The sequence below is a fragment of the Globicatella sulfidifaciens DSM 15739 genome, from assembly GCF_900167405.1.
Taxonomy (GTDB): Bacteria; Bacillota; Bacilli; order Lactobacillales; family Aerococcaceae; genus Globicatella; species Globicatella sulfidifaciens.
In genome coordinates this window covers 1-115343 of record NZ_FUWO01000006.1, presented here as the reverse complement: position 1 = coordinate 115343, position 115343 = coordinate 1, and the positions used below count along the sequence as shown (strand labels likewise).

Sequence of the window (115343 nt, the reverse complement as noted above, 5' to 3'; positions counted from 1 at the left end):
AAATTTAATTCATTTTGTCTAGCAACTTCTCTTTTTATTTTCAAAATTTCCTCTTCATTATTTGAAACATATAGACTATCGTTTCTTCTAAATGAAATTGTGGGGTCGTTTAACTCATTAACAATTTCTTCAATGTAATCTAACGCTTTTTGCGATCTTAAATAAAAATCATTTGATACCTTTTTATTCTTAACTTCATCAATACCCACCATTACAACATCACTCATGTATTGAATCAATCCAGTATTTAGTGAACTTGAGCCATTTGCTATTGTATCCTTATCAACTAAAAATACTTTTTTTCCTGCTCTAGCTAAACTATAGGCCGACAATAGACCACTCATGCCGCCACCAATTACTAAAACATCAACTTCATGTGTACCTTCTTGTTTTGAAAATGATGTTTCTTTTGTTAATGTTGGCCAAAATCTTTTTCCTTTAAATAAATCCATACAGCCCCTCCATCTTACTATTTATAATTGAAAAAATAATGTAACTCTCGTATTTGAAAATTAATTTAATCCACTAAAAAAAACACTTGATATTTTGCGATTAATAAATGAGATAAAAGCTACCAAAATACCAACTGACAAATATTACTTATTATTTTCTAGTATAATTTATTTTTTGATTGAAAGGTAGTAAGACGATTTACAAACTCACGTTCAATAACTTCGAAAGATTAAACTCATTAAAACTCTATTCTTTAAACCTAGTAGTAATGAGAGTTGTCTCTTGCCAAATATTTGAAAAGATAGTTTCGACAAGTATCAATAAAAACAGCGCCATTTTGGCTATTTAAATTAAATAATTATTTAATAGCACGATTATTCATACAGTGTTAGAACCTTATAAACATAACTTTTAGAACTATAATATTATTTACACCACATTTATATCATATTTTGTGGTAATATAGAGAAAACAGATTGGAGGTTTAGCAATGGAACAATTACCAAATTGCCCGCAGTGTCAGTCAACCTATACTTACGAAGATCAGTTGATGTATGTCTGTCCAGAATGTGGACATGAATGGAGCCAAGTTGAATCATCAGAAGAAAATGAAGAATTTTCAATTAAAGATTCAAATGGCAATCCATTAGTTGAAGGTGATGATGTTATTGTTATCAAAGATTTGAAAGTAAAAGGTTTTAAGCAGGCAATCAAACAAGGAACAAAAGTTAAAAACATTCGTTTGATTGATAATCCTGCAGATGGTCATGACATTGATTGTACAATAGATGGCTTTGGACAAATGAAGTTAAAATCTGAGTTTGTGAAGAAAGCATAATAAACTGAGTTATATACTTTTAAATATATTGGCTTAAATTAAAAGAGGCTGGGCAAAAACTTTTTAAATTCTGTTCAGTCATATCTATTTAATTTAAAGCGCAGTGGTTGAGTGGTCTCAAACTGCGTCTTAATGACTTGTTTGAGGCCTACTCAACTGTGCGGGGGTGAACAGACGAAGCGAAAATCATTTGATTTTCTACTTCTGGTCTACTCCCAACTATGAGGGGGTAGGCCGACGAAGCAAAAATTATTCAGTTTTCTACTTCTGGTCTACTCCCAACTGTGCGGGGGTGGACAGACAAAGCGAAAATTATTCAGTTTTCTACTTCTGGTCTACTCCCAACTGTGGGGGTTGAACAGACGAAGCGAAAATCATTTGATTTTCTCTTGACTTATTACCACTAGACTTAATGTATTTATAATTATTTATATTACATCATGCGAACGCTTTCGAGTTTACTAAAACGACAAAACAAGGTCATTATCACGATTACGATAATAACCTTGTCTTTTTATGGACTGGAATTTTTGCCCACCCTCTATCTATAAAATAAAGTTCAGAAAAGCCTCTATCGTGCCACTTTCATACATGATGTATAGTCCAAGTGGAATGAATACTAAAGGCACAATGATTCGCTCGTATTTTTCAATTGTCTCGGATATTAACGGAATAGAGGATAGCACCCGACTAAGCTCGCAAAAGATAATTATGCCGATTGCAAACACAAGCAACGCCACGAGGGTCTGTGACCAATCTAACGAAGCAAAATAAGGTATATAGATACCTAAATTATCTCCGCCAGACGCAATTGTCAGCAATGTAACTGTCCAAAACAGTTGATTTGCCTTGCTTTGTTCTAATCTTTCAATAATTTCTTCCTCTTCTTCTTCCTCACCTTCTCCAACAATTGCAAAGCGAATCCCTAAATAGATAGGGATTAAACCAAGTAATCCAACCATCCATGCTTCAGGCACGAAATTGACGACATAAGCAGCAACTAAACTCGCCCCTACAAGTAAGCCAGTGCCTAGATATTGCCCCGCATAAATATGCCATTTCTGTTTATTCTGTGATAGCTGTGCAAATAAAATAATTAAAATAATTAAATAATCGATACTGGTGGAAATATAAACACCAATAGCAGATATGATTGTCTGTCCCATAAAAAACCTCCTGTATTAGCAGTAATAAATCAGCAGATTTTAGAAGAGCACAGACACATTAACTTAGCTATCGCTAATGGATAATGTCGAACGTAGGAAAGCATTTTACTCCTCCTCAAAACGTAGTACAAAGTAAGTTCTAACTGGAATTCGATGACTACTTCCTTGTAAAGTATAACCCACTATACTTTACTAAGCAATCAAAATGTGAGATCGTCGAGGGGTCTTGCAGACGACTATTTCGGCTCTTTTGAGCCGAGTATCAGCGCACCTTTATGGTGTAATTAGCTGATACCATTTGAGGTTTGTTTATGTGGTCTCCAAAATTGTCACCTACAAAACAGATGAATTGGTTTATAACCTTAAAACTAGGTTTATGTGTTCTCCAAAATTGTTGCCAACAAAACCTCGTCGGGTTTGAATATAGGTCGTCGACAACTCTGCTTTCGCCTTACGGCTCGGCAATCGTTGGACGGACGTAGAAATAATTTAACTTCCGCCTCCGCACTTTAATTTACTTAATACTGACCTCTAGGATTCTGGCAGTCGTTATCAACCACTCATTTCGTCACATTAGTTCCTTATTCGCGGGATAACCTTGCCGGGGTAGTCCCAACAGCTCTTTCTTCGACTTCGTCTTGAAGATAGCTGGGCCCTACTCCCACTCAATAGTCCCTGGCGGCTTATCCAATTCTCCTTTTAAAATATATTTTGTTACAAAAATAGTATAACGGTAGATTGTTTAAATTCAGTAAATATCATGTAAATTTTACGTAAATATAACTAAATTTTATATCATAATTTAATACCTATTTTTTAAGACTCCTATAATAATGCACTTAGATTGATTTTAAATATGAAAGATTTTTCATATATTTCATCAAAAAAAGCCTCCTAAAAGGAGGCTTGCAGAACACTAGAACATTGACATATACATTGAGGCAAAATAGAGACTAACTAATATTAAGAATATTCCGCCTACTTTTGTGGTAAAAATATAAAATTCACTCGGTTCTGCATCTTTAATCGTCAATCTCACTGAAAATCTTGATATTTCTTCAGCAAATTTAAAGACAAGAATCCCAATAATCAATAAAACAAAGACTCTCAAAGATGATAAGAGGATGGAGAAATTATTGTTGCGTATTTCGGCTTGATTCTCTTTAGCATTGGCATAAGCGACATTTAATACTCCATCCAGTATATCTGAATCTTGATCTTTAGCTACCACTTCATTATCCTTGATTTCATAAGCAATGGTTTCATTAGGACTGATAAATTCTTTAGTTAAGAAATTCAGTTTACCAGTCACATTGTTAATATCCTCATTGTTGTCAATGGTCATAATTGTATTAAGGAAGATGGTGTGGCTGATACTCTGTAGCCTCTCATACTCAGGAACACTCCCCGCTTGGCTTTGATTAATTCCTTCATATTTTTCTGCTTGTTCAAGAGCTACTTCATTTAAGGCTTCATAGCGGGTAGCGACAGGAACGGTGGGCCAAAAGGAATGAATCCAGGAACCTACTAAAGCAATCAATACCACTCCCAGTAATATGTAATACCATTTTTTCATATCTATTCCTCCTCTTCCTTAATAATTTCAAAGGATTCAAAGGATTCAAGGGTATATGAAGGTAACAAATTAATTCTAAATTTATCCAACCGAATCCCATTATTACGAATCAATCCTGTCAATTTATCCCCTATTTCAACTTCCTCTTTTATTAAATCCTCTGGTACTTGAATTAGGATTGAACTTCCTCTACTTCCTGTTTCAAAAATATAAAAGCCATTTTCTACATTAATTTCAACAATTTCACCCTGATAATTCCGAAAATCAAAATCTACACTATAGCTATTAGAAAAATTATCCATCACTCTTGAATAATAATCACTATAGATTAATGGTGTGACAAAATCTTCGTCTAAAATCGGTTCTTCAGACATGATTGATATATCATTTTCAACTTCCCCAATTAAATTTGTTTCATCATTTATTAAAGGCTCTAGCTTAAGGTTTGCTAATGACTCTGTGTAGTTAGGAGCTTCACCCGCTGCTATTTCATCAGTCAAATCACGCCTTAAATATAGGACACCCTTTTTGAGACCTTCTTTTAATAGAGTAATATCTCCTAATTGAAAATCTTCATCCGTTTCTATCCATTGATCAAAAGCTGACTTGATTTCCTCTTGACTCAAACTACTATCTAATGTTTTAGTAAAAATTGAAAAATAATTAAATAAATCATCATACTTATAACCTTGCTTGAGAATTTCATCATAAAAGTTTAACTTATTGTTGGCCAACCTCAACTCGATTAAATGACGATCATCATAAATACCTGAGTACATATAGAGTTCAAAATCTCGTCCAGGATAAAAATAAGCGGTATTGGAATCATTACCATAGCTATATAGCCCCTTTGCATCTTGGAGATACTTATTGACCTTAAATAATTCTAAAAGGATACGATTGAGATATTCGCGATTAACAAGTGGATTTTCTATCTCCGGATAATCTTCACTAAATATATTGGGGATATCTTCAATTTCATAATCTATCATATTATGATCATAATCAACATCCCAATTACCATGCAATTCATTAATGATTAATTGATTTGCCTGATTATGGTATTCAATGGCCAGATTTGCTTGCTCCTCATTATACTGATTGATAATATCAGTACTAATTAATAAGTCATTTTCTTGTTCTTCTGGTAGACTCCAAGCGTAGTTTGGATAGATTTCGTCATCAATTTCATCACTCAAATCTCTTTCTACGGATATAGTACTCGTGTCACGAGTGACTTTAACTTCTCCGATTTGATAAGGAGCATCGGATTGAAAATTCTCTTTATAACCCTGGTATATTTCATCCGCCGTAAGAGAGTTATCTAAGGTCTTAACGACTCTACCTAACAAATCAAATTCATCATTAGAACCTAAGGGTAATCTAGAATTTCTGAAGGTAATTTTAAGTGCTTGACCTTGATTATTATCGGTAGATTCGAAGGTCCAAGCTTGATTATCACGATCAAAGATAATAAACCTTCCTTCGTCAAGATCAGATGCGTCATAATACTCATTCTTAACTAAAGGAGGATCAAAATTATACTCACTAATATAGTTTATTTCAGACCGTAGTTCTTCATAAGCACGATTTATCCAAGCGGATTCAGTCATAACTTCTTCTTCTCCTGAATAATCTTCAGAATAAATATCCTCAGGTTCAAAGATTTTAACTAATACTTTAAATAGATCTTCTTCTACGGATTCTATTTCAAATGCCTTAATATTTATTGGAGATATTAACAATACAAATATGAATACGGTAATCCAGCTCATTCTCTTAAACATGACTTCCCCCCTAAAAATGGTATTATATAATTTAATTATAGTTTAACATTTCAAAATTTAATTCACAATTTATTAGGTTTTATCTATGTATAGACAATAGAAAAATAAAATAAATAAAAAAAGTCTGTTGAATTCAACAGACTTATTCTAGCAAATAATATTCAATTAGTTACCTAAATCTTCGCCATTACTTTCAATGACTTTTTTGGTTCTGTTGCGAAGTTTGAAAATCAAACGCGCCCTCTCTGAACTTCAAATATCTTAGGCTGTTATTCCCATTAATACCTTGATTTCAGTAGACACCGAAAAGCCGAAGAGCGTTCCATTTCTTCGGTTCTTTTTATATATTCCTCGAATGGTCTCCATGCCCTTAATCGTGGAAAAGGCTGTACGGAGACTTTGATAAAATTTATTTCGTCGTTTAATAGGTCGATGGTCTTGTTCTATTAAATTGTTAAGATACTTCACAGTTCGGTGCTCTGTCTTAGTATATAAACCCACACTCTGTAACTTTCTAAAGGCGGAGCCAAGAGAAGGTGCTTTATCGGTCACAATTGCTTTCGGCTCACCAAACTGTTTATGGAGTCGTTTTAAGAAAGCATAGGCTGCTTGCGTATCCCGTTTCTTTCGTAACCAGATATCTAAGGTTAAGCCGTCCGCATCAATTGCACGATAAAGATAATGCCAACGTCCCTTAATTTTGATATAGGTTTCGTCCATTTTCCATGAATAGAAAGATTGTCTATTTTTCTTCTTCCAAAGATAATAGAGGACTTTGCTGTACTCTTGCACCCAACGATAAATCGCAGTATGACAAACATTTATTCCACGATCATATAACAATTCCTGAACTTCACGATAGCTTAGATTGTAACGCAGGTAGTAACCAACAGCGACAATAATGACGTCTTTTTTGAATTGTTTGCCTTTAAAATGATTCATTACTCTGTCCTCTCTGTCTTTTTTCTCAATTTTACACTAAAATAGATTTTTTGGAAAACTTTGCAACAGAACCCTTGGGATGAAAAAGAAATCTATTATCACTCTATTCCATATCATGCTGCTTCATGGACTAGGCCCCGTCGAGTATGTATTCGTTCAACTCGAGAAGCCGGTGAGTTACTATTCAGCCATGTCTTTATTATTACGAGTTTCTCTAAGAACATTTCTCCTAAAAGAGTTTTGAAACTTATAATAAGCGTGGAACTATGGAAAATTATATTAAAGAAGCTAAAAACGGCTTTTATTTTGACAAAACAGATAGCCCTCGATTTATTGAAAACCATGCCCGCATGTTGATTAGTGTTTTAGCTTATAATGTCATCAACTTTATACGTACGATCTGTTTTGAAAATAGTTGGAAAACTCTTCAAATTGACACTATTCGCCTACGTCTATTCAAAGTTGCCGGGAAACTAGTAAGTACAGCTAGAAAAATGTATTTGAAACACTCTAGTTCACACGTCTACCAAACAGAATTTTACGACGTGTTTCAGCGAATCCAGCGGATTCGATATTATATTTAGTAAAATTCCGATTTTAAAAAAGTGATTGTTGCCCAGAGATTCGTGTGCCTAAAAACAAATAGTTGATACTAATAAAGTAGATTTCATCTGATAAGTACTTAAACATTTAAGGAAAACTGCAAATATTTAGAATCACGTTTAAATTACTGCAGAAAAACATAAAATAACTAATAAACTAGAAGTATGAATTATCCAGGATTAATAACTCAATTTTAATACCAATCCCACTTATCCTTACTTTCTTTATAGGTGCCTGGCTAGATATTTAATAATTAGTGAAGTTAATAGATACTCAAAAACCCGCTAGCAGAAATCTGCTGGCGGGTTTCTTCATTATATTTAATTAAATTCGACTGCTACTCCAAAGTGATCGCTCACGATGGGTTCTTTTTTGCCATCAAAAACAACTCGGTATTTTTTAACTTCTCCCGGGTAATCCGTAAAGATATAATCGATTCTTTTTTCATCTGTATGGCCTTCCCATCCGTCAATATCACTCAAAACGGTTGCAGATCCAATCTTTTCTTCTGCCTGAACATAGGCATCTTTTAGTTGAGGAGCCGTAGTTTTTATATAGTCATAGCCCTCGTCTCTAAGCTCTGCCTCATTGTTGAAATCACCCATAAAAAGATGAGTCTTCTGACTCTCTTTTTCAATATGAGGAAGGGTATTATCCCATTCATACTTGAATAAATGATTACCTGATGGATCTAACCACCAAGAGTAGTGGCATGAAAAGACTACCCATTCTTTACCTTCAAGGCTTACATTACCTTTTAGAACTCTTCTGGTGTAGTGATTCGCATAATCCGATATTTCAGATACTAAGAAACTTTCTGGACTGAAAGGTGTTTTGGATAAAATAGCCACACCTTCATCGTACACATCATAGCCAATATGATTGGCTGTCCAACTCCAATAGTAATGAAGTCCACGCTCTTTTAGCAACTGAACGATGAGATATGCAAAGTTATCTTCCTTTATAGCAACAGGATACATTTCTCCAGAAGCTTGGATAAATAAATCGTCCACAATTTCTTTCGCTTCCATCGTTTGATTAATTTCCTGAAGAGCGATAATTTGAAAATCTTCTTTGGCAATATAATCAACGATTTGTCTTAATTTTAATTCTGGATCCTCTTCCATCCAAGAATGAGTATTCAATGTTAAAACGTTCAATTTATTTCTCCATTCTAACCAATGTTTCTTTATTTCACTCGACCAATCTCTGTATCTTCGGAGATATCATGCGTTTGAATTAACTCAAAGTCTTGATTTTCTGTCAAGTTCGTAAAAACAACCATGATAGTGGTTTCTTTTCCTGCTTTTTTAATCGAATCCAAGTCCATTTCAGCTATTTTATCTCCAGCAATTACTTCTTGGCCTGCTTCAACAAAGATTTCAAAACCTTCACCTTCTAATTCAACTGTATCTATTCCTAAATGAATAAGTACTTCAATTCCACTTGCTGTTTTAATACCAATTGCATGTTTGGTTGGGAAGACGCTTTGAATTGTACCATCTACTGGAGAGACTACTGTATTTGTTGAAGGGGTTACTGCATAACCATCACCCATCATTTTATGAGAAAATACTTCATCATTTACTTCAGTAATCGGAAGCACTTCACCTTTTGCTACAGGGAAAATTACTGTTGCGAGTCCTTTTGAATCTGTAGCCACTACTTTCTTTTCATCCATTTCAGGTGTTTCATCAAGTTTAGGTTCTGGAATAGCTGCATTAGAGCTCAATACATCCATAATATCAGATTTTAAAACATCTGCTTTCGGTCCATAAACTGCTTGAACTCCTTTATCTTTCTTCACAAGCCCCATTGCGCCTGCTTTTTTCCAAGCGTTTTCGTCTCCAACAGAATCAATATCCTTAACAGAAACACGTAAGCGAGTCATACAAGCATCTACATCTGTAATGTTTTCTTTACCACCTAATAAGTGAATAATATCATACACTTGTTGTGTAGCATCTACAGGCACTCCATTTTCAGATGCTACTTCTCCACCTTCGTAATTTCCATTACGTCCTTTTGTTGCATAATTGAATTTCTTAATTAAGAAGTTTGCAATAAAGTAAGTCAATATTCCGAATAGAAGGGTTACCCAAACAAAGTTAATTAAATCCATACCTAGTCCCGCACGAATCGCTAATGGCGTACGTGTAAGCAATTCAATGTTACCAAACGAGTGAACACGTAAGTTTACGATATCAGCCATCGCAAATGCTGCTCCTTGGATTACCGCATAAACGATATACAAAGGCATAGCTGCGAACATAAACATAAACTCAAGCGGTTCTGTAACACCTGTTAAAAATACAGCTAAAGCAGCTGATACATACATTGATTTATGTGTTTTTCGTTTGTCTTTATCGACATTTTTATACATGGCATAAGATAGACCCATTAAGATACCTGATGATCCAATCATTTGTCCGACTTTAAAACGAGCAGGAACTACGTTATTTAATAACGTTTGGTACGTAGCAGTATCACCAGCAGCGTCTAAGTTAATTAAATCTCTTACCCATGCTAACCATAGAGGGTCTTGACCGTATACCATAGAACCCTGTTGTGCACCAGTTAATACTTCATAGGTTCCTCCAAGAGGTGTGTAGTTAATTGGAATAGTTAACATGTGGTGTAAACCAAATGGTAATAATAAACGCTCTAATGTACCAAATAAGAATGGAGCTAAGACTGGAGCTGATTCTTGTGATTCAGCAATCCATACACCGAAACTATTAATACCACTTTGAATAAATGGCCAAACAATAGCTAATACAATTGAAGCAATTAAAGACCATAAGATAACAACAAACGGCACAAATCGTTTTCCGTTAAAGAAGGATAAGGCATCGGGTAGTTTTCTAAAATTATAATATTTATTGTAAGCATTCGCTCCCATAAATCCTGCAATAATACCGACGAAAACCCCCATATTTAAAGCTGGTGCCTCTAAAACACTAACAAAATAACCATCAATTGGTATTTCTGCTCCAAATAATGTTTGTGTAACCGCATTTGGGTCAGCTAACATTTCACTGGTTACGCCAAAAATCGCTCCTGTAATTCGGTTAATTAGAATAAAACTGATCCCGGCAGCGAAGGCACCCCCAGCTCTATCTTTTGCCCAACTTCCACCGATTGCTAATGCAAATAAGATATGTAAATTTCCAATAATTGCCCAACCAATATTCTCAATTACACTACCAATCGAAATCAAAGCTTGCATATCTGGATTAATTAGAGGAAGTGATCCACCAATACTAATCATTAAACCTGCAGCTGGCATAACAGCAATAACGCCCATTAGGGCTTTCCCGAATTTTTGCCAAAATTCAAAATTAAATATTTTTTTCAACTTTCTTCTCCTTGTCTTCTTTTATTTTTTATATTTCAAAAAATTGTGAATCTGGTATTGTCACCTTCCATCTTATAAACGTTTAGCAACACAATTTATGTCTTTGAAATATAACAAGAATTACATAAATATTCTACTAAAAAAATAAGGATAGGTCAACACTTTATCGGACCACTTGCTAAGTTGCACATGCCAATTGCTTGGCTGACCATTTATTGAGGAACTCAATTGGACTGAGATACCCCAAACGCTTCTGCTTTCGCTGTCGATTGTAATAGACTTCTATGTATTCAAATACTTTCTGTCTCGCAAGTTCTCTGCTTGGGTAGAATTGCCAATGTATGATTTCCTTTTTCAAAACAGAGAAGAAGCTCTCGCTCCAAGCATTATCTCCTGGCTTACCCACTCGGGAGAAGCTCTGTTGCCAGCCGTATTGTGCGGCACATTGTTGTACTTCTTTTGATGTATATTGACTGCCACGATCCGCATGAAAGATTGTTCCTTCTGGGATGTGCCAACGTTGTTTCTCTGACTGCATGGTCTTTATCACTAGTTCTTTGGTCATACGCTCTTGCTGCAAGCTAGCTAGCACGGTATTGCTGATTTTCAATAATAACTTTCATTCCCGTCGTCTCATCCATAGCCACTAAATCACAACGGTACGAACCAACATAAACTTCCTTTTCAAGATCGGTTAATGTTAATCATTCAATAACTCAATATTCTCTTCTTTAGCTACCCAATTCGAAAAATCATATTGCTCATGTATCCATAATTCTCTTATTTTCACTTCTTCTAATCTTCCAAGCGCTCTATTCATACTTATTATTTCACCCACCAAAATTTTTATTTATACAAATTTTTGTTCATGATCTTCCAATTAAATTGACTGTTTAGCTTTGCGTTACTAAATTTTTAAAAAACAATATATAATTATGGGCTGATTTTCTGTCAAATTATTCCCAACCATCTCCTCAAGTCTACATTCTTTCTGCTCGTCGAATTCTATGTACTTGATATGAAGATGGGGTAACATCACTCTGATTAGCTAACGGATTTCATTGGTTTTTTATAAAATAATCATCAAAATTCTAAATAGTATAATAATTTACTATTATAGTCTTTATCACTATTTTCTTCGAAGTTTGATTTTATTCCAAATCCACCTGCTACTGCTTTTATGTTTGCTGCCATACTTTTAGAAATATTTGCACTACTCGAATTGCTTAACTCAATCGTAATATCTAAAATATTATGTTTATTAGTTTCTGAGCATCGCATTTCAATTAAATTTTTTATATTATTATCTGTCGAAAACCACTTTAGTGACGGTCTTATAGGTTCATTAGAATTCGAAAAATTCCCTACTGCTAATGATTTTTGCACAACTGATTTACTTGAACTTAATGAAACATCTACATCAGAATTAGTTACGTTTAACTGACTATTAAATTTATGTTTGCCGGAATATTCCTCAGCTGAAAATTCTACCATTTCTACCCTATAATGCTTTGCACCCAGGCAAAATGCAATATTCTGTAATTCTGCAATTTTTGACTGCTGGATATTGCTATAGTAACTTTCGATACTGATAAAAGTAGTTCTATCAAGTGGGTCTACTAAGTAAATATCATCCACAATAAGTGCTGGTACAAAGTTAATTTTACTTAATTTTAATGCTTCATCATATATATGAAATATTTCAACGCCTTTTTCCTTACTTGTCCAGCCTATTGAACCTTCACATACATCGATTCCTTTTCTTACTGCGTCATCAACAATTCTTATCATATTTGGAACATTATATTCTTCACTAGTATATTCATCCATGAATAATGGATTGTATTTGCGAAGCCTATTATTATAATCCATATCTTGTGCCGCAATCTGTAACTAATTCTTTCTTTTTATTATAAACAAAGTATAAATTTCTAATTATCTTTTTATATTTTCTTAAATGCTCGTAAAGCCTTATTCTATGTGCTTTCGAGTATTTTTACTGTAGGAAGATACTTCACGTTTCTTTGCATATTTCCTCATGTCTTAGCTGTCAGAAGTGGTAAATAAGTAGTAAATTCATTTGTACTACTAAGCAACAAGACGCTCCTGTTGCTTCTCTTTATTCAAGCGTTTCATTTCTGCCATTGCAGAATCGAATGTTGCATGTGCGTAATAGTTCAGCGTCATGGCTATATTAGCATGTCCCATAATGTACTGTAATGCCTTTGGATTCATTCCTGCATTTGCATAGTTGGTACAGAATGTATGTCGCAAACTATGTGGAGTGATGTGTGGCAATTTATCCTCGTTATACTTATTGTATTTCTTAACAAGACCTTTCATCATGCCGTTGTAATCACTTGCCACTTTTGGATAGTTCTTTCTATTAAGAAAGAGGAAATCACTATATCCATCAATCTCAACACGCTTATCATTCTTTCGATTCGCTAACACTCGCTTAAATGCTTGATAGGCTTCTTCAACCATAGGAACTTGACGTTCGCCACTTTTGGTCTTTGGTGTTTCAATGTAGTACCCAATTTCAGTATCTCTCAATAGCTGATGGTCTATATTGACAAGACGATTCTCAAAATCTAAATCTGGAAGTGTCAAACCACCAAACTCTGAAATACGAAGACCTGTTTTTAAGAGTATCAGAATTTCATCATAATTTTTGCTGTAGGTTTTATCAGCTTTTGCAAAGGCTAACAGTTTTTCTTCCTGTTCTTCTGTTAGTACGGTCTTAGGGACAGTATCATCATCAAGAACTGCTTTCAGTTGAAAGTCAAATGGATTCTTCCGAACACAATCATCTTGTATAGCAATATAGAATGAAGCCTTTAAAGAACGTTTGTAGTTATTGATGGTTTGATAAGCATAACCATTTTCACTCATTCTAATAGCCCATTCTTTAGCGTCTGATGGCTTAATACTGTCAATACTTCTTACACCTAACTTGTCTTTCTTCAAAATATCCATAAGATATTTGCGTCCAGTTTCAGTGTTTTTTCTAACCTTTGGTCTTTGAGCGTTCTGTTTTGCGTAAAGCTGGCAGAGTGTCATTTTCTTTCCTACAACATCAATACCATCATGAATGTCTTTCTGTAACTCTGCGATTTTCTCTCTAAGTGAGATACAATCACGCTTTCCTGCTGGTACTCGGTCTGTAGCCACAAGTTTCCACGAGTAAACAAATTGCGGTTCTCCAAATGAATCTATATATTTGTATAAGTATCTTCCGTCTTTTCGTTGGCTCTCTCCAGTCTTTAAGATTCGACCTTTATTGTCACGTCTTTTTTCTGACATGGCATTTGCTCCTTTCCTTTATGGAAAGAGCCTTGATACGACTTAATACTATTTTATCATATACAAGACCCTTTGGCGACGCTAGATTGCGTCCAATGTATCTATAATTTTTTCAAATTGTTTTCGTTTAATCTGAATACGATTGCCATTCATAATCAGCCAATTTGCATTTTTATTTTCCTCTGCCAAGCGTCGTAGCTTGTTTTCGCCAATACGAAAGTATTTTGACGCTTCTTCAATGGTTAGGGTATAACGTTCCCAAATAGGATAGCTTTACAGACAAAGAACTATCCTTAATGGAATCTTTAGCCAGCGGTATCAACGAAGCAAGAAACATCGAAGACTAATTAAAAGAATCCATACATAACGGAAAGAGCCGATAAAATGAGATTGTATTAATCTCATTTTATCGGCTCTGCGTCTTTGCGTCTGGCTCTGTAATCACAGTTACTTTGAACTGCTTTATTTCAATTAAATTTTCTTGTCTGCATTTCGGACAATAGAGGGGGAATTTTTTTAATTCAGTATCTTCCCTTATCTTTAATCGTGTTTTATTTCCACATACAGGACACAATATCCACTTGTAGTTTATAATAACTATCTCCTCCTTTACACTTTAATTCAAATCTTTATTAAAAAATATTTCATCTTATTTAACAAGAAACCATATTTATATAACAACATAAAATACACTAAGTTATTTTATTGAACATATATCGTACTTTATCTATCCGACTATTTGGACGACGGGGCTGGCAAACAGGTTCACCGGTAGTAACATGGTACCCTTTTAACTCTGTTAAACAAACACTACGTCCATTTGTAAAGAAAGTTAAATCACTACGATATTCTTGAATACACCGAGCAGGGATTTCTCCACTAAGAATGACCTCATTATTTTTCAATTGAGTGTCTACGATGTTCGCACAATATTTAGGAGCATCGTTGTATGCTCGTGAAAGATATTCCTGTGGCGCATAAATTTTAAAACTAAGATATGGCTCTAACAATTCTGTTCCAGCTTTTTTTAAGACTTGTTCCAATACAATAGGAGCAAGCATCCGAAAATCTGCTGGAGTACTAACAGGGCTATAGTATAAACCGTACTTAAAACAGATTTTACAATCCGTCACATTCCAACCATATAATCCTTGTTCGCAACCATAGCGTATCCCTTCCATAACTGCATTTTGAAATGATTGATTTAAGTATCCAAGAGAAACCGAGCTCTCATACTGCATTCCACTTCCCAACGGAAGCGGTGATACAGATAAACCAATGGAAGCCCAGAAAGGATTTGGCGGCACTTCGATGTGAATGGTATATTCTGCATTTTTTAACGGTCTCTCCATATAAATGACTGTAGGCTCTTTTAGTTCTATCTCCACATGATACTTTTCTTGCAACAGTGCACTAATCACTTCCATTTGTACTTTCCCTAAGAAAGAAAGTATAATTTCATGTGTCGTAGAATCCACGTAATATCGTAGAAGCGGATCACTATCTGAGATTTCCAAAAGGGCATCAAGCAACATTTCTCTCTGTTCAGGTTTACTCGGTTCAACAGTTGTTTGTAGTAGAGGGTGCGGATTTTCAATCTTTTTTCTCTGTGGCAATAGTTTTGTATCTCCAAGAACACTATTTAACTTCAAAAACTCATTTTGCAAAATAACAATTTCTCCGGAATAAGCCTTATCGATTTTACATAATTCACCATTTATTGAAGTATACATTTCTGTAATTTTTATTTTTTCCTTTTCCGATATTCTAACCGAATCTCGCAAATGCAGTACGCCACTATAAAGACGTATATATGCAAGACGTTGTCTTTTTTTTGTATATTCAATTTTGAAAACATTTCCGCAAAGTTCAGACGGACCTCGATGTGTTGATGAATAAAATTTATTCGTAATCACTTCTATAAGGTTATCAATCCCTATATTGTTTTTTGCACTTCCGTGATAAACAGGGAACAGGGAACAATTCTGAAATCTTATGCTTTCCTCTTGTTCGAGTTCCAATGCTTCTAATGATTTACCGGACATATATTTCTCTAAAAGGTCATCGTTTCCCTCTATTACCGTATCCCATTGTTCAGATTCGGTAAAGTTCGTCACACACATATTAGGATACAGTTCTACCTTCTGTTTGATTACAATTTCGGCAGAAAGTTTCTCTTTAATATCCTGATAAACCGTTGATAAATCAATTCCATTTTGGTCAATCTTATTGATAAAAAAGATTGTGGGAATCCCCATTTTCCTAAGTGCATGAAATAATATACGAGTTTGTGCTTGTACGCCATCTTTTGCAGAAATCAGTAGAATTGCCCCATCTAAAACTGATAATGAACGATATACTTCTGCTAAGAAATCCATATGTCCTGGCGTGTCTATGATGTTCACCTTCGTATTTTCCCACTGAAAAGAGGTTATTCCTGTCTGAATTGTAATTCCTCTCTGACGTTCTAAAAGCGTATTATCCGTACTCGTTGTACCTTTGTCCACGCTTCCTAATTCTGTAATCGCTCCACTGTTATATAATAAGCTTTCTGTTAAGGTAGTTTTTCCTGCATCAACATGAGCTAAAACTCCAATATTAATAATTTTCATGTGATTTTCCTCCATTCAAAAGCCCAAAAGGGCATAAAAATCCCAGTGATAAATACTCTTATCACTGGGATTTTTATGCATAACCATAGGCATACAAAGCATACAGATATTCTCCGGATACTTTAGAATCACATGATAAAGGTATTCTTAAACTGGGTACAAAAAACTAAGCCCTCCTAAAAAAGGACATCCAATTATTTGTTCCCACTATCAAATTGACAGTTTATTTAAGAATACCTTGCCGCATATTTATTAACTCCTTTTAAATAGATACTTAAATAATAGCACGTAAGAGCATATTTGTAAAGGAATCTCCAATTTTTTATCAAAGAGAGTACGTGATTACAAAATAGCTGTAATAATGTACCAATATTTGTTATTCTATAATCTTCCAATTACTCCCGTTCTTTTCAAGTACCAAATCAAATTGAGATACCTGCGTTGCTTTGGTCTGCTGGTCGATATACTCCACTGTCAGCGATACCGTGACTTGATTATCCTTACGATTGTGAATAGGATTTACCAGTTCTTGAAAGATGTACTCTTTTCCGATTGGTTTTAATATCCCGTCATTCACATAGTAGGAAAGTTCACTGGCTGTCGCTGTAGGATAGAGCTTGAAGAACGTCGTTAAAAACTCATTGATTTCATTGGTTGTAATGGAATCAACCGTCCCCTCACTTTCAATGGCTTTTGGTTTATAACTTGATTTCTTAGGTATGTTGGTAATGGTCGGATTCTTAACCAGTACCATATTTCCAGAACCATCTACATAGACACTCACTATATAAGCAGAGTGGACGGTCTTTGTATTTTCTCCCTCTGTAATGAGCTGGTCTACACTGTAGGTTACATTAAACTCATTGTCGCCAGTTGGCTCTACCGTCCATATCTGAAATCCTCTTACAGAAGACGATACAGGAATATCTTTGCGTACTGTATCAACATTGAGAGCTTGAAGTTCATCTGTCAGATAGCCTTTTAGACTTTCCATTCGATTATCAATGGACTTATCGGATTGCTCCCATGAATAGTAGACTTTCGCAAAGTTCTCTACAAAATTTTCTACATGATGAGTATCAACGTATTCCTTTTCTATGATAGTTGTTTCGTGAATAGTATGAGTATCTATAGCTGTAAAGTGCTTGAATATCGCAAAGCTGAAACTAAGCCCTAAAAGTACCCACAAGGCAATCACAACCTTTTTATGAGGATTGACCTTATAGACACGAGGTTTCTTTTCCTTTGGTATCTGTTTTTCTTTATTCTGATTTTTTCTAAATTTCATCATTAAATCTTCCTTTCTCATTGTTTGATTCGTCCTGCTCCCACTAAATGCTGTTGCCAGTAGGGGCTTGTTAAGTCGGCATAACCGATTGGGTCGCCTGCATGAAACATACGGTTATTGCCAAGGTATATCCCAACATGAGTAATATAAGAGCCAGCGTTATAGGTAGAATGAAAGAAAACCAAATCGCCAGCTTGTGCTTCCGATAGTGGGATATGCTGGGTCACATCATATTGCTGTTGTGCGGTTCGTGGTAAGTTAATTCCAGCTTTTCCATACGTCCATTGTGTCAGTCCGCTACAATCAAAAGAAGTAGTCGGGGAAGCTCCACCGTAAACGTATCGCCAGCCCTCATATTTCAGTGCTTCGTCCATGATGGCTTGTACCGTATCATCATCAAACTCTGTTGTGACAAGATACTGCGTTACCAGTTGCACATAAAACATATTGCCATAGTTGTATCGCCAGCCCCCATTGATAGGTATGGCTATGGGATTGGGGTAAGACACTTTTTCGCCACCTGAATACTCTTTTGAGAAACTTTGAGCCAGTTCAAAGGTATATTTATTTCCACGATTAGCCACATACCCTAAGAAACCACCACCATAATTGTAGGACTGGATAACCGATTCTAAATCTACACTGAGCCTTTCGCTACTGGCTAATAATTCACTGAAATACTTCACACCTTGCTTAATGGATTCTTCTGTACTCAATGAATTAGGTGGAAGACCGAGGGATTCCGAGGACTGCATAACATCTTCCGCAGTACCGCCCGATTCCACCTGTATAATCGCAAGAAGTATGTTGACATATTCTTCAACGCCATATTCTTTGGCATATTTTTCTACCATAGGCTTATGAGCCAGCACTTCTGCGGAAACATTCACACCTCCATAATGAATATTGGAAATTCCGCTGTCCTGTTCATCTGAAAATAAAATGGCAACAAACAGAAGCAGTGAGAAGACCATCAAGAATAATCCAGAACCACCAATCACTAAAGTTTTCAACTTCATGGTTTCTTACCGACTTTCTTAATGGTGGCGGTTTTGATTGGTGGTCTACTTCTTGTATTTTGTAGTGGTACTCTTTGAACAGTAGACGGACGTTCTTTTGTGATTGGACGTTGTGAAGTTCTATCTGCTGTAGTGGTTGAAGTTGCTGGCTTTTGAACGGTTTTTTCTTGAACGGTATTGCCTTGGCGTTCCACTTTTGGACTTGAAAAATCGGACTTAACTGCTGGACGCTCTTGTTTGGCTTGTTGAGATTCCTTATATGAAGTCTGAATATTAGACTGTTTTGAGGTCTGTTCATCATGATATTGTTCTTGTCTTGTAGTCGGTCTTTCATGAACAGAAGAAGCAGGCTGTTTTTTCTGTTTGACCTGTTCCATTTCAGAGCGACGCTTCGCAATGGTTTTTCGCCTTTGTTCCTGCTGTTCCTTGCGTCCACTGGCTCTGTCCGCTTTGGTTTGAGAAATACTACTGGTTAAATCACGGACATTCTCTTTTACTTTGGATTTTCCTTGATATACTGCATATCTTGCATTGGTCGGCAAATCTTTAACCTGTTCTTTCAAACCACTAGCAGTGTCTACCATTCTGTCTTTGGTATCAGCTACTGTACCGATGGTTTGACCGATACGTTTTCCAAGTGTTGATTTTTCCTTTCCGTCTGGTCGGGAGTGATCTGCTTGTGTCCTTGCAGAACTCCCCGAACCCGACTGTCCTTTTTTACCTGTAACAATGGCAGACCCAGCCCCTAGAGTAGTCATGGAACGTCCAAGTTTCCGCTGTAGACGGTGCATGTGAGCGTGCATAAGCATACGAGGTTTTCTCATCACACGACTTCCCACACTTTGAGAATCGTTACTCTGTAGAGAAAACATACTCATTAAATCGCCCAGCTTGAAGTAGATTCCTGCAAAGGTCACAATCTGTAGAAAAGCAATCAAAAAGAACGGATAACCAGCCGATAAGGTATAGAGCATGGTTGAAATACTAAATGCTGTCGTAATAATCAATGTGATTCCAGCTCGTGTCAAAATGGTATTAAAGAGCTTTGTTATGGCTCGTTTTGACATACCATCAAATGATGGAATCATGCTTAAAATAAAGCTCACAGGCAGAAACATAGCATAGATGATAAAAAGTACCTGCGAGAAAATCATGATTCCTGTTAATAGGAATACAAATATGGAAATCCCAATATTGAAGACAAATAGGAAGAAGACTGTACCTAAACGGTTAATGGTCTTTGTAATGGTTAGATTGGTATTGCTTCTGTCTTCAATTTCTTCCGCAACAATTTTTTCTCTGTCTTCGCCATTGTTGGAATCTGGGCTGGTGGAGAGCAGGCTTTCCACACGGTCAATACCGATACTTTCAATGTCTGAACTGTTGTATTGAAGCAGTAGCCACGGTTGCTGAACCTGTATGGAAAACAGGCTATCTCTGATTAAGTCCACGCTGTCCTTGCCTTGACTATCGGAATGGGGCATGACAATCTTCGTGCCAAGTGATAAACTGGCATTACTGATGTCTGATGAAAAGTCATTGATTTTTTTAATGTAGTCGGGAGCGTAGGCAATAAAGGAAGCCGATAGGATAAACACCAGCACAAAATTCATAATGGCATGAATTGCCTTTGTGGTTTCTCTCTTTATCAGTCCCGTATAGGCAACATAAACCCCAAGAACCAAAATCAAGAGTAAGAGGAATCCAACATAGAAACCCTCTGTTGAAAATCCGTTTGCACTCACACCAGCTAAGGTCTGCATATTCTTACCAATGGAATCTGCTGTAGCGGAAATGAAGTCTAAGGAATAGGCTTCCTGTACTAAGTAACCTGTCGCATTGGAAACATACAAACTGATTGTCCAAATAAAATTGGTAATGGCATATAGTCCATACATGACCTGTTTTCCAATCCCGTCCGACCAGTTCCACGGAAGCCAGCCCCAGCTATTATCCACATAAAAATCCAGTTGATAGTTTTCAAGTGGGTATCGGCTGTATTCATTTGCCACATTGACCGTATCATCTACCAAGCCCGCAGCTTGAACCACCGTTCCCAGCATGGCTAAAAGAAAAATGGCAATCACAAGTGTGAAAGCCACTGTCATTGCCACTTTACCTAGACGTTTCAGCGTCCAGTTTGATTTTATTCTGTTTACTATTGATGGTTTCACATTTACACCTCTTTTCGCACAGGTGGTCTGGTATCAAAGGCATGGAGCAGTTCTTCAAATACAGGGTGGAACTGTATCACACCGACACGACCATATAAATCACTGATAAGGCATTGCCCGTTTTCCAAATCACGCAATCGCTTCTGATTGTTTTCGTCCTCTGGGTCTACACCAAAAAAGGCTAAGGTCTTTTTAATCTCGTTAAGGTCAGTGGAACGAAATGCAAATTTTAAGCCGAGGTTATTTTTCAGTTTTTCATCTAAGAGGTCGTCTGTATTTTGGGTCACGAAATATACCCCAGCGTTCATAGCACGACCAGCCCGAACCAGCTTCATAGATAGTGTTTTTCCTTGTGCTACCTGTAAAAAGCTCCATGCTTCGTCTAAATCTACAATCTTGAAAATGCTTCGGTCTGTATGGATAAAGTCTAAAGCAAAGGTACTAATGACAATCAGCATAGCAACGGATAAAAGCTCCATAGTGGTATATTCCTCAAAGGAAGTTTCCTTGTCGGGAAGTACCAAGTCCGCAACCTGTATAATGTTCAGTTGTTTTTCTAAGCTGATAGACTGCTCCACATAACCATTACTGAATAATAAATGTGCAAAGTCATAGTCTGTAAAACTTTCGATATGGTCGGCTATACTGGTGCTTAGTGGCGTATTCTCAACCCGTAATTCCTCAATCACTTTCATCAACCCTCGTACTTCACTATTGGTTACTGCACGAATGGCTTTTCTAAGGATTGGGAAGCGTTCCCCATCACAAGAGGAAATCCCCGTAAGAAATGTCAGAATATCAATAGCCAGTGATTCAGAATCTTTGGGATTTTTCATAATCACTAAGGGTCAAGTAAGCCTTTGTTTTTCTCATCAGAAGTCAGAGTGACGATATTGATTTCATGGGAAATCTCTGGCAAGGTTTCTTTCCATCTGCCACGTTCTGCTTTTGGGTCTACAATCACTGCTTGTGCCCCATAAAGCACCGCATAATAGACGATAAGGTTATTCGCAAAGGATTTACCACCACCCAGCGAACCAACAAAAGCCGACGCTAACGCATTGGTTACTGAACCCTTAACCCCTTGACTGGCAAGAGCAGGTTTCAGATAGACATTGCGTCCAGTATCTAAGCTGTAGCCAACATAAATCCCCTCATTTTCCCCCAGCATTTGAGTAGCACCAAAACCTAAACCAGCGAGGAAATCAGAGGTCACGTATTGAATATAATCATTCATATAACGCTTGCTGGCAGGTAAAAATTCTTCATGTAAGCCGAGCATATCCCCAAATGGTCGTACCAGTTTTACGCTTAAATCGTCATAAAAATCTTTCACTTCATTACAACGACGTTTGAGTTCGTCAAGATCATTTGCTGATACCCTTACCACATAAGACAGCTTGTACATAGATTCCTTGCTTTGGTCTAAATTGGTTTCCAGCTCATTCACACTTTCCAGAGCTTCCGCCACATTGGAGCTGGTTTCATTATCACTTTGCCAAGCGTGGTTATCCAAGTCTTTCAGTTCTTTCTTTTTATTGCGGACAGTAGATAGGGCTTTACGATTCGCTACAATTTCCACATTCATTGACGTATCAATCGGGAATGTAAATTGCTGTTGCTGGTAGTAGAAGATTTCAGAGGACGGGAAGTCCAGTTCTCCGACAATGCTGTTAATGGTAAAGTAAGCTACATAGACGGTTTCATCTTCCTGCTGGATTTTCAAATATCGCTGTTTTTCTTCCACCAAACAGCGAGTAGGCTTAATCAAGTCATAGTATTTAATCAGCGTTTCATTATCCAGCTTTTTCTTTGATAGATGGTACTCATACTCTTCATAGGCAGTGCCTGTCTGTCCGTAAAGGTGTTCAATCAGATAGCCGAAGTCGTCCTTATCTAACCTGCGGATTTTGAAACGACGAGAGATTTTATTTTCTAAGAGCTTTTCCATCTTCTGAAAACGCAGGATTTCATCATTACTCATACTAACAAAATCGCCCATCAGCTTATGGTTCACATCATAGACAAAATCAGACAAAGCATTTTTTGCTTCAACGGTAAGACTTTTCATAGAAAACTCCTGATCGTTGAGAAGCAACTTAAAGCCGATAAAGAAACGGTAGTTCACTTGATTTTCGCCAATCATGGATATTAAAGCGTCTGTCTGTTGGTCGATTTTGTCATAGGCAACCGCTTTGAGCTTGCCAGTGACTTCATTTTTGGAACGCTCTTGTGCAGAACGTATGCTGGATTCTGTACTGATTTGTAAAGCATGAATTTTGCCATCACGATTTTGTGCGATAAGCTGTCTGAAAGAATCATGCACTTGTATTTTCTGTTCTGGACTTAGAAATGAGTAATTGTAAGGAACAAGCTCATAGTAAGCATAACATTCCCCGTCTTTATTCCAGACGAGATTGTTTTCAATGTATTTAATTGGATATGCCATAAAATTCACTCCTAACTGCTGTAATGGCTTCTTGTGGCTGGTTTCTGCCAAGCGTTACTTTTTTTCCTGCATAGGTCAGCTTTGGTCGCAGTGCATAAGCAATGACAGACTTCAAAAATCCATAAGGCTTTTTACCATCAAAAGTTTTTGTAGACATAAACCATGTGAAAGCCACAGGAATCCCAAAGTATTTGAGAAATGCTCCCTCTATCATGGAAAGAGGGGGCAAGTTGCCAAGTATCATCACTGCAAAGAGTGACACGACAAACCATGTCATTTGCGTAAAGGTTATGGGAAACGGAAGTCTAAAATCATTGATAGAATACAGTACCTTTTCCACAGACCAGATACTGGTATAGCTTCGTATTTTCTTCATGTAATCAATCCTTTCATAAAAAATAGGGGTAGCTGATTGAGCCACCCCGTAAAATAGAAAATCTGCCAGTAGTAATGTACCGACAGATTTAATAGACGATTTCAAAAATCCCATGATTGGTTGAGATAAACGTTCCTGAAAGGTCTAAATCCCGACCATAGGCTTGATAATCAATATAGTTTTGAAGACTAGCTGGTACTTCGCCTAAAGCACCCGTTTCTTCAATGTAGTAGCGTGCCACGTCATACATATCATCACAATCGGAATGAATGATAATATCCTCTTGATGTTCGCTTAGTTCTTCAATGCTTGAAAAATGAGTGAGCAGAGCAGATAGCTCCGATTGTAATTCTTCGGGTAATTCCGATACCATTTCCCATAGTCGATTGAGTTCGCCAATGGAAGTGTATTCGTCAACCGTAAAGGGTAACTCGTAGTCATGAATGGCGTATTCCTCATATTCATCATTCAAGCCGATTTTCTCTTTGACTTCCTCAAAGTCAATGGGAAAGGTAAACCACGCACCGACCAATTCGCCCTCATTGTATTTGCCTAAATTCGCAATATAGACTTGCATATCGTCCATATATTCACGTCCTTTCTTTGTAGAGATTCAAAAATCCCTACCGCACTTCGTTTGGTGTACCATTCCTTTGCGGAACATAAGAAAACCACTTATATTCCACAAAAGAACGGTTTTATTTAAGCACCAATAATGCGATTGAATAGCTCTAGTAAAATGTCTTTTACTCCAGCAGCGTTGAAGACTAAGCCAACCGCAATAATCGCAATAATTAAAAAGCCAATCAGTTTGCTAAACTCACGCTTGAAGCCAAGATACAAGCCAATCACAACGATTGCTAAAAGCACCAGTGATTGAGCGTTTGATAGAAACCAGTTATAAAGGTTTTGTCCAAAATTCATAAAAATGTTCTCCTCTCTATATTCAATGAATTTGTATTTGAGTTATTTTTTTGTTGTTATCACGTCCTGTTCTTTTACTGACTGTTGCTTCAAAATCTGCTTGTGTCGGTCTGTCAGTTTCGCATGGTCGAGAATGTCTTTTACAACCTGCGTCTGGTTGATTTCATCAAGTTTAATCGCAACCTTTAAGGTCGGGGCAACTTGATGAGATAGCCAGTTCAGCGTCCTTTGGAAGGAGTAAGGCTCTGGTTTTGTGGTTAGTTTTAATCGTTCACGATTGTTCCCAATAAACCAAGCCCATTCTTCATTCAGTTTCCAATCAGAACGAGGTTTGGAATCGTCTTTATCTACAAAACGGATATACCGATTGATAATTTTAAAGGCGGTATGCTCTGGATTGTCATAGACGAGTAAATCACGGACTGCATAATAGGCACGCTCATTTTTCAATCGAATCTCAAAACGGTTTTTTACTTCTGCGTCTTCAATGGGAATATCATTTTTCTTGTACTGCTCGTAGTCCTTTTCATAGATACAGAAATAAACTTCACTTTGTAATGAACCGATATAGAGGGTGTTTCCCATACATTCCTTTTCCTCTTTGCGTACCAGTTCGCCACTGCGATAGCTTTTAAAACTGCGGAAGACGGAGATACATTCTTCCTGTTGGCACTTTTCAGTGAGTACAGGGATATTTAAAATCCCTGTCTTATCGTTAATGGCAAGGTCAAGGCGTTTCATCACACCGCCAGCCACCAAAACGTCCATAAAGAACTCATACCAGCTTCTTTGTTGTGCCAGAAGATAGCTTTCAAATTGTCTGCACCCACGACCTTTCAATTCCACCAGAACTCCTTTGTCCAGTTCATGGGAGCAAAGGACGAATATGTCGCCTAAAGCATAATGCTCTGAATAAGAATAGAAACCATAGTCCTCATGAAGAAAATAGGACAGTTTCAGTTGTAAGATGTTTTCGACCACCTGCTGTACGTCTGTTGTCGGAAAGCGAATTCTTACATAATCAAACAGCATTTCAAGGGGAGCGTCGGGATTGAAGCGTTCCAGAGCTTCCCAAAGGGACTGCTGTAAATCCTCTGATGGCTTGACTTTTCCTGTTTCAATATCGCTTAGATACTGCCTTGTAATACCAGTCGCAACAGCTAAACGGTTTTGAGATAGTCCATAAGCCAAGCGTTTTTCTTTTAAATGCTGTAACCAAGTTTGTTCATTCAGTAAAAATCCCTCCAATCAAAAAGGCGTATGTCAACTTTTAAAGCCCATTTGACATACGCTGAAATTTTGTAAATCCCTTGTAACCAAAGGATTTTCTAATGTTTTTTTGACTGTTTCCTGTCGATTTGTACCCCCCTGTTAGATACGGGGGGTTAAGTGCTGGCGTGGCTATTGCCACACCAGCCAGCAAGATCAGTCCACACCTGCGACTTCCGCTTCGCACGTCGCCTGCGTGGACTGTCTGCTGTTGGATAACTTTTTAATTTCCTCCAAGAAATCATATCCTTTTGGTACAAGGGGAGTATAAAACTCTGATATGACACTTGTTCCTACATCAACATAGCCACGACCTTTGATTCGCTTTAAGAAGAAATCCTTTTGTACGTCACTGCCAAACATCATGCCATAGCCCATTTCAGACATACGACCTAAAGCCACTCTGAAATTAAACTGATCACGGATTCCGTCGCCTAAATATTTTGCGTCTGGACGTTGACAAGCCAGTATTAGAAAGAAGCCAGCTTGACGACCTAACATGACAATCTGTTTCAGCTTATTCATAACTGCGGTGTTTTCTTTTGTTCCCAGCATTTCCATGAAAGCGACGTATTCATCAAAGATTAAGAAGTGTGCCGGGAGACCTAAGTAAGCATAATTTTTGCCAGTCTTATAGTTCTTCATCTGCTTCATTTCCTCACTACGTTTCATCATTTCTTCATAGAATGTTTCAATGCAAGAAAGCAAGTCTTCTTTTCTATAGTAGACATTTGCCATCACAGAACCTAAGTCCGCAAGATCAGCATTTTTCGGGTCAAGAATATACAGTTTTGAATCTGTATGAAGCAAGGCTTCAATCAGTGTCAGTATAAAGTAAGTTTTACCGCCACCTGTACCACCAGCAATCAACATATGAGGGAGCTTATCATATTCCCACCATACGTTTTTCATTAAGCGAAGTTTACCATCTTTAGCTTCTACTTCATCAATAGAAATACGACTGGCTATGGTGTCATAGAGCAAAGTATATTCCACATAGGAATCCTTTAACTCTTTATCCGTCAGCTCACAGTACAAGCCACTCTCTAATTTCTTTTCCAAGTGTAAGAGTTGGTCTTGATATTTTCCCAGCGTGATTTCCACCCGTATCTGTATCAAGCCATTTTTAAGTCGATAATACATTTTAGGGAAGTAGGTTATCTTTTCCTTTGTACGACCAGCACTATCTTTAAAGAAACCCTCTGTTTTGACCTGTTCAGATTCATACCACTTGTTTTCAAGTATCATCTTTGCCAGTTTTTGACGGTGGTAAAGTTGTTTAACCGTATCATAGCGAACCCGTTTGAATACAAACGCTACCAGCAAGCAGATAAGAATTGCGACACTGAAACTGATAATTAAATAGGGAATGTCAATCTTATCTGCTTGTGATAGGTTAAAATCCTGCCAGTTGATCTGCTGGATTGTCTTCACATGAAACAGTCCGACAACCAGCAGGAAAACAGGCAGGAGTGACGCTATCGTAAAATGAAAGACTAAATCTTTACCAGATGGGCGAATCCTTTTACCACGCTGTTTCATGCGAAAAAGTCTCCTTTCTACCTAGCGACTATTTGTCTTGTGTCGGTTCTTTCTTTGCTTGTGGTTGAGCTTTGAATGAACTAGAATCCTTTGTCAGCACAATATCGTCTGCCTTGATATACCAGTCAACATCTGCTCCTTGATAGGTGGCAGTAGCAACGGTGTCCGCAATGGGATTGATAAGTTCCACCCGTGCGTTATAATCAAACTCTTTCAAAGGCACGCTGGCAGGAATACTTACTTGAATCATGCGTCCTTGTCCTTTGGATTTTAAGTCATAGGTACGTTCCTTGATTTCATCTGAAACCGACCCGTCTTCATTTTGGATTCTCACTTCACGACGTAGAGCAGAGAATTTCAATTCTCCAAAAGTCGTGTCTTTATCTAATACAATGCCATTTGCTAATCTCATCATTTTTCCTCTCTTTCTTTATTCTTTTATCATGTCGTCAGCATGTAAAAGGTAATTTGTAAAACCACGAGTGCCGATTTTGTAGCCCTCTGCGGTAATACGTGGATTGACTAACTTCACACGTTCCTCAAAGCCGAAATGTTTTTCGCCAGCTTCAGCAGGAAGCACCACCACAATATCATCTGCTCTTTGAACATCAGAATAGAGATTATAGCTTCTTGATAAGACAGTTAGCCGTCCGTTGATTCTTCGCTGAACGACTTTATCCTCGCCAGCAAATTCTAAATTGCCGAATGTTTTTTCCATGTTGGGAATCACAAATTTAAGTTCCATATTTTTACCTATCCTTTCTTTTTTATTGGCTGAATGAATGTTTGATGGTCTTAAAGAGTGGGGAACGACCTTTTGATTCTTGATTTTTTGTTTTCATAAGTTCACTTCCTTTCAAAATCGGGTAAAAAAATAGACACCTCATTTTTTGAAGTGTCTACCTATTAAATATTCAAATTTTATTGGAAGTATCTTTATATCTTCACTTTTCAAGGATAAATCGTCGTATCAAAGCTCATTCATAAGTAGTAAATTAGTAGTAAATTGAGTGGTTTTGACCTTGATAAAGTGTGATAAGTCCAGTTTTTATGCGGATAACTAGATTTTTATGCTATTTTTTATGTCAAAAAAATCCTTCCAAAGCGGACCAGAAATAAAATCTAGCTTTATTATTAATTTCTTCATTATCTTGAACCCCCCTCCTGGATAAACTGATACTATAAATCCATTCGTTCCTACTCCTGTAATTACAATATATCACTAACGATTCAAAATATCAGATTCTATTTTTAGAGTATCACTAAATTCATCTAATTATAGAACATTTTCAAATTTTTAGTCCCGTCCCTATCTCAAATCCTCATTCCATGTCTAATCTTCAACCGTTTTTGATACAATTAAACTATTTATCTTAACCCTGAAACTCTTTAAATTTGGGCATAGGAAAAGCACCTACTAAGTACAAGTAAGTGCTCACCTATGATTATTGATATTTATTATTTAGATACTGTTCATTTGCCTTTAGTAACTTCTTATAGTAATTATCATAGCTCTTGCTAAATTTTCTAATAAGTGGAATTGCTATTTCATAATATTGATTTTCCTTCATAAAGTTTTTAAGCTTATCCTGAATCTGTTTCATCATGCTATTTTGATACTCTTCACTATTTTTATAGCTTTCATATTGAGAAATTACATCTTCATTATCTTTCATCCACTTTTCTGGATTCTCAATAGCATCGAGTTTAGCCTGATTTACATCCGTTAGGGTTTTCATATCAAAGGGTGAGCTTATCTTCTCAATATATTTTTTCTCTTCTTTAGTTAATTCAAACGAAGGAAGCCGATCAAGATAATCTATATATTTGTAAAAAGAATTCTTACCATCATTTTCTAATGGTTTATTCAAAAATGGTTGATAAGTAGCAAACAACATTTGTCCAAAATATCCTGGAAAAGCAATTTCTAGTTTTTCATAGATAGTTTCTTTCATCTCAAGTAGTGAAACTTTCTGATTGATTAGTTCATTGCTTTCACCTTTAACAATCATTTCCAGTATTACTTTCCTTTTTTCATCAACCTCCAATTGATGTTGTTTCTTTCTTAAGACAGAAGACAGCGTATCACCACCTAACGATAGACACTGATCAATATCTGAGATACTCATTCCTAATTTTCTAAATATAAATACCTTTTTTAGAATTTCTAAATCCTTAGTACTATAGTCACGATAACCATTCTCAAATTTCTGAGGATGAATAAGTCCTCTATCCTCATAATACTCTATCGCCTTCCTAGTTAAACCCGTTTCTTTTTGAATTTCACTTCTTAACATGGTTATCTACCTCCCTTGATTAAAAGATAACACGGTCCCCAACGGACAGGTCAAGCCCTATACACTATATAAAATTCCCACTTATCTATAAACTAAAACAATACCTGAATATTTTTGCGAAGTGCTTATTTTCTTTTTGATAAATCTTATTCAAACAGACACTCAAACCGATATTTTATTGTCGCATAATTTACTTGTTTGCTATATAATCTAAATGTTTCCTCAAATACCCTGTTATGGTCTTTATATTTTTTCACTATTTTATTCAACTTAATTGAGAGTGTAAAATATTTTGTGTAAATAGAAAAAAGGAAGTCCCTTCTGTAGAATAGAGTTACCACAACACATTCACAGAAAAGTGGACTTCCATATGAACGATTTTACTACAGAAATTCTAAAGACTCTAGCGAACAAAGGCGATTTGAATGAATTATTCCGTGTCCATTTGGAAAAATCTGTCAATACGCTTCTCAAAACGGAGTTAACGGCTTTCCTCGATTATGAAAAGTACGATCGCATTGGTTTTAACACGGGTAATTCTCGTAACGGCTCCTATGACCGTACGGTCAAGACCGAGTACGGGGAACTTCATCTCCAGATTCCGCGCGACCGCAACGGCGAGTTCAAGCAACAGACTGTTCCTGCTTATAGACGGACGAATGATACCTTAGAGGAGACCGTCATTCACCTCTTCCGAAAAGGTATTACCATGTCGGAAATCGCAGACTTGATTGAGAAAATGTATGAGCATCACTACACGCCCCAAACCATGTCCAACATGACTAAATCATTTACGGAAGAAGTCACTTCATTTAAGGAACATGAGCTTCATGACCGTTATGCCGCTATTTATATGGACGCAACCTATATCCCTTTAAAGCGGAAAACCGTCGCCAAGGAAGCCATTCATATCGCAGTTGGCATTCGCTCGGACGGTTCAAAGGAAGTGTTGAGCTATGCGATTGCACCAACTGAATCTATCACGATTTGGGAAGAGATTTTAATAGACCTCCAGGAACGTGGCGTGAAAAACGTCCTCCTTTTCATCACGGATGGCTTAAAGGGGATGGCAGGGGCCGTGCAGCGGTTCTACCCCAAAGCCCGTTTTCAACATTGCTGTGTGCACGTTTCCCGTAATATCAGTCACAAAGTGCGTGTCGATGATCGTAAGGAAGTCTGTGAGGATTTTAAAATGGTGTATCAAGCGTCATCTAAAAAGGCGGCATTGGAAGCACGTGGTGCTTTTGCGGAAAAATGGAAAACCAGCTATCCAAAAATGGCGGAATCGATCCTTTCGAACGATTACCTGCTCACTTTCTATGATTCCCCATTAGCCATACGCAAGACTATTTACTCTACGAACTTGATTGAATCCTTTAATAAGCAAATCAAGAAATACAGCCACCGCAAGGAACAGTTCCAAAATGAAGAGTCGATGGAACGTTTTTTAGTCTCGTCTTTTGATACTTACAACCAAAAATTCCTAGGTCGCAGTCATAAAGGTTTCCAACAGGCCAAAGGCGAGCTCGAACAAATGCTGAGTCAACCGATGGAGAATTAGAAACAATCTACAGTAGGGAAGAACCATTTACACAAAATTATTGACGCTCCCGTCTTCTTTTTAAAAACCGCTCTCTTTTTATTTCTTTTTCTAAATAATGATGATATCTTATTAGTTTTTCTTCAGATAATTTACCACTTTTTATAGCTTTCCTTACTGCACATCCAGGTTCTTTCATATGTTTACAATCATTAAATTTACACTTAGTTGAGTAATCAATGATATCATCAAAAAGATTTTCGTATTGCAGTTCTTTATGTGAATTTATCCCTTTAAAACCAGGTGTATCAATGAAATAGCTATCTGTTTCCTTAAGATAAATAAGGCATATATCCGTCGTTGTGTGCTTACCTTTTCCGTCATCCCTTACTTCATTCGTTAATAATTGAAACTCTTTGGAAAGATGGTTAATCAAAGTTGATTTTCCAGATCCTGAAGATCCTAAAATAATTGATGTGGATTCAGGGAAAATCGATTTTCTAAATTGATCAATAGAATTATCAAAAATCGATAAAAATTGTATTTTAATTAGTGGATAATATTTTTTAATCTCTTTTTGAATCCGTTGTGCCTTTTCAAAATAATCTGATTTTGTGATAATGACTTCGAAATTAACTTTTTGTTGATTAAATACAAGTAAGTATCGTTCAAACTTACCTATGGTAAAACGTTGATCTGCAGCAATTGCAATATAGACATTATCTACGTTTGTTGCGAGAACTTTTTCTTCACCTGAATAATTATAACTTTTACTTGTTTGATTGCGTGCTTTAGAAACTTGATTGAACCTTTTGAATAACTTTGTAATATAACTCTGATTATCAATTAACGTTAAGTGAACATAGTCTCCCACAAAATATTCTTGTTGTTCAGGTCTTTTGTATACTTTATAATCCTCTTCTGTAGACTTGACAATATAAAAAAGTCGGGTTTCTCCAACAATTCTTCCAATCATTTCACTTTCTATTTCATTTTTCTCTAAATACTTTTTTAAATGATGTTTCATATTTTCTCCTTTTGCTCAAAAGAAAAAGGATGAGACTATTTAATCTCATCCTTTATGAAAATATCATTCTTACTTTTCACTAAACTAATACATTAAACTGCTGTGTGAAATTAGAAGATGAATCGATAAATTTATTTTCAATAAACTCTTGAGATGTCATATAATTTTTCATCTTTCACACACCCTTTCATGTTCGATAATTAAAGTTTAGCAAGATATCATTATTAAGTCAACTAGTAAATATTTAATAAAAACATATAATCTATTTAGATGATTTGAAAATATATTTTGTCACACTTTTGTTCTTGATACGCAGATGGGCCGTCAACAACTCTGCTTTCGCTTATCAGCTCGGCAATCGTTGGACGGACGTAGAATTAATCACTTGTGATTAATTCTACTCCCATTCAATCGTTGCGGGTGATCACACCATTATGCACTAAATAGAATCTCTCACTATTCGATAGATGGGGATATGCGTTAGCTATACTTGGTTCTCCATGAGTTGCCCAACGCGTATGTCCGATGCCAACTATGCATTTATCTCTCTTTGTAATGAAGATGCCAATTCATCAACGCGCCTTCAACTTTACAAAGGATTTTATTATTCTCATTATCCATTGTGAAAATTCCAGCCGAATCATAACCTCGATATTCTAACCGATTTAACCCATTAAGAAGTCCCTCTTGAATATTTGCCTGCCCAACAATTCCTACAATTCCACACATATTCTCGCTCCTTCATTTATAAATTCGCTTTTAGGTGCGTGAATAATCCTCTGTCGAAAAGCTTACACTTTAATTTTAATATTATTCTGTAGACTACACTGCCTTGACTCACCCGCCGAAAGTTCGATAAACTCAATCCTCGTCACCTATACATAGGTCTGGCGCTATCCTAAAAAAATATTTTCTAAAAACTTACTTATTTTATAGAAAAAAATATGCCTGTCAAAATTGAGATTGAATAGAGTGTCGAATGTCTATAAAAAACGCTTCCTTCAAAAATCTATCCCTTATATTCCTGTAACCATTGATGTTGCTTAGCTATATTGACGGCCTCAACTCGTGATTGAGCGGCAGTTTTACTGAGGATCGAGGAGATATAATTTCTTACCGTTCCTTGAGAAAGGTGGACTGTTTCTGCAATCATTTGAGTCGTTAATCCTTGGTTAATATAGTCTAAGATTTCAAGTTCGCGGTCGGTCAGCGGATTCTTGGCTGTCCGTAAGACACTCTTAACTAATTCAGGAGAATAAATAGTAGCCCCTTCATTAATCTGTTTGATTGCTTCTATTAATGTTTCAGTCGGATTATCCTTAAGAAGATAACCATCTACTTCTAAGACAACTGCTTTTTCAAAAAAGTCTTGACGGGCGAAGGTGGTTAAAATAATAATTTTTCCCTCAAAGTGTTTTTTTCTGAGTTGGCTGGCTACTTCCAAGCCGGTCATTTTGGGCATCTCAATATCTAAAATGACCACGTCAGGATTTCGCAAAGTAATCTCTGAAAGGGCTGTTTGACCATTTGTCGCGGCTCCGATAATTTCTAAGTCTTCTTCCATATTAAGAATAGTAATTAAAGCTGTCTGAAGCATTTCTTGATCTTCCGCTAAATAGAGATGAATCATGACTTACCCTCCTTTCGGGATTTCTATAGAAATTTTTGTCCCAAAATCATTCGATATGGTAAATTTCCCGTGAACTTCTTGAATCCGTTGGTTCATTCCCTGCAAACCAAAAGTTGCTTGGCTGAGGTTTGTCTCACTAATGCCAATACCATTGTCATGAATCTCAACGTTTAGCGTATTTTTTGTCTGAGAGAAATTAAATTTTGCGCGACTAGCCTGACTATGTCTTAAGATATTGGTTGTTGCTTCCTTGATCACTGCTGAAATCACATATTGCTGTTCAATGGGCCAATCTTCGGTAATTTCCTCCCCATACGATAATAAAAAAATACCGCGATCATTCAGCGTTTCGCTGACTTCAACCATAGCTTGAGCAATCGTCCGCTCTCTTAAATCACTAACAATTTGCCGAACTAGGTTTAAGTTCTGACGTGACATGTTGGCAATTTCTTTCAGTTCTTTACGGGCGGCTGTCATATCCTTGGACATTAGTTTTTCAGCTAATTCCGCCTTAATAGTCATGGTTGAGTATGTTTGACCGAGATTATCATGTAAATCTCTGGCAATCCGATCACGTTCACTCTGCCGTACTATCATTTCAAGTCGGGTATGGTTTGCAGATAATTCTTGAATCCGAAAGGTTTCTTTAGCAATGACTTTGGCAATGATCGGTGAAAATAGGACAAATAACATGCCAATCCCTATCCACTCCCAGGTATCATTTGGCACATCCTCCCATGATAACCATAAAGACAATACCGTAGAGAAAATTGCTGATAAGTAATACCATCGGAAGTACTTACTCCGCGTCTGATCATTAATAATCCAAAAATTAAAGGCAAAAGCAAAGAAAATAAAGACACTCGCATAGCCCGTATAGAAAGTAATAACAGCCGATATCAACATTTGCAATAAGAATAGCCGGTCATTTTGGTATTGCTCAATATAGCCTCGACGATATAAAGCGTAGAAAATTATTAAAAGCATCAGTGTTATCCCATCACTTATGGAATCTACCGGCAATGCACTCACCAAAAGCGGCACCATATATAACAAATAGATATAGGCGATGGCAGAGTTATTAGGGATGAGAATATGCTTTCTAATAAAATTCATCATATCAATTGGGGCTCCCTCCGTTTTAGAATTAATCTTATTATAACGAGGACCAAGATTAAGGACAACGACCAAATAATTAGTCCAAGAATTGAATATCCGTCAACAAGCCCTTCATGCACCCATTTTCTACCTAAATTTGCCGCAAAATATGAAGGTAACATTCGGCCAATAACTTGCAACCATTCTGGCATGGTCTCAATGGGCCACCACAAGCCACCAAGGATTGCTAAAGGAAAACTAATCAGATTAGACAAAATATTTACTCCTGTAGTATTCCCAACAAAGGAAATAATAATTCCGAATAAACTAAAGGGTATTAGACTTCCGATGATGATGACAACCAAACCCAACCATTGCCCCATACCTAACTGCACATTATTAATAAAGAAAGCTACCCCTCCTAACATAATCATTAAAAATAAATAGAAGGGAAAATATATTAAGATCATTGAAAGGTAATATTGCCACTTTGGCGCCGGACTTAAGTCCACAAATAAATCAAAATGATTGAGATGGTCTTCTAATAGCGCACCTGCTGTATTGCTAATCGCAGTAATTAATACTCCGTAAATAATCATGGCTAGCAAATAGTCGATATTCCAAATTTTTAAGGCTGCTTCTGGTAAGGGAAAAGTGAAAATTTTGGTGTATAAAATATAGAAAAATACTGGAAAAATTAAGGCAAAAATAACCGATAAAGGTTTCCGAATAAGTTGACGCAGCATGTTCATCTTGGATTGGAATAAAAATTTATTCATGGCCTTTCTCCTTCCTAAAATGACTGAATAGAGTCTCAAGAGTGGTCTGCCTTACAGATAGGTTTGTGATATCATCAAAATAATCAACTAATTGCTTAATAATTTCGGTCACGTCTTGAGTAATTAAAGTGTAATGATTGCCTTGCTTGGTCAACTGTATCAAGGGTTGAATTCCTGAAAAATCTTCTTGTGTCCGTTGAGAATCGAACTCAATTGTTCCCTGTCCTTGAGTAGCCCTTAATTCCTGAATACTCCCATCAAAGGCAATGACGCCATCTTGTAAAATTAATAATCGACTGGCGATATCTTCAAGTTCTTCTAGATGGTGACTGGTGACAATAATTGTCTTGCCTTGGTCTTTTAATTTTCCTACTTCTTGCCATAAGTTCTGACGTGATCTTGCATCCATATTGGCGGTAGGTTCATCTAAAAAGAGGAGGTCTGGATTTCCAGCGATAGCTGTCGCAAAGCTTAAGCGACGTTGTTGTCCTCCCGATAACTTGGTCATCTCTTGGTATTCTAATTCGTTTAAGTTAGCGATTTCAACAAGTTCTTTATAGGGTAATGCCGATCCATAATATGACCTCGTAAGTTCAAGGACCTCGCTTACATTGAGTTTTTTTAGGAGGATATTATTCTGTAACATGATTCCCGTTTTTTCTTTCACTAATTGATGTTTTATTTTCCCACCAAACAAAGTGACTTCCCCCTGATTTGCTGATATCAATTGATTAATAATATTGATTAGTGTTGATTTCCCAGCCCCATTTTCGCCCAACAGCGCAATTATTTCGCCAGGATACACTTCAAAAGTGACATCCTTCAATACTTGCTTTTTCTTATAATGTTTGGCAACATTCTTTACTTCAACAATTGCTTGTCCCATTCTTATCCCTCCTTATACTTTTATTTTATGCCATTATTTATAAAGAAATAAGTCATAAGTATCATGACATCGTATGATACTTGTCATGTAAAAATACCTCGATATCATATTATTATTCAATTATGTGTCTAAATTTTCAGAATAATATAATAAAGCCCTTTGATATCCTTTAATTTCAATGTTATTTCCATTCTTCTTCTCAAGGTCGTATTATAGATGACTATAGTTTGATGCAAAGTGTCGCGATGTAGTCATTTCCATATTGTGATAACCTGTTTCTTTTATCACAGGATTCATAGAAATCTATCATAGCAAGACCATTTTTAAGTTGCCCTCTAATCTGAGCTTCTAAAGTATGACTAAATTCATATCCATATTCCGGATCTATTTGTATTTTACCTTCTTGCTCAAGTTTTCTTGAATTAAATGGTAATGAAAACTTTAAAAGTAATTTTTCATCAGGTTTATCCCATACAATGTCAGCATCATACATGTAAATCCAAGGATTCATGAAACCTACCATTAAAAGTCCACCCTTTTTCAATACCCTAGAGGCTTCCTTATACATATTTTCTAAATCTTCAATGTATGCGTTTGAAACTGGATTAAATACTATATCAAAGGTCTCATTCTCAAACGGAAAAGGTTTTGTCATATCTCCTTGAATGGTATTAATTTTTAATCCTTCTCTATTAGCAACCATCTCATCTTTTTCTAACTGTGATTTAGAAAAATCCATAATGGTTACATCATAACCTTTAGATGCAAAAGCCGGTCCTTGTTGACCTCCACCACAAGCCAAACCTAGTATCTTTTTACCATTGGCTTTGTCAAACCACTCTTTTGGAACTATTTTACCAACTGTCAATCCAACAGATAGTGGATTATTTTTAACTTTCTCAAATTCTTCATGTGACAATGCTTCTGTATAGTCATTTTTTACATTGTTCCATCTATCTTCATTAAATTTGATATAATTATTCATCTTACAATCTCCTGTAATTTTATTTTTGGTTTCGATTAAAGCTGAATATGTTCCCATTACATTTTTCTCACCTCGACAAATTAATATTTATTATAATATTTTAACATCATATAAATCAAAGTTGCTGATTATATAAACCTCTGTTCGACAATCCCTTTTCCATCAAAATATTCAACTATTGCAAATGCTCCATTAATAAAAGTGATTTGTGGTGGTTGATGTCCACAGTCGATGTCGTATATTACTGGAATTTTTAAATCATCAGCAATATCTTGATATACATCTTCGACTGTGTATCCTTGAGAATCATATGAGATAGGTGTTCTTCCAAATAGAATACCCTTACAGTCATCAAACCATCCCGCAAATTTCATTTGTACTAAACTTCTTCTCAGGTCCAATGGCGATAATTCGCAATTTTCTAGATACCAAATGATGGGTTCATTATTGATGTATTCTTCCCTGAAGCCTTTTACATTCCCAAAGGGAGTCCCTACCAAATGGCGAATTACATCAATACACCCTCCTAATAATCTTCCTTCTATTCGCATATTATTACCAGATAAAGATTTCCATTCCGTTTTTTTGTCAAAGTTAAATACATAATCGGTAGTTTTATTATGATCCCATTTACTTTGATACTGTTTTGATGAATATTGAGTATTTGATTCACCTGGCGATGTTTTTAATACATTCTCCCATTTTTTTGTTGTTTCGTCAGAATATTTACCACGTAGATCCACTAAATTGGTACCATGAGCCGTCGCTATTCCTGTTTTTAATGTAATAGGAAGCAATATCACGCTTATATCTGAATATCCGAGTATCCATTTATTACGGATACCTTCAAAATCAATTTTATCTAATATCTCAATCGCAAGCTCTCCACCCCATGGTGGAATAACTATATCGATCTCTTCTGACTGTAAAAATGTATTTAACTCCTTAGCCCTAATTTCAGATGGTGCTGACTTTGCCTTATCCTGAGTATAAGTAGAATCACCTATTATTAATTGATGATTAGACTCAAACTTTCTTTTAACTTCTTGTAGGATATAGTGTAACTGTATCTCAATACCTGAAGAAGGAGCTGTAATTCCAATAGAATAATTCGCTGGCAGTTTTGGGTATCGAATCATAAATGTTTCCCTCCTTTGTATTTCCCTCGATGTTGTATTTGTGCTTACATTATAACCTTAAGTACGAATATTTAAAACATATTATAATTGTTGAAACCCTTCTTACTGTATGTGTTTCGGTTAAACCGGTAAATCCCAAATATCAAAACTGATCACCATGATCAGTTCTAAAATTGATGTCCCTAAAATTAGAGTGCACGTTTTAAGACATAGCCATGCTACTTTTTTGATACGAAACAAAGTTAACATAAAGGTAGTCCCAAGTCGGATGCGACATAAGGACATTCAAACTACACTAAATACTTATGCACTTGTTTGGGATACGGCCGATAAAGAAGTCACAGACATGATAAATGAAATGTGCCCAAAACTAAAAAAACAGACCCTATAAAGACCATGATAATAAGCTTTATAGGGTATTTAGTTGTTACTCCCACTCTTCTCCTCAAGTCACGAAATGTTCCTATTCGTCACATTCCTGTTCTTGATACGCAGATGGGCCGTCAACAACTCTGCTTTCGCTTACCAGCTTAGCATTCGTTGGATGGACGTAAAAATAATTTAACGTCCGCCTCCGCACTTTAATTTTCTAAATACTGACCTTAAGGATTCTGGCAGTCGTTATCAGCCACTCATTTCGTCACATCAGTTCCTCATTCGTGGGATAACCTTGCCGGGGTAGTCCCAACAGCTCTTTCTTCGACTTCGTCTTGAAAATCGCTGGGGCCTACTCCCATTCAATCGTAGCGGGTCGTAAAAATATCTTTTGGCCATCATGGGAAGAAGTATATATAGTTGTATGTTCCATTTTCCTGCTCCTATCAAATTTAATTTTATTTAGTATAATACAAAACAAATTATTAATTATTGTCAAGTGGCGGTTTATATAATCTTTTTCAATCTCATCATTTTGTTTCTTCACAATCCAGGTAGGTGTGAACACCTCTGCTTTTGATTTGGTTCGTTCTTTTTGCATCTCCTTAGATTTGAGAGCACGCGGTTTAATGATATTTCCCATTCGCCCTGTAACTAATTCAGGTAACATCTGAGCAGTTGCCGCATAAGCTTTTGAGCCGAACTTCACATAATTTTCGTTTGCCCATATAATATTTTTTTCTTCTTCGAAGTTGATGTCGTTCGATCAATTAACAAAATATCCAATATGCCAGGCATTTGTTCACGTATTGTATTTTCAAGAATATCGGTCGAGCTAATCGAAACGATATTTCTATTTTTATTTTCTTCAATTGAATTAATCATAGTATCTCCTACAAACAAATAATTGCCTCCTCTCGCCATGGTTTAATCATCTCAACTACAGTCTTAATTATGATAGTAGATGTCCAAAATTCTCCACCAGCTTTTCCTTCAAAGCTGGCAAACTATTCGCTTCTTTAGGAACCCAGATGATATTCTCTGCTTCGTATTCATCTCGGTCTTCTTCAAATCCTATGTTTCCTGTTTTCTCGGTCATCTTTTTCCTTCAAATGTTTAATAGTTATGATCTTCAAAGACTTCAAATATTTCACCTTCAAAGCCTTCTTGTTCTGGTTCGCTACTTAACCAATCAGGTAAGACTTCGTAATAGTGAGCCAATGCTTCAACCGTTTTGTGTAGAACAGGTTCATGCTGTACTTTTTCAAGTAGTTCTACGATGAGACTATAGGTCTCCAAGTATGGATTATTATCTACTATATCCATTGCAGCCTTAAACCTTGATATGAGTTTTGCTTTTTCAATATCTCGTTCGATGGCATTCATTTCTTCTTTATCGTAAATGGGAACTTCAACAAGATCATTAATCTCTCCCAAAGAATACTGCTGTTCATGCTTTTTGATTACAGGCTTCAGATCTCTTTTCAGCTTTTCCTTCTGGATTTCTAACTGATCAATTTCACTAAGCTCACGTCCAAAGTAAGACTGATCAATACCAAAGAGTTCTTCTAATACCGGTAGATATTTCTTTGGAATGTTCTGTCGCCCTTTCACCCACATGTTAATATTTTGTTTTTTTATGCCAAGTTTTTCTGCAAGTTCTATATGTTGAAGGTTATAGAGATTTAAAACATATTCTAATCCTATCAAGTTCTCACCTCCTGGTGCAGAGCTATAATTCCACCTAATATCTATTGTACTTCGATTTATTGACTCGGTCAATAAAACGTGTAAATGTTTTCTGACTTTTTGACAGCAATTCTATCAACTCACCATTGTTTTGCCAATCATCTTATCAACTCACCACATCAACAATTATTTCGGCTGATATTTTTTTTATTTCATCATTCTTGGATAACTTCCCTCAAAGCAAAAATCCGTGATTATCCTTCCGGCTTGGAGCCAGATCTCAAATCACGGAAAGTCCTTATTTACACATGTTTCTACTCTATCACTTGTCTACCCTTGACATCAATACTACCGTCTCCACATGCCTTGAGGTGACAATAAATATGCCATGAAGACCCAGTGGCTCCTTGATGTCAGCTTATTTCCCATAAATCTCCACTTGAAAGCATAAATATTGGTATTAGCACGAAAAACAAAGTATGAAAAATCTGTCCAACAAGGCATTTTATTTTCGGAATACTTTTTTAATACATCACACTGCTTATGCAAGTGTAAAATATCCCATACAAAGAGCTATAGTTGACAGGATATAAAGAGAAGCCTGTAACCATTCTTTATCTTTTATATTTATAATCACATTCAGGCTTCCAACAACTATAACAGCAGTAACAACAATTAACCATGTGAACATTCCTCTAAGAAAGATAAACTCTAAAGCTGTTAGAGTTCCCACAACTAAAAATGCAATTTGAAAATATTTAGCTACCCTCATAATGATCTCCCTTTCTAAACAAATATTAATTTACTCTAGACTTTAAGTCTCCTCGATACTATTTCAAAAGTATTTTTTTCATAGATATAATAATGATTTTATCACTATTAAACTAAGTCTTCAACAGCCAAGTTGTAACTATTGCTAAATAGTTTTCTGATGTTTTCATCAATCTAAACATATATTAATCTCATTCGAACACATCTATTTATAATTTTAATTAGATTTTGATTATTTTTTACTTTTTTAAAATACAGTGGCGTGGGCGACTCATTGTAATTAGCAATATCAACCTTATATTCAGCAACTGTATAATTAGATACTAGCCCATTTCCATCATAATGTTTCTAGATATCCTTCTTCTATAAACATTATGGCATAATTTTTCCAGCTTCACAACTGCTTCAACATGTGTCGACCTTAAGCTATGGATTGATTTTGATAGGGTGGTAGGGTGGTTTTACTGATATTAACTACTCTCATCAGTCTACTGAAAAGTCACTCCAAACCACTCTGAAGGATACATAAGATTCCAATTAAATGTATTATAAATCCTTGCTCTCATAGACCTTAACAGTCAAGAACAATAATAAAGCAGATACCACTAGAACGATTAAAGCAGAAGATAGGATTAGAGTGGCTGGTTTTATTGATGATAGCCACCTTAATGCTCCTTGAATAAATGTGCTATTTGCTAATGTCCACCCAAACATTATTATTACTAGGAAAATTATGATAGTAACATAACTCATGAATACAGGGCCAAAAATAATGTACAACAATTGATAACCTAAAATTAACAGGATAGCCATGACTACAGTTAAGAAAACTTCTTTAATGCTGTTGCCTTTTAAACTTGGAAGTATGCTGTTTAACAATATTATAAGTGATAAGTTAATACCGACTTGTAAGAAATGAAAAATAGTTTTACTTACTACTACTTCAAAGCGGCTCACTGGCATACTTTGAATGAGGGCGTGATATTCATTTTTGTCTTCCAGACCATCGATATTTCGCATATTAAACATGGACAGCAGTAAGCCTAAAATTAAAGGTAATTGATCATTACTCACTACAAAGGAGACTAAGATAAGAATAATCAATGATAAAATTAATAGTTTTCGACTTACTATCCAATCTTTAACTAGTAATGCTCGCATTTAATTGTCTCCTTTCAAGTGATAAATCATAATATCTTCCAATGACGCTGGTTCAATTAGAACCTTGTCACCATAAATTTCTTGAAAAATTTTTGCATCTTCGCTCAAACCAGCAAAGCCAGACTCTCTCTCTGTATAACCTATTAATAAGTTTCGCATCTCTGAATCCAGCAATTGAAGTGGACCCTTGATGAGATTGTAATTTTCAAGCAAATAATTTTTAGAATCCTGAATTAATAATCTTCCATCATTAATAAAGATAATATAATCCGCAATTTTTTCCAAATCGGCTAGGATATGGGTGGAGAATAATATCGTCTTTTCTTGATCTTGGATAATATCATACAGTAAGTCTAGAATCTCCAACCTTACGACTGGATCTAATCCAGATGTTGGCTCATCCAAGATGATCAGATCCGCATTATGGCTTAAAGCAACGGCTAATGAAAGTTTAACCTTCATACCTGTAGATAAATCTTTTACTTTTTTCTGCAAAGGCAGCTTAAAATCACGACAGAGAGAGTCGAATTTATCTTTATCCCATTTAGGATAAAAACCGTTAACTAAGTTGCCAATAGAACAAACATTCAAATTTTCATAATAAATATTTTCAGCATAAACAAAACCTATTCGCTCACGTGCGGCTTTTCCTTCATTTTCATGATCATAGCCTAAAAGATCTATTTGTCCTGTATCCGCCTTAATCAAATCCATTATCAATTTAATGGTTGTTGATTTCCCAGCTCCATTGGGCCCTATAAATCCCGTAATATAGCCTTTTGGTATCCGTAAATTCTTTAAATCAATTTTAAAGTCACCAAGTGTTTTGGTAACATCTTTCATTTTTATCGCATATTGCATTTTTTATTCCTCCACTTTTTCACTGAAGCGTTGAACTATTTCTTCAGAACTTAGGCCTATACTTTTTGCTTTTATAATAACTTGTTCGATACCCGCATCTATTTCTGCTAGAATTTTTCTTTCAATCAAATCAATATCCAAATCGGCTACATACGTTCCTTGACTTGGGATGGACATCAGAAATTTTTCTTGTTCTAAATTTTCGTATGCTTTTTTAACAGTAATAACACTAACTTCTAAATCTTTAGCCAACTGTCTAATAGATGGTAATCGTTCTTTTTCCTTTAATTCACCAGATATAATGTTACGCTTAATTTCTTTTATTATCTGTTCGTACAATGGGACTTTAGAAAATTTCGAAAGATTAATATTAATCATTTAACTTCTTTCCTTCACACTTTGTGTATATATACCACATACACAAAGTGTACAGGTTTGAGTTTCTTGTGTCAAGCATTTTATTAACAAATAACAGAATCAGAGGGCACCTTCCGCCTGAAAGAAAATTTACTAAAAGGTTAATACCTATTTGTCCTCGAATTACACAAATGATTTTATTATTTTTGTTCAATTTATTCATATAAGAAAAGCTCGCTGTAGGTTTACACCAAATAAATTCAAAAGAGACTATTTCTGCATATCATAAAAAGAGAGACACAGAACTACACCATTCCCATTCTACACATAGTTCTATGTCTCTTTTATTTTTCTATTGTAATGATTTCTCCTGTCTTAAGTTTCACTTCAAGGCTATCTTCCTTAACACGCACTTCCTCCATCAACCGATTAACCAAGCTTTCATCATATTCCTCCAGCTTAATGTGCTGCCCTTTGAAGAAGGCTTTGATATCTGCTAATCTCCTACGCTTATCTTCATTAGTCGCATTCGTAATCAACAAAGCTTATTTCTTCTCTCTCAAGTCATAGATTTGTTCCACTAATCGTTCGTATTCATCTTTTTCGTTTCCATTTATGTACAGTTGCTTCTGCAATTCATGAAGCTGATCATCAACGTCCTCAACTGTTTCATCGTATTTTTGATTCAAGACTTCTTTGATGTTCATTTCTAATGTATCTAAGTAGTCACTATCCTCAATCAAGGAATTAATGACTTCAACAATCACTTCATGCAACATATCTTCTTTAACGGTTCGAGCCTGGCACTTAGAAGGGTTATCCATGCGGGCGACACACCGCCAAACCACCGCTTTACTGCCTCGACTGTTCCACTTGACCCGTCTAAAAATTTCACCACAACAGTCACAGATGACTTTACCAGATAAAGCATACTTTCCTTGGTAGAGCCGCTTATTCTTTCGTTTTCCTGAATAAAGATTACTTCGTCTGGCTTTTTCCTTCTTTGCCAGATGAAAGATGTCTTTAGAGACAATCGGCTCATGATTATCCTCGATATAAAATTGAGGAACCGTCCCATCATTAGGAACTCTCTGCTTGGTTAAACAGTCAACCGTATACCATTCCCTATTTTACCTCGGCAAATCATCTTGTGGGCAAGATTTCTACTTTTTAAAGCAAAAATGAGGTCTCTAGACATTCATCAAACGTTCAGAAACACCGTCCTTATGCAATTTACTCCTTAATTTTTTCAATCAATACTACACACTCCACATGGCTCGATACGACAGGAAGTACGTCTGTACCGCCTGTCCGTTTACGAAAACATATCGAGCACATTTCAACGTTAGCTTTTAAAATCGTTAATGTGTATCTAGCCTGCAATTAGATAAATCTTCTTATCATCAAAGCAGATTCTCTCTGTGTGATTATAAATCTGTATCATATCTTCCATTCTGTCTATAAACACACGTGTTTCAGGATTGCTGATTTCCGCAAAAGCAGTAATTGCACTCATCTCTATTTCTTTTGCATTTGATTTGATATGCTTACCACTATCCTGTAAGAATTCATCAACCTGGCCTTCCTTAACAAGTGGAATGCTACGAATGAACTTTCCTACAGCCTTGCTTGCAGTTCCGATTCCCTTCAGCACATTTACTTCTACCGATACTCCGCTTATCTTTTCAAGATAAAGCGAGCACTGGCCAAATAAATCTCTATACACTGACGAAAGCTTTTCTATTTCTTCTTTAATACCAGTGATATATTCTTCCTTAAAATTACCACTCAACATAATCTCCATCATGGATGCCATTGAGAATGTGTATAAGGAAAGTCTGTAGTATTTGAATTTTTTCTGTAAGTCCCTAAGTGTAGAATTCACCTGATTTTGTACAACAACAGGCTTTTTCGAATTAAGCACTTCATCAACTTTTTTCTGGTACCCATTCATATTTTTACGCGCAGTTCTTTGAATATCCAATACCAGTTTATGATTACTAGCCACAAAATGCTCATTATCCCAATTTAGCTTATACTTAGCGATAATGTTAGATAGCGTTTCAACGTCAGCTTCTATCTCAGATTCTTTTTCAATTTCCAAGAATGAAATTATCTGCTTCTGCATTTTCTCAATTTCACCAAGCTTCTGTTCAACAGAGAACAACGCAACCGCCATCATCATTGTAGCCGGATTTATCGCTGCTACAGACTGAGTTGTTGCGGTCAATGGGCCAGCCGACTGGAGCTGTGCAAACTTCGATGCACCATCTGCTGTTTTGAATGCACCCCAGAAATTACCGTTACTAGCAACCTTCAACGTATCTCCAACTGCGGCATTAGCCAATTGATAAAGACCCGTTGTATTAATAGTTGTTGTCTGTGTTACTGTCCTAAGCGCTGGCATTAATGATGATACACCGGCACCAAGCGTAGCCAACTCCGCAATAGGAACACTCAGTGATTTCTGTTCTGCTATATTTGCACGAGCGTCAAATAATAAACCATCTGCAATTTCAATTAATGCTGTTTCTTTTATTTCATCTGACGGTGCCATTTCTGAATTAGGCATTTTTATAATATCTGCCATAATCATTCTCCTTCCTAGATATGTATTAGATTTCATTACATACCTTGTAATTTTCGCGAACTAACTATTCCGCTTAATCCCCATCAATGACTGCATGCAGTTCATCTGCACACGCAGTTATCAATTCCGATTTTAATGCGACACATGTTGTTGCCAAGAAATCAATCAGCTCCGGCCATCTACCTGTATCGTTAAAGTCAACATTCTCTATCTCTACATTTACTGTAGAAGAACGTTTGACACCACGATTCCACCCAATGGCGTAAGGAACTATTTTTTCGATGTTATCTTTTCTTGCAAACATAACATCAAAGATTTTCTTGTTCTTTTCTCTATTCTTAACATCAATCCATATATTTGCACTTAAGGTATGCTTTCTTAATCTCATTGTACAATACAGATTGATGCCACCAATGCCAACGAAGCCATCTAATGTACTTCTCGTTGATGGAGATACATTCGAATATGTACTGTTACCACCGAATGCATCAACAATAACAGGAAGCGCCTTTGTCCAGAACTGCAGCTTCAAATCATCATCCGAAATATCAGATGGAACTACAATTTCTTCAGCACTTGATTCTTCTTCGATCAGCTCTGGCGGAATATCTCTGCCATCATTCACAAAAGAAATATGCAGTAGCTCTTCCATCTGTTCCTGGCTTGCAAACTTGAAATTCCAGCGTTCTTCCATAAAATGAAGAAGTTTTATGCCACGCTCATATATTTTGTTTGCATCCCAATCAGACTCTTTGCTGACCTCAATTTCGGAATGAGAACCGTTATAATACCCACGATTTTTCTTTTCTTCAAAGCTATCATTTTGTAATCTGGAATTGATGCTCTGGGAAAGAGGCAGCATATTACCAAGTGTCGCAGAAAGTGTTTTTATTTCTTCTGCAGTAAACTGTCTGAACTGATTTTTCCAATAAGCCTTTGTTGGCGTCTGAGGAAGGATGTGTTCCACTGTAACCTGGTCCTTTACAACCTTCGTTAAGTCAGCCCATTGCAGTTTTTTCGATTTTATATTGAGATACGAGTGAATACTCATATTCATATAAGAAGTATTTCAAATCTCTCCAGCTATAGAAGCCATCGTTTGAAATAAAGCGCTTATTCATTTTTGTTACAAACACCTGAATAGCACTTGGCGCATCGGCATCTGCAATTTCATTCAGAAGTGCTGCCACTTCTGTTAGTTTCATTTCGTTGTTATAAACCTTACGCGCATTACGGTAAAATTCACTGCTCTGATAACTGGACTGGTACATAGCCATACGAAAATCAATAAAAATAAATCTTTCCACAGCTTTATAAAAATTGATTCGTTCTTCCGCTGTAGCGCCGACACTAGGAATCAATGACACTGCTACTAGCGGTCTAAAATAGCCAATACCTATACGGTTAAGTCTACCAATCCATACTTTTTCTTCTTTTGAGATTGTATTGCACTCTTCTGGATAATACGTGTAATACCAGTATTCTGCCGTTTCATTAAGGCTATTTACGTAGTCTGCGATTTCCTTTGGTGCAAGGAAACCTGGCGCCATTTCTACTGCTTCATTTTCCTGAACGTCAGATGGATCATCTGTATCCTCATCATCAACTACAACAGGGATTGTGTCATCCTCCACAGGCGTTTCGTTCTCAGCAAAATTCATAAAAATGGATTTATGGGAGAATTTGCGCAGCAGGAACTTAATGTAATCATCGCCTTTTTTACGAGAATATGAGAAGTACATAATCCAATGCGCTCTCAAAAACTCATCATCAGACAGCGGAGTATTTTCATTTCTACCAAGCTGATAATAAACCTCTTTCCAGGCTTTATTTATTTTCTCACGCAGTGCTGCTTCATTAATTTCGTCCAAAATAGAACGGTCATACAATGTAGTAAGGTAAATCAATCTGTTCTTTAGTAACTCCAGATTTGTTAAACGCTTACCTCTATTATTCATTGTTTCGAAGGCAACAAAGACATCGTAGTCGTCTTCAATTTCATGAATGTTGAACATGAATCGAAGTGTAAGTTTTCTATACAGTTCAGCAATACCGTCCATACCACCTTTTTCATAAAAAGCGGTAATTTCTTTATTGAAGAATCGCTTTGCATAAAGCAGGTTCTTTGTATAATAGGTTTCTTTTAACGTTCCACCAAACTTCTCGCCGAATATTTTATGCTTGAGATATTCAGCGCTAGGATTGTCATTCTCATATCCGAAGAGATATGTAATAATAAATCCCTCTGGCGGTCTTTTTCTGCAGATATACTTTGCCTTTATATCTTTCAGATTCTCATATCCAAGATATATATTTTCATCCGGTTTGCTTTCGTTCTCAGGAAGAGAAGCAATAAACTCCACTATTTCATTCAGCAGGATAACAAATGTTGTAAGACGCTGCTGTCCGTCGACAATATGATATGGTCTGAAACCACTATCCAAAAGCCACTTATCATCTGTATCAAGTTTTTTTGCTTCATCCTTGCTCAGAACCTTCATCGATAACAAGCCAGTGTAATGATTTCTATCAGATTGAAGGTTAATCAAATCTTCCCAAAAATCACGCAGCTGTGAATCCTGCCAAGCGTAACCTCTCTGATAATCCGGAATTCTAAATAATTTATTTTGGAATATCTGAGAAAGAGATTGTAACTCATTCATATTCAGATGCCTCCTTACTCTATGTTTTGTAATCTTTCAAGCCACTTCAATATGTAGCCACTTTTAAAGAAATCTAGTAATGCACCATCACAGAAACGCTCAGCTCTTACTGCACCCATAAGAAGCGCAAGCACACACTGTGCATTTAAGCTTGAAACGTCAGCATCTTTCATAGAGTCGGTTCCCCATTCAAGACCATTTTCTTTGAGAATATCCCCATAGCGAGTAAGCTCCATATCTTTATTGCTTTCTTCGAAGGTATAAACATCGTCAATAAAGTTGCTCACCATTTCGGAATACCGCACACAAGGCATCTGTATTGGATGTTCTGGTGTTCCATCGTTTTCTTTATCAATAAACCATTCTCCAAGACTGTATGTCTAAATCATAGATAGATATTTTATCAAAATATCGAATTTACTCATCCTAATCCTCTTCAGTAACATCAATGCCAAATAGTCTCTGGAACTTATCAAAGTTATAAGGGTAAGAGTTATCGCCATCAAATCTTACTGGCTTATGGCCATTACTATATTCAAATTCCAACTCCCACTGTGTTCCATCAAGTACTATGTATCCGAAGCGTTTAGTTGTATAATGTCTTCGCCACTCACCGATATGAAGTTCCTTAAGTGCCCCAATGTAGCTATTCTTTGTAAATGGCTCCTCATTATCATCCAATAATAAAAGCGGTTCTTCATCTTCCCATAACTTTGTATACGCTTTCATTTCTTCGGATAACTCTACAATATAGGTGCTATAACCGCCAAAGTAACCACCAATATTAAAGGTGATATTGCAGATAGCATTTATGTTCGCATCAAAATCGGCTGCCTTTTCTTCAGACTTTGATAAAGTGTATGTTCCGCCAGCCTCAACATAGGCTTGCTTGGCTTTATCCAAATATTTACGGCTCCAATGAAGGCGGGTATCTTCACTTGGATGCATAACAGTTTTAATGTCATTATACGGGTTTTCCATAGAATTTTTGAGGTGACCTATTTCTTGCTTAAGTCCTCGGATGGCGGTCATTATTTCTTCTTTTGTTTTTCCTTTGAGATACTCTTCATAGTAACTTTCCGGACTAATCATCATATTTGACTGCCTCCTTTATTCGTTAGATATTTTTATTTCTTCTCCATCTGGTAAAATAAATGCCTGCACAAACTTGACACCTAGCACATCAGCAATGACTTTCAACTCATCCAAGGTTACCGTTTCTCGTTGTAATTTTTTATTGAAATTCTGTGGAGTCTGGCCAATACGTCTAGCAAGTTCGGAAACACTTATATTCATTTGCTCACACAGTTCTTTAATCATTTCTGCCGTAGTCATACAGCACCTCCAAGTTTACGCTAAGAATATTATAAACCATTTGGTTGATAAACACAATAGTTATTAAAATATTATTATAATCAGCAAGCAAAAGAAAATCCACAACTCTACTGTAGAGTCATGGGCTATCGGAAATTTATTTTTTATTTCTTGCCCTTATATAAAAACAAGAAGTAATCCTTCAAGAAATGAATTTATCATTATCTACGATTTGCTATCATCTTTCATTATTCTATCAGCTCTACCGAGACTTGAATATAGGATCACTATTGATAACCCTGAAGATAACACCCAATAACTAATATCGTAAATTGCTAATAGTATTGCAGTAATTGCTAATACCATAGCTGAAATTAATCCAATCACTACTTTTTTATCTTTCAAAACTTTATAATTCATTATTTGCTTCACCTCGCTGGATTTGAAGTTGTATTTAGTTATTCGACTTTTCGAACTTTAGCTTACCACTTGGAAAGGTGCTTGGGTGAACAAAACCTGTTCTGCTTGACGCTTGCCTTCACCGTAATCAACCGTTTTGTTTGGATCAATATCATAGGTTAATGGATCAAAGTCCGCCTCTACATATCCGTCTTTATTTCCCGCATAGGTTGCCAATGAAGAGGTAAAGTAATAGTGTTTCAATTGTTGACCAAATTTTTCAATACGGATTCGTGCATCCTCAGCGTTATAACAGATATTATCGAATACTGCATCCCACTGTTGTGCTTGAACTGCTTGCCAACCAGCATGAGCTGCATCGCTCGCATCTAACACAATATGTTGCACCTGACCCTCAAACGGAACAGGATTGTTACCTCGCGTCGCAACAGTCACGTCATAGCCTTTATCTAATAGTAATTGGACAGTTTTTTTACCAAAAAAATTCGTTCCACCTAACACAAGTATTTGTTTCATTTCCTTCACCTTTTCTGATTTTATTTAATTAAGTTTATTTTTTTTACAATAGTCCTAGAATATATAACTCAATCATAGTTGTCTACTTTAAGATACTAACGGCTGCCTAAAAAAACAACGACAAGCCTTTTGTCTAAAAGGCTGTCGCTGTTTTACTTCTATTTTATTCCCATTCTTCTTTTCCAAACGTATAGTATATACCAAACTATTCAAAATACTACATTCTAATTTTTCTTGTATCCCTAAATCCATCTAATTATAGAACATTTTCAAATTTTTAGTCCCGTCCCAGTCCCAGTACCAGAGAAATATTGTTTTAATATAATATCTCTTTTTGTCTTCGAAGCTCTTGAAAGCAAAAGAACAGGTAAAGAGTCAAAATAAGGATAAAAGGTCCATATTAGGGCAAATGAAAAGCTTTAAGACAGATGACAAAGCTAAGTCAAATAAGAAAGACCATAGTAAAGGTACAGAGAGATAAATATCGGCAGTCTTTGGACTGCCTTTATTTTTTTGTCTATAAATAACTTAAGCATAAAGCATATTTTAGGCAAAAAAGAACAAATAAAACAAGATAGTACAGTAAATGATAGATAATTGTTACCAGAATGATACTGGAAATAGTTTAAAATAATTTCAAAAGTGGTATAATTTCTATATAGAAATTACTTTGAGGTGAATTTATGGATTTAAAAAGAGCAATTATGGAACTACAATGTGAAATGGTGGCAGAAAGGAATTCAGTCAATCCCAAAAATATATCGTGGTTACAATATGATATATTAAGTCAGATAAAAAAACTAGAAAAAATATTGCCCTCAGATTTAAGTATTATTTTAGGAATATCAAGAACAAAACTATCAAAAGCTTTAAAAGGTCTAAAATCTAAGGGATATATTGCACAATTTCCTAATAAATTAGATGGCAGAGAGCTATATACTACACTTACTGATGAAGGAAACAAACTTCTTGAGGACATAGAAAAAAAACATACTTCTATTTTTGAAATTGCGTCTAAATCTTTTACAAAAGAAGAGCAAAAATACTTTATACGACTATCAAATATACTATCTAATGAATTGAGAAAGAATAGGTTAGAGAAAGATGAATGATTTCATTTATGTAGAAAAGGCTAGAACGAACAACTTAAAAAATATTACTATGAAAATTCCTAAGCATCGAATTGTTGGTGTTACTGGAGTTTCTGGCTCAGGAAAATCTTCATTCGTATTTGATACGATTGCAGCAGAGTCTCAACGACTATTGAATGAAACATATTCCGCATATGTTCAAAACTTACTTTCTAAATATAAAAAGCCAGATGTTGATTCGATATCTAATCTTCCAGTTTCTTTAGTTATTGATCAAAGGAGGATTAGTGGAAATTCAAGGTCAACAGTTGGGACAGTTACCGATATATATTCAGACTTGAGATTACTTTATTCAAGACTTGCTAAACCTTTCATCGGATATTCTATGAAGTATTCCTTTAACAATCCTGAAGGAATGTGTAAAAATTGCCAAGGATTAGGTATTATTAGAGAAATAGATATCAATAGATTAATTGATGTTAATAAATCCTTAAATGACAATGCCATAAAATTTCCTACATTTCAAAATGGAGGATGGAGATTAACCCGTTATACAGAATCAGGCTATTTTGATAATGATAAAAAATTATCTGATTATACTAAAAAAGAATTAGACATGCTTTTAAATTCGCCAAAAATTAAGCCTAAAAATCCTAGTAAGAACTGGCATAAGACAGCTAAGTATTATGGAATTATTCCTCGTATTATGGAGACTTTTGTCAATGTTCAAGATCCTCAATATCAAGAAGATTTAAAAAGGATTTTAATAACAAAGACTTGTCCAGTATGTCATGGAGCAAGACTTAACAATGAAGTTTTAAGTGCCAAGATAAAGGATAAGTCCATTGCAGACTGTTCTAATATGGATATTCGTAGTTTGTATGAGTTTATAGATGGCATTAAAGAAGATAAAGTTAATGAGATTATAAAAGCATTGAAAGAAAAGTTAACCAGCCTTTTCCTTGTTGGCTTAGATTATTTAAAAGTAAATCAAGGAACAAAAACCCTATCTGGTGGTGAATCTCAAAGAATAAAAATGGTTAAATATCTTAACAGCTCACTATCAGATGTTCTATATATTTTTGATGAACCAAGCGTAGGTCTTCATCCAGAAGATATTAAGGGAATAACAAATATTTTTAAGAGTCTAAAAGATAAAGGGAATTCTGTTTTGTTTGTCGATCATGACCAAGACATGATAAAATGCTCAGATGAAATTATAAATTTTGGAGAAGGCGCAGGAGCAGATGGTGGTAAGGTTACCTTTCAGGGTTCTTACAAAGACTTATTAAAATCCAATACTATAACTGCTAAAGCATTTACAAAAGATCATCAAATTAATAAGAGTAGAAAAAATTTCAAAGGATATTATACTTTAGAAAATGTGTCGAAAAATAACATAAAGAATATATCGGTGAAAATTCCTGAAAATGCGATAACCCTTGTAACTGGTCTTGCAGGTTCAGGTAAAAGTACCTTAATAAGAGAAATCTTTACAAGTAAATATCCAGAGTCTATTGTTTTAGACCAGAGTTTGCCACAGGCATCAAGTCGGTCAAATATTATCACTTATTTAAATATATATGATGAAATCAAGAAGCTCTTTGCAAGAGAAAATAAAGTGAATAAAAATCTCTTTTCAGTAAGAGGAGAAGGTGCTTGCCCGGAATGTAAGGGAAAAGGAACGATAAAACTTGATTTAGCTTATTTGGGAGACTCTGAACACATGTGTGAAAAGTGTGGTGGTAAGGGATTTAATGATAAAACTCTTTCGTATAAATATAGGGATAAAGATATTAGTGAGATATTTGATTTGTCAGTGAAAGATGCTAAAGAAATATTTTTTGATAATCCCAAAATAAGTTTAGTTTTAAATTCCTTAATGAAATCAAATTTATCATATATTAAACTTGGACAGACCTTAGATACTTATTCAGGGGGAGAACTTCAAAGATTAAAAATTGCTCAAATGCTTAATAAAAAAATAGATGGAATCATTATCCTAGATGAACCAACAACAGGACTTCATGAAGCAGATATTGATAAGTTAATGGACCTAGTTCATGATTTGATAAGAGTTGGTAATACGTTAATAATTATAGAGCATAATTTATCAGTAATAAGTCAAGCAGATTGGATAATAGATCTGGGTCCTAAAGGAGGTAATCTTGGAGGGAAATTATTATTTCAGGGTTACCCAATAGATTTTATTAGATGTACAGAATCTTATACTTCTAAGAATTTAATAAAGTTTGTGGAGATTTATTAAACTAAGGTACTCTCTTAGTATAAAAGAAATAGATTTATTAATAATAAGTGATGTAAATGAAAGATAAATTATTTTCTAAACTGAATAAAGAAGCGATTATATATTATGGGGATCACATATACAATATTTCAGCTTTAACTAGAGATGAATATGAAATTATCAGTGGTTCTGTATTGAAGCGTAAGAGAGAATTTTGTACAGGTAGATATTTTTCACATGAAGCTTTGGAAAAATAAATTTTTTGATAGTTCATCTGGAGAGGTAGCCAAATAACACTACCTCTCCACCTCTTTTCCATAATAATTTTCATAGTTTTCCTACACTGAACAAAATCAGAAAATTGTTCTTTATTCAAAGAATACTCTTACATAAGTGTGTTCTTTTTTTGCATAATCCCATTCAATTTTCATAAGCTTTTATAATATTAACTTCTCCTGGTAGAAAAGATTGGATTAAGTGTCTAGCCAGAACTGTAACTTTAGTATCATTATCTTCTCTAGTTTTCATAAACTGAATGAAGGGAATAGATAGATGACATTTGAATGAAGATACCAAGATTTTTTCATCAGTTTTTCACTCTTAGTTATATAATTTATTGCCAAATTTAGAGTTGATTTTATAGGATGTATTTTTGTAATTGCCATACTAATCACCAGAACTTTCTTTTGATTTATTAAGAAGCAGGGAATGGATCTGCCATATTTCTCTTGATAATTTTTCTATTTTTTCTCTCATATAATCAATATCTTTCTTGTAAATAACAACGGTTGTGTTAGTTGCTTTTGCAATCTGGTTTATATTATTTGTTGCATTTGAAAGTAACCATTGGAGATCTCTAAATGGTTCTAGATCTACAATATAAATTTCTTTTTCCAACACACATTTTCTAAGAAAGTGGGACATTGTTTTACAATTTGCAAGTTTCATTTTCTTTTCAAATATTTCTTTTTCTTCGTCTGTTAAATATATTTTAAGTTGATTTTTTCTTGTTCTATTATCCATAATTTTCTCCTTTGCTTATATCTTTTGGGGTCTTAGGGTTCTCCCTAACAAGGTAAAAATCATAAAATTATATAGCCTTAAAAACTATTGATTTTTTGATTTTTTCGTAAGTGGGTACTCACTTACTGTGCTTGCTATTAATAACAAGTCTTTAATCTAATTCCCCATAATTTTCCAAATAGAAATTAATAAGTGTAACTGTAACTTATAAAATAAAAACTTCAAAAATTAGGCAAGCTTGTTTTAAGAGTCTGTGTTTACCCCTTATTATCAAGCCATTAATTTATGTAATCCTAATTTAAGAAGATTTATAACGATTGGTTACAGGTTACAAAGTTACATTTGTATCTTTCACTTGTTTTGCTGTATCTATTTCTAATTGATTTTCTTTTTGCCATTCTTCTGGCAACAAATTCTTATCAACTTCTATAAAGTCATTTTTGTTTTCTGTTTTCTTTTCATAATATAGTTTTACTGGAATTGAGACTCCACTTGGTGAAATTCTCTGGGTCTTTGATGACCTAATTGGAATCCAGTCTTGGAAATAATTATCCATAATCTCTGAAAAAGATTTTGATTTTATTTGGTAGCCTTGCATGGTTAGTTCTTTGAAACAAGTTATATTTGGATCTGCACTTTTCGGCTTATATTCTTCTAAGAAATACCTAATGTCTTCCACATCTGGGTTTAGATATTTAAACTTTTCTTGTTCTTTATACAAGTCTTTTAAAAGATTTTTTGGTATAGTCCATGCATAAGTCTTGTTTTTAAAGATTTCATATCCCAAGGCTAGAGCCTGATTAAAATCTTCTCTTATGCGTGACATATATTCTTTGTCTGAAAGTTTTTCATTGTGATTTTTATCTGGATATATAGTCCTTATTCTTTGATTCGGGTTACATTCAACAGGCAAATATCTTCTTTCTCCAGTATGGTCATTAAGAAAAGTTCTTTCATTTAATGTGCCTATGAATATACATGTCCTAGGCACATCTGTTGCATATTTTTCGTAGGGTATTCTTATCCTATCGCTTAATTTTGATAAAAAAGATTTAGCTTCATTAGCCGATTTTGCATTTCTTAAAGCAACAAATTCTTCAATTTCAACGACAGTTTTACCCATAAGGTTCATGACGGCATCCTTACCTTGAATGTTTTCAATTGTACAAAACCAATCATCTGTTATGGACAAGTATCTTGCAAAAGTCGATTTGCCTATACCTTGTCCCCCAACTAAAACAATCATCTCATCAAACTTAGATCCTGGATTGAAAATTCTTTTTATCATACCTAATATCATATGTTCCATTATCCAATTGTTAAGTTCTGTATCATCCGCTCCCAAATACCTTGGTAAAAGTTTTCTAATGGCATTTTTATCTCCATTCCATTTTAAATTTTGAAGATATTGCTTTGGCGGACTCACTTCATATTGATGAGCTACAAATCGAATAGCTTCCCACATTTTGTTGGTGTTATAATTAATTCCAAAATGTTTTTCTATCTCTAAGCCTAGTCTATTATTTAAAGAATCATCCCAAAGTCGTATTTGATTTTCCTTTATATTTCTTTCTCCAATAATTTTCCCCTGGAATTTTATTTCATTGGTAAATTTATCAAAGAATATTTGTCCATCAATGATTTTTTGGTTTTGACAATATTTGGGATTTAAAATCGCTGTTACAATATTCCCAGTAATTTGTCTAACCATCCCCTTATCTGTAGTTTGTAAATCTAAAAAGGCATAAGTCTGATCTATTTCCGGGAATTTTAATTTAAAATCTGTCATAAGGCTTACTCCTTTTCTTTTTATAACCATTTAATCTCTTTTTTGTTTTATATTTGTTTTCCATTTTATCCTCCTGTCTGGTATAAATAAGACTCCTGTGGTAAAATGAACTTGTCTAGAGAACACTTCTCACAGGAGTGTATGCCTTTACTTTTTGTAGTAGGGGCTTTTTTCTTTTTTGATTTCTTCATATATTTCTAAAATATAAATTAAAATATCAACTTCATCGTCATTTAGTTTTCCAAACTTTTTAATAACTTTTGCTAGTTGAAATATCTCCTTGGCTATATTATCAGAAAGTCTGTAATCACTTACTAACTTAACCTCGTGATTTAATAACATTTGTAGAAAATAATCTTGTTTTTTAAGTCCGCTTATTGCAATCTTTTTGTTTATTAGGTCATATTCTTCTTCAGATACTCTAAAATTTAAAATGCGATTTCTTTTTCTATTTTTCTCTTTATTTCTAGTTTTTTGTGAAATTTCATCTAATGAATGTCTTCTAAACATCTTTCCAATCATTTGCCTTATTATTTCTCACTTGTGTTAAAGACAGAGCCATTTCTTTTTGCTTACTAGGGAAGAGATGAGCATACCTATAGGTGATGTCAATTGATTCATGTCCAACCCTATCAGCTATTGCCGTTGCTGAAAATCCTAATTCAATTAGAAGCGAAACATGTGAATGCCTTAAATCGTGTATTCGAATTCTTTTTACTTGAGATTTCTTAGATCCTCTATCCATTTCATGGTGTAGGTAGCTCTTAGAGAAATTAAATATTAAGTCTTTTGCTTTTAACTTATAAAAACTGTCTATATATTCTTTAATCTCTTCAGTTAAAAATTCAGGCATAACTACTGTCCTTATACTCTTTTTAGTCTTAGGAGCAGTTATTACATTTTTCCCATCGATTCTTTGTAAAGATTCATCAATTTTTAATGTATGCCTTTCAAAATCAAATTTCTCTTTTGTTAAGGCTAATAATTCTCCCATTCTAAGACCACACCAATATAAAAGTTCAAAAGCATAGAATGATTCAGGTTTATCTTTTATAGCTTCTATAAATCTTTCGTATTCGTCTTGAGTCCAAAAGAGCATTTCATCAGCTTCTTTTTCACCCATAGAACCGACATCACGAGCAACATTAGTTTTTAAATTGTAGTACCTACAAGCATGATTTAAGATACTAGATAACTGGGCATGAATAGTTCTCAAATAAGTAGGAGAGTAGTTCTTCCCATTCTTATCCTTAATCTTCATAAGCTCATTTTGCCATTGAATGATGGTTACATTATTAATCTCATTAAGCATTAAATCACCAATATATGGAAGTATTTTTTGATTTACAATTGCTTCTTTTGTCCTCCAAGTATTTTCTCTTATTCTTGGTTTTCTATCCCTCTTGTAAAGTTCAAAAAACTCCCTAAAGCTCATCTCAATTGATTCAGAATATTGATTTAAAAATTCTTGTTCCCATTTTAATGCTTCTTTTTTTGTTGAAAATCCGCGTTTTTTCTTAGTTAATTTTTCACCTTTCCAGTTGGTGTAATTAAATTTACAAAACCAAGTCTTGTTTCCACTTTCATCTCTAAATGCTGGCACTCTAAACCTCCTTTGTATTTGTTGGTTTATAGCAATACTTTTCCATAAAGTATTCTCTATTTACCTTTCCTCTTTGCACACGATAGCCTAATTTAAGTAGATCTTGATTCATATCGTTTATTATCTGATATGCTGTTGTCCTACTTACATCAAGAAATTCTTGTACATCTCTTGCATTCATAAAAATACCTTTCATAATGTCCTCCTTTTATAGTTTGTAAGGTTCTACATCCTCAAAAAAGGCGAGCATTAATTTATATGTCTTACAATTTACGTTCAATATCGAACGGTATGTATATATAATAACAGTTCATATTTGTTCTGTCAAGTTTTTTCTATATATTTTTTTCTAAAATATTCAGATACTTGCAGACATTTATAACAGAACAGTTTTGTTGAGCTTTTGTTCATTTTGTGATAAAATATTTATAGTTATTGTGAGATAAGGAGGAGTTAGTTTGATTTCTGGAGAAAAATTAAAAAAGTTAAGACTTATGAGAAACTTAACTCAAAAAGAACTTGCGATTAAGTCTGGTTTGACAGATGCTGCCATAAGAAATTATGAACTTGGAAATAGATCCCCAAGTAAAGAGCAGTTACAAAAAATATCTGAAGTGCTTGATTGCGATATATCAGCATTGATCGATCATGAACCTAATTCTATTTTTGAAATAATGCACATAATTTTTGATTATGAAAAAGACATGAAGTTTAGGCCTTCAACAGGCGATGGAGAGATCACTGGACTCTTATCAAATGATGTAGACTTCAATAATTTTCTAATAGAATGGAATGAAATGAGGAAGAAACATTACAACGATGAATTAACAGACGAAGAATTTGAAGATTGGAAATTATCTTACCCTAAAAAATCAAGATTTTTGAAGAGAAGTAAAGAATAATGCAAATGAATAGAAGATTATTATTCAGTAAACCGAAATTTAGAGGAGACAACATATACTATAAGTAAGGAGGATTTTAATATGAAAAATGATAAAGATAAGGATAACAAGATTGCAATGGGTGTATCTCTTGGATTAATATTTGGAGCTGCAATAGGTGCAGCAAGAGGCAATATTGGATTATGGATAGCAATTGGAATGTGTATAGGTGCAGGTGTTGGGGCGGCAGTTGGAAGTAGTAATAAAGACAATGAAAACAAGAAATAGTCTTATGAATCCTAATTTGCTCAAATTTCACTTAAAAATATATGCTTTGAATTACACACAATAAGACCGCAGCTTGAAAACTACGGTCTTATTTTTTGCCCAAATGTAAACCACTTGGAACTATTATTTAGTTTATTCTTTTTTACTTCCAGTACCATTTGAGTACCAGCAGCCATTTTTCATTCTCTATATAGCTTGTAATTAAGCCATTTTAGAAAATTTTGCTACTATTCCCATTCAATCGTAGCGGGTGGTTTACTTGTAATATCGTAAACTACGCGGTTGACGTGGCCTACTTCATTGACGATACGGGCACTGATTACTTGTAATACTTCCCATGGGATGCGTGCAAAGTCACTAGTCATACCGTCAATTGAGGTGACAGCACGAATACCAATTGTGTAATCATAAGTTCTGCCATCGCCCATTACGCCGACACTGCGGATGCCTGGTAAGACAGTAAAGTATTGCCATACATCGCGTTCTAAGCCAGCTTTGGCGATTTCTTCACGTAAGATGGCATCTGATTCGCGCACGATTTCTAATTTATCTTCTGTAATTTCACCTAAGACACGGATTCCTAATCCGGGTCCTGGGAATGGTTGACGCCATACAATTGAGTCTGGCATCCCTAAGGCTGTCCCTAAGGCACGAACTTCGTCTTTGAATAAGGTATTCAATGGTTCGATTAATTCAAATTGCATGTCTTCTGGTAATCCACCGACATTGTGGTGTGATTTAATCGTTTGAGCGGTTTTAGTACCTGATTCAATAATATCGGTATAAAGCGTTCCTTGTGCTAAGAAGTCCACGCCTTGTAATTTAGACGCTTCGTCATCAAAGACATAGACAAATTCATTACCGATAATTTTACGTTTTTGTTCTGGGTCGCTAACGCCTGCTAATTTATTTAAGAAGCGTTCTTTAGCATTAACACGAATAATATTTAAGCCAAATTTTCCACCTAAAGCTTCCATTACTTGGTCGCCTTCGCCTTTACGTAATAAACCATGATCAACAAAGATACAGGTTAATTGATCGCCAATGGCTTTTTGTAATAAGACACCTACAACTGAGGAATCTACGCCTCCAGATAAGCCTAGTAAGACTTTGCGGTCCCCCACACGTTCTCTAATTTTGGCAATTTCAATCTCAATGAAGTTTTCCATTGACCAGTCACCTTTAGCTTCACAAATATTGAAGGCAAAATTACGCAACATTTCATTCCCATGGATACTGTGACGTACTTCTGGGTGGAACTGTACACCATAAATTTGGCGTTCTTCATTTTCAAAGGCAGCAAATGGGGTATGGCTATTACTTGCGGTAACTGTAAATCCATCAGGTATTTGAGTAATTAAATCACCATGGCTCATTAAGACATTTTCAGATTCACTTAATCCAGCAAATAAGCCTGTTTCGGTATTTTTCACCTCAATGGCAGCTGTTCCGTATTCCTTTTTAGTACCCGGTTCAACTTTTCCACCAAATAAATGGGTCGTCAATTGCATACCATAACAAATTCCTAATACTGGAATGCCTAAATCAAAAATGGCTTTATCAACGGTAAAAGCATCTTCTGCATATACGCTATGCGGTCCACCTGAAAAGATTACTCCGATAACATTACCTTCTGCTTTAATTTCTTCAGCAGTGGTGTCATTAGGTAATAATTCACTAAATACGCCAAATTCACGTAATCGGCGTGTGATTAATTGATTGTATTGGCTCCCAAAGTCCAAAACGACAATCTTTTCCATTTCTGTCATTGTTTGTGTCACAATTTTTCCTCCAAATTAATTAATATTTTCGTACAGCAATTTTATCAACATAGTAATTAGTAGTCTTATGGATGACTACATCGGCACGATCTCTTGTTGGTAAAATGTGTTCGTTAAGATTGACTAAGTTTACCTCACGCCATACTTTTCTAGCGTATTCGTGAGCTTGATTGCGTGGCCATTTACTCATCTCATGATAGTAATTGTCCGGTTCTTGTTGTGCCAAATCCATTAACATATCAAATCGTTCAATATACCATTGACGAATTAACTCTTGTTTGGCATCGACATAAATTGATAAATCAAAAAAATCACTGACATAGATTTCTTGATTTTGTGGTAATTGTAGAACATTAATTCCTTCAATAATCAAAATATCAGGATTTTGAATCAGTTCGTATTCGTCTTTCACGATATCATAAATATAGTGTGAATAGACGGGATATTGGACGGGTTCATCACTAACTTTTACCTGTTTAATAAAGTCTAATAATAATTGCATATTATAGCTTTCAGGGAATCCTTTACGCGACATCAGATTGCGGCGTTCCAATTCAGCGTTAGGATACAAAAATCCGTCTGTTGTCATATAGTTAATCGTTAAATCGGGATAGAACTGTTCTAATAATTGGGTTAAAACACGTGCTGTGGTACTTTTTCCCACGGCGACACTCCCACAAATACCAATAATGAAAGGTGGCAAGGTTTTGCGAACAGGTTCTTTTGAGACTAAAAAGGCCCGTTTTTCCTTCAAAAGACGAACTTGATTTTGGTAGACCATATCAATATAATCTACTAATGGACCGTAAACTTCTTTCACATCTTTTTGTGATAAGCGGTCGTTCAATGATACCAAGTCAGACAATCGTTCAATAGTATAAACGGATGGCCCATTTTGATGTAATTGTTGCCATTCTGCCCGAGTAAAGTTTTGAAATAATGGTGACTTCATTCGATTTTCCTTTTTCTACATATTTTGTTATAATCTTAATGTTATCAATGTCAAAATACAATTGATAAGCACTTGCTTTTCCATTGTAACATAAAATATTTATTCTTTCGCAAAAAAGTGGTTATTTTTTATCGCTTTTTTAGAAAATTATCGTTATTATATTGAGAGTGGGTCAGTACTCGAAAATGAGCTTGTTTTTTCAATGTCTGTCCGTACCATCAATCAATCGATATCAAACCATTCCATCGGATACCATTTGATATCATTCAAGTACAATACTTAAAATAAATACTATAAGCTTTGGAAAGTTTATTTAATTCTGACCAGATGCTTAAATTTAGGAGGTTTTTCGGTGTCAATCGAGCAATTCGAATCGTCTGAGTCGATAAAGGAAAGTCAAGTCCCCCTTCATGATCAAGACTCACGCGAAATCGGAGTTGGTACCGCTCATAGTAAAATTATATTAATGGGTGAACATGCGGTAGTGTATGATTATCCTGCTATTGCGTTGCCTTTTCCTGCCGTAAAAGTGAAAACAACTGCACGTCATTCTAATCGTGATTATATAGAACTAGATTGCCAATATTTTGTTGGAGATATTTCAATGGCTCCTAGCATTTTATTAAATATTGTCAAAGCGATTGAATTAACATTAGAAACTTTTGAGTTAGGACAACCCTCTTTATCGATTAAAATCATCAGTGATATCCCACAAGAACGTGGGATGGGCTCGTCCGCTGCAGTGTCAGTTTCAGTAGTTAGAGCGATTGCTGATTTATTCAAGGTTGAATTATCAGATTACCAATTACAATTTATCGTTAACCAAGCAGAAGTGATTGCCCATCAGTCAACCAGTGGGATTGATACTTTAATGACCAGCAGCGCTCAACCGATTATTTATCGCAAGAGTTTGGCTCCCCATCATTTCGAATTAAACATTCCAGCCTATTTAATCGTGGCCGATAGTGGTCAAGCAGGACAAACACGTTCAGCAGTCCAACATGTGGCAGAGTTACGTAAACGTAAACCACTTTTTGTTGATAATTCAATGAAAACGATTGGACAATTTGTTCATCAGGCTTATCAAATGATTGCTCAGAAAAATGTTATCGAATTAGGACGTTTAATGACTTATAATCATTATTATCTTAACCAATTAGGGGTCTCGAATACCCATATCGATAAAATCGTCAATGCCGCTTGGATGGCTGGTGCTTTAGGTGCAAAACTAACCGGTAGTGGACGCGGAGGCTGTTTAATTGCCTTAGCAGAATCGAAACAAAAGGCCCGTAAAATTGCACGTGCCATGCGTGAAGCCGGGGCTGTTCAAACGTGGTATTTAAATTTAGAAAGTTAATAAGAATAGATTTGTAGACTTTTGGTTAGTGTGTTCGTGCGTACAATTAAAGGTCTGCATTTTTTTATAAAGGAGGAATTCTTTTGTCTAAGAAAATAGGTTATTATCGTGCCAATACCAATATTGCCTTAATCAAATATTGGGGAAAACGCAATAAAGAATTATTTTTACCGATGACCAGTAGTTTATCATTAACCTTAGATGCTTTTTATACCGATACCAAGGTCACGGTCGATTCAAATTTATCTCAAGATTATTTTACTTTGGATGGCATCGCCCAAAGTTATTCTGATACTCAAAAGGTATCAAAATTTGTCGATTTATTCCGCCACCTAGCGGGAAGCCAAGAGCATGTTTATATTGAAAGTGTCAACCACGTCCCAACTGCTGCGGGTCTAGCATCTTCTGCCAGTGCTTTTAGTGCCTTAGCTTGTGCACTGAATCAAGCTTTTAATCTTAATTTAGATCAACGGACTCTTTCCACTTTAGCCCGTCAAGGTTCCGGTAGTGCGAGTCGTAGTTTATTTGGTGGGTTTGTTGAATGGCATAAAGGTGAAGGCGATAACTCCGATTCAAGTTATGCAGAACAAATTGCGGATGCTGACTGGGATATTGCGATGTTAGTAATTGTGATTAATGATCAAAAGAAAAAAATTAGTAGTCGTGTCGGTATGGAACATACCATCCAAACTTCACCCTTTTTTGCTTTATGGCCACAAGAAGTTGAAAAAGACTTAGCCCTTATTAAACAAGCTATCAAGGATAAAGATTTTAAAACTTTAGGTGAAGTCACTGAACATAATGCAATGAAAATGCATGCCACAACGATTGCTGCCAATCCTTCGCTTACTTATTGGGCACCTGCTTCCATCACCGCTTTACAAGCTGTGCAATCGTTACGTGAGGACTTAGGTTTTGAATGTTACGCTACCATGGATGCCGGTCCAAATGTGAAAGTCTTATGTCGTAAAAGTGAAATCGATGCCTTATCTAAACAATTATTAACACATTTTAAACCCGAACAGCTAATCAAAGCTTTTCCAGGTGAGGCACCGCGACCATTACCAATCGATTAGGAGATTTTAAAATGCCTTATAAAGACTTGTTATTAGAAACATTAGAAATAGAGAGTGAACAGACTTTTGTCACGCAAACCGTCTCCACCCCAGGAAAATTATATATCGCTGGGGAATATGCGATTTTAGAACCGGGACAAGCCGCTATACTAGTGGCATTAGACGCTTACTTGTCTTGCACGATCCGTTTAGCTACTGATAACTTGTCTGGAACTTTACAATCCACAACCATTCAAAATGAGCCTTTCAACTATACGCGTTCTTCCCATAATCAACCGGGTCTAATGCCTGGTGCTATGTGGCCGAAACGTTGGGCTTATGTTTTAAGTGCCATTGAAACCGTTGAACGCCTATTAGTTGAATTAAATCGTCCTTTACAAAATTATCATATTCAATATGAAACCGATTTGGAAGCTGAAAATGGTCGTAAATATGGTTTAGGCTCTAGTGGTGCCGTCACTGTCAGTACGATTCGGGCATTATTACGTTTCTATGGTTACTCAGCCCATCCATTGATTATCTATAAATTAGCAGCGATTGCTTCATTAAAGGTTTCAACAAAGGGAAGTTTTGGTGATCTGGCTGCCAGTGCTTATGGTGGTTGGATTTATTATCAATCTCCTGATCGTCAATGGCTAGCCGAACAAATTGCAGCAACACCTTCTTTAACCCAATTACTAACTAAAGATTGGCCGCAGTTGGTAATTCGCCATTTAGCTGTCCCTCATTCTGTTGACTTGGTAATTGGCTGGACGGACGCGCCGGCTTCCACGGATGAATTAGTCCATCATTACCAACAAAATCGTGAAACCGAAAGTGACGTCTATCAACAATTCCTAGTCAATAGTCAGGCGACTGTGCAACAATTAGCCCAAGATTTAGAAAGAGGCGATGTGACACTCATTCAAAAAGGAATTGCCAAAGCGCGTCAATTATTAAGAAAGATGACCCACTATTGGCAACTGCCACTTGAAACTAATCATTTAACTCAATTAATTGAAATCGCCCAATCGTATCAATATGAAGCAAAATCGTCTGGTGCCGGTGGTGGCGATTGTGGCATTGCAATTGGTTCGTCTCATTTAAATCGTCAAGAATTGTTGAACAGTTGGAAAGTTGCTAATATCATTCCGCTCCCTTATCAGGTTACAAAGCCTTTCCAGGAGAGTGAATAAATCAACGAATTTTATCCATATGAAAGGAGCTATCATGTTTCAATCTCAATTACCATCATTTTCACAAAAACGTAAAGATGACCATGTAAAATATGCGTTAGAACAACAATCCCAAAAGAAAATTTCGGCCTTTGAAGGCATCCGCTTTGTTCATCAGTCTTTTGCCCCCTTAACCTTAGAGCAAATCCAACTGACGACTCATTGGGCTGATACCATTCATCAAGCACCCTTTTATATTAATGGCATGACCGGTGGCTCGGTTAAAACCAAACAATACAATGAAGCACTTGGTCGCGTAGCTGCCGCAACCGGTTTAGCGATGGCGACCGGTTCTGTCAGTGGGGCTTTAAGTGACGACTCCGTCCGCGATAGTTTTACCATCGTGCGCAAAGTCAATCCCAACGGTTTTGTGATGGCTAATCTCGGAGCTCATCATGATCTTGAAAATGCTAAACGAGCGGTCGATTTATTAGAAGCCAATGCCTTGCAAATTCACCTGAATGTCCCACAAGAAATTGTGATGCCAGAAGGTGATCGTGACTTTACGAGTTGGTCTAAAAACATTGAAACCATCGTACGTGAATTGCCCATTCCGGTTATCGTTAAAGAAGTTGGCTTTGGAATGAGTCGCGAAACGATTCAACATTTAATTCAATTAGGTGTTAAAAATATTGATGTCAGTGGACGTGGTGGGACAAACTTTATCCAAATTGAAAATGAACGCCGCGAAAAATTAGATTATCAAGCCATTGCCGGTTGGGGACAAACCACCCCTGAATCATTATTAGAAGCGCAAGCTTTCTTAAATCAAACCACCATCTTAGCTAGTGGCGGGATTAATGATTACTTAGACATCGTCAAAGCCTTAGCCTTAGGAGCCAATGCTGTTGGGCTATCCGGTCGTTTCTTGCAGATGGTTCATGAACAAGGCGTTGAGCAGTCCGTTGAAATGATTGAAAATTGGAAAGAAGCCATTCAACATTTAATGTTAATGTTAAACGCCAAATCTGTTAAAGAATTACACCAGGTTAATTTAATATTGCCTTCTGAACTACGGAACTGGGCCGAAGCACGCCAAATTGAATGGCGACATTTTGGAAATCGTCAACAATAATCATCACGACAATATCCTTTTTTAGCAACATTGTTGTTTAACAAGGGATATTGTTTTTTATTTTATTCTTTCCGCACTTTATTACTTCTGATTCAAACAAACTTTGATTTGCACAAGATCTCGAAAATCCTCTGTAGTTCACTTCTTGCCCACTCCCATCCAAAATTGACAGGTCTAACAAAAATTATTGGCTTAAGACCAAAAAATACAGTCCTTTTTTTAATCGAACGCCAATCATCTCTGAAGCGAATCCTATCCCCTATTCATAAAGAATCAATTTCTATCAAAACATCCTGAACCTCATGTTTGTCAACACAAAAAAAGCTGAAAGACTTCACTCTCGTCTTTCAGCACTGATTATTTATTAAGCTTCGGTTATCACTTCGTAGATAAGCGGTTCTTTTTTAGCAGAATCACTAATTGTTATCGCATCATACAAGCGTTGTTTAACTTCTTCAACGTCTTCTCTATTACTATAAATCGTTAATAAGGCTTCGCCTTTTTGTACTTTGTCGCCTACTTTTTTATGTAATATTAAGCCAACAGCTGGATCAATCTTATCTTCTTTCGTTTCACGACCAGCACCTAAAACCATAGCCGCTTCACCCACTTTATTCGCGACCCAATTACTTACCACACCGTCTGTTAAAGCTGGTAACTCAATCTTATATTGGGCTTGTGGTAATAAGGTAACATCGTCAGCAATCTTTTCATTGCCACCTTGATGTTTGATAAATTGTTTAAAGGTTGCTAAAGCTTGTCCATTCTCAATTTGAGTTTGTAACATTGCCTTCCCTTCTTCTAATGTTGATACTTTATTAGCGGCCATCAGCATTTGCGCCCCTAAAACTAAACACAATTCTACTAAATCAGCCGGTCCTTGTCCTTTTAAGGTTTGAATCGCTTCTTCCACTTCTAAGGCATTACCAATCGCATAACCTAAGGGTTCATTCATATTCGAAATCACCGCTAAGGTTTTACGTCCGACTTGATTGCCGATTTTCACCATGGTGCGTGCTAATTTTTCTGCTTCTTCCACGGTCTTCATAAAGGCCCCTTCACCGACTTTAACATCTAGGACAATCGCATCGGCACCAGCCGCAATCTTTTTACTCATGATGGAGCTGGCAATTAAGGGAATCGATTGTACGGTTCCAGTCACATCACGTAAAGCATATAATTTTTTATCCGCAGGCGTTAAATTACCTGATTGTCCGACAACGGCTACTTTATGTTGATTGACCAAGTCAATAAATTCTTCGATCGGAATTTCATAACGGAAGCCTTCAATGGCTTCGAATTTATCGACGGTTCCACCTGTATGGCCTAATCCGCGTCCACTCATTTTTGCCACAGGCACGCCACAAGAAGCGACTAATGGTGCTAAAACCAAGGTCGTGGTATCACCGACACCCCCGGTAGAATGTTTATCAACTTTGACCCCTTCAATGGCTGACAAATCAATTTGATCGCCACTTTCAGCCATGGCCATTGTTAAGTAACTGGCTTCTTCCTCGGTCATGCCTTTAAAATAAATGGCCATCGCAAAGGCACTCATTTGGTAATCGGGTATACGTCCATCAGTAAAACCTTCGATAATAAAGCGAATTTCAGCTTCTGTTAAAGCTTGTCCTGCTTGTTTTTTTTCAATTAATTCAACCATCCTCATTTTATTCACGTCCTTATCTTCAACTTATCTAGTTGTATTAGGCCTCATTGATTGCTCCTAATACATTTTAAATCTGCCATTAACTCTTATTGTTGACCTTCAATCACTTCAACCGTACCATCATTTTTTGCTACTAAAATACGATTAGGATAGTTAATGAATAATCCATGTTCAACAACCCCTACCATCGTTTTTAATTCGTGGGCCACTTGTTGTGGTTGATCGATTCTGCCTAAGTGTAAATCAATGATATAGTTACCAGAGTCGGTCACAAATAATGAATCTTTACCCTTTTTACGGAAAGATGGGTTCATGCCAGCATTTTCAAAAGCTCTAAAGATATTCCAACTGCCTGTTTGAATCACTTCTACTGGTAAAGGAAAGGCACCTAAATAATCGACGACCTTTTCTTCTGTTACTATCCAGATAATCTCATGACTATTTTCAGCGACAATTTTCTCGATTAAGTGGGCACCACCACCACCTTTAATACCTGACATCGAACGTAAACATTCATCTGCGCCGTCCACTAATAAATCAATGGAATTAACTTCATCCAATTGTGCTAGCGGAATACCTAATTCTCGTGCTTGCATTTCTGTTTGTTTGGAAGTAGGAACGCCCACAATGTTTGGCAATTCACCGTTTTTAACTCTTTGTCCCACTTCATCAACAAACCAGTAGGCCGTTGATCCTGTTCCTAAGCCTACTACCATCCCATCTTGAACATATTCCGCTGCTTTGCGTCCAACTAATTCCTTTGGATTCATTCCTCAAGCTCCTTTTCATTTCTTAAGATTTTATTTACCCAATCAATTAATAAAATAGTATTTTCTTTGTCTGTAAAATCATAAGTCGTACCATATTTACGCAGTAATCGTTCATTATCATCATCTAATGGCACATAATCAATCGATGTTAAACGCTTTTGTTTTACTTTTGATACCAAACTCTCCATTAATAGTAAGCGTTTGTATTGAATCGCTCCACGATAATGGAATAATTCGACTTTCTCAATAGTTGTATCTTCAAAGTTATTGTCTAATATGTCTTTAAAGTCAGTTAACTTAGGATTGGATAATCCCACTGTAAATAAAGCCCAATGTTTATCGGGATATTGTTTTACCCATTGTTCATACATCGCTGCGTCAGATAATTGACCTTCCAATAAGCAAGTACCTAAAATAATAATGTCATAACTAGCCAAGTCTTCTACTGAAACTTGAGCACTATCCACCACGGGGCAGCGTAATTTTTTTGAAATTTCAATTGCATATTTTTCAGTCGAACCATAACGAGAACTATGAATCACGATTATCTCCATCCATTATCACCTCTGTTTTGAAAATACTTTCACATTTACCATTATATCATATAGCAGATTGTTTCTAAAAGCCAGTATTGTATAGATTTTTTAAAAATCATTTAGGTATTAACTGATTTCTGTTATAATGATATTAACTTACAAAAAAGGAGAGAGTTTATGGCACCAAAAATGAAATTTAAATGTCCCGTTTGTCATCATGAAATAGAAAGACAATTCGATATCGCCATTAACACCCGTTTAAACCCTGATTTAAAAGAAAAATTATTAGACGGTACTTTATTATTATTTGAATGCGAGCATTGTGGCGCTAAACGTCATATTTCATCGCAATTTTTATATCATGACCCAGACAAAAAATTACTGTTCCATGTTGCGCCGCAATATAATGAACAACGTGAAGCGATTCAAGCACAATTAAACGATTTAATTAATAGTTTCCCCGTTTCAGTCGATGATTATGAAATGCGTATTATGTTAAACATGGCCGATTTAATGGAAAAAGTGCAAATTTATGATTCAGGCTTTAAAGATACTGAAATTGAGATGGTTAAAATGTTAACCGATGGGTTATTCGCCAAGGAAAATCCTACTGCTCAAGTGAAAAATCGTTACTTCTTCCTCAATAAAGAAGGGCAACCGAAGTTTTTATATGTAACGGATACTAAACAAATGATGGTTGATTGCCACCAACGATTACTAACCTTTATTCGCGATAAATTCAAACGTGCTTTGAAACAAAATACTAAAGGTCATTTCCGCATTATTAATCATGCATGGGCAGAAAATATTTTACAAAATAAAGAAACGGAAGGTTTTATCTTACCAGAAGATTAATCCCTTTCCTCATCCAAATTTATTAAAAAGTGAGGCTCAGGAAAACTATTGAAACTTCCATTTGGTTTCTTCTTATTGATAGTGCAGTGATTGAAAGGTCTCAAATTATGTGGGAGTAGGCAAATGAAGCGAAAATCATTTGATTTTCGACTTCTTGCCTACTCCCACTTTTTTATTTTCTTCACTAATCATCATGATTCAGTTTGATGCCCTGTCGCTTCTCTAATGTGCGTCATCATGTGGCGTAACCTTAAAATGCAATTAGCGTATGGCTACTTTGGTACAGTATTCATCAATGCGAACATAGACGCAATAATCCTTACAGATTGGCCAATCCGTTTTAAACATTATTTTCAAAAAGAAAAACCTTGTTCAGTGCAATTTATAAAGTGAACACCAAAAATTTTCAGTTAGAGACAAAGCTAACTGTAGGTTTTTACATTGCACCTGACAAGGTTTTTAATATTTATTATTTGGTACCAAAGATTCGGTCACCAGCATCACCTAAACCTGGTAAGATATAACCATGTTCGTTTAAGCGTTCATCTAGGGCAGCCGTGTATAAATCTACATCTGGATAAGTTTCTTGGAAAGCTTTAACACCTTCTGGAGCAGAAACTAGACAGACAAAGGTAATATTTTCTGGTTGCACATTATATTTGCTCGTTAATAAATCTAAGGCCGCAATCGCTGAACTACCGGTTGCTAACATTGGGTCAACAACAAATAGACGACGTTCACTAATATCTTGAGGGAATTTAGCAAAATATTCGACTGCTTCTAAAGTATCTTCATCACGGTATAAACCAATATGACCAATTCTAGCGGCTGGAATTAAGTCAACCATGCCGTCCACCATTCCTAAACCAGCACGTAAGATCGGGATAATTGCTAATTTTTTACCAGCAATTTGTTTTTGAACTGATTTTACTAATGGGGTTTCGATTTCTACGTCTTCTAATGGTAAATCACGGGTAATTTCATACGCCATTAACATCGCGATTTCATTGGTCACCTCACGAAATTGTTTCGTTGAAGTATTTTTATCACGAATAATTGTTAATTTATGTTGAATGAGTGGATGATCTACTACTTGAAATTTTGCCAAAATAATTCCTCCTTATTTTTCGCTAATATAATTTTTATGCCCAAGCAAACATCGGCCAATCTTTAACAAACTCGATGACCTGCTCATGTAATGTTGGTAATTCTGATTCATCGGCTTTTAATGCTGCGAGCATCATTTCTGCAATCTGAATCGCGTCTGCTTCTTTTGCGCCACGGGTCGTAATAGCTGCGGCACCAATACGTATACCACTTGTTTGAACAAATGATTTAGTGTCATTTGGAATTGAGTTTTTATTAACGGTGATGCCCACTTTATCTAAACGCTCTTGGGCCCATTTACCAGTAATCTCCAATGGCGTCACATCGACTAAGAAGAGATGATTATCCGTGCCACCTGAGATGACATTTAATTCGCTTTGACTGAATACTTTTGCCATTGCTTGCGTGTTTTTAATCACTTGTGCGGCATATTCTTTAAATGACGGATCTAATGCTTCACCGAAAGCGACTGCCTTAGCCGCAATCACATGTTCTAATGGTCCACCTTGAATTCCTGGGAAAATAGCGGAATTAATTGCTTTTTCATGTTCTGCTTTCCCTAAAATAATCCCACCACGTGGCCCACGTAATGTTTTATGAGTGGTACTGGTGACTACATCCGCATATGGTACTGGATTTTGATGTAAGCCTGCGGCTACCAGTCCAGCAATATGCGCCATGTCTACAAAATAAATCGCGCCTACTTTCTTAGCAATTTGACCGATACGTTCAAAATCAATTGCTCTTGAGTATGCACTGGCACCTGCAATAATCATTTTTGGTTGGCATTCTTCAGCTTTCTTTTCTAAAGCATCGTAGTCAATATAACCTGTTTCGTCGACACCATAGCTATACATTTCGTAAGATTGTCCACTAAAGTTAACCGGTGAGCCATGGGTTAAGTGCCCACCTTGTGCTAAGTCCATTCCTAATACGCGGTCACCCGGTTCTAGGAAAGCACGATACACCGCTAAATTGGCTGATGAACCTGAATGTGGTTGCACATTCGCAAAGTCAGCGCCAAATAATTTTTTCACACGATCGATTGCCAATTGTTCAAGTTGGTCAATATATTCACAACCACCGTAATAACGACGTCCTGGATAACCTTCTGCATACTTATTGGTTAAGATACTGCCTTGTGCCTTTAAAACTTCATCGGAAACAAAATTTTCTGATGCTATCAACTCAATGCCATTTTTTTGGCGATTGGCTTCTTTATTAATTAAGTCAAAAACGATACTATCTTTCATCATTTGCATACCCCCGTTTCTTCAACATATTATAACATAGATTAAAGTCGATGCCACTTATCATTTCATCATTTTATAAAAAAGTTTGAGTCAAATCGGCTGCTTTTCTCAAACGATTCATCATCGCATGACTGGCTGGTGAATCCGGAAAGCCTTGTGCGATAATAACCTGTGCGGTTGTTTGTTCTAAAGCTCTTAAACCGGCATATAATTGTTGAGTAGCCGAGACTAAATCCCCTTTTGCGCCATAAGAATGAGTGGCCACTATCTGTGAGTCATTACTAAGCGCTTGAAGGACGGATTCATCTGCTAAGATGGCCACTGGTTGTTTTAATGCTTCAATATATTGTAAGAATTGCTGTGAATCATCTGTTATTAAGACATGAACCGGTTGTTTAGGGCTATAATGCGTGTATTTAACTCCGGGTGACAAAACGCTCGTATCTTTTAATTGTTCTTCAGCTGTTTTTTCTTCGACTTGATAACCTAGCGCTCTTAAATCTTCTTTCGTAATCGCACCTGGACGTAAAATATTGATAACCCCCGCTCGTGGCAATACGACCGTCGATTCAACACCCACGGCTAACAGTTTTTCGCTCGGTTCGACTATGCCCGCAATTTTCCCTTGAAAGTCATGATAAACATGTTCCACTGCTGTTGGACTCGGTTTACCTGATTTATTGGCACTTGGTCCGACTAATGGAATGCCCGTAGCCTCAATCAACGCTAAAGTTTCTGGATTATCAGGCATTCTGATAGCGACAGTTTCTTGTCCAGGGGTCACACTTGGTGCTAACACCCCGGGTTTTTGTGGGAAAATAATCGTCAATGGTCCTGGCCAAAATTGCTTCATTAATTGTGCCGCAATTTCAGGCACTTCTGCCACATATTCTGCCACTTGTTCAATGCTGCTAACATGCACAATTAAGGGATTGTCTTGCGGACGACCTTTAGTTGCAAAAACACTGCTAACGGCGGCTTCGTTGGTCGCGATGGCTCCCAAACCAAAGACTGTTTCCGTTGGGAAAGCCACTAATTGCCCGGCTTTTAATTGGGCGGCTGCTTCATTTATTTGTTCTTTTTTATAAATTTTGGTATCCATTGCTTCACCCCTTCTGAGTATCGATTTTAATATAACGATCTAAACCGTTTAAATCTTGATGAACACTTATGATGGCATTAGGAAATGTTTTTTGAAAAATTGTTTGGACAGCACTGGCTTGTTTAAAGCCTATTTCTAACAAGATTTGGCCATTGTCTGATAAAAACGATGGCAATGTTTCGGCTAGGCGCTGATAAATAGCGAGACCTTGTTGCTCGGCAAAAAGTGCTGTAGCGGGTTCAAAACGTTTAACAGATTCATCCATTAAAGCTAACTCATCTTCAGCAATATAGGGTGGATTGGAGACAATTAAATCAAATTGACGTCCTGTTAAAGCAGACATTAAATCACTTTCAAGCCACTCCACTTGCACTTGATGATGCTGACCATTTTTCTGGGCTATTGCTAAAGCTGCTGGCGAAATATCAACCGCTGTAACTTGGTTTGGCGCCAATTGTTTGGCTAATTCAATCGCAATGATGCCACTTCCCGTTCCAATATCAATCACTTTGGCTTGTGGATGTTCCTTTAAAAACGCACATCCCATTTCAATTAGGCCGTAAGTGTCCTCCCGTGGAATTAAGGTGTCTGGTGTGACATAGTAAGTTTCCCCAACAAAATCAGCTTTTCCTAAAATATACTGAATCGGCTCGTGTTGGGCTAATCGCTTTAACACTTCGTTAAAGCGCATCGCTTGTTCATCATTAAGCGGCATGTTTAAGTTTAAAATCAATTGAGTATAATCCCAATCAAATGTCCGTTGCCAATAATCTTTAATCGGACTGTCTTGAATGCCGTTTTCTTGCAAAAAAACTGAAGCTCTTTGGAGAGCTTCAGCTAAAGTCATTTTAGAGCTTAGGACCATTGAGTTCCTCCAGTTTTTGAGTTTGGTCATACATGACTAAGCTATCAATAATTTCGTCTAATTTCCCATTTAAGATTGAATCTAATTGTTGGATGGTTAAACCAATACGATGATCGGTCACCCGGTTTTGTGGGAAATTATAAGTACGAATACGTTCAGAACGGTCCCCTGTTCCGACTGCTAATTTACGAGAAGCATCAATTTCAGATTGGGCTTCTGATTGCATTTGGTCGAAGACGCGGGCACGCAATACTTTCATCGCTTTTTCACGGTTTTTCAATTGTGAACGTTCATCTTGCATCGCTACCACGGTATTAGTGGGGATATGCGTTAAACGTACAGCTGAAGCTGTTTTGTTAACGTGCTGTCCACCTGCACCTGAGGCATGATAAATGTCCACTCGAATATCATTTTCATTTAATTCGAAATCAATATCTTCTACTTCTGGCATAACCACGACTGTAGCAGTAGAGGTATGGACCCGTCCTTGAGATTCCGTTTCTGGGACACGTTGGACACGGTGAGCACCATTTTCGAATTTTAATTTACTATATACTTTATGACCAGAAATCATAATGGATACTTCTTTATAACCACCGATACCGGTAATATTTGCATCCAAGACTTCCACATTCCATCCTTGGCTATCGGCATATTTAGTGTACATATTCAATAAGTCACCAGCGAATAATTGCGCCTCGTCACCACCAGCGGCCCCACGAATTTCCATAATGATGTTTTTACCATCATTTGGATCTTCTGGTAACATCATAATTTTAATTTCTTCTTGTAAGGTTTCACGTTCTTCTTTTAATTCCGCTAATTCCATTTTAGCCATTTCGGCCATTTCAGCATCAAGGCCTTCATTTAACATTTCTTCCGTATCCGCTAATTCTTGTTCTACTTGCTTATAGCGACGGATTTTTTCAACTTTTGGACGTAAATCACTTTCTTCGATTGTTAATTCACGTAAACGATTGGTATCGGCAATAACCGATGGGTCACTTAATAATTCTAATATTTCTTCAAAACGAAAAATTAGTGTATCTAATTGTTCAAACATAAAATTCCCCTTCTATCTTAACTCTCCTGGTTGGAAATAACATTTTCGGCAGACAGGTAAATATGATTCATTACCGCCAATTTGAATTTGTTCCCCTTCGTAAACCGGTTTGCCGTCAACAAAGCGTAAGTTCATCATGGCTTTTTTATGACAGAACCAACAAATGGTTTTAATCTCTTCAATTTTATCGGCATATAACAATAAATACTTAGAACCTTCGAAAAGTTCATTCGTAAAATCATTTTTTAACCCAAATGCCATCACTGGAATATCTAATTCATCTACGACTCGAGCTAATTGTAACACATGTTCCTTTGTTAAAAATTGTGCTTCATCGACTAAAATACAATAGCGGTGTCCTAATGCTTTAATACTTTCAAATAAATCCATGTCGTCCGTAATCGGAATCGCTTGACGCTGATAGCCGGTCCGACTAGCAACTGTTCCTACAGAAGTTCTAGTATCTAGAGCGCTCGTAAAAATTTCCACCTGTTTATTTTGTTCTTCATAATTATGTGCTACTTTAATAATTTCAAGTGATTTCCCACTATTCATTGCACCATATTTGAAAAAGAATTGTGCCATTAATAAGCCCTCCTCGTTACTACTTTCAACTATTCATAATAAAAGAAAAAAGCATTCTAGTCAATTGCTAAGATAGTAATTTAATTAGTTTTATCCGATGAAGGCGGTTCATAAGAATTCAATCTAATATTTTAGAGCGCACCCTCTCGCTGAAAGTGTATGTTACGGTGAAATTATGGGAGTGGGCAAGAAGTAGAAAATTAAATAATTTTCACTTCGTCTGCCCACCCCCGCACAGTTGAGTAGGTCTCAAATAAGTCGTTAAGACGCCATTTGAGACCACTCAACCACTGCGCTATTAACTAATGAACAATAATCTTAACTAAATTTATCAAGTTTATGCCCAGCCTCCTTCGATAATAATTTATTCACTAAAAGGTCTTTAACACTCCTTGGCAAATGAGGTCATCTGGTCATTCCATTAAACTAACCTTATTTCCTAATATAGGATAATCCCCCAGCCTAACGCCCACAAACTAGCTTTTTTCCCACTAAAGTAGAGCTCAACATGAGGACGAAAACAATTTAATTCAACAGGCTATCTTTTCCTTCACAAAAAAGTAGGCCTCAATTACTTGGATGGTGTCCCATCATAATGTGCCTTGCTTCTCACAAAAAAAGTAGGCCTCAATCACTTGGATAGTGGTCGCATCATAATGTGCTCTTGCTTCTCACAAAAAAGAGCAGGCATCAATAGTAAAAATCAGATTATTTTCACTATTTGCCTACTCTCGCAAATTAATATAATGTTATATAAGATTGGTTCCTACTGGACAAATTAGCGACCATTTTGACTGCTTAAAACACGCTCATCATCTGTTAAGAACAATTGTTGCATACGATGAAAAGCTGATAATTTGTTAAGTCTTTCGTACAAGACAAAAGCCGCTATCGCTCCCATTACACAAGCACCCATAAAACGTGGTGTATAAATCAGCCAGTGTAAATCCGTTTTGACTCCGGTAAACCAAACCATGACGGGGTAGCTTAATAATGACCCTACGACACCCGTTCCAATAAATTCACCTAGCGCTGCTGCCCAGAAGTTACGTGTCTTCCAATAACCTAATCCCGCAAATAATGCTCCAAAAACAGCACCTGTTAAGGCTAATGGTGGAATGCCCATCATTAACATGCGAATAATACCACAGATTAAAGCCATTAAAAAGGTATATAAAGGACTCATAAAACTGGCCGCAATAATATTAATGACACTCGACATTGGTGCCATCCCTTCAATTCTTAAAATTGGTGATAACACCACGTCTAAGGCAATCATCAGTGATAAAATCATTAGTTTTTGAGTTTGTTTATGTGTATTTATTTTAACCATTCCCTCTCATCATTAATTATTAATTTTATTTTTCGTATCGGGTTTCCCAATCTTCACCGTCATAGCACATAGTCCAGAATTGATATTCATAGTAAGACGTTTTAATAATGATTTCTTCTAGACGTTTTAAGGTTGCTTCTGGTAAATCTTTAGCCATCTCGTCCATTAAATTTTTCATATCAGTAGCTAAAGTTTGGAATTCTTCGCCCGCATACATATCAATCCATTGCTGGTAAGGATTATTTTCAGGACTTTGCTTCGCTAATGCTTCGCCGACATAAGCGTATGACCAAGCACAAGTTAATAAGGCTGTTACCGCATATTCTGCGCCACCCGCTTGGGCATGATTTAACATATAAGAAGTATAGGCTGTATTGGTTGGCCACATTTTCGTTTGTAATAATTCTGCTTCACTAATCCCAAATTGAGCTGAAAATTGACGATGTAATTCCATCTCCATCTCTAAGGTTCCAAATAATGCTTTTGAAAAACTGCGCATCATCGATAAATCGGTCGACTTCGCTACGCCTAAAGCCATTAATTTTGAATACTCCACTAAATAAACATAATCTTGTGTTAACCAACGTTGGAATTTCTCTTTAGCCAGCGTACCTTCTCCTAATCCTTTTACAAATGGATGTTCTAAATACGATGCCCAAATCGCTTCAACTTTTGGAAACACACGTTCAGTAAATTTTGTCATGACGCTATTCCTCCTTATATTTTAGGAACAAAAAAATACCCACCTTTAAAGATAAAGTGTGCGCATTAAATCGGGTGCAGTCCAACAAAATCAAACTGGCTGATTAAATTAAGCACACTTCCCTACGTCAGTATTAACTGAATCAGGTTCAAAGGGTCAATTTCTCTCTCAGCATTTTCATGCTCCCCTAGTGTCACTATTAGACTAGCAAATTAATCTTGGATTGTAAAGAGGGAGCTTTTTTAATAAATAAGACCTGGGCGTAATCTTAATAATTTAGTGCAGTGATTGCGCGGTAATTAAAAGCGCAGGGTGTGAGAGGTCTCAAACTGCGTCTTAAATAGACTGGAGATAAACTAGCAAATTTCAGTCAAGAAATTGTGCGGCAATTAAAAGCACAGACGATGATAGGGTAGGCAGATGAAGAGAATATCACTTGGTTTTCTGCTTCTGGTCTAGTTACAACTGTGCAGGAATAGGCAGACGTAGCGAAAATCATTCATTTTTCTACTGTTGGCCTACTCCCTTACAACCATGTCATTGATCAAAGATGAACATAATCGATATTCTATTTCCATCGCCTGTCTGGTCAATAGGCATCGTCATGAACCTTCTTAATTTGGTTCATTGTAAACAGCATCGTTCACTTTTTAGTACCACTAGTAATCATGACCTTACTTATATTACTTTTTTATAAGTCATGAATTCAATCTATTGTTCAACTTATCTGCTTGACATTAACTATCACTTGATTTATTCTAATAATCAGTTAGAGTTTCTTTGTGAAATCAAAGGGTCTCTTTTAACAATTGAATCCATTTATTTTAAACTAGGGGAGCCAATGCGCTGAGAGTAGGTTTCTGAAATGTTCCTTGACCCTTGACCTGATGTAGTTAGTACTACCGTAGGGATGTTTACAATTTTGTTTTACTGTACACATTTTGATCAGTTTGATCAGTCAAGACTCAGTATGCTTCGGGCCGGTTTCCTAGAAACGGGTCTTTTTTTTGGGCAAATGGATAGAAAGGAGTTTCAGATGATTGAAATAACAAACGTCTCATTTACCTATCCTGACTTTAAAGGCGAGAAGACGTTACAAAATGTCAACCTCAATTTTCCTAAAGGTGAGTTTATTTCATTAATCGGTAAAAGCGGCAGTGGTAAGAGTACGCTATTTAAATTACTGACCACGCAATTTCAACCAGATGCGGGCCAGATTCTCTTTGCTGGACGACCGATTCAATTAGGTGATGTCGGTTATATGCCACAAAAAGATTTACTACTTCCTTGGGCGACAATTTTGGAAAATGTTAGATTAAGTGGCAAACTTGATAAGCAGCATCCAGTTTCAAAAGAAAAAGCGTTAGAGTGGCTAGATAAGGCGGGTTTAAAAGATTATGCCTATTCCCTACCAAAAGATCTCTCGGGTGGAATGCGTCAGCGCGCCGCTTTCGTACGGACGATTCTGGCCAATAAGCCAGTTTTACTGCTCGATGAACCTTTTGGAGCATTAGACAGTTTTACACAATATGAAATGCAACAATGGTTACTATCACTGTGGCAAGAATTAAATAAAACAATTGTTTTTATTACGCATAATATTGATGAAGCAGTGCTTTTAAGTAATCGGGTCTTTTTATTACAAAACTGGCATAATGGCAACGATACTCAAATCAAAGAGTGGCACATTGATCTGCCACGTCCACGACCGAAAGACATCCGTTATCATGCTCAATTTATTGAGTATAAACAAGCTTTGGAGGTGGCCATCCATGAATAAACTACGACAGTTAATTCAACGTTACTGGCCTTTCTTATCTGTTTCAGCTGTGTTATTAGTCATTATTGAATGGGCCGTGGCGCGTGAATGGGTACCAAAGTTTATTATTCCGAGACCAAGTGATGTTATTAAGACCCTCTTTACCCAAGCGCCGCAACTATGGACACACACTCAAGCGACTTTATTAGAAGTCATCGTTGGCGTGGCCATTTCAATCGGACTGGGTTTATTGATTGGAATTCTATTATATTATTCTGATTTTATCGAGCGGGCATTTTATCCTTTTGTCCTAATTTCGCAAACAATTCCGACTATCGCCTTGTCCCCAATCTTTGTGTTATGGTTTGGCTATAGCTTATGGACCAAGGTGGCGATTATCTTTTTGATTACCTTTTTCCCCGTCGTAGTGAGTGTCTTCGATGGCTTAAAACGAACGGATGAAGAGTATCTCGAATTATTCAGAGTGATGGGTGCGTCAAAATGGCAAATGTTTAGCCAATTACAATGGAAATTCGCCCTACCGTCTATCTACTCTGGTTTAAAAATGTCAGTTGTCTATTCTTTAATCGGGGCAGTCATTGGTGAATGGCTTGGTGGCTCGGAAGGTTTAGGTTATTATATTCGTCGGATGTCCAGTAGTATTAAATCCGAAGGCGTGTTTGCCGGTATTTTGGTGCTATCCTTAATCGGTATTCTATTATTTAATCTCGTCGGATTATTAGAAAATCGTTCATTAAAATATTTAAATACAGAAAAGAGGAAATAAAAATGAAAAAATTAGTTGTTAGTGTTTTAAGTTTATTAATGGCCTTAACGGTGTTACCATGGATGCCGCAATCAGTGCAAGCAGAAGAAATGATGGATTTATCACTCATGTTAGACTGGTATCCAAATGCGAACCATGTGCCAATCTATGTGGCGATTAAAGAAGGTTATTTTGAAGAAGAAGGATTAAACTTAACAATTAATATGCCTGCTGAAGCAGATGATCCAATTAAATTAGCGGGTGCGGGACAAACTGATATTGCGGTAAGTTATCCAGCGGTATTAATGCAAGCGGTAGCTGAAGGTATTCCTGCTAAAGCCATCGGTTCATTAGTACAACAACGTTTAGATGCTGTGATGTACAAAAAAGAGTCTGGTATTACGACACCAAAAGATTTAGAAGGTAAAAAAGTAGGTTACTCAGCAACTACTATTTCTGAAAATATTATTGAAGCCATGATGGAACATGACGGTGCAAGTTATGACAAAGCGGAAATGGTGAACGTAGGATGGGACTTAATCCCTGCTTTAGCAACCGATAAAGTCGATGCTTTAATTGGAGCTTACACTAACCACGAATTGTTAATGTTACAAAAAGAAGGATATGACGTGGATTACTTTGACTTCACGGAGTATGGAGTACCAGATTCTGATGAATTAATCTTCGTTGCGGGAAATGACACCATCGAAGCCAAAAAACCAGAACTACAAGCATTTATGCGTGCATTGAAAAAAGGTTTTGATAAAGCGTTAGCAGATCCTGAAGCAGCGATTGAAACAATTTTTGAAAATGAAGATAATGCCTATGTATTAGACAAAGAAATTGAAATTCAATCTTGGGATTTATTACAAGATTACATGGTAAGTAAAGGTGACTTTGGTAACCTAGTTGTTGATGACTATGTAGCCTTTGCTAAGTTCTTAGCTGATAAAGGTTCAATTGCCAAAGAATTAACTGCTGAAGAGTTAATAGAAGATTTAAGTAAATAATCAATGAGTGGAGGGTCAGTAGCAAATAGAAAATCAGTGGTTTTCAAATTAGCTACCCCTCCTATCTTTTATAATAGAAAGTTGGATAAGTTATGCATGAGCAAATGACGTTTTATCTCAATCAAATCGTCGAACAAAACCCTTTAATCAATTGTTTAACTAATAAAGTGACCACCAATTTCCAGGCCAATGCCCTATTAGCCATTGGTGCTTCACCGATTATGACCGATGAACCGGATGCTAGTCCTTTAGTATCGGCACAATCTCAAGCGATTGTCATTAATATCGGTTCCCCATTTAATCAAGATAAAATGGAGGCGATTGAGCTTTCCATAAAAGCGGCCATTGACAAACAAATTCCGGTCATCATCGATCCGGTCGGAGTAGCGGCACTTTCCAATCGTCTTGCTTATATTGAACATTTACTAAGCGAATACGAGATCGCGGCTGTTTGCGGTAATTATTCCGAAATTGCTGCCTTAGCTGGAGCGAAAAGTAATGGTAAAGGTGTGGATGGTGGTCATCCTGAAGGTGAAATGACCGATCATTTACTAAAAGTAGCCAACCTTTATCAAACAGTGGTGGTGGCCACTGGCAAAACTGATTATATCGCTAATCAAACTGCTGTCTATGCCCATCAATATGGCGACGCTTTACTCGGTTATGTGACCGGCACCGGCTGTGTCGCGACGACCATCGTCGCTGCTTTTATCAGTCAAGCGCCTACGCCAGCTGACTATTTAACGGCTGCCACTTTAGCGACCGGATTTTATGCTTGGTGTGGAGGCCGGGCAGTTCAATTGACTACCGGACCTGGTGATTTACCAATTCATTTATTAAACCAATTATATGAACACTCAGTCAAAGCAAATAATAAAAAAACATCTGATAAAGAATTAACAAACTTAACAATTACACAAGAAAGGATGTCAAGCAATGACTAATACACATTATCCAGTGGTCATGACCATTGCCGGTTCAGACAGTGGCGGTGGCGCTGGAATTCAAGCGGATTTAAAAACTTTTATGTCTTTAGAAACCTTTGGTACTTCTGCTTTAACGGCCGTAACGGTGCAAAATACTTTAGGGGTTCACGGCATTCAACCAATGGATTTAGAAATTATTAGTGGGCAAATTAATCATGTCGCGAATGACTTCCAAATTCAAGCCGTCAAAACTGGAATGTTACATGATAGTCAAGTGATTCAAACAGTAGCTGAAGCTATTAAACAAAATAATCTGCAAAGTCGTTTAGTGATTGATCCGGTGATGATTGCGAAAGGTGGTGCTTCATTATTATTAGAAGATGCTCAAGATACTTTACGCACACAGTTATTACCATTAGGAAAAGTGATTACACCTAATATTCCAGAGGCGGAAGTTTTATCGGGCATCGCGATTACTAATGATTACGAACGCCAACAAGCAGCTGAAAAATTATTAACCTTCGGTGTCGAAGCGGTGGTCATAAAAGGCGGTCATCGTTATTCAACAGATAATTTAGCTGAAGATTATTTCCTCAATCAACAAGGCAAGGCCTTTACTTTAACCAGTCCGCGTATTGAGACACCACATACCCATGGTACTGGCTGTACGTTCTCAGCGGCTATTACGGCATTTTTAGCAAAAGGATTATCGGTTGAAGAAGCAGTCTATCATGCAAAAGCCTATATTCATGCTGCCATTAGTCACACGCTCGGTATCGGACACGGCCATGGTCCAACCAACCATTGGGCTTATGCAAAAGATCCACAAGCCGCATTGAAAGAGGTCACGATTCATGAATAGATGTCAATGGAGTACATTAAAAAAAGCGCCACAACAAGACGCTTTCCCTATTTATTTTATTTTGGGTACGCAACAATTTCCGCAATTAGAAAAAGCCGCACAAATTGAAAATTTCCTAGCCGTACTAACAGAAGCTTGCCAACATGGCATTCGTTATTTTCAATTTCGTGATAAAGATGGGTCCATTCTCACGGATACGGAGCGATTGGACCTAGCACAAAAAGCACAAGCCATCTGCCAACAATACAATGTCATTTTTTTCATTAATGATGATGTTGAAATGGCCATTCAACTTCAAGCTGATGGCTTACATATCGGTCAAACAGATCCACAAGCACAAAAAGTACGCGATTTAATTGGTGATAATATGCTATTAGGCGTGTCTGCTCACACTGTTGAACAAGTGCAACAAGCGATTGAAGATGGTGCAGATTATGTTGGCTGTGGCCCAATTTTTACCACTCAATCAAAAGTAAATGTCCGCCCGGCTATAGGACCTGAATTATTCAGTCAATTACAAGCCGTTAATCCTGATTTTCCGGTCTTTGCGATTGGTGGCATTCACTTAGACAATGTTGCACAAGTTCAACAAATGAATCCTGATGCGATTTGCGTTATTTCTGAAATAAGCGCATCCGACGATATTGAGTTGGCCATTCAACAATTAAGCCACTCTCAAACTATTTAATTATACGTATTACTTTTATAAACCTTTGGCATTTTTATAACCAGTGAATACTTTCCACACAGCTTTTATTTGCCATTCATTGTTCCCGAATAAAATGCCAACAAATTTAACCTAGCAGACAACTGATAGTCAAGGCTAAACTTCTCATTGAAGTCAGGTCCGGATTATCCTTCACTGCTAGGTTTTTTGTTACGCACTGGAACGCATTAATTATTTACCTAAATGTTCAATCGTCATTACTTCCGGGATTTCATCAACATCTATTGCACCAGTTTTAATAAAACCAGCTAATACCGCACGAAATTGACGTCCATAATAATCAACATCTTCTTTGGTCATCCCTAAAAGAATTGGCGATTGCGAGTGGTTATTGCCAAAAGCTAAACTCAAATCAATCGTATGGCTAGCACCTAAGAGGTGCCCTTCTCCCCAATGCATTAAATAATAATACATCGCTCTTTGCGAATTGGCATAACGTTGCGCAAAAGATTCCGCACCGTTTATAAAAATATCATGTGACAATGTTTTTAATTTCTGTTCGATCAAGCGTTTAATGCCAGGTAAACTGCCTGCTATTTTTAAATAACTATCTTCGCCAATAAAAGCCGCTGCTTCACGCGTCGTGGCTCCAATTAAGACATCTAAGCGTTGCGTAGCTTCTGTCCAAGCTGCTTCAGCCTCTTCCTTCGTTGGTAATGGATACACGCCATAATGTGGTGCAAAGAACATATTTTTGGCATAACCCTCTTCGTCTATATTGGCTATAATTTGATCTTGTTTCGCTAGTATTTCTTCAAGCGTCGCGTCGATAGGTAATTGGTTATAAGCCGTTAACATTTGACGATTTAATTCATCACGGTCATCCATCGTCGCAAAAGGTGAACTGGCAATGATTACTTTTTGGAACAGTTCTTCTGTACCTTGTGCAATCATTAAATATTGGACTGCATTGGCACCAGCTGATTCGCCGTAAAGCGTCACTTGTTGGTTATCGCCACCAAAATAGCCTATATTACGATGAATCCATTTTAAAGCTTCTATTTGGTCTAATAACCCTAAATTAGCGAAATGTCCGTCACGGTCTCTTAAATAACCTAATACGCCCAGACGATAACTAATACTCACCACAATTATGCGATGTTCCGATACTAGTAATTGCGGGTCATAAGATTTTATATCGATACCCCCATTTCCATAACCACCACCATGAATCCATACTAACACTGGAAGTTTCTCATTTGGTTGAATGTCTTTTGGCAATGTAATGGATAAATACTGTCCAAATTCATCTTGAGGAATCGCATCATATTGGACTCCACCATAGAACTCCTCAAATCCCGAGCGATTTTGTACACTTAAAGGAGCGGGTGTCATCATATCGAAGACCCCTTCAGGATAGGTATACTTTTCAGGAACGCCGTAACGTTCTGAAATGGCATAACGAATTCCTTGAACGCGCAGAACCGTTTCGTCTTCCCATCCTCTAAACGTGCCATTATCAGTCTGCCACTGTAGTTTTTGACGACTATTTTGAATGTTAATTAAATCTCTCATAGTCGGTTGAATCCGATAAGTACCTAATGGTAGTCGCTGTGCTAAATCGACTTTTTTATAAGTCCAAGCAGCTAATCCAAGTGCTCCTAAACTACCTAATCCACCTAAAATAAATTTTTGGTATGTTTTCATATAATAGTCTCCCTCGGTAATAATTAATTGACTCAATGTAAATTTATCATATCAAAATCCAGTTCGACTGACTAGCCTTAGGTATTCATAAAATCGGTCATATTCCCACATCAACCATAAAGAAATCACGCTTCGCCCCAAGTAATCGGTATCCATCATCAACTACTCTCCGTTAAAACAGAGAGTTTGTCCTAAACATGGTGGTTGTACAAACGACGTAATATCTCCAACCGTTTAAGGAGAAAATCCCCCCAACTAACCAGCATCAAATTTAAAAGCTATCAAAATCTTCGCAATCAAAATTAGGATTGCAATTCATTTGATAGCTTTGTCACTACCTGTTACTGAGGCTGGACCTAAACTTTTTAATTCTGTTCAGTCATACCTCGACGGTGCTTATTTCGCAAATTGACTTTGATACAATTCGTAATAAAAGCCTTTTTGATCTAATAAGCTTTGATGGTTCCCTTGTTCAATAATTTGACCATCCTTCATCACTAAAATACGGTCAGCTTCTTGAATCGTTGAAAGTCGATGGGCAATCACAAAACTTGTCCGCCCTTTCATTAAACGAGCCATTGCTTTTTGAATAAGTTGCTCTAAACGTGTATCGACTGAACTGGTTGCCTCATCTAAAATCAAGATTTTTGGATTCGATAATAACGCACGGGCGATGGTTAATAATTGCTTTTGTCCTAATGAAATATTACTTGATTCTTGATTCATTAGCATTTGATAACCACCTGGCAAAGTACGGATAAAATGATCGACATTGGCTGCTTTAGCTGCTGCTACAATTTCTTCATCGGTCGCATCAAGATTACCGAAGCGTAGGTTTTCATTAATGGTTGCTTCATATAACCAAGCATCTTGTAAAACCATACCGAATTGTTGACGATATTCTTGTCTTGGTAAATCGCGAATATCAATGCCATCCACTTTAATAGAACCCTTAGTGACGTCATAGAATCGCATTAACAAATTAATCATCGTTGTTTTACCGGCACCGGTTGGCCCGACAATCGCCACCATTTCTCCGGGTTGCACTTCCACATTGAAGTTTTGAATTAAGGGTTGATCTGGATTATATGCAAAGGAAACATTGTCGAATTGCACATGCCCTGTTAAAGGTTTGGTTAAATGTTGAGTAACTTCTGACACTTCTTCCTCTTCATCTAACACTTCAAAAATACGATCAAGAGCTGCTTTAGCGCTTTGTAATGGACCCGATAATTGAGTAATTGTTTGAATCGGTTGATTGACTTGCCATACATATTGTACAAAAGCTTGCAAGTTACCAATCGTTAATTTACCTGCCATCACCATTTGACCACCAAAGAAGGCTAATAATAAATAAGTAATATGAGAGACGATGCTGACAAAAGGCACCATTAAAGATGAAATAAAACTTGCTTTAAAACCAGTTTGTTCTAAGTCATCCGTAATACGACGAAAGTCTTCACGTGCATTATCTTCACGACCATATAATTTAATGACATTAAAGCCAGAGAAATTCTCTTGAATATAACCATTCATTTCTCCTAAGATTTTAGCTTGTCGTTTGAAATAAGGTTGTGATTTTTTCAAAATTGCTTGCGCTACAAAATAGGAAATAGGCATACTAATAAAAATGATGGTACCTAATAAAGGATTTAAAATTAACATCATCACGATAACAAGCACAATACTTAAAATCGCATTAATGATTTGTAAAACACCTTGTTGTAAAGCATTGGATACAGACTCAACATCATTCGTTAAACGTCCTAATAAATCACCAAATGAATGACCATCAATATACGAAACAGGTAGTTTATTTAATTTCGAATTTAAATCGCGACGAATATCATGCATCGCTCCTTGTACTGCTTCCGTAATATAGTAGTTAGAACCATAAGTGGTTGTTTGCCATAATAACCCTCTAAAGAAGTAAATGACTAACCAGATTAGGATAAAACGATAGTTAATCCCTGCACCTGGAACGCCTTGCATCATTTCTGTGACATTTTGAGTAATCTCCGTCATAATCAAACCTAATACATAAGGTTCTAGCACATTCATAATGGCTGCAAATACTGTATAAAATAAAGATAAAAATACCGCAGAGCGATAGTGTTTCAAATAATCCCACGCTCTTAAAAAGACATTACGTTGTTTCATTTATATCGCCCCTTTCTACTCTTCTGCCATTGACTGTTGATTTAATTGCGAATTAGCAATTTCTCGATAAATTTGATTTGTTTTTAATAATTCTTCGTGGGTGCCTCGTCCGACAATTTCCCCTTCATCTAAAACAATGATTTGATCGGCATTCATAATCGTCCCTACTCTTTGGGCAACGATTAATACTGTTGATTCTTTAGTAACTTCTTTTAGACGACGTCTTAGTTCCGCATCAGTACGGTAATCCAAAGCTGAGAAACTATCATCAAAGATAAAGATTTCCGGCTGTTTCACTACCGCTCTAGCAATCGAAAGGCGTTGTTTTTGCCCTCCTGAAAGGTTAACACCACCTTCAGAAAGATGTGTTTGAAATCGCTCTTGAGTTCGTTTAATAAAGTCACTTGCTTGCGATACATCACTGGCTTTTTCTAATTCTTTATCAGTTGCATTATATTTACCATAGCGTAAGTTCTCGCCAATTGTTCCCGTAAATAATAAAGCCTTTTGTGGGATAAAACCAATCTTTTGACGCAATGCTTTCAAATTATAATCGCGAACATCAACGCCATCTACTAGAATTCTTCCTAAACTGACATCAAAGAAACGTGGAATTAACTGAACGAGAGTCGATTTTCCGCTACCGGTGCTCCCAATAAAAGCAATGGTTTCACCCGGTTTGGTTTTAAAACTAATATTATGTAAGACTGGACTTTCGGTTTCACCAGGATATGCAAAGGTGACATTATCAAATTCTAAGTAGCCTTTTTGTTCAGTTTCGGTGATACCATTAGGATTTGGATCAATCGAAATGGGTAAGTCTAATATTTCTTGTAGACGACTAGCCGAAACAGCTGTACGTGGGTACATCATAAATAAGTTTGCGAATAGCATAAAGGAGAATAAGGCATGAAAGGCATATTCAATGAAAGCTACTAAATTCCCTACTTGTAAACTACCTTGTTCAATCGGTTTTAAAGCAAACCACATAATTAAGACAATAATCCAAATTAAAACATGGGTAAATAAACTTGGAGCTAAGCCTAATAATTTAAAAAGTTTTTTAGATGTATCAGCATAAGTTGTATTTTGAGTTTCAAAACGCTCTTCTTGATATTCTTCACGAGCGAAAGCACGAATGACTCGTAGCCCCGTTAAGTTTTCTCTGGCATATTGATTAACACGATCTAACGTAGCTTGTTGTTTTTCCGATAAAGGCCGCGATTTAACCGCAATCCAATAGATAGAATAACCAATGATTGGAACCGCAATTAATAATAACCAAGCTAATGAAGGACTGGTAATTAAAATCATCACCATACTAAAGAACATCATTAAGGGGGCAACGACACCCATTCTTAGGGACATATCGGCAAATTGCATTAATACAAAGGCATCACTTGAAACACGTGTGACTAGGGATGAAACACCAATTTGTTCATATTCATGGTGAGAATATTGTTGGATTTTATCAAATAAGTCATTACGCATCTCTTTAATCATTAAGGTCGTTAATTTACTAGAAGCATAAGATAAGATGATGCGGCCGAACAGTCCGGCAATGATTAAAATAAACATCATCAAAGCCCAAAAATAAAGTCTTTCTTGGTTCTTAGGCAAAATGCCCTCATCAATCATACGTGCAAGAATGGTTGGTAAACCTAGGTTTATCGCCACAAAAAAAACAGCCCCAAGGCCATCCAATGCAAGCAGTTTTGGGTATTTTTTCAAATAACTAAAAATATATTTCATCTTGTTTTTCTTCCCCCTTCTTTTCTTTACTTTTCCATATTAAACATTTTTTTATATAAAATCAAATAGAATGTTTAGGTTTACGTTTTCAAATTATGTCTTTGGGATGATGCTGTTTGAGGATGCTGTTTGAAAATGACATTTCGTGCATAAATCATTATTTAAGAGCACTGAATATTTTATATTTTGTAGTGGGCATCGGTGTGTAAAAGACATCTGCAAGCTATCTTTTAAATTCATCACTATAAGTAGAAATGTAAAGCAGTTGGTATTTTTTTCCAGAAAAAACGGCTATTGCCTGTTCCTACGGGAAAGCTAGAACTAAAGCAATGCATTAATCTATATAATACAAAAAACTCTAGCAAAACCGGGTTAAGGCGTTGCTAGAGTCATTTATATTAGCATCACAATTGCTACAAGGTATGGGGACTCAACGATAACTAGTGGGAAGTAACATCTTCCACCAACTATTCCAGATTGAATGGGCTATTCTTAAATACTCTCCTCCACTCCGAATGAACTAAGCTATTTTCTATGACATGGAAAAGACCAACATTTTATAAACCTGTTGCAATGTAATCCCTGCCCTACTTTTATCGACTGACAATCAGCGAGATACCTTGCCCACCACCAATACAGAGAGTAGCCAAACCATTTTTAGCGTCTCGCTTCATCATTTCATGGATTAAGGTTACTAAAACACGCGTTCCACTAGCGCCGATTGGGTGTCCTAATGCGATGGCGCCCCCATTAACATTCACGATTTCTGGATTTAATTGTAATTGTTTTGTTACCGCAATAGCTTGAGTAGCAAAGGCTTCATTGGCTTCAACTAATTCCAGTTCTTCTACTGATAAATTCGCTTTACGCAAAGCTTTTTCGGTTGCAGGGATTGGACCAAGTCCCATATAATCTGGATCAACTCCAGCCGTAGCATACGATTTAATGGTTGCCAGTGGTTTCAGGTTTAAGCTTTCTGCTTTTTCCTTCGACATCATCACGACTATCGCTGCACCGTCATTCAATCCAGAAGCATTACCAGCTGTGACACTGCCCTCTTTTTTAAAAGCGGGACGTAATTTTGCTAAAGCTTCTTTGGTAGTATCTGGGCGCACCCCTTCATCGGTTGAAATAACGATTGGGTCACCTTTTCTTTGCGGAATTGAAATAGGAACTATCTCTTCCTTAAAACGCTCTGCATCAATAGCACTAGCCGCTTTTTGTTGGCTTGATACTGCAAATTCATCTTGTTCTTCGCGACTAATTTGATATTTTCCAGCAATATTTTCAGCAGTAATCCCCATATGTTCTTGACTAAAAGCATCGGTTAAACCATCACTGAGCATCATATCGATGGATTGTCGATGTCCGATTCTTCCTCCCCATCTCGCTGATAAATCTAAATAAGGGGCTTGTGACATATTTTCAGTTCCACCCGCAATGACGATTTCATTGTCTCCTAACAAAATGGACTGAGCACCTAAAATAACTGATTTTAATCCCGAACCACAAACTTTATTCACCACATAGGCATTGGTTGTTTCTGATAACCCTGATTTAATGGCAATTTGACGCGCAATGTTTTGTCCTAAGCCAGCACCTAGTACATTTCCCATAATCACTTCATCTACTGCATCCACCGGTAAATTTAATTGGTCAATAGCCGTTTGGACTAATTTGGTTCCTAATTGAACGGCGTCTGTATTTTTAAAAAACCCACCAAATTTGCCGATCGGGGTTCTGATGGCAGAAACGATCACGACTTCTGTCATTGAATACCTCCTTACTTCACTTTCTTCTTATTTAACTATCATAATCTTTTCAAGCTGTTTTGTAAAATTTTATAGAACAATCATTTAAATTAATGAATGATGTTAGACAAAGGCGCCGATACCGGTCAATTCTCGTGCTACAATCATCGCATTAATTTCATGAGTGCCTTCATAGGTATAGATTGCTTCCGCATCGGTAAAGAATCTAGCCACTTCGGTTTCATAAGTAATGCCATTACCTCCACATACTTCTCTAGCAAGCGCAACCGTCTCACGCATGACTAAAGCATTATGCATCTTAGCCAATGATGATTTTTTCATTTCGTGGATGCCTTTTTCTTGTAGGTTCGCTACACGTGTTGAATAACTAATCGCTGCTACGACATTTGCTTGCATACGCGCTAATTTTTCTTGGACTAATTGGAAACCTGCTAACTTACGTCCGAATTGTTCACGGGTCATGGTTAACTTAAGGGCTGCATTAAAGGCGCCAGCCGCTGTTCCCATTGCGATATGAGCAACATCAGTCCGCGTATGGATAAAGATTTTTGCCACATCACCATAGCCATTAATATGTTCTAAGCGATCTGCATCAAGTACTTTAACATCTTTTAAGGTAATATGGCCATTATTCACCAATCTCAAACCGATTTTATGTTGAATATCTTCAACACTTAAACCGGGGGCATCTCCTGGTACGATAAAACATTTTATTTTCTTCGTTTCGGTATCACGAGCAAAGATGGGAATAAAGTCAGCTGTTTTTGCTCCACCAATCCAACGTTTCTCACCATTTAAAATCCATTCTTCACCGATTTTTTCAGCTGTTGTGGCTAATCCGCCAGCAATATCAGAACCATGATCCGGTTCTGTTAAACCAAAGCAAGTTTGAGCTGTAAATTCACGAATAGCTGTTCCATATCGTTCGCGTTGAGCTTTATTAGCCCCAATTAATATTGTATTATACCCTAAACCTCCATGAACGGTAAAAAAGGTCGCCACCGAGGGATCAAAACGCGCCATTTCTAAATATAGAAAGGCATTATAAATTTCCCGTACACGCCATTTTTCATCCCGTCCCTCAAAAAGACTCGGGTGATCCATAATGCGAGCATTGCGAAAAGCCGTCAAGATTTCCTGACGTGGTAATTGCGCTTTTTCATAGCATTTAATTAAAATTGGCCGTACGCGTTCTTCTAACTCCATTCTTAAATGTTGTAGCACTTTTAATTCACCTAAAGTTAAAGCGGCTGCCTCATTATAGACATCTTCAGGATACAATAATTTTGCTAATTCTTCCACTGATTGGGTCATCATCAACACTCCTTGTTTTAAACGCTTTCATTATCTAATTTAATATTAAACCATTAAGGAATGTCCGTCTAATAGCTTTTAATCATAAAAACAATAAGTTGAGCTTATTGTTTAAGAAGACGCGTTTATAGTTACGTAGACTCTTTTTGCTTATGATTGTGTCAACTTCATTTCCAATATTTGCACAAACCTTATTTTCCCGTGTTTGTTTAAACTAAATTTCCTGTGTTTTCGTAAAATTTATTGTCCATATTTACGTAAACCTTATTCCCCACTATTGCGTCAACTTCATTTCTAATACTTGCGTAAACCTTATTGCCCCTCTTTGTGTCAACTTTTCTACTAATGTTTGTGCTAACTTATTAGCACCAACAAAACGAGTAGGCAATTAATGAAAATCATCTCAATGACTCTCTTTGCCTACTCTATTGATGCTTAATTTTTGGTCCAGTTACTCCTTCGTCTATTTAAACCATGGGATGTAATTTGGCATATTTCGTCTTGCCGAATTGATAATGTTCTTGCCTTGAGTATCCCATTGTACCCAACGGTAATAGGCATCGTGATAAAAAGTAAAGATCGTTTGCTTTTGATAAGCTTCTTTCAAAATGGCTTCTTTTTCCAAGATAGAAGTCATTGGATAATCATCGTATGCTAAAACCCATAGCGGATTTTGATGAGCATGAGTTGGCATCAAATCTGCCATATGAATGATTTGTTGTTGGCCATCAGTTAAAATAACCACTGCATGGCCATTACTATGTCCACCCGTATGCTTCATTTTAATCGCATCATTGATGACCAATTCTTGATTAAACGTCTCCACTTGTGAGACGATTGCATGCCAATCTTGTTCAAAATAAGTGCTCTTTGATCGGATATTTGGATGTTGTGCTTCATCCCATTCGATGGCCGATACATATATTTTTGCATTGGGAAAGCGTGAAACCAGTTCGCCTTTATTATTCGGTATGGTTAAGCCCCCAATATGATCAAAATGTAAATGCGTCATTAATAGAGCATCAATATCCTCTACTGTTAAACTTAGCTCAGCTAAACTTTTTTCTAGTTGTGGCTCTGACCAAATGCCATAATTGCGTTTTTGCTTATCGGTTAATTTTCCATTCCCAACACTCGCATCAATTAAATAGTTTTGCCCTTCATGTTGTATTAAGATAGGATCCGTTGCTAATTCAATTTGGTTCTTGTCATTACAGGGATATTTTTTAGACCATAAAGGTTTCGGGACAACCCCAAACATGGCACCCCCATCTAAAGCTGTTTGACCTCCATCTAACCAGGTTAAGGTCATATTGTTAAGTCTTAATTGATCCATAATTTCACCTTTTTCTTTTTACACTAACACTTATTGTAAGCATTTGCAATCACATAATATTAAAAGAACAATGATCAAGCTTCAAATTATTCTCACTCATCTTTAAAAAGAAAAACTCGCAAAGCTGGCTACTTCCTTACTTCTGCTTTAATCGGAAGCTTTATTTTAAGTAGCTCATTGACAACGGTCGAACCTAAGATCAGTAACATCCCGACGATTTGTAAATGAGTCATCGGTTGATTTAAGAAGAGATATGACAAAATAATTGCCGTTACAGGGTCAACATAAGTTAAAAGCGAAGCGGTTTGTGATGGCAAGCGATCGAAAGAGTCAAATAACCATACATACACAAAGCCAGTATGTAACGCGCCGATAATTAAAACCAAAGTGAAAGTTGTTAAATCCATTTTGATATTCATCAGTCCGCTCGTCTGGCTGACATATCCAACCATTACAACTGCCGCGATGGCCAGTTGCACAAAAGTTTTAACCATTACATCTAAGTTTTTAACTAATTTATTACAGATCATAATCGTTGCATATAAAACTGCGGCCACTAAACCATAAAAGATGCCCTTTAGATGATTAGGGCTAGCACCATTTAATCCACCAGAAATAAACACAACGCCCACTACTGCTAACAAGGTTAAGCCAATTTGCCCCTTTGTCAAATGTTCTTTGAACACTAATGGTGATAATAAAATAATTATGACGGGCGCCATATAATAGCATAAAGTAGCAATCGAAACGGTGGTCCATTTATAGGCTTCGAAAAGAAATATCCAATTAAATCCCATCGCAAAACCAGTAATTAATAGCCAGAGCCAATTTTGACGGATTGCCTGCCAATCAAAAACGATACCTTTATAATGAATCCATCCTAAAATATATAGCGAACCAATAATCGCCCTAAACATCGCGATAGTAGCTGACGGTAAGGCAATGTAATGAACAAATAAACCAATACTCCCTACCACCATCATAGCAAAAATCAATTTCAAACGTTGTGACATCTACCTTACCTCCTTGTAAAAAAAGAACTGAGATAATTCCATTTGATTAATTTCAAATGAGAATAAGATTAACTCAGTTCTAATAATATAGTCTATTTTATCTGTTTTTTAACGCGCGGTCAATATCTCGTTTGGCTTGTTGTTCTTTTAAAGCATGACGTTTATCATATTTGTTCTTACCACGAGCTAAGCCAAACAATAATTTAGCTCGTCCTCTGACAAGATAAACTTTCAATGGGATTAACGTCATTCCCATTAGTTTTACTTGTTGAGACATCTTAATAATTTCTGCTTTATGTAATAATAATTTACGGTCTCGTAATGGATCGTGATTAAAAATATTTCCATGATCATATTCACTTATATGCGCATTTTTTAACCAAGCTTCACCTTGATGAATCGAGACATAAGCATCTTGAATATTCATCTTGCCTTTACGGATGGACTTAATTTCCGTCCCTTTTAATACTAGACCTGCTTCGTAAGTCTCAATGATTTCATAATCATGACGCGCCTTACGATTTTGCGCTAATGGCTTATCCTTTCCAGGTTGTGCCATCGACTCCACCTACCTTATCTACCTCGCTTACGAATCTTAAAAGATTTTTCCGCTGAGGATTTACTCGCTTTATTTTTGGAGTTTTTACTCTTTGAATAAGCTTTCTCTCTTCCAGTTGCTCGTTGAAAATCTTTTTTCGATTTTGGGCGATTATTTTTATCTTTTTTGCTTTTTTGTTTAGATAAACTAATGGGCCTCAAACCTTCCATGGGCTCAGCTTTAATTAATTTAAAATCAATATTACGTTCATCTATATCGACAGCCGTTACTTCAATGGTCACTTTTTGGCCAATACGATAAATATTGCCTCGATTACGTCCGATTAATACCATATGTTGGGGATTAAATTCATAATAATCATCGTCTAAATCTTTTAAAGAAATCAAGCCTTCAACAGTATTCGGTAATTGTACAAAAATTCCAAATGATGTAATCGAGCTAATCATCCCTTCATACTGTTCTCCGACTTTGTCCATCATATATTCAGTTTTCTTCAATGCATCGGTTTCGCGTTCAGCATCTACTGCACGTCGTTCCATTTTTGAAGCATGTTCTGCAATGCCAGGTAATTTTTCTTCTAATTTTTCAATTTCTTTGGCACTTGGTTGATTGACTAAATAGCGATGGATTAAGCGATGAACCATTAAATCCGGATAACGACGGATTGGTGAAGTAAAGTGGGTATAGTCTTCAGCCGCTAATCCATAATGTCCCGCCGGTAAATCACTATATTTAGCTTGTTGCATACTGCGTAACATCATCGTTGACACCACTTGTTCAAAGGGCTCCCCTTCGACAGCTTTAAGCGCCTGTTGTAATTGACGCGGTTCTATTTGCGCTACGTTCCCTCTTAATACCATCCCAAAACTGGTCACAAATTCCGCAAAGCGTAACATTTTTTCTTCTTTGGGTTGTTCATGAATACGATAAACAAAAGGTAATTGACGCTTAGTATATTCGTAAGCCACCGTTTCATTAGCACATAACATAAACGATTCAATTAATCTTTCGCCTGTATAACGGGCTCTTAATTGAATATCCAGCGGGTGACCTTCTTCATCAACAATAATTTTAGCTTCTGGCGCATCAAAATTCAATGCCCCACGATTGGTTCTTTTTGTTTCTAAAATATGATGCAACTCCGCCATCTCTTGTACCATTTCACTGATTTCGCTAAACTCACGATTGGTTACATCATCACCATCAATCATCTTGTTGACCGCATCATAGGTCATTCGATAGGATGAATTAATGACACTTGGATAAATCTCATAGTCGATGACTTCTCCTCGGGTGTCGATTTTCATGTCACAAGTCAAAGTTAGACGGTCCTCATTGGCATGTAAAGAACAGATACCATTAGAGAGACGTTGCGGTAACATTGGCACCACACGGTCTGTTAAATAGACACTGGTTCCACGTTCAAAGGCTTCACGGTCAATGGCCGATCCCTCTTTCACATAATGCGAAACATCAGCGATATGAACACCTAATTGGAAGGTACCATCGTCATTTTTTTCTAATGAAATCGCATCATCTAAGTCTTTAGCGTCCGCACCGTCGATCGTGATAATTAATTCATTTCTTAAATCACGACGTCCTTCTAAATCTTTAGGGTCAATTTCTTGTGGAACTGCTTCTGCTTCTGCTATTACATTTTCCGGAAATTCATGCGGAATCCCAAACTGAAACAGAATTGCTAAAATATCGACACCTGGTGCGTCACGGTGACCAATCTCTTTCGATACTAAACCTGTTAAAAGATTAGGGTTGTCGGTTGTGGGATATTCTTTAATCTTAATAATACAAATAGTATGATCTGCCGGATGAATCCCTTCAGGCAAGACCATTATTTTGACCTCTTCACCATATTCTCCTTGAGGGACAATATAGCCTAAATAACCGGTCTGTTCACGCTCATCTTGATTATAACTGAAAAATTCACCAACCATTTGTTTAGTTACTCTTTCAATGACTTTCGTAACCATCGCTTCCGAGCCTTTGCCTGTTTCAGGATCAACTTGTTTTATAATTTGTGCTTCGACGATATCGCCATTCATCGCTGCCCCCGTATTGGTTGGTGGGACAAATAAATCTGGTTCTCCTTCTTCATAAGTAATAAAACCAAATCCTTTGTTATTGGCGCGGAATGTTCCTGTTACTAAATTATGAGACGTTTGTACGGATCTAAATTTATTGCCATTAACCATTTCCACTTCTTGAATGTGCTGTAAAAATGTAATGGCTTTAACGAGCTTTTTATATTTTTTAACTCCTTGCATCTTAAATTCAGTTGCAAGTTGATTAATTGTAAATCCTGTTTCTTGATTGGCTCTAAAAAATGCTAAAAGTTCTTGTTCAAAACTTGTTAATGACATCGTGAGCCTCCTCTCTTATTTTAAATTTTATCTTTGGATAAAGGCTAATAGGGATTGTTCAAACGCAGAGCGTTCTCGATTAGTAGTGATGACATGAGTGTTATGTTCAAACCATTGGAAATCGACTTCTTGCGCACCCGTTAACGCATCTCTAACTAGATACGCATCTTCTGGATCAATCATTTCATCTTCACCTGATTGGGCTAAATAAAAGCGACTGGTAATTTGTGATAATTCCATATAAAAGGACATCGCAAAGTAAGAAATCGACTCGATTTGTTCACGATAAAGACTCATTATACGGTCCTTTTCCACTTGGTACTCATCTAAGCGATTTTGCTTCTCATATAAATGACGTGCATATTGTTCGAAGAAATAACCAACATCAATTTGTTGAGCAGTAAAAACGGGAGAATTAAACACGCCACCCGCCAAATTAGTTTGATGGTTTTCCGTTAATAAACGTGTCGCAAAGATGCCACCAAGCGACAAACCAAATACGAATAATCGTTCATATTGACGCCCTTGCATATAATGTAATGCTGCTTGTGCTTGTTCCCACCATTGATCGGGATGAGCTTCTAAAATATCGTAAATATCATCCGTACCATGGCCTTTAAAAGTAGGACATAGCACTTCAATGCCCGCTCTTTGTAAGAATCGTCCCGTGGATAAAAAATCATTCGGCGATCCTGTATAAGCATGAAATAAAATAACGCCTGTACTCGCTCCTTCAACTTGATAAAACCGACTGTTTTCTAAGATTGTTTCACTCATCTTTCACACTCCTACTCCTTTTTATTGTACATTATTTACTATTTCACTGCAAAAAAAGAAACTATGACAAACGCATAAAATAAGGGTTTATCATAGTTCAAAAATCTTATTTAGCTGATAAATAGGCCAACGCAAGGGCTAAAGCAAAGAACACAAAACCTAGAACAGATGTCGCTTTAATTAAGAAAGCTTCAAAGCCGCGCGCTTTTTGTCTTCCTTGTTGATCAGCGCCACCACCGGTTAATGTACTGGCAGCGTTACTTTTCGCTGGTTGTAAAACTACTAATAAAATCAGTAAAACAGCTACCACCATCAATGCGATTAATAATGCATTATACAAAGGTATTACCTCCTCTTGAAGATTCCATAAATAATCTTACCACACAATGATTTAAATTGCTATGATTCTAAATCAAATCTAATAGAAAAAATTAAAGAGCATAGATAATTCTAAATCAAATCCAATAGAAAAATATTAAAGAGCATAGATGATTCTAAATCAAATCTAATAGAAAAAATTAAAGAGCATAGATAATTCTAAATCAAATCCAATAGAAAAATATTAAAGAGCATAGATGATTCTAAATCAAATCCAATAGAAAAATATTAAAGATTGTATGGTCGGTTATAGCGGTATCTTGTTTATCGTCCATTAATCTTTATCATTGGTCTAGCGATTGACAAGCTCTCGCTACTACACTCATTTTATTAAAAATACAGGAAAATATTGTAATTATCTTGAAAATGGGTTAAGTTAAGGTTAATAAGAAAAGGAGCCTTTGATATGAAACAACCTTTAATCGTTTATAAAGTAGGTACTTCCTCATTAACACAATCAGATGGCAGTATCGATATTCAAAAAATAATTAATATAACAGACCAATTAGCTATCTTACACCAACAAGGTTATCAGTTAGTATTAGTGACATCCGGCTCCATCGCGGCTGGTTTTAGAAGATTAGGTTTTTCAAAACGCCCTACTCGCATTGCGGAAAAACAAGCCAGTGCCGCCGTAGGACAAGGTTTATTAATTGAAGAATATACTAAGTATTTATTAAAGCATCAAATTGTCAGTGCACAAGTTTTACTGACTCAAGATGACTTTGCTGATCAAAGACGTTATCGTAATGCCGCTAATGCTTTACAAGTTTTAATCTCTAACCAAGTCATTCCCATCATCAATGAAAATGACACCATCGCTGTAGAAGAAATTAAAGTAGGTGACAATGACACCCTTTCAGCTCAAGTCGCTTCTTTACTAAAAGCCGATTTATTAGTGCTCTTAACCGATGTCGATGGCCTTTATTCCGATAATCCAGTGAAAAATCCACAGGCAACATTTTTCGATTGTATTAACGAGATTACCCCTGAATTATTTGAAATGGCCGGCGATGCAGGAACAAAAAATGGTACTGGCGGTATGACGACGAAACTGATTGCTGCCAGCTTAGCAACCAAAGCCGGTACACCGGTTTTTATCTGTTCATCAGCCAATCCGAATGCCATCGCAGATGCAGCCACGCAATCCAATAAAGGAACACTTTTTATTGCCAATGAAGACATTATGGCTCAAAAGAAACAATGGTTATCCTTTTATGCACGTACCACTGGCAGTATTAACATTGATGCTGGTGCTGAATATGCGATGCTCCATACTGGAAGTAGCTTATTATTAACCGGTATTACCAAAGTCCAGGAATCTTTTCAAGCGGGTGATATCATTTCCGTTTACAGCTTGGACGGTCAACATCTAATCGGCAAAGGTCGTACGCGTTTCTCTCATCGTGCAATTAAAGATAAATTATCTACCAAACAAAATAATGACATTGTGATTCATCGCGATGATTGGGTCACCATTAATTAGGAGGTTTTAAAGTGAAAACTACTCAAACCATTTTACAAACCGCCAAAGAAGTGAAAGCTTCGATTAATTTTGCCACTACAGTTCAAAAAAATGAAATCTTAACCGCAATGGCAGCAGAATTATTAAAAGCTACTCCTACCATTTTAGCAGCGAATGCAGAAGACTTAGCACAAGCTAAAGGTCAAATTGCTGACATTATGCTTGACCGCTTAATGCTCAACGAAGCGCGTATTGAAGACATGGCTGCCGGTATTTTAGCGGTGAAAGCATTAAATGATCCTATCGGAAGAGTTTTAGAGGAGAGAACCTTAGAAAACGGCCTAGAACTAACCAAACGCTCAGTTCCATTTGGTGTTTTAGGCATGATTTATGAAAGTCGTCCCAACGTAACAGCTGACGTTGCTGCCTTAGCGGTTAAAAGTGGCAATGCTGTTGTCCTCCGTGGCGGTAAAGAAGCTTATCGTAGTTCAAAAGCGATCTGCGATGCCTTAAGACAAGGAATTAAACAAGCAGGATTAAATCCAGATATTGTCCAATTAATTGAGGATACTACAAGAGCCAGTTCAAAGGAAATGATGAAAGCTAAAGGCTATATCGATTTACTTATTCCACGTGGTGGCGCAGGGTTAATTCAAACTGTGATGCAAGAAGCAACTGTTCCGGTCATCGAAACAGGTACCGGAATTTGCCATATTTATGTCGATCAAACTACCGATATTACCCAAGCCATAAAAGTGGTTAATAACGCCAAAACCAGTCGCCCTTCTGTTTGCAACTCTGCTGAAGTCTTGTTAGTACACCAAGCTATTGCTAAAGAATTGTTGGCTCAATTAGCGACTACTTTCCAAGACCGTGTTGAATTACGAGCAGATGAGCGTGCGCTTAATTATTTACCTCAGGCAACATTAGCTAAAGATGATGATTTTTCGACTGAATTTTTAGATTATATTATGGCTATTAAGGTTGTCGATTCTGTTGATGAAGCCATTGTGCACATCAATCAACACTCAACGGGACATAGCGAAAGTATTTTGAGTGATGATCCCGTTGCCATTATGAAATTCACCGAACAAGTCGATAGTTCATCGATCTATGTCAATGCTTCCACTCGTTTTACCGATGGTGGCGAGTTTGGGCTAGGTTGTGAAATTGGTATTTCTACTCAAAAAATGCACGCGCGTGGACCAATGGGCTTAAGAGAATTGACCAGTTACAAATATATACTAAAAGGTAATCATACGATTCGTTAATCAATCGCAAACAAAACCCCAGCATGAACCGTTCGTCACGATATCTTGCTTAAATCAAAAAAGTAGATTTAGGACATCAATCGTGACTTGGTTAATGTTGGGGTTTTAGTTTTTATGTTGTTGATGCTTCTATTAGGCTCAAAAATGAACACAAGACAAATCTGGCAACAGGATTATTTTTAAGATGTTGATGTTTAAGTTTGACACGTTTTAGCATAACGAATTGGACTTTGAATAAGTATCATAAAACATTGCCGATTGGAATTTTTATCCTTACGCGTTGGAATTTTAATCAGTAATAATAACAAAATACTAGTTGGACTTTTTATCATAACGCTTTACCAAGTGGCGCTTATTCTGACAACGTCATGCTTACAGCAACATTATCCTTATGGAATCAAAAAGCAACCCGGCCATCATTTGCTATTAAACATCCATCTCCATCACTTCGCTAAAAATAGCCCCCATCTCTTCTTGAATGGTTAACACATCCGAACGATATAATGGGACGGCTGTTTGATTAATAACTACAATTTTACGTCCATTGAAGTAGTTTACCAATCCAGCTGCCGGATAGACCACTAATGAAGTGCCGGCAATAATCATTAAATCAGCTCGATGAATTTTATGAACCGCATCATTCATTACTTGTTGATCTAATGGTTCTTCATATAATACAACATCTGGCTTAACGATTCCCTGGCAGCTCTCACATCTAGGAATCGCCTCTTTATCAAAGACTAACTCATCTAAATGATAGTAGCGATGGCACTCCATACAATAATTACGTGTCACACTGCCATGTAATTCATATACCTCTGTACTGCCAGCTTTTTGATGCAGCCCATCGATATTTTGAGTGATGACCGCCACTTCCTTCCCTTTTGTTTCTAACCATCTTGCAAAATGATGGGCAACATTAGGTTTTGCTTCACGATAGACTAATTTATCAAAATAAAATTCAAAAAATATTTTTGGATATTGATTAAAGAAAGAACGAGAAATGATTTGTTCAGGAGAAAATTGATATCCTTGATCTTCTACATAAAGGCCTTGTGCTGAACGAAAATCGGGAATACCGCTATTGGTTGATACTCCTGCTCCACTAAAAAATACAATCCGCTGACTCTCTTCTATTAACTGTTTAAACTCGGTTAAATCTGCCAACCTACCCACCCTTTCATGATTATTAAAAAGAACTGGGCAGAAATGCGATCACCATCATTTCTTTCCAGTCACTTAACTTGATAGAATAACACAGCGTTCAAATAGCATCAAACAGTCAATACTCAATCATGTTTAAGCGCTATTCAAACGGTGTAAAGTGGTCATAAGAATAAAAAATCAGCTTATTTTCTACTTCTTAACCACGCTATTCTCTATCTATATTCAATTATACCAAAAATCGTTAATGATTATGGCTTATTTTAAAGCATCTTTTGCAACTTGTAATGGTTGCTTATAAGTAGGTTCTTCCGTTAATTCTTCAACAATTTCACGATATTGAATAACACCATTTTGATCGATAACATATACTGTACGTGCTAATAAATCATTGCCATCTAAGTTAATGTCTAATCCATACGCACGACCGAATTCACCTGATTCATCAGTTAAGGTATCAACATCTAACTCATTTTCTTGATTCCAAGTATTAAATTCTTGTGGTGTATTGCGTGAAACCGTTAAATATTGAATATCACCTGATTTTGTTTCATCAGATAAACGTTTGGTTTGTAACTCACAAGTGCGAGTTAAAATATTAGGAACCACACTTAAAATGGTCACTTTGTCCGCTAATAAATCTTTCAGTTGGACTGTTTCACCTATTCGATTAACCAAAGTCGCATTAGGTGCTAAATCACCCACTTCAACTTGTTTACCTTCAATGACTAATGGTTCTCCGTTCACTTTAATTTCCATGTTATATACCTTCTTTCTTTGTTGTTAATTTAATTATACAAAAAACAACCGCCATTACACAAAGGAAGTGCTTGCAGTTGTTATATTAATTTTGTGAACAATATCGAAATGTAATCTGTCTCTAGCCGAAGGGATGTTTATAATAAACCTTTTGATTTTATATCCAATAACGAAGTGCAGGCTGTCACCGGCCAAATTTATGTTTATAATAAATCGTCAAATTCAGCTTGTTGACTCGTAATATATTGCGCATCAATCACTTCAATTTCTATGTTTTGCACGGCATCTTGAACTAAAGCTTCAATGTCTAAGGATTCTTCTAAAAACTCAATTTTCCCTTGACGTGGCTTTGTCTTTGGCGAAGATGGTGCAAAAACCGTACAGCAGTCCTCATAAGGTTCATTACTAATATCATAAGTGCCTACTTTTTCAGCTAACTCGATGATTTCATTTTTGTCAACTGCAATTAACGGTCTTAAAACCGGAGAATGTGTCACCGAATTAATGACATTCATACTCGTCAATGTTTGACTCGCTACTTGCCCTAAAGATTCTCCTGTTACAATGGCTTCTGCCTGACGTTCGATTAATAGTTGATCCATAATACGAATCATCATCCGACGCATGACAGTCATTGAATATTCATCGGGAACCGTTTCTTTAATTGCTTCTTGTATTTTGGTAAAAGGGACATTGATAAAATGAATAGGTTTAGCATACTTGGCTAAAACTGACGTTAAACGTTTAGTCTTATCCAGTGCCTGTGGACTTGTATAAGGCGGACTACTAAAATGAACAGCTTCAATTTCCAATCCACGTTTAATCATTTGATAACCCGCAATTGGTGAATCAAAACCACCTGACAACATCAATAACCCTTTACCACTTGTTCCATATGGTAAACCACCCAATCCTTGATATGAAACTAAGCTCAAGTTAGCACCGGTATTTTGATGGATACTAATCGATAATGTATGGGTCGGACGACGTAGATCAACGCCCATTTCCGGATAACGTTCACCAATTACATGCCCTACTTCACGTTGTAAACTTATTGTGTCATATTTGAATGACTTATCAGAGCGTTTCGCTACGACACGGAACGTATCCCCTTCCTTAATCGTTAATTCTTCGAATAATTCCAGTGCTTTGTTTTTAATTTGTTCGAGGTCTTTTTCCACCCGATGAACCGGCTCAAATCTAGAAATCCCCGGTATTGTCTTTAATATTTCAACAATTTCTGCAACGGGAGTGTGTTCCCATAATAAATGCATAAAATCATGATTGACAGTAATTTTTATGTTTTCTAAATGTTTGGTTTGAAGACGAATATGTTCAGCTAATCGTTGTTGAAAAGACTTACGATTACGACCTTTCGTGGATAATTCGCCATAATGAATAACTAATTGATGCATACTAACTCCTTATTATTAATTATTTAGTTTCTAAAGCGACTAAGCTATTTATTTTCGATTGGATTCGACCATACTAATATTGTTTTACTTTTTTATCGCCTCAGCTGATATTCTTTAGCATTGAATCGCCTATACTGATATTAGTTTCCTTTTTAAATTGACTCAGCAGCTATTTTTTACTTTTTGCAGCGACTCATTTTATCTTTTAAGCAAATTTAGCAGTGACTTTTTCAATAATTTTAATAAGTTCATTAACTTGCGTGCTGGTAGTCAAACTCGACATACTCAGGCGTACTGCCGATTCTGAAATGTTATCAGGAACCCCCATTGCTTTTAGTGTCGAATGCACTTGATGCTTGCGACTTGAACAGGCACTCGTAGTTGAAATCATGACACCTTCCGTTTCAAATGCATGTACTAACACCTCGCCAGGAATTGACGGATAGGCCACACATAAAATATGTTCACTAGCCGATGCTTCGGCAAACACTTGCCAATTTTGTGCTTCAAATGCTTCGATTAATGATCGACGGAATTTAGCCAGGTTTTGCTTCACTGCTTCTTGTTTGGTACTTGCAAGACGTAGTGCTTTGGCAGTTGCTACAATACTAGCTAAATTTTCAGTACTACTGCGTAATCCTTTTTCTTGACCGCCACCATATATAAAGGGCTGTGTGTTAACTTTTTGTTTTAAGGTTAAAATCCCAGTACCTCGTCCAGCATGAAATTTATGTCCCGACAAAGTCATTGCATCGATGCGCGAATTATGTAACAGAGATAATTGGGTAGTAACAGCTTGCACAGCATCTACATGCCAAATGATTTGCGGGTGTTTTGCCAACAGTTCAGCAATTTGCTCCAACGGTTGAACCGCACCTACTTCATTATTGACTGCCATCGTTGAGATTAATAGGACATCGGAGTCCAACTGTTCTTGTAATGCTGGAAGATCAATTTCTCCTTGTGGGTTCACACTGATTCGTTCAATCCTATAATTTTCAGACAAAAGTAAATTAATTTGCTCATATACCGAGGGATGTTCAATCGCTGAAATCAAAATCCGTTTTGCATTGGGACGATGCTTACTCAACTCACGCACTACTGCTTGTAATACCCAGTTATTGGCTTCAGTTCCACTAGAAGTAAAATAAACTTCGTTCGTTTTGACTTGTAAGATTTCAGCGACTTGTGAGCGAGCTTGTTCTAATAATTTTTTTGATTTAACACCTAATTCATGTAAACTTGATGGATTCGCAAAATATTCCTTTGATACTTGTAAATAGGTGTCTAATACCGATTGATCAGGCATTGTGGTAGCACTATTATCAAAATATAACATTTTTAACCTTCCTTCATTTGATGTCAGTGCGATTTAAAAACGATTAGACGGTACTTGAGCAGTACTTATCTAATCGTTTCAAATCATTAATAAATCCGACTTTGTTTTTCTTTATGATACATACGACGAACTTGCGTTGGAGCTTCTTGATCGATGCGGCGTAAGGCTTTTTCAATCACGGCTAAGCTATCACCATACCGGAAATCTTGGTGGAATAAATATTGTGCTTCTTTAATGGCATCATCCACTTCAGGATAATCGTATCGGAATCGATTACTATGTTGAATCATGTATTCCGTTAACATAGCATTATCAATCGTTTGTTCCGTTAACTCTTCTAATTTATTTAAATTTTCGACTAATCTTGCTTCTAATGTTTCAATTTCAAACATGTCGATTCGTACTTTATTAAGTAGTTTTGCTAGCTCTTCAATTTGATCGGTTACTTTAAAGAATAAGGTATAGTAATTATCATTTAAGCCAGGTAAATGATGTTTTTCAATTCTACGTTTATAATTACGTAAATCCATTTCATAAAGCTCTAAGTTTTGTTTCGTTTCTTTTTCTTTATGATTCATATCCGATAAAACTTGAACTAACTGATTTTGTTTTTCATCAATTTCTTCGACGCGTTTCTTGATTTTCTTAATGTCAGATTCAACCTTAGTATAAATCACTGTATGATCATTAATTTGCCCAACAATATCATTGAATCGTTGATACTCATTACGGATTTGTTCGGTTAATTCTGATACTTGATCTAATTCATTATTATGTAAAATATAACTTTGAGAAATGCGATCGACTTCAATGCCAGCATAACGGTTATTTTCAGAAACCTGGTCTAATTGTGCGCCTAATTGGTTAATATTCTTATTAACAAATTCTTTTGAAGCAATTTCACTTTCCATCAATTCGTATAACGAGTTAATTTCACGTTCTGCTTTATCCATTTGCGTTTTGGCTTCAACTAAGTCTGCATTTTTAATTTTAATTTTAGCTTCATCAAGTAATTCTTGAACAGCATCAATTTCTTCAGGAATATTAATATCACCAAATTTAAAGTGACTTTCAACCATCTTTTGATAACCATCGCGTAAATCTTCAATTGAATCTTCATATTTATTCTTGATCTGGTTATACATTGCGGGAATTTTTTCTAAAATTTCTTCCAAACTTGATAAATCTGATTCAATAACAGCTAGCATTTCTTTCGCTTCTAAATGGTCACCCGATGTGGTTAATTCATTATATTTAGTAAAATTTAATTCTAAATACTGTAAATTTTTCTCTAAAGTTTCAATGGCAGGACCATAATCGAAACTATGATTCATCACACTTTTACGTGCTGTATTGTAACGTTCTAATAACGCTTCAATTTCTTCACGGTTTTGTTCATCAACGCTTAATAGCTCTTTTAATGCTTCGATTAAATCGTCCACTTGCGCTTCGGTTTCGTCTAACATTTCGCGAGCATCTTCTAAAACCTTTTTAGATTTTACAATGTTCATTTGATCTGCAAATTGTTCAGCTCCAACGAGTGCAGCTTCAATCTCAGTAAATTGGTAATTGGTAATAGTTTGCCAATTTGCGACTAAATTTTCGTATTGGCGTTTTGTTTGACCCGATAATTCCATATTTTTTAACGTAAATAATTGGTCAGGTATTGAAACTTCCATCACACGATCTTTTCTTTTTTCTAATTCATTAATATCCTTTGCTAGTTGGCTCTTCATATAAAAGAAAACCCCATACCCAACTAACACCAGAATGACGATTATAAATAATATATCCGTAAATCTCAATGTCGTTCGCTCCTCTAATCCTTCAAAAATACATTTCTATCATCACTTTTCTACAAATGTACAGTCTATCTATTAGATTATATCATTTAAGCCATTGAATTAAAAGCATTCCTCTCTATAATTTTACTAGTTTATTAACGGTAAATGATACTGTCTTATTAAAACGCATTCAAAATGTCGCCGATCCAGTATTCCCCTTAATGACTAGTGAGTATCTCTGCCACCATTAATCAAGATAAAGTTCCATATATTCCCTACCATTCATTCAATTCTCATAATAAAAATTAGACTTTCCTTTACTTTCACTTCAATCGTTCTATTAAAATTCTTGTTTACGCAATTTTTCACTGCAAACATTCTAAGTTTATCGGATTTTAAATTACGTCGCTTGCACAGTCATAACAATGCGTATATTAGCTACTTTTTTTATTAATGACTAATAACTGAACAACACATGATTTTAGATTGACATTATGGTGATAATGCATGTCGAATGTTAATACCGTTAAAGGGAATAACCATTATTTCAATGGCTCCATTATCTGCAGTCGATAGATAAGGGATTTGTTCTTGCTGTAAAAGCACCGTGACTTCTTGATGAGGATGTCCATAACGATTGTTTTTCCCCACAGAAATAAGCGCCATTTCTGGTGTTGTTTGCTCAATTAATTGTTTACTAGTACTGGTATTGCTACCGTGATGCCCAACTTTTAGCAGATTGATGTCCAAATTAGGTGTTGTCGTTAATAATTTTTGCTCACCAATTTTTCCTAAATCTCCCATATTTAAGAATGAGCGATTCGATAATTTTAACAGGGTGACAATTGAACTTTCATTTAAATCTTCCCTTGGCGCATTAGTATCAAACCATCCCCATAATGTATCAGGGATAATTGTCTGCCAACCAGGCGCTTCTAAAATTGTTAATCGTAACTGATTCTGATAAGGTCCCATTACTTGTTGCCAGTTTTGATGATGGAATCCTATATTGGAAATGACGATTTCTTTCACAGGGATAGTTTTGATAATTGCCGGTAAATTAGCAAAGTGGTCAGCATCAGGATGGGTAATGACAATCCCTTCTAATTGCCGAACGCCTAACGCAGCTAAAGCAGACAAAATGGTTTTCTTGGCATAATTTTCTTCTGGCTGATCTTGAGAACTATTTGCATCACGATTCCAGGAAACTTTACCCCCGACATCTATCAACCAGCCTTGATTAGAAAAGGCAGCTTGGTATAAAACAGCATCGCCTTGTCCAACATCTAATACTATTATCCGTTCAAAATGACATCTTCCACTTATTAAGATCAATCCTATATAGCTGATAATGGTGAATTTCCACGCTTGTTGCCAATCTACCAACCATCTACCTGCAACTGCCATCAATACGATGACAAAAACCCAAGAATAATGACCGACTAATATTTTCGGTTGGAATAATTCAATCGGTTCAAGTAGAAAATCAAAACGCTGAACGAGTAGCTGTCCTTTTGGCGAAAAAGATAGGAGCGTTAATAATACAGCTAATGGAAAAATACCCCAATCAAACACTTTGCCAATAATCAGACCCCAAATGAATTGGAGAGGATACCAATAATAATTTTGTCGCATCGTGATGGGCCAAGTAAATAGCGTACAGATGATGGCTAATTGGATAGATTGCGAAAAAGGTAAAGGTTTCGGAATTTTTTCAATAAAAATCAAAATATACGAGATTAAGAAACTTAATTGAAAGCCCGTGGATAACACAATTCTAGGATTGAACCAGAGAAAAGCTAAAACCAGCAGACTTAAATTATCCATTCGCGAGAGTGACCCATATTTTTTCAGAAAGTGACTGCCAACGCTTCTTACTACTCCAACTGGAAAACAGGTTAAAAAAGTATAGCCAATTAACAATCCATCTATTATCAGACTCCCTACCTCATTGATGATGCCCAATCGTCTTAATAAATAATCGATATTGTTTTTTATTAAAGTGACATGAAAACCTGAAATAGCAAAAAAATGGATGATGCCAAATTCTATTAAGCGTTCACGGTGCGTCTTATATTGAGTTGATGATAAATTCCAAATTAAGCGATTATAAAGACTGAACAAACGAATATGATCCAATTTTTGAAAATGATTTAACAATTGCCATCGCCAATTTAAAAAGTAACAAAAAAAGTTGTTAACCGATTGAGCTCTTTCAATTGTTTTAATTTCAATTTGATAATCAATGTTTTGTGATTGTAAATATTTTTGATAATTGAAGCCACCAAAATTTCTAGCACCTTCTGGTATCGTTACACGCCCTTTTACTTGCAATAAGGTCACTTGATCCAATTGATGAAGTGTTGATAATTGACTCCCTTTAACATTGATAGTTAACCATTCTCCTTGTGACCATAGTTTGGCTCGTCCCGTTATATATTCTTCATCGCCTTTTAAGTATATCGGGTCGATTTGCAATAAATAAGTATTTTCCTCTTGTGATATTAGAGGTTGCGTGCGGGTTCTAAAGGTGACCACACTACTGATTACAATGACGATGAAAACAAATTGTTTCAATATTTTAGTTAAAAACAGACAGCGGATAAAAAAAGCAACCCCTAGTAATCCCCATCCCCAATGTAGCGTTAACCAAAAATTTTGAACAATATAGGCCATAATAGCCAGGAAAATCCATTGATTGTTTAAATATTTCATCTTGATTATCCTTTGTATCATTATTTTATCGAAATCATACTTGATAACTTATCAAAAGTTTTTTGACCAATGCCACTCACATTCATTAAGTCTTCAATTGTTTGATAAGAACCATATTCCTCACGATAGTCGATAATTGCCTGCGCCTTTTTTTCACCAATACCAGGCAGTAAAGTCAATTCGGCTACATCTGCAACATTAATATTAATTTTTAATTCATTATGAGGATCTTCATCTGTTTCATTAGCAAAATAATTGACCATCGAAAACTCTTCTTCCAAGGTTTGATTGATGTTTGGCACCACTATCACCATTTGATCACTGAGTAATAAAGCTAAATTTAATTGGTTTTCATCGGCTTCATTGGTTAACCCTCCGGCAGACTCAATCGCATCCATGACCCTCGCACCATTTGATAATTGATAAACACCCGGATCTCTAACCTCACCTTTAATATCTACATAAATAATCATTTCTTGGGTTGTTATTTCCGTTGAGTCAGTAGTCGACATGGTTAAGAGGTCCTCATCCATTATCATCTCTCCGCTTTCTGATAAAATTGATACAGGTTTTGGTTGGTTTTGAAACAGAAAATAAACGATACCTAAAATAAATATCACAAGCATCACTTTGTTTTCTTTGAAAATATCGCTAATTTTATTCACAATCTCTCCCCCTTAGCTAATAGATTATTTCTTAACATGATCTTTCACGGCAAGTCATGATTAACTCATTATTATCTATAAATACGTAAACTTTCGCGAATACACTATTTACTAAAATTTGTGAAGCATTTTTCATTTTATTATAAAAATTATCTATGAAAGGATTCACAATAAATTAATCCTATGCTATAATTTAGCTATCAAGTTTAGGAGGAATTTCACATGAAATTATCAAAAATCGTTTTATCTAGTTTGCTAGTGTTATCAGCTGCTACTGTAGCTGTTCCAGTAGCGACACAATTTACTGGTGATATTGCTATTGTGCAAGCTCAAGAAGAAGCTGTCACAATGCGTCGTTACTATACAGCAGCTCACGGAGACAAAGCATTCACTGCTGTAACTGTTTTATTACAAGGTGGCAAATTAGTCGATGCTGTAATCGATGAATTTCAATTCGTAGCCAAAGATGGTGGCTTTACAGGTGTTCCAAACTCAGATAGTGATTTTGGTGCTGGCTATGCGGAAGGCCAAGTATTAGTAGGTAAATTAGACAACGATGAAGGTTACTCTAAATTAATGGCTGATAAAGCAGGCTCTACTGTCACCATCGGGGAAAACTTTAAAGCGATCATTGAAGCTACCAAAGGAAAAACTGCTGATGAAATTTTAGCATTAGTAGAAGAAGTTGATGGATTAGGTGAAGATGGGAATGTATCTGATGTTGTTTCAGGTGCTACCTTAGCTGATACATCAGGCTACTTAAAAGCAATTGCGGAAGCTATAACTGAAGGTTATGAATTTACTGGAGTTGAAGCTAACGCTGATAATCTAGTATTAAAACAAGAAATTGCGGCACCTCACGGTACTAAATCATTTGCTTTAGTAAGTGCTGCAGTGGATGGCGATAAAGTAGTTGCTTCTGCTATTGACGAATTCCAAATCGTTGAAGCAGGTGGCGACTTTAAAGGTGTACCAAACTCAGATGCTGATTTTGGTAAAGGGATTGCAGAAGGCTCACTATTAATTTCTAAGATTGCTAATAACGAAGGATATTCTAAATTGATGACTGATAAAGCAGGTTCTACTGTAAGCTACTTAGATAACTTAAACGCGGTTGCAGCTTATGCTAATGGTAAAACAATCGAAGAATTAAAAGCTGGCATTGAAGAAGTTGCTGGTTTAGGTGAAGATGGAAATGTATCTGATGTTGTTTCAGGTGCTACATTAGCCGATACTGCTAACTACCTACAAGCCATTGCAGAAGTAGCTGAAAAATAATGGATTAATCAAATAATCTTTGCTAGGAGATAAGAGCGTGACTAAGATATCGTAATAAAATAATTTTCACTATGTCACCCTACTCTTTATCAAACAGCATAATTGAGTGATAAAATTCGGTATTTAACCGGAAATTATCACTCAATTTTTTTATACCTTCATATACAAGCTGTCAGCTAAGTAAACCTCGGTATTAATACCTAGGAGAAATTAGCGAAATAGGCAGCTCTTTTTGTTGGTTTTACTAGGTTATCGTTAATGTGTTCACTAAATAGATGGTATAATGTATTTAAGAGGAAAGAGGTGACAAGATGCAGTTAACGAAAACGATTAAAGTGCAATTATACCCAAGT

At 36.3% G+C, this 115343-nt stretch carries 107 protein-coding genes, 6 pseudogenes and 2 riboswitches (1 of these 115 running past the window's edge); of the genes and pseudogenes, 24 read left to right on the top strand and 89 right to left on the bottom strand.

Features of this window, described 5'->3' with window-relative positions; translation table 11 throughout:
* Positions 1-452 carry the start of an NAD(P)/FAD-dependent oxidoreductase gene (locus B5D12_RS04830; RefSeq protein WP_078755734.1) on the bottom strand. Its footprint begins 757 nt before the window's first position, so the window shows 452 of its 1209 coding nt (coding positions 1-452); the start codon lies at positions 450-452; its stop codon lies beyond the left edge, outside the window.
* Between the two features lie 491 nt (positions 453-943).
* Between B5D12_RS04830 and B5D12_RS04825 the strand changes: the two genes are divergently transcribed.
* A complete protein-coding gene (locus tag B5D12_RS04825) occupies positions 944-1291 on the top strand; it encodes a zinc ribbon domain-containing protein YjdM (RefSeq protein ID WP_078755733.1) in 348 nt (115 codons plus the stop codon).
* 545 nt (positions 1292-1836) lie between these two features.
* Here the strand turns inward: B5D12_RS04825 and B5D12_RS04820 are convergent.
* The 4 genes from B5D12_RS04820 to B5D12_RS04805 all read right to left on the bottom strand — a co-directional run bounded on the left by B5D12_RS04820 (position 1837) and on the right by B5D12_RS04805 (position 6762).
* Positions 1837-2457, bottom strand: coding sequence for a CadD family cadmium resistance transporter (locus B5D12_RS04820; RefSeq protein WP_078755732.1), 621 nt, complete (start codon positions 2455-2457; stop codon positions 1837-1839).
* Positions 2458-3373: 916 nt separating this feature from the next.
* The gene (locus B5D12_RS04815; protein ID WP_078755731.1) at positions 3374-4033 is read right to left on the bottom strand and encodes a DUF6199 family natural product biosynthesis protein; all 660 of its coding nucleotides are present in this window, start codon (positions 4031-4033) and stop codon (positions 3374-3376) included.
* A 2-nt stretch (positions 4034-4035) separates the two neighbouring features.
* Entirely contained in the window at positions 4036-5820 is a 1785-nt protein-coding gene (locus B5D12_RS04810; protein WP_078755730.1) for a hypothetical protein, read from the bottom strand.
* 261 nt (positions 5821-6081) lie between these two features.
* Positions 6082-6762, bottom strand: coding sequence for an IS6-like element ISS1N family transposase (locus B5D12_RS04805; RefSeq protein WP_078755729.1), 681 nt, complete (start codon positions 6760-6762; stop codon positions 6082-6084).
* A 75-nt stretch (positions 6763-6837) separates the two neighbouring features.
* Between B5D12_RS04805 and B5D12_RS10410 the strand changes: the two are divergent.
* Positions 6838-7346: pseudogene (locus B5D12_RS10410) on the top strand (transposase); the annotation flags it as partial.
* Positions 7347-7685: 339 nt separating this feature from the next.
* Here B5D12_RS10410 and B5D12_RS04795 read toward each other — a convergent pair.
* From B5D12_RS04795 to B5D12_RS04770, 6 genes are all read right to left on the bottom strand, one after another.
* Positions 7686-8525 (bottom strand): endonuclease/exonuclease/phosphatase family protein, encoded by an 840-nt coding sequence (locus B5D12_RS04795; protein WP_078755727.1) that lies wholly within the window; start codon positions 8523-8525, stop codon positions 7686-7688.
* A 29-nt stretch (positions 8526-8554) separates the two neighbouring features.
* Positions 8555-10723 carry a PTS transporter subunit IIBC gene (locus tag B5D12_RS04790; protein WP_078755726.1) on the bottom strand — a complete coding sequence of 723 codons (2169 nt, stop codon included), beginning with the start codon at positions 10721-10723 and terminating at the stop codon, positions 8555-8557.
* Positions 10724-10901: 178 nt separating this feature from the next.
* Positions 10902-11333 carry an IS3 family transposase gene (locus B5D12_RS04785; protein WP_078755725.1) on the bottom strand — a complete coding sequence of 144 codons (432 nt, stop codon included), beginning with the start codon at positions 11331-11333 and terminating at the stop codon, positions 10902-10904.
* A 473-nt stretch (positions 11334-11806) separates the two neighbouring features.
* Entirely contained in the window at positions 11807-12595 is a 789-nt protein-coding gene (locus tag B5D12_RS04780; RefSeq protein WP_143412039.1) for a hypothetical protein, read from the bottom strand.
* A 216-nt stretch (positions 12596-12811) separates the two neighbouring features.
* Positions 12812-14029, bottom strand: coding sequence for a tyrosine-type recombinase/integrase (locus B5D12_RS04775; RefSeq protein WP_001291561.1), 1218 nt, complete (start codon positions 14027-14029; stop codon positions 12812-12814).
* 81 nt (positions 14030-14110) lie between these two features.
* On the bottom strand, positions 14111-14293 hold the full coding sequence (locus B5D12_RS04770; RefSeq protein ID WP_078755723.1) for an excisionase: 183 nt from the start codon (positions 14291-14293) through the stop codon (positions 14111-14113).
* A 2-nt stretch (positions 14294-14295) separates the two neighbouring features.
* Between B5D12_RS04770 and B5D12_RS10040 the strand changes: the two are divergent.
* Positions 14296-14376, top strand: a pseudogene (locus B5D12_RS10040) (XRE family transcriptional regulator); the annotation flags it as partial.
* A gap of 59 nt (positions 14377-14435) precedes the next feature.
* Here B5D12_RS10040 and B5D12_RS04765 read toward each other — a convergent pair.
* From B5D12_RS04765 to B5D12_RS04690, 15 genes and pseudogenes are all read right to left on the bottom strand, one after another.
* The gene (locus B5D12_RS04765; RefSeq protein WP_011058338.1) at positions 14436-14621 is read right to left on the bottom strand and encodes a cysteine-rich KTR domain-containing protein; all 186 of its coding nucleotides are present in this window, start codon (positions 14619-14621) and stop codon (positions 14436-14438) included.
* 100 nt (positions 14622-14721) lie between these two features.
* The gene (tet(M), locus tag B5D12_RS04760) at positions 14722-16641 is read right to left on the bottom strand and encodes a tetracycline resistance ribosomal protection protein Tet(M) (protein WP_078755722.1); all 1920 of its coding nucleotides are present in this window, start codon (positions 16639-16641) and stop codon (positions 14722-14724) included.
* A 15-nt stretch (positions 16642-16656) separates the two neighbouring features.
* Positions 16657-16704, bottom strand: a pseudogene (locus B5D12_RS10635) (hypothetical protein); the annotation flags it as partial.
* Between the two features lie 313 nt (positions 16705-17017).
* Positions 17018-17950 (bottom strand): conjugal transfer protein, encoded by a 933-nt coding sequence (locus tag B5D12_RS04750; protein ID WP_001224318.1) that lies wholly within the window; start codon positions 17948-17950, stop codon positions 17018-17020.
* On the bottom strand, positions 17947-18948 hold the full coding sequence (locus B5D12_RS04745) for a bifunctional lytic transglycosylase/C40 family peptidase (RefSeq protein WP_000769868.1): 1002 nt from the start codon (positions 18946-18948) through the stop codon (positions 17947-17949). The genes B5D12_RS04750 and B5D12_RS04745 overlap by 4 nt, the downstream gene beginning before the upstream one ends.
* Positions 18945-21122 (bottom strand): CD3337/EF1877 family mobilome membrane protein, encoded by a 2178-nt coding sequence (locus B5D12_RS04740; protein ID WP_000804748.1) that lies wholly within the window; start codon positions 21120-21122, stop codon positions 18945-18947. Before B5D12_RS04740 ends, B5D12_RS04745 begins: the two co-directional genes overlap by 4 nt.
* Before the next feature lie 2 nt (positions 21123-21124).
* A pseudogene (gene tcpF, locus B5D12_RS04735) lies at positions 21125-23571 on the bottom strand (conjugal transfer ATPase TcpF).
* Positions 23555-23947 carry a conjugal transfer protein gene (locus tag B5D12_RS04730; protein WP_000723888.1) on the bottom strand — a complete coding sequence of 131 codons (393 nt, stop codon included), beginning with the start codon at positions 23945-23947 and terminating at the stop codon, positions 23555-23557. The pseudogene tcpF and the gene B5D12_RS04730 overlap by 17 nt, the downstream one beginning before the upstream one ends.
* An 88-nt stretch (positions 23948-24035) precedes the next feature.
* The gene (locus B5D12_RS04725) at positions 24036-24533 is read right to left on the bottom strand and encodes an antirestriction protein ArdA (protein ID WP_000342539.1); all 498 of its coding nucleotides are present in this window, start codon (positions 24531-24533) and stop codon (positions 24036-24038) included.
* 116 nt (positions 24534-24649) lie between these two features.
* Positions 24650-24871 (bottom strand): hypothetical protein, encoded by a 222-nt coding sequence (locus B5D12_RS04720; RefSeq protein WP_001009056.1) that lies wholly within the window; start codon positions 24869-24871, stop codon positions 24650-24652.
* 42 nt (positions 24872-24913) lie between these two features.
* On the bottom strand, positions 24914-26119 hold the full coding sequence (gene mobT / locus B5D12_RS04715) for a MobT family relaxase (protein ID WP_000398284.1): 1206 nt from the start codon (positions 26117-26119) through the stop codon (positions 24914-24916).
* Positions 26120-26296: 177 nt separating this feature from the next.
* A complete protein-coding gene (locus B5D12_RS04705; protein WP_000813488.1) occupies positions 26297-27682 on the bottom strand; it encodes an FtsK/SpoIIIE domain-containing protein in 1386 nt (461 codons plus the stop codon).
* A 28-nt stretch (positions 27683-27710) separates the two neighbouring features.
* Positions 27711-28097 (bottom strand): YdcP family protein, encoded by a 387-nt coding sequence (locus B5D12_RS04700; protein ID WP_000985015.1) that lies wholly within the window; start codon positions 28095-28097, stop codon positions 27711-27713.
* A 15-nt stretch (positions 28098-28112) separates the two neighbouring features.
* Positions 28113-28427 (bottom strand): YdcP family protein, encoded by a 315-nt coding sequence (locus tag B5D12_RS04695; RefSeq protein ID WP_000420682.1) that lies wholly within the window; start codon positions 28425-28427, stop codon positions 28113-28115.
* Between the two features lie 700 nt (positions 28428-29127).
* Positions 29128-29979, bottom strand: coding sequence for a MerR family transcriptional regulator (locus B5D12_RS04690; RefSeq protein WP_078755721.1), 852 nt, complete (start codon positions 29977-29979; stop codon positions 29128-29130).
* Positions 29980-30349: 370 nt separating this feature from the next.
* On the opposite strand from B5D12_RS04690, the gene B5D12_RS04685 reads away from it, so the two are divergent.
* Complete coding sequence (locus tag B5D12_RS04685) at positions 30350-31540, top strand: IS256 family transposase (RefSeq protein ID WP_078755720.1); 1191 nt, start codon at positions 30350-30352, stop codon at positions 31538-31540.
* Between the two features lie 37 nt (positions 31541-31577).
* Here the strand turns inward: B5D12_RS04685 and rsgA are convergent, their stop codons facing one another.
* The 8 genes and pseudogenes from rsgA to B5D12_RS04640 all read right to left on the bottom strand — a co-directional run bounded on the left by rsgA (position 31578) and on the right by B5D12_RS04640 (position 39063).
* Positions 31578-32546 carry a ribosome small subunit-dependent GTPase A gene (rsgA, locus tag B5D12_RS04680; protein ID WP_078755719.1) on the bottom strand — a complete coding sequence of 323 codons (969 nt, stop codon included), beginning with the start codon at positions 32544-32546 and terminating at the stop codon, positions 31578-31580.
* A 419-nt stretch (positions 32547-32965) separates the two neighbouring features.
* Positions 32966-33275, bottom strand: a pseudogene (locus B5D12_RS10630) (glutamine--fructose-6-phosphate transaminase (isomerizing)); the annotation flags it as partial.
* 280 nt (positions 33276-33555) lie between these two features.
* A complete protein-coding gene (locus B5D12_RS04665) occupies positions 33556-34176 on the bottom strand; it encodes a response regulator transcription factor (protein WP_078755717.1) in 621 nt (206 codons plus the stop codon).
* 3 nt (positions 34177-34179) lie between these two features.
* A complete protein-coding gene (locus tag B5D12_RS04660) occupies positions 34180-35295 on the bottom strand; it encodes a sensor histidine kinase (RefSeq protein ID WP_078755716.1) in 1116 nt (371 codons plus the stop codon).
* A complete protein-coding gene (locus B5D12_RS04655) occupies positions 35292-36053 on the bottom strand; it encodes an ABC transporter permease (RefSeq protein WP_078755715.1) in 762 nt (253 codons plus the stop codon). Before B5D12_RS04655 ends, B5D12_RS04660 begins: the two co-directional genes overlap by 4 nt.
* Entirely contained in the window at positions 36046-36939 is an 894-nt protein-coding gene (locus tag B5D12_RS04650; RefSeq protein ID WP_078755714.1) for an ABC transporter ATP-binding protein, read from the bottom strand. Before B5D12_RS04650 ends, B5D12_RS04655 begins: the two co-directional genes overlap by 8 nt.
* A gap of 220 nt (positions 36940-37159) precedes the next feature.
* Positions 37160-37924 (bottom strand): class I SAM-dependent methyltransferase, encoded by a 765-nt coding sequence (locus B5D12_RS04645; RefSeq protein ID WP_078755713.1) that lies wholly within the window; start codon positions 37922-37924, stop codon positions 37160-37162.
* Between the two features lie 128 nt (positions 37925-38052).
* On the bottom strand, positions 38053-39063 hold the full coding sequence (locus B5D12_RS04640; protein ID WP_078755712.1) for a S66 family peptidase: 1011 nt from the start codon (positions 39061-39063) through the stop codon (positions 38053-38055).
* A 139-nt stretch (positions 39064-39202) separates the two neighbouring features.
* Here B5D12_RS04640 and B5D12_RS10625 point away from each other — a divergent pair, with 139 nt between their 5' ends.
* Positions 39203-39454 carry a tyrosine-type recombinase/integrase gene (locus tag B5D12_RS10625; RefSeq protein WP_407645208.1) on the top strand — a complete coding sequence of 84 codons (252 nt, stop codon included), beginning with the start codon at positions 39203-39205 and terminating at the stop codon, positions 39452-39454.
* A gap of 336 nt (positions 39455-39790) precedes the next feature.
* Here B5D12_RS10625 and B5D12_RS10395 read toward each other — a convergent pair whose 3' ends face one another.
* The 18 genes from B5D12_RS10395 to B5D12_RS04555 form a co-directional block, all read right to left on the bottom strand.
* The gene (locus B5D12_RS10395; protein WP_143412038.1) at positions 39791-40108 is read right to left on the bottom strand and encodes a hypothetical protein; all 318 of its coding nucleotides are present in this window, start codon (positions 40106-40108) and stop codon (positions 39791-39793) included.
* A gap of 35 nt (positions 40109-40143) precedes the next feature.
* A complete protein-coding gene (locus B5D12_RS04625; RefSeq protein WP_078755709.1) occupies positions 40144-40341 on the bottom strand; it encodes a hypothetical protein in 198 nt (65 codons plus the stop codon).
* Between the two features lie 49 nt (positions 40342-40390).
* Positions 40391-40537, bottom strand: coding sequence for a hypothetical protein (locus B5D12_RS10620; protein WP_159443861.1), 147 nt, complete (start codon positions 40535-40537; stop codon positions 40391-40393).
* Between the two features lie 17 nt (positions 40538-40554).
* Positions 40555-41148 carry a helix-turn-helix domain-containing protein gene (locus tag B5D12_RS04620; RefSeq protein WP_078755708.1) on the bottom strand — a complete coding sequence of 198 codons (594 nt, stop codon included), beginning with the start codon at positions 41146-41148 and terminating at the stop codon, positions 40555-40557.
* A 520-nt stretch (positions 41149-41668) separates the two neighbouring features.
* The gene (locus B5D12_RS04615; RefSeq protein WP_078755707.1) at positions 41669-41899 is read right to left on the bottom strand and encodes a hypothetical protein; all 231 of its coding nucleotides are present in this window, start codon (positions 41897-41899) and stop codon (positions 41669-41671) included.
* Between the two features lie 545 nt (positions 41900-42444).
* Entirely contained in the window at positions 42445-43059 is a 615-nt protein-coding gene (locus tag B5D12_RS04610; protein ID WP_078755706.1) for an ABC-2 transporter permease, read from the bottom strand.
* On the bottom strand, positions 43060-43920 hold the full coding sequence (locus B5D12_RS04605; RefSeq protein WP_016648319.1) for an ABC transporter ATP-binding protein: 861 nt from the start codon (positions 43918-43920) through the stop codon (positions 43060-43062).
* A 3-nt stretch (positions 43921-43923) separates the two neighbouring features.
* Positions 43924-44298 carry a GntR family transcriptional regulator gene (locus B5D12_RS04600; RefSeq protein ID WP_006309247.1) on the bottom strand — a complete coding sequence of 125 codons (375 nt, stop codon included), beginning with the start codon at positions 44296-44298 and terminating at the stop codon, positions 43924-43926.
* A 323-nt stretch (positions 44299-44621) separates the two neighbouring features.
* Positions 44622-44819: a hypothetical protein gene (locus B5D12_RS04595; RefSeq protein ID WP_078755705.1), complete on the bottom strand. Its 198-nt coding sequence runs from the start codon at positions 44817-44819 to the stop codon at positions 44622-44624.
* A 3-nt stretch (positions 44820-44822) separates the two neighbouring features.
* A complete protein-coding gene (locus B5D12_RS04590; RefSeq protein WP_268762614.1) occupies positions 44823-45287 on the bottom strand; it encodes a recombinase zinc ribbon domain-containing protein in 465 nt (154 codons plus the stop codon).
* Between the two features lie 362 nt (positions 45288-45649).
* Complete coding sequence (locus tag B5D12_RS04585) at positions 45650-46867, bottom strand: DNA helicase UvrB (protein WP_200802997.1); 1218 nt, start codon at positions 46865-46867, stop codon at positions 45650-45652.
* 73 nt (positions 46868-46940) lie between these two features.
* On the bottom strand, positions 46941-47918 hold the full coding sequence (locus B5D12_RS10255; RefSeq protein ID WP_268762613.1) for a DUF4268 domain-containing protein: 978 nt from the start codon (positions 47916-47918) through the stop codon (positions 46941-46943).
* The gene (locus B5D12_RS10250) at positions 47866-49530 is read right to left on the bottom strand and encodes a DUF262 domain-containing protein (RefSeq protein WP_200802995.1); all 1665 of its coding nucleotides are present in this window, start codon (positions 49528-49530) and stop codon (positions 47866-47868) included. The genes B5D12_RS10255 and B5D12_RS10250 overlap by 53 nt, the downstream gene beginning before the upstream one ends.
* A gap of 14 nt (positions 49531-49544) precedes the next feature.
* Positions 49545-49886 (bottom strand): DUF6508 domain-containing protein, encoded by a 342-nt coding sequence (locus B5D12_RS04575; protein WP_268762612.1) that lies wholly within the window; start codon positions 49884-49886, stop codon positions 49545-49547.
* A 70-nt stretch (positions 49887-49956) separates the two neighbouring features.
* The gene (locus tag B5D12_RS10390; protein ID WP_078755703.1) at positions 49957-50625 is read right to left on the bottom strand and encodes a hypothetical protein; all 669 of its coding nucleotides are present in this window, start codon (positions 50623-50625) and stop codon (positions 49957-49959) included.
* A gap of 15 nt (positions 50626-50640) precedes the next feature.
* On the bottom strand, positions 50641-50865 hold the full coding sequence (locus B5D12_RS04565; RefSeq protein ID WP_078755702.1) for a helix-turn-helix domain-containing protein: 225 nt from the start codon (positions 50863-50865) through the stop codon (positions 50641-50643).
* A 204-nt stretch (positions 50866-51069) separates the two neighbouring features.
* Positions 51070-51264 carry a hypothetical protein gene (locus tag B5D12_RS04560; protein ID WP_076765384.1) on the bottom strand — a complete coding sequence of 65 codons (195 nt, stop codon included), beginning with the start codon at positions 51262-51264 and terminating at the stop codon, positions 51070-51072.
* Positions 51265-51321: 57 nt separating this feature from the next.
* Positions 51322-51780 (bottom strand): NAD-dependent epimerase/dehydratase family protein, encoded by a 459-nt coding sequence (locus B5D12_RS04555; protein ID WP_078755701.1) that lies wholly within the window; start codon positions 51778-51780, stop codon positions 51322-51324.
* Between the two features lie 683 nt (positions 51781-52463).
* Here B5D12_RS04555 and B5D12_RS04550 point away from each other — a divergent pair.
* Genes B5D12_RS04550 through B5D12_RS10020 form a run of 3 tightly spaced genes read left to right on the top strand, consistent with a single transcriptional unit; the run spans position 52464 to position 55376 of the window.
* Positions 52464-52892: a MarR family winged helix-turn-helix transcriptional regulator gene (locus B5D12_RS04550; protein WP_078755700.1), complete on the top strand. Its 429-nt coding sequence runs from the start codon at positions 52464-52466 to the stop codon at positions 52890-52892.
* Positions 52885-55140: an ATP-binding cassette domain-containing protein gene (locus B5D12_RS04545; RefSeq protein ID WP_078755699.1), complete on the top strand. Its 2256-nt coding sequence runs from the start codon at positions 52885-52887 to the stop codon at positions 55138-55140. Before B5D12_RS04550 ends, B5D12_RS04545 begins: the two co-directional genes overlap by 8 nt.
* Before the next feature lie 56 nt (positions 55141-55196).
* The gene (locus B5D12_RS10020; protein ID WP_143412037.1) at positions 55197-55376 is read left to right on the top strand and encodes a hypothetical protein; all 180 of its coding nucleotides are present in this window, start codon (positions 55197-55199) and stop codon (positions 55374-55376) included.
* Between the two features lie 169 nt (positions 55377-55545).
* Here the strand turns inward: B5D12_RS10020 and B5D12_RS04535 are convergent.
* From B5D12_RS04535 to B5D12_RS04510, 6 genes and pseudogenes are all read right to left on the bottom strand, one after another.
* Positions 55546-55784, bottom strand: a pseudogene (locus tag B5D12_RS04535) (relaxase/mobilization nuclease domain-containing protein); the annotation flags it as partial.
* A 1-nt stretch (position 55785) separates the two neighbouring features.
* Positions 55786-56142, bottom strand: coding sequence for a plasmid mobilization protein (locus B5D12_RS04530; protein ID WP_078755697.1), 357 nt, complete (start codon positions 56140-56142; stop codon positions 55786-55788).
* A gap of 328 nt (positions 56143-56470) precedes the next feature.
* Positions 56471-57931: a VapE domain-containing protein gene (locus tag B5D12_RS04525; protein WP_200802993.1), complete on the bottom strand. Its 1461-nt coding sequence runs from the start codon at positions 57929-57931 to the stop codon at positions 56471-56473.
* Between the two features lie 147 nt (positions 57932-58078).
* On the bottom strand, positions 58079-58441 hold the full coding sequence (locus B5D12_RS04520; RefSeq protein WP_019034265.1) for a plasmid mobilization protein: 363 nt from the start codon (positions 58439-58441) through the stop codon (positions 58079-58081).
* Positions 58434-59534, bottom strand: a complete 1101-nt coding sequence (locus B5D12_RS04515) for a site-specific integrase (RefSeq protein ID WP_078755696.1) — start codon at positions 59532-59534, stop codon at positions 58434-58436. Before B5D12_RS04515 ends, B5D12_RS04520 begins: the two co-directional genes overlap by 8 nt.
* A gap of 1 nt (position 59535) precedes the next feature.
* Positions 59536-59730, bottom strand: coding sequence for a hypothetical protein (locus tag B5D12_RS04510; protein ID WP_019034263.1), 195 nt, complete (start codon positions 59728-59730; stop codon positions 59536-59538).
* Between the two features lie 262 nt (positions 59731-59992).
* On the opposite strand from B5D12_RS04510, the gene B5D12_RS04505 reads away from it, so the two are divergent.
* Both B5D12_RS04505 and B5D12_RS04500 read left to right on the top strand, forming a co-directional pair.
* Positions 59993-60436, top strand: coding sequence for a helix-turn-helix domain-containing protein (locus B5D12_RS04505; protein WP_078755695.1), 444 nt, complete (start codon positions 59993-59995; stop codon positions 60434-60436).
* A gap of 81 nt (positions 60437-60517) precedes the next feature.
* Positions 60518-60703 carry a glycine zipper domain-containing protein gene (locus B5D12_RS04500; protein ID WP_078755694.1) on the top strand — a complete coding sequence of 62 codons (186 nt, stop codon included), beginning with the start codon at positions 60518-60520 and terminating at the stop codon, positions 60701-60703.
* A 227-nt stretch (positions 60704-60930) separates the two neighbouring features.
* Here B5D12_RS04500 and guaA read toward each other — a convergent pair whose 3' ends face one another.
* Together guaA and coaA are read right to left on the bottom strand one after the other, a co-directional pair.
* The gene (guaA, locus tag B5D12_RS04495) at positions 60931-62472 is read right to left on the bottom strand and encodes a glutamine-hydrolyzing GMP synthase (protein WP_078755738.1); all 1542 of its coding nucleotides are present in this window, start codon (positions 62470-62472) and stop codon (positions 60931-60933) included.
* Positions 62473-62503: 31 nt separating this feature from the next.
* Positions 62504-63436 (bottom strand): type I pantothenate kinase, encoded by a 933-nt coding sequence (gene coaA, locus B5D12_RS04490; RefSeq protein WP_078755693.1) that lies wholly within the window; start codon positions 63434-63436, stop codon positions 62504-62506.
* Between the two features lie 352 nt (positions 63437-63788).
* Here coaA and mvk point away from each other — a divergent pair, with 352 nt between their 5' ends.
* From mvk to fni, 4 genes are all read left to right on the top strand, one after another.
* Positions 63789-64793 carry a mevalonate kinase gene (mvk, locus tag B5D12_RS04485; RefSeq protein ID WP_234982911.1) on the top strand — a complete coding sequence of 335 codons (1005 nt, stop codon included), beginning with the start codon at positions 63789-63791 and terminating at the stop codon, positions 64791-64793.
* Positions 64794-64876: 83 nt separating this feature from the next.
* Positions 64877-65869 carry a diphosphomevalonate decarboxylase gene (gene mvaD / locus B5D12_RS04480; RefSeq protein WP_143412036.1) on the top strand — a complete coding sequence of 331 codons (993 nt, stop codon included), beginning with the start codon at positions 64877-64879 and terminating at the stop codon, positions 65867-65869.
* Between the two features lie 11 nt (positions 65870-65880).
* The gene (locus B5D12_RS04475) at positions 65881-67044 is read left to right on the top strand and encodes a phosphomevalonate kinase (protein ID WP_078755691.1); all 1164 of its coding nucleotides are present in this window, start codon (positions 65881-65883) and stop codon (positions 67042-67044) included.
* Positions 67045-67078: 34 nt separating this feature from the next.
* Positions 67079-68158, top strand: a complete 1080-nt coding sequence (gene fni / locus B5D12_RS04470) for a type 2 isopentenyl-diphosphate Delta-isomerase (protein WP_143412035.1) — start codon at positions 67079-67081, stop codon at positions 68156-68158.
* A gap of 364 nt (positions 68159-68522) precedes the next feature.
* Here fni and B5D12_RS04465 read toward each other — a convergent pair whose 3' ends face one another.
* From B5D12_RS04465 to B5D12_RS04455, 3 genes are all read right to left on the bottom strand, one after another.
* A complete protein-coding gene (locus B5D12_RS04465; RefSeq protein ID WP_078755690.1) occupies positions 68523-69827 on the bottom strand; it encodes a pyrimidine-nucleoside phosphorylase in 1305 nt (434 codons plus the stop codon).
* A gap of 86 nt (positions 69828-69913) precedes the next feature.
* Complete coding sequence (gene rpiA, locus B5D12_RS04460) at positions 69914-70597, bottom strand: ribose-5-phosphate isomerase RpiA (protein WP_078755689.1); 684 nt, start codon at positions 70595-70597, stop codon at positions 69914-69916.
* Entirely contained in the window at positions 70594-71151 is a 558-nt protein-coding gene (locus tag B5D12_RS04455; RefSeq protein ID WP_078755688.1) for a flavodoxin domain-containing protein, read from the bottom strand. The genes rpiA and B5D12_RS04455 overlap by 4 nt, the downstream gene beginning before the upstream one ends.
* 159 nt (positions 71152-71310) lie before the next feature.
* Between B5D12_RS04455 and B5D12_RS04450 the strand changes: the two genes are divergently transcribed.
* A complete protein-coding gene (locus B5D12_RS04450; RefSeq protein ID WP_078755687.1) occupies positions 71311-71988 on the top strand; it encodes a CpXC domain-containing protein in 678 nt (225 codons plus the stop codon).
* A 469-nt stretch (positions 71989-72457) separates the two neighbouring features.
* Here B5D12_RS04450 and upp read toward each other — a convergent pair whose 3' ends face one another.
* The 8 genes from upp to tenA all read right to left on the bottom strand — a co-directional run bounded on the left by upp (position 72458) and on the right by tenA (position 79999).
* Positions 72458-73096 (bottom strand): uracil phosphoribosyltransferase, encoded by a 639-nt coding sequence (upp, locus tag B5D12_RS04445; protein ID WP_078755686.1) that lies wholly within the window; start codon positions 73094-73096, stop codon positions 72458-72460.
* Positions 73097-73130: 34 nt separating this feature from the next.
* Positions 73131-74357 carry a serine hydroxymethyltransferase gene (gene glyA, locus B5D12_RS04440; RefSeq protein WP_078755685.1) on the bottom strand — a complete coding sequence of 409 codons (1227 nt, stop codon included), beginning with the start codon at positions 74355-74357 and terminating at the stop codon, positions 73131-73133.
* A gap of 64 nt (positions 74358-74421) precedes the next feature.
* Entirely contained in the window at positions 74422-75450 is a 1029-nt protein-coding gene (locus B5D12_RS04435; protein WP_078755684.1) for an L-threonylcarbamoyladenylate synthase, read from the bottom strand.
* A gap of 4 nt (positions 75451-75454) precedes the next feature.
* Entirely contained in the window at positions 75455-76315 is an 861-nt protein-coding gene (prmC, locus tag B5D12_RS04430) for a peptide chain release factor N(5)-glutamine methyltransferase (protein WP_159443860.1), read from the bottom strand.
* A complete protein-coding gene (gene prfA / locus B5D12_RS04425) occupies positions 76299-77378 on the bottom strand; it encodes a peptide chain release factor 1 (RefSeq protein WP_078755682.1) in 1080 nt (359 codons plus the stop codon). The genes prmC and prfA overlap by 17 nt, the downstream gene beginning before the upstream one ends.
* A 12-nt stretch (positions 77379-77390) precedes the next feature.
* Positions 77391-77963: a thymidine kinase gene (locus B5D12_RS04420; protein WP_078755681.1), complete on the bottom strand. Its 573-nt coding sequence runs from the start codon at positions 77961-77963 to the stop codon at positions 77391-77393.
* A 778-nt stretch (positions 77964-78741) separates the two neighbouring features.
* Positions 78742-79296 carry an energy coupling factor transporter S component ThiW gene (thiW, locus tag B5D12_RS04415; protein WP_078755680.1) on the bottom strand — a complete coding sequence of 185 codons (555 nt, stop codon included), beginning with the start codon at positions 79294-79296 and terminating at the stop codon, positions 78742-78744.
* A 25-nt stretch (positions 79297-79321) separates the two neighbouring features.
* Positions 79322-79999 carry a thiaminase II gene (tenA, locus tag B5D12_RS04410; protein ID WP_078755679.1) on the bottom strand — a complete coding sequence of 226 codons (678 nt, stop codon included), beginning with the start codon at positions 79997-79999 and terminating at the stop codon, positions 79322-79324.
* A gap of 102 nt (positions 80000-80101) precedes the next feature.
* Positions 80102-80198, bottom strand: a riboswitch (TPP riboswitch).
* 622 nt (positions 80199-80820) lie between these two features.
* Positions 80821-80927: riboswitch (TPP riboswitch) on the top strand.
* Positions 80928-81035: 108 nt separating this feature from the next.
* Between tenA and B5D12_RS04405 the strand changes: the two genes are divergently transcribed.
* From B5D12_RS04405 to thiE, 6 genes are all read left to right on the top strand, one after another.
* Positions 81036-81779 carry an ABC transporter ATP-binding protein gene (locus B5D12_RS04405; RefSeq protein ID WP_078755678.1) on the top strand — a complete coding sequence of 248 codons (744 nt, stop codon included), beginning with the start codon at positions 81036-81038 and terminating at the stop codon, positions 81777-81779.
* On the top strand, positions 81772-82545 hold the full coding sequence (locus tag B5D12_RS04400; RefSeq protein WP_078755677.1) for an ABC transporter permease: 774 nt from the start codon (positions 81772-81774) through the stop codon (positions 82543-82545). The genes B5D12_RS04405 and B5D12_RS04400 overlap by 8 nt, the downstream gene beginning before the upstream one ends.
* 2 nt (positions 82546-82547) lie before the next feature.
* Entirely contained in the window at positions 82548-83534 is a 987-nt protein-coding gene (locus B5D12_RS04395; protein WP_078755676.1) for an ABC transporter substrate-binding protein, read from the top strand.
* 92 nt (positions 83535-83626) lie between these two features.
* Complete coding sequence (gene thiM / locus B5D12_RS04390; RefSeq protein ID WP_078755675.1) at positions 83627-84478, top strand: hydroxyethylthiazole kinase; 852 nt, start codon at positions 83627-83629, stop codon at positions 84476-84478.
* The gene (gene thiD / locus B5D12_RS04385) at positions 84471-85322 is read left to right on the top strand and encodes a bifunctional hydroxymethylpyrimidine kinase/phosphomethylpyrimidine kinase (RefSeq protein ID WP_078755674.1); all 852 of its coding nucleotides are present in this window, start codon (positions 84471-84473) and stop codon (positions 85320-85322) included. Before thiM ends, thiD begins: the two co-directional genes overlap by 8 nt.
* Positions 85315-86010, top strand: coding sequence for a thiamine phosphate synthase (gene thiE / locus B5D12_RS04380; RefSeq protein WP_078755673.1), 696 nt, complete (start codon positions 85315-85317; stop codon positions 86008-86010). The genes thiD and thiE overlap by 8 nt, the downstream gene beginning before the upstream one ends.
* Before the next feature lie 210 nt (positions 86011-86220).
* Here the strand turns inward: thiE and B5D12_RS04375 are convergent, their stop codons facing one another.
* From B5D12_RS04375 to secG, 11 genes are all read right to left on the bottom strand, one after another.
* Positions 86221-87696 (bottom strand): carboxylesterase family protein, encoded by a 1476-nt coding sequence (locus B5D12_RS04375; protein ID WP_078755672.1) that lies wholly within the window; start codon positions 87694-87696, stop codon positions 86221-86223.
* Between the two features lie 396 nt (positions 87697-88092).
* Complete coding sequence (locus B5D12_RS04370; protein WP_078755671.1) at positions 88093-89856, bottom strand: ABC transporter ATP-binding protein; 1764 nt, start codon at positions 89854-89856, stop codon at positions 88093-88095.
* Between the two features lie 15 nt (positions 89857-89871).
* Positions 89872-91608: an ABC transporter ATP-binding protein gene (locus B5D12_RS04365; protein ID WP_078755670.1), complete on the bottom strand. Its 1737-nt coding sequence runs from the start codon at positions 91606-91608 to the stop codon at positions 89872-89874.
* Positions 91609-92201: 593 nt separating this feature from the next.
* Positions 92202-93380 carry an acetyl-CoA C-acetyltransferase gene (locus B5D12_RS04360; RefSeq protein ID WP_078755669.1) on the bottom strand — a complete coding sequence of 393 codons (1179 nt, stop codon included), beginning with the start codon at positions 93378-93380 and terminating at the stop codon, positions 92202-92204.
* Positions 93381-93482: 102 nt separating this feature from the next.
* Complete coding sequence (gene fadE / locus B5D12_RS04355) at positions 93483-94694, bottom strand: acyl-CoA dehydrogenase FadE (protein ID WP_407645207.1); 1212 nt, start codon at positions 94692-94694, stop codon at positions 93483-93485.
* A gap of 463 nt (positions 94695-95157) precedes the next feature.
* The gene (locus B5D12_RS04350; protein ID WP_078755667.1) at positions 95158-96030 is read right to left on the bottom strand and encodes a YtnP family quorum-quenching lactonase; all 873 of its coding nucleotides are present in this window, start codon (positions 96028-96030) and stop codon (positions 95158-95160) included.
* A gap of 128 nt (positions 96031-96158) precedes the next feature.
* Positions 96159-97043: a DMT family transporter gene (locus B5D12_RS04345; RefSeq protein ID WP_078755666.1), complete on the bottom strand. Its 885-nt coding sequence runs from the start codon at positions 97041-97043 to the stop codon at positions 96159-96161.
* A 97-nt stretch (positions 97044-97140) separates the two neighbouring features.
* On the bottom strand, positions 97141-97602 hold the full coding sequence (gene smpB / locus B5D12_RS04340; protein ID WP_078755665.1) for an SsrA-binding protein SmpB: 462 nt from the start codon (positions 97600-97602) through the stop codon (positions 97141-97143).
* Positions 97603-97616: 14 nt separating this feature from the next.
* Positions 97617-99980, bottom strand: coding sequence for a ribonuclease R (gene rnr, locus B5D12_RS04335; protein WP_078755664.1), 2364 nt, complete (start codon positions 99978-99980; stop codon positions 97617-97619).
* A gap of 27 nt (positions 99981-100007) precedes the next feature.
* Positions 100008-100757 (bottom strand): alpha/beta hydrolase, encoded by a 750-nt coding sequence (locus B5D12_RS04330; protein WP_078755663.1) that lies wholly within the window; start codon positions 100755-100757, stop codon positions 100008-100010.
* A 106-nt stretch (positions 100758-100863) separates the two neighbouring features.
* Entirely contained in the window at positions 100864-101097 is a 234-nt protein-coding gene (secG, locus tag B5D12_RS04325; protein WP_066124205.1) for a preprotein translocase subunit SecG, read from the bottom strand.
* Positions 101098-101541: 444 nt separating this feature from the next.
* Between secG and proB the strand changes: the two genes are divergently transcribed.
* Together proB and B5D12_RS04315 are read left to right on the top strand one after the other, a co-directional pair.
* Positions 101542-102621, top strand: coding sequence for a glutamate 5-kinase (gene proB / locus B5D12_RS04320; protein WP_078755662.1), 1080 nt, complete (start codon positions 101542-101544; stop codon positions 102619-102621).
* Positions 102622-102632: 11 nt separating this feature from the next.
* Positions 102633-103871: a glutamate-5-semialdehyde dehydrogenase gene (locus tag B5D12_RS04315; protein WP_078755661.1), complete on the top strand. Its 1239-nt coding sequence runs from the start codon at positions 102633-102635 to the stop codon at positions 103869-103871.
* A gap of 426 nt (positions 103872-104297) precedes the next feature.
* Here B5D12_RS04315 and B5D12_RS04310 read toward each other — a convergent pair whose 3' ends face one another.
* The 7 genes from B5D12_RS04310 to B5D12_RS04280 form a co-directional block, all read right to left on the bottom strand.
* Positions 104298-105038, bottom strand: a complete 741-nt coding sequence (locus B5D12_RS04310; RefSeq protein ID WP_078755660.1) for an NAD-dependent protein deacylase — start codon at positions 105036-105038, stop codon at positions 104298-104300.
* Between the two features lie 255 nt (positions 105039-105293).
* On the bottom strand, positions 105294-105794 hold the full coding sequence (locus B5D12_RS04305; RefSeq protein ID WP_078755659.1) for a redoxin family protein: 501 nt from the start codon (positions 105792-105794) through the stop codon (positions 105294-105296).
* A 203-nt stretch (positions 105795-105997) separates the two neighbouring features.
* Entirely contained in the window at positions 105998-107209 is a 1212-nt protein-coding gene (gene thiI, locus B5D12_RS04300) for a tRNA uracil 4-sulfurtransferase ThiI (RefSeq protein WP_078755658.1), read from the bottom strand.
* A gap of 205 nt (positions 107210-107414) precedes the next feature.
* Positions 107415-108548, bottom strand: coding sequence for a cysteine desulfurase family protein (locus B5D12_RS04295; protein WP_078755657.1), 1134 nt, complete (start codon positions 108546-108548; stop codon positions 107415-107417).
* A gap of 86 nt (positions 108549-108634) precedes the next feature.
* On the bottom strand, positions 108635-110353 hold the full coding sequence (locus tag B5D12_RS04290) for a septation ring formation regulator EzrA (protein ID WP_078755656.1): 1719 nt from the start codon (positions 110351-110353) through the stop codon (positions 108635-108637).
* Between the two features lie 471 nt (positions 110354-110824).
* Positions 110825-113047, bottom strand: a complete 2223-nt coding sequence (locus B5D12_RS04285; protein ID WP_159443859.1) for a ComEC/Rec2 family competence protein — start codon at positions 113045-113047, stop codon at positions 110825-110827.
* Positions 113048-113067: 20 nt separating this feature from the next.
* Positions 113068-113712, bottom strand: a complete 645-nt coding sequence (locus B5D12_RS04280) for a helix-hairpin-helix domain-containing protein (RefSeq protein WP_078755654.1) — start codon at positions 113710-113712, stop codon at positions 113068-113070.
* Between the two features lie 222 nt (positions 113713-113934).
* Between B5D12_RS04280 and B5D12_RS04275 the strand changes: the two genes are divergently transcribed.
* Positions 113935-114990 (top strand): hypothetical protein, encoded by a 1056-nt coding sequence (locus tag B5D12_RS04275; protein ID WP_078755653.1) that lies wholly within the window; start codon positions 113935-113937, stop codon positions 114988-114990.
* Positions 114991-115343 lie beyond the last annotated feature (353 nt).

Coding starts and splice junctions, on each gene's coding strand:
- B5D12_RS04525 (WP_200802993.1), bottom strand. CDS start 57,931: ATGACAGATTTTAAATTAAAATTCCCGGAAATAGATCAGACTTATGCC.
- B5D12_RS04820 (WP_078755732.1), bottom strand. CDS start 2,457: ATGGGACAGACAATCATATCTGCTATTGGTGTTTATATTTCCACCAGT.
- rnr (WP_078755664.1), bottom strand. CDS start 99,980: ATGTCATTAACAAGTTTTGAACAAGAACTTTTAGCATTTTTTAGAGCC.
- B5D12_RS04455 (WP_078755688.1), bottom strand. CDS start 71,151: ATGGAGATAATCGTGATTCATAGTTCTCGTTATGGTTCGACTGAAAAA.
- proB (WP_078755662.1), top strand. CDS start 101,542: ATGAAACAACCTTTAATCGTTTATAAAGTAGGTACTTCCTCATTAACA.
- thiW (WP_078755680.1), bottom strand. CDS start 79,296: ATGGTTAAAATAAATACACATAAACAAACTCAAAAACTAATGATTTTA.
- B5D12_RS04510 (WP_019034263.1), bottom strand. CDS start 59,730: ATGAAAGGTATTTTTATGAATGCAAGAGATGTACAAGAATTTCTTGAT.
- B5D12_RS04330 (WP_078755663.1), bottom strand. CDS start 100,757: ATGAGTGAAACAATCTTAGAAAACAGTCGGTTTTATCAAGTTGAAGGA.
- B5D12_RS04420 (WP_078755681.1), bottom strand. CDS start 77,963: ATGGCACAATTCTTTTTCAAATATGGTGCAATGAATAGTGGGAAATCA.
- B5D12_RS04565 (WP_078755702.1), bottom strand. CDS start 50,865: ATGACTACGGCAGAAATGATTAAAGAACTGTGTGAGCAAATGAATATA.
- B5D12_RS04350 (WP_078755667.1), bottom strand. CDS start 96,030: ATGGATCAATTAAGACTTAACAATATGACCTTAACCTGGTTAGATGGA.
- B5D12_RS04475 (WP_078755691.1), top strand. CDS start 65,881: ATGCCTTATAAAGACTTGTTATTAGAAACATTAGAAATAGAGAGTGAA.
- prmC (WP_159443860.1), bottom strand. CDS start 76,315: ATGGTCCTAAGCTCTAAAATGACTTTAGCTGAAGCTCTCCAAAGAGCT.
- B5D12_RS04550 (WP_078755700.1), top strand. CDS start 52,464: ATGGATTTAAAAAGAGCAATTATGGAACTACAATGTGAAATGGTGGCA.
- coaA (WP_078755693.1), bottom strand. CDS start 63,436: ATGAAGTCACCATTATTTCAAAACTTTACTCGGGCAGAATGGCAACAA.
- B5D12_RS04645 (WP_078755713.1), bottom strand. CDS start 37,924: ATGAATAATTATATCAAATTTAATGAAGATAGATGGAACAATGTAAAA.
- B5D12_RS04275 (WP_078755653.1), top strand. CDS start 113,935: ATGAAATTATCAAAAATCGTTTTATCTAGTTTGCTAGTGTTATCAGCT.
- B5D12_RS04660 (WP_078755716.1), bottom strand. CDS start 35,295: ATGATGAATTTTATTAGAAAGCATATTCTCATCCCTAATAACTCTGCC.
- B5D12_RS04745 (WP_000769868.1), bottom strand. CDS start 18,948: ATGAAGTTGAAAACTTTAGTGATTGGTGGTTCTGGATTATTCTTGATG.
- B5D12_RS04600 (WP_006309247.1), bottom strand. CDS start 44,298: ATGATTAATATTAATCTTTCGAAATTTTCTAAAGTCCCATTGTACGAA.
- B5D12_RS04530 (WP_078755697.1), bottom strand. CDS start 56,142: ATGGATAATAGAACAAGAAAAAATCAACTTAAAATATATTTAACAGAC.
- B5D12_RS04695 (WP_000420682.1), bottom strand. CDS start 28,427: ATGGAACTTAAATTTGTGATTCCCAACATGGAAAAAACATTCGGCAAT.
- B5D12_RS04725 (WP_000342539.1), bottom strand. CDS start 24,533: ATGGACGATATGCAAGTCTATATTGCGAATTTAGGCAAATACAATGAG.
- B5D12_RS04520 (WP_019034265.1), bottom strand. CDS start 58,441: ATGTTTAGAAGACATTCATTAGATGAAATTTCACAAAAAACTAGAAAT.
- smpB (WP_078755665.1), bottom strand. CDS start 97,602: ATGGCACAACCTGGAAAGGATAAGCCATTAGCGCAAAATCGTAAGGCG.
- B5D12_RS04500 (WP_078755694.1), top strand. CDS start 60,518: ATGAAAAATGATAAAGATAAGGATAACAAGATTGCAATGGGTGTATCT.
- B5D12_RS04690 (WP_078755721.1), bottom strand. CDS start 29,979: ATGTTAAGAAGTGAAATTCAAAAAGAAACGGGTTTAACTAGGAAGGCG.
- B5D12_RS04435 (WP_078755684.1), bottom strand. CDS start 75,450: ATGGATACCAAAATTTATAAAAAAGAACAAATAAATGAAGCAGCCGCC.
- B5D12_RS04685 (WP_078755720.1), top strand. CDS start 30,350: ATGAACGATTTTACTACAGAAATTCTAAAGACTCTAGCGAACAAAGGC.
- B5D12_RS04465 (WP_078755690.1), bottom strand. CDS start 69,827: ATGAGGATGGTTGAATTAATTGAAAAAAAACAAGCAGGACAAGCTTTA.
- B5D12_RS04650 (WP_078755714.1), bottom strand. CDS start 36,939: ATGGGACAAGCAATTGTTGAAGTAAAGAATGTTGCCAAACATTATAAG.
- thiE (WP_078755673.1), top strand. CDS start 85,315: ATGAATAGATGTCAATGGAGTACATTAAAAAAAGCGCCACAACAAGAC.
- thiD (WP_078755674.1), top strand. CDS start 84,471: ATGACTAATACACATTATCCAGTGGTCATGACCATTGCCGGTTCAGAC.
- B5D12_RS04615 (WP_078755707.1), bottom strand. CDS start 41,899: ATGAGGGTAGCTAAATATTTTCAAATTGCATTTTTAGTTGTGGGAACT.
- B5D12_RS04405 (WP_078755678.1), top strand. CDS start 81,036: ATGATTGAAATAACAAACGTCTCATTTACCTATCCTGACTTTAAAGGC.
- B5D12_RS04610 (WP_078755706.1), bottom strand. CDS start 43,059: ATGCGAGCATTACTAGTTAAAGATTGGATAGTAAGTCGAAAACTATTA.
- B5D12_RS04700 (WP_000985015.1), bottom strand. CDS start 28,097: ATGATGAGATTAGCAAATGGCATTGTATTAGATAAAGACACGACTTTT.
- guaA (WP_078755738.1), bottom strand. CDS start 62,472: ATGACAGAAATGGAAAAGATTGTCGTTTTGGACTTTGGGAGCCAATAC.
- rpiA (WP_078755689.1), bottom strand. CDS start 70,597: ATGAATCCAAAGGAATTAGTTGGACGCAAAGCAGCGGAATATGTTCAA.
- B5D12_RS04775 (WP_001291561.1), bottom strand. CDS start 14,029: ATGTCAGAAAAAAGACGTGACAATAAAGGTCGAATCTTAAAGACTGGA.
- glyA (WP_078755685.1), bottom strand. CDS start 74,357: ATGCAAATGATGAAAGATAGTATCGTTTTTGACTTAATTAATAAAGAA.
- tenA (WP_078755679.1), bottom strand. CDS start 79,999: ATGACAAAATTTACTGAACGTGTGTTTCCAAAAGTTGAAGCGATTTGG.
- B5D12_RS04810 (WP_078755730.1), bottom strand. CDS start 5,820: ATGTTTAAGAGAATGAGCTGGATTACCGTATTCATATTTGTATTGTTA.
- B5D12_RS04730 (WP_000723888.1), bottom strand. CDS start 23,947: ATGAAGAAAATACGAAGCTATACCAGTATCTGGTCTGTGGAAAAGGTA.
- B5D12_RS10390 (WP_078755703.1), bottom strand. CDS start 50,625: ATGATGATTAGTCCGGAAAGTTACTATGAAGAGTATCTCAAAGGAAAA.
- B5D12_RS10020 (WP_143412037.1), top strand. CDS start 55,197: ATGAAAGATAAATTATTTTCTAAACTGAATAAAGAAGCGATTATATAT.
- B5D12_RS10620 (WP_159443861.1), bottom strand. CDS start 40,537: ATGACCGAGAAAACAGGAAACATAGGATTTGAAGAAGACCGAGATGAA.
- B5D12_RS04400 (WP_078755677.1), top strand. CDS start 81,772: ATGAATAAACTACGACAGTTAATTCAACGTTACTGGCCTTTCTTATCT.
- B5D12_RS04780 (WP_143412039.1), bottom strand. CDS start 12,595: ATGGATTATAATAATAGGCTTCGCAAATACAATCCATTATTCATGGAT.
- B5D12_RS04450 (WP_078755687.1), top strand. CDS start 71,311: ATGGCACCAAAAATGAAATTTAAATGTCCCGTTTGTCATCATGAAATA.
- B5D12_RS04555 (WP_078755701.1), bottom strand. CDS start 51,780: ATGAAACAAATACTTGTGTTAGGTGGAACGAATTTTTTTGGTAAAAAA.
- B5D12_RS04395 (WP_078755676.1), top strand. CDS start 82,548: ATGAAAAAATTAGTTGTTAGTGTTTTAAGTTTATTAATGGCCTTAACG.
- B5D12_RS04370 (WP_078755671.1), bottom strand. CDS start 89,856: ATGAAACAACGTAATGTCTTTTTAAGAGCGTGGGATTATTTGAAACAC.
- thiI (WP_078755658.1), bottom strand. CDS start 107,209: ATGCATCAATTAGTTATTCATTATGGCGAATTATCCACGAAAGGTCGT.
- B5D12_RS04705 (WP_000813488.1), bottom strand. CDS start 27,682: ATGAAACAGCGTGGTAAAAGGATTCGCCCATCTGGTAAAGATTTAGTC.
- B5D12_RS04365 (WP_078755670.1), bottom strand. CDS start 91,608: ATGAAATATATTTTTAGTTATTTGAAAAAATACCCAAAACTGCTTGCA.
- B5D12_RS04545 (WP_078755699.1), top strand. CDS start 52,885: ATGAATGATTTCATTTATGTAGAAAAGGCTAGAACGAACAACTTAAAA.
- B5D12_RS04815 (WP_078755731.1), bottom strand. CDS start 4,033: ATGAAAAAATGGTATTACATATTACTGGGAGTGGTATTGATTGCTTTA.
- B5D12_RS04720 (WP_001009056.1), bottom strand. CDS start 24,871: ATGAATTTTGGACAAAACCTTTATAACTGGTTTCTATCAAACGCTCAA.
- B5D12_RS04285 (WP_159443859.1), bottom strand. CDS start 113,047: ATGAAATATTTAAACAATCAATGGATTTTCCTGGCTATTATGGCCTAT.
- B5D12_RS10250 (WP_200802995.1), bottom strand. CDS start 49,530: ATGAATGAGTTACAATCTCTTTCTCAGATATTCCAAAATAAATTATTT.
- B5D12_RS10395 (WP_143412038.1), bottom strand. CDS start 40,108: ATGTTACCTGAATTAGTTACAGGGCGAATGGGAAATATCATTAAACCG.
- B5D12_RS04605 (WP_016648319.1), bottom strand. CDS start 43,920: ATGCAATATGCGATAAAAATGAAAGATGTTACCAAAACACTTGGTGAC.
- B5D12_RS04375 (WP_078755672.1), bottom strand. CDS start 87,696: ATGAAAACATACCAAAAATTTATTTTAGGTGGATTAGGTAGTTTAGGA.
- B5D12_RS04750 (WP_001224318.1), bottom strand. CDS start 17,950: ATGAGAAAGGAAGATTTAATGATGAAATTTAGAAAAAATCAGAATAAA.
- fni (WP_143412035.1), top strand. CDS start 67,079: ATGTTTCAATCTCAATTACCATCATTTTCACAAAAACGTAAAGATGAC.
- B5D12_RS04295 (WP_078755657.1), bottom strand. CDS start 108,548: ATGTTATATTTTGATAATAGTGCTACCACAATGCCTGATCAATCGGTA.
- B5D12_RS04360 (WP_078755669.1), bottom strand. CDS start 93,380: ATGACAGAAGTCGTGATCGTTTCTGCCATCAGAACCCCGATCGGCAAA.
- fadE (WP_407645207.1), bottom strand. CDS start 94,694: ATGACCCAATCAGTGGAAGAATTAGCAAAATTATTGTATCCTGAAGAT.
- B5D12_RS04305 (WP_078755659.1), bottom strand. CDS start 105,794: ATGGAAATTAAAGTGAACGGAGAACCATTAGTCATTGAAGGTAAACAA.
- B5D12_RS04665 (WP_078755717.1), bottom strand. CDS start 34,176: ATGATTCATCTCTATTTAGCGGAAGATCAAGAAATGCTTCAGACAGCT.
- B5D12_RS10255 (WP_268762613.1), bottom strand. CDS start 47,918: ATGAGTATTCACTCGTATCTCAATATAAAATCGAAAAAACTGCAATGG.
- B5D12_RS04805 (WP_078755729.1), bottom strand. CDS start 6,762: ATGAATCATTTTAAAGGCAAACAATTCAAAAAAGACGTCATTATTGTC.
- B5D12_RS04640 (WP_078755712.1), bottom strand. CDS start 39,063: ATGATTCGATACCCAAAACTGCCAGCGAATTATTCTATTGGAATTACA.
- B5D12_RS04655 (WP_078755715.1), bottom strand. CDS start 36,053: ATGAATAAATTTTTATTCCAATCCAAGATGAACATGCTGCGTCAACTT.
- B5D12_RS04825 (WP_078755733.1), top strand. CDS start 944: ATGGAACAATTACCAAATTGCCCGCAGTGTCAGTCAACCTATACTTAC.
- rsgA (WP_078755719.1), bottom strand. CDS start 32,546: ATGAAACATCATTTAAAAAAGTATTTAGAGAAAAATGAAATAGAAAGT.
- thiM (WP_078755675.1), top strand. CDS start 83,627: ATGCATGAGCAAATGACGTTTTATCTCAATCAAATCGTCGAACAAAAC.
- B5D12_RS04560 (WP_076765384.1), bottom strand. CDS start 51,264: ATGAATTATAAAGTTTTGAAAGATAAAAAAGTAGTGATTGGATTAATT.
- B5D12_RS04585 (WP_200802997.1), bottom strand. CDS start 46,867: ATGGCAGATATTATAAAAATGCCTAATTCAGAAATGGCACCGTCAGAT.
- prfA (WP_078755682.1), bottom strand. CDS start 77,378: ATGTTTGAACAATTAGATACACTAATTTTTCGTTTTGAAGAAATATTA.
- B5D12_RS04345 (WP_078755666.1), bottom strand. CDS start 97,043: ATGTCACAACGTTTGAAATTGATTTTTGCTATGATGGTGGTAGGGAGT.